The 112,797-nt window shown below is 67.7% G+C and carries 110 protein-coding genes and 4 pseudogenes (2 of these 114 running past the window's edge); 53 read left to right on the forward strand and 61 right to left on the reverse strand.

Annotation, left to right across the window (positions count from 1 at the left end; all coding sequences use genetic code 11):
- Window positions 1-804: the 5' portion of an acyl-CoA dehydrogenase family protein gene (locus ACH34W_RS13825; RefSeq protein ID WP_395961242.1), read on the reverse strand. 378 nt of this gene lie to the left of the window's left edge; 804 of the gene's 1,182 nt are visible here — the first part of the coding sequence; it begins with the start codon at window positions 802-804; its stop codon lies off the left edge, out of view.
- Window positions 805-905: 101 nt separating this feature from the next.
- On the opposite strand from ACH34W_RS13825, the gene ACH34W_RS13830 reads away from it, so the two are divergent.
- The 4 genes from ACH34W_RS13830 to ACH34W_RS13845 are packed head-to-tail and all read left to right on the forward strand — an operon-like array spanning window position 906 to window position 5,070.
- On the forward strand, window positions 906-1,796 hold the full coding sequence (locus tag ACH34W_RS13830; protein ID WP_395961243.1) for an enoyl-CoA hydratase: 891 nt from the start codon (window positions 906-908) through the stop codon (window positions 1,794-1,796).
- On the forward strand, window positions 1,793-2,935 hold the full coding sequence (locus tag ACH34W_RS13835) for an acyl-CoA dehydrogenase family protein (RefSeq protein ID WP_395961244.1): 1,143 nt from the start codon (window positions 1,793-1,795) through the stop codon (window positions 2,933-2,935). Before ACH34W_RS13830 ends, ACH34W_RS13835 begins: the two co-directional genes overlap by 4 nt.
- The gene (locus tag ACH34W_RS13840) at window positions 2,935-3,948 is read left to right on the forward strand and encodes an acyl-CoA dehydrogenase family protein (RefSeq protein ID WP_395961245.1); all 1,014 of its coding nucleotides are present in this window, start codon (window positions 2,935-2,937) and stop codon (window positions 3,946-3,948) included. Before ACH34W_RS13835 ends, ACH34W_RS13840 begins: the two co-directional genes overlap by 1 nt.
- Window positions 3,949-5,070: an acyl-CoA dehydrogenase family protein gene (locus ACH34W_RS13845; protein WP_395961246.1), complete on the forward strand. Its 1,122-nt coding sequence runs from the start codon at window positions 3,949-3,951 to the stop codon at window positions 5,068-5,070.
- Window positions 5,071-5,138: 68 nt separating this feature from the next.
- On the opposite strand, the gene ACH34W_RS13850 is transcribed toward ACH34W_RS13845, so the two are convergent.
- Entirely contained in the window at window positions 5,139-5,375 is a 237-nt protein-coding gene (locus tag ACH34W_RS13850; RefSeq protein ID WP_395961247.1) for a hypothetical protein, read from the reverse strand.
- Window positions 5,376-5,513: 138 nt separating this feature from the next.
- Here ACH34W_RS13850 and ACH34W_RS13855 point away from each other — a divergent pair, with 138 nt between their 5' ends.
- The 5 genes and pseudogenes from ACH34W_RS13855 to ACH34W_RS13875 all read left to right on the forward strand — a co-directional run bounded on the left by ACH34W_RS13855 (window position 5,514) and on the right by ACH34W_RS13875 (window position 11,677).
- The gene (locus tag ACH34W_RS13855) at window positions 5,514-6,371 is read left to right on the forward strand and encodes a TIGR03619 family F420-dependent LLM class oxidoreductase (RefSeq protein ID WP_395961248.1); all 858 of its coding nucleotides are present in this window, start codon (window positions 5,514-5,516) and stop codon (window positions 6,369-6,371) included.
- 11 nt (window positions 6,372-6,382) lie between these two features.
- Window positions 6,383-6,860: pseudogene (locus tag ACH34W_RS13860) on the forward strand (nuclear transport factor 2 family protein).
- A 209-nt stretch (window positions 6,861-7,069) separates the two neighbouring features.
- Complete coding sequence (locus ACH34W_RS13865) at window positions 7,070-9,913, forward strand: glycosyl hydrolase (protein ID WP_395961249.1); 2,844 nt, start codon at window positions 7,070-7,072, stop codon at window positions 9,911-9,913.
- 169 nt (window positions 9,914-10,082) lie between these two features.
- Window positions 10,083-10,919 (forward strand): CoA transferase subunit A, encoded by an 837-nt coding sequence (locus ACH34W_RS13870; RefSeq protein ID WP_395961717.1) that lies wholly within the window; start codon window positions 10,083-10,085, stop codon window positions 10,917-10,919.
- Between the two features lie 2 nt (window positions 10,920-10,921).
- Complete coding sequence (locus ACH34W_RS13875; protein ID WP_395961250.1) at window positions 10,922-11,677, forward strand: CoA-transferase subunit beta; 756 nt, start codon at window positions 10,922-10,924, stop codon at window positions 11,675-11,677.
- Here the strand turns inward: ACH34W_RS13875 and ACH34W_RS13880 are convergent.
- Window positions 11,674-12,363: a TetR/AcrR family transcriptional regulator gene (locus ACH34W_RS13880; protein ID WP_395961251.1), complete on the reverse strand. Its 690-nt coding sequence runs from the start codon at window positions 12,361-12,363 to the stop codon at window positions 11,674-11,676. The genes ACH34W_RS13875 and ACH34W_RS13880 overlap by 4 nt on opposite strands.
- A 45-nt stretch (window positions 12,364-12,408) precedes the next feature.
- Here ACH34W_RS13880 and ACH34W_RS13885 point away from each other — a divergent pair, with 45 nt between their 5' ends.
- The 3 genes from ACH34W_RS13885 to ACH34W_RS13895 all read left to right on the forward strand — a co-directional run bounded on the left by ACH34W_RS13885 (window position 12,409) and on the right by ACH34W_RS13895 (window position 16,473).
- Entirely contained in the window at window positions 12,409-14,100 is a 1,692-nt protein-coding gene (locus tag ACH34W_RS13885; protein ID WP_395961252.1) for an AMP-binding protein, read from the forward strand.
- Window positions 14,101-14,434: 334 nt separating this feature from the next.
- Entirely contained in the window at window positions 14,435-15,655 is a 1,221-nt protein-coding gene (locus ACH34W_RS13890; RefSeq protein ID WP_395961253.1) for an acetyl-CoA C-acetyltransferase, read from the forward strand.
- Window positions 15,652-16,473, forward strand: coding sequence for a MaoC/PaaZ C-terminal domain-containing protein (locus ACH34W_RS13895; protein ID WP_395961254.1), 822 nt, complete (start codon window positions 15,652-15,654; stop codon window positions 16,471-16,473). Before ACH34W_RS13890 ends, ACH34W_RS13895 begins: the two co-directional genes overlap by 4 nt.
- Window positions 16,474-16,480: 7 nt before the next feature.
- Here ACH34W_RS13895 and ACH34W_RS13900 read toward each other — a convergent pair whose 3' ends face one another.
- On the reverse strand, window positions 16,481-17,647 hold the full coding sequence (locus ACH34W_RS13900; RefSeq protein WP_395961255.1) for an acyl-CoA dehydrogenase family protein: 1,167 nt from the start codon (window positions 17,645-17,647) through the stop codon (window positions 16,481-16,483).
- A 119-nt stretch (window positions 17,648-17,766) separates the two neighbouring features.
- On the opposite strand from ACH34W_RS13900, the gene ACH34W_RS13905 reads away from it, so the two are divergent.
- Window positions 17,767-18,588, forward strand: a complete 822-nt coding sequence (locus tag ACH34W_RS13905) for an IclR family transcriptional regulator (protein WP_395961256.1) — start codon at window positions 17,767-17,769, stop codon at window positions 18,586-18,588.
- Here ACH34W_RS13905 and dmpG read toward each other — a convergent pair.
- The 5 genes from dmpG to ACH34W_RS13930 all read right to left on the reverse strand — a co-directional run bounded on the left by dmpG (window position 18,585) and on the right by ACH34W_RS13930 (window position 23,054).
- On the reverse strand, window positions 18,585-19,619 hold the full coding sequence (dmpG, locus tag ACH34W_RS13910) for a 4-hydroxy-2-oxovalerate aldolase (protein WP_395961257.1): 1,035 nt from the start codon (window positions 19,617-19,619) through the stop codon (window positions 18,585-18,587). The genes ACH34W_RS13905 and dmpG overlap by 4 nt on opposite strands.
- Window positions 19,616-20,533, reverse strand: a complete 918-nt coding sequence (locus tag ACH34W_RS13915; RefSeq protein WP_395961258.1) for an acetaldehyde dehydrogenase (acetylating) — start codon at window positions 20,531-20,533, stop codon at window positions 19,616-19,618. Before ACH34W_RS13915 ends, dmpG begins: the two co-directional genes overlap by 4 nt.
- An 81-nt stretch (window positions 20,534-20,614) precedes the next feature.
- Window positions 20,615-21,655, reverse strand: coding sequence for a 2Fe-2S iron-sulfur cluster-binding protein (locus ACH34W_RS13920; RefSeq protein ID WP_395961259.1), 1,041 nt, complete (start codon window positions 21,653-21,655; stop codon window positions 20,615-20,617).
- Window positions 21,652-21,909, reverse strand: coding sequence for a hypothetical protein (locus ACH34W_RS13925; RefSeq protein WP_395961260.1), 258 nt, complete (start codon window positions 21,907-21,909; stop codon window positions 21,652-21,654). Before ACH34W_RS13925 ends, ACH34W_RS13920 begins: the two co-directional genes overlap by 4 nt.
- Window positions 21,906-23,054, reverse strand: coding sequence for a Rieske 2Fe-2S domain-containing protein (locus ACH34W_RS13930; RefSeq protein ID WP_395961261.1), 1,149 nt, complete (start codon window positions 23,052-23,054; stop codon window positions 21,906-21,908). Before ACH34W_RS13930 ends, ACH34W_RS13925 begins: the two co-directional genes overlap by 4 nt.
- A gap of 323 nt (window positions 23,055-23,377) precedes the next feature.
- Between ACH34W_RS13930 and ACH34W_RS13935 the strand changes: the two genes are divergently transcribed.
- Complete coding sequence (locus tag ACH34W_RS13935; RefSeq protein ID WP_395961262.1) at window positions 23,378-23,620, forward strand: hypothetical protein; 243 nt, start codon at window positions 23,378-23,380, stop codon at window positions 23,618-23,620.
- Here the strand turns inward: ACH34W_RS13935 and ACH34W_RS13940 are convergent.
- From ACH34W_RS13940 to ACH34W_RS13950, 3 genes are read right to left on the reverse strand one after another with little or no spacing between them, the layout of a single operon-like run.
- The gene (locus tag ACH34W_RS13940) at window positions 23,583-24,791 is read right to left on the reverse strand and encodes a cytochrome P450 (RefSeq protein ID WP_395961263.1); all 1,209 of its coding nucleotides are present in this window, start codon (window positions 24,789-24,791) and stop codon (window positions 23,583-23,585) included. The two genes, ACH34W_RS13935 and ACH34W_RS13940, sit on opposite strands and share 38 nt — an antisense overlap.
- A gap of 16 nt (window positions 24,792-24,807) precedes the next feature.
- Window positions 24,808-25,689 (reverse strand): SDR family NAD(P)-dependent oxidoreductase, encoded by an 882-nt coding sequence (locus ACH34W_RS13945; protein ID WP_395961264.1) that lies wholly within the window; start codon window positions 25,687-25,689, stop codon window positions 24,808-24,810.
- A 24-nt stretch (window positions 25,690-25,713) separates the two neighbouring features.
- Window positions 25,714-26,610: an SMP-30/gluconolactonase/LRE family protein gene (locus tag ACH34W_RS13950; RefSeq protein ID WP_395961265.1), complete on the reverse strand. Its 897-nt coding sequence runs from the start codon at window positions 26,608-26,610 to the stop codon at window positions 25,714-25,716.
- Between the two features lie 313 nt (window positions 26,611-26,923).
- Here ACH34W_RS13950 and ACH34W_RS13955 point away from each other — a divergent pair, with 313 nt between their 5' ends.
- Window positions 26,924-27,364, forward strand: a complete 441-nt coding sequence (locus tag ACH34W_RS13955; protein WP_395961266.1) for a nitroreductase family deazaflavin-dependent oxidoreductase — start codon at window positions 26,924-26,926, stop codon at window positions 27,362-27,364.
- Between the two features lie 10 nt (window positions 27,365-27,374).
- On the opposite strand, the gene ACH34W_RS13960 is transcribed toward ACH34W_RS13955, so the two are convergent.
- Complete coding sequence (locus ACH34W_RS13960) at window positions 27,375-28,556, reverse strand: acyl-CoA dehydrogenase family protein (protein ID WP_395961267.1); 1,182 nt, start codon at window positions 28,554-28,556, stop codon at window positions 27,375-27,377.
- A 53-nt stretch (window positions 28,557-28,609) separates the two neighbouring features.
- On the reverse strand, window positions 28,610-29,260 hold the full coding sequence (locus tag ACH34W_RS13965; protein WP_395961268.1) for a TetR/AcrR family transcriptional regulator: 651 nt from the start codon (window positions 29,258-29,260) through the stop codon (window positions 28,610-28,612).
- Between the two features lie 146 nt (window positions 29,261-29,406).
- Between ACH34W_RS13965 and ACH34W_RS13970 the strand changes: the two genes are divergently transcribed.
- Window positions 29,407-29,973 (forward strand): flavin reductase family protein, encoded by a 567-nt coding sequence (locus ACH34W_RS13970; RefSeq protein WP_395961269.1) that lies wholly within the window; start codon window positions 29,407-29,409, stop codon window positions 29,971-29,973.
- A 67-nt stretch (window positions 29,974-30,040) separates the two neighbouring features.
- Here the strand turns inward: ACH34W_RS13970 and ACH34W_RS13975 are convergent, their stop codons facing one another.
- On the reverse strand, window positions 30,041-30,823 hold the full coding sequence (locus ACH34W_RS13975; protein ID WP_395961270.1) for an IclR family transcriptional regulator: 783 nt from the start codon (window positions 30,821-30,823) through the stop codon (window positions 30,041-30,043).
- A 297-nt stretch (window positions 30,824-31,120) separates the two neighbouring features.
- Between ACH34W_RS13975 and ACH34W_RS13980 the strand changes: the two genes are divergently transcribed.
- The gene (locus tag ACH34W_RS13980; protein WP_395961271.1) at window positions 31,121-32,134 is read left to right on the forward strand and encodes a MarR family winged helix-turn-helix transcriptional regulator; all 1,014 of its coding nucleotides are present in this window, start codon (window positions 31,121-31,123) and stop codon (window positions 32,132-32,134) included.
- On the opposite strand, the gene ACH34W_RS13985 is transcribed toward ACH34W_RS13980, so the two are convergent.
- Genes ACH34W_RS13985 through ACH34W_RS14015 form a run of 7 tightly spaced genes read right to left on the reverse strand, consistent with a single transcriptional unit; the run spans window position 32,121 to window position 40,908 of the window.
- On the reverse strand, window positions 32,121-33,623 hold the full coding sequence (locus ACH34W_RS13985; RefSeq protein WP_395961272.1) for a class I adenylate-forming enzyme family protein: 1,503 nt from the start codon (window positions 33,621-33,623) through the stop codon (window positions 32,121-32,123). The genes ACH34W_RS13980 and ACH34W_RS13985 overlap by 14 nt on opposite strands.
- 13 nt (window positions 33,624-33,636) lie before the next feature.
- A complete protein-coding gene (locus ACH34W_RS13990; RefSeq protein WP_395961273.1) occupies window positions 33,637-33,933 on the reverse strand; it encodes a hypothetical protein in 297 nt (98 codons plus the stop codon).
- 43 nt (window positions 33,934-33,976) lie between these two features.
- Window positions 33,977-35,104 (reverse strand): MaoC family dehydratase N-terminal domain-containing protein, encoded by a 1,128-nt coding sequence (locus tag ACH34W_RS13995; RefSeq protein WP_395961274.1) that lies wholly within the window; start codon window positions 35,102-35,104, stop codon window positions 33,977-33,979.
- A gap of 28 nt (window positions 35,105-35,132) precedes the next feature.
- Entirely contained in the window at window positions 35,133-36,257 is a 1,125-nt protein-coding gene (locus ACH34W_RS14000) for a CaiB/BaiF CoA transferase family protein (RefSeq protein ID WP_395961275.1), read from the reverse strand.
- Window positions 36,258-36,285: 28 nt separating this feature from the next.
- On the reverse strand, window positions 36,286-38,580 hold the full coding sequence (locus ACH34W_RS14005; protein WP_395961276.1) for a CoA transferase: 2,295 nt from the start codon (window positions 38,578-38,580) through the stop codon (window positions 36,286-36,288).
- A gap of 1 nt (window position 38,581) precedes the next feature.
- Window positions 38,582-39,694: an acyl-CoA dehydrogenase family protein gene (locus tag ACH34W_RS14010; protein WP_395961277.1), complete on the reverse strand. Its 1,113-nt coding sequence runs from the start codon at window positions 39,692-39,694 to the stop codon at window positions 38,582-38,584.
- A gap of 29 nt (window positions 39,695-39,723) precedes the next feature.
- The gene (locus ACH34W_RS14015) at window positions 39,724-40,908 is read right to left on the reverse strand and encodes an acyl-CoA dehydrogenase family protein (RefSeq protein WP_395961278.1); all 1,185 of its coding nucleotides are present in this window, start codon (window positions 40,906-40,908) and stop codon (window positions 39,724-39,726) included.
- Window positions 40,909-41,234: 326 nt separating this feature from the next.
- Between ACH34W_RS14015 and ACH34W_RS14020 the strand changes: the two genes are divergently transcribed.
- Genes ACH34W_RS14020 through ACH34W_RS14060 form a run of 9 tightly spaced genes read left to right on the forward strand, consistent with a single transcriptional unit; the run spans window position 41,235 to window position 49,001 of the window.
- On the forward strand, window positions 41,235-41,783 hold the full coding sequence (locus tag ACH34W_RS14020; protein WP_395961279.1) for a MaoC family dehydratase N-terminal domain-containing protein: 549 nt from the start codon (window positions 41,235-41,237) through the stop codon (window positions 41,781-41,783).
- Entirely contained in the window at window positions 41,783-42,241 is a 459-nt protein-coding gene (locus ACH34W_RS14025) for a Zn-ribbon domain-containing OB-fold protein (RefSeq protein WP_395961280.1), read from the forward strand. The genes ACH34W_RS14020 and ACH34W_RS14025 overlap by 1 nt, the downstream gene beginning before the upstream one ends.
- Window positions 42,238-42,639, forward strand: coding sequence for a hypothetical protein (locus ACH34W_RS14030; RefSeq protein ID WP_395961281.1), 402 nt, complete (start codon window positions 42,238-42,240; stop codon window positions 42,637-42,639). Before ACH34W_RS14025 ends, ACH34W_RS14030 begins: the two co-directional genes overlap by 4 nt.
- Window positions 42,636-43,814, forward strand: a complete 1,179-nt coding sequence (locus ACH34W_RS14035) for a lipid-transfer protein (protein ID WP_395961282.1) — start codon at window positions 42,636-42,638, stop codon at window positions 43,812-43,814. The genes ACH34W_RS14030 and ACH34W_RS14035 overlap by 4 nt, the downstream gene beginning before the upstream one ends.
- 49 nt (window positions 43,815-43,863) lie before the next feature.
- Window positions 43,864-45,069, forward strand: a complete 1,206-nt coding sequence (locus tag ACH34W_RS14040; RefSeq protein WP_395961283.1) for an acyl-CoA dehydrogenase family protein — start codon at window positions 43,864-43,866, stop codon at window positions 45,067-45,069.
- Window positions 45,069-46,181 (forward strand): acyl-CoA dehydrogenase family protein, encoded by a 1,113-nt coding sequence (locus ACH34W_RS14045; protein WP_395961284.1) that lies wholly within the window; start codon window positions 45,069-45,071, stop codon window positions 46,179-46,181. Before ACH34W_RS14040 ends, ACH34W_RS14045 begins: the two co-directional genes overlap by 1 nt.
- Window positions 46,178-47,089, forward strand: a complete 912-nt coding sequence (locus ACH34W_RS14050) for an SDR family NAD(P)-dependent oxidoreductase (protein WP_395961285.1) — start codon at window positions 46,178-46,180, stop codon at window positions 47,087-47,089. The genes ACH34W_RS14045 and ACH34W_RS14050 overlap by 4 nt, the downstream gene beginning before the upstream one ends.
- Window positions 47,089-47,958 carry an SDR family NAD(P)-dependent oxidoreductase gene (locus ACH34W_RS14055; RefSeq protein ID WP_395961286.1) on the forward strand — a complete coding sequence of 290 codons (870 nt, stop codon included), beginning with the start codon at window positions 47,089-47,091 and terminating at the stop codon, window positions 47,956-47,958. Before ACH34W_RS14050 ends, ACH34W_RS14055 begins: the two co-directional genes overlap by 1 nt.
- 32 nt (window positions 47,959-47,990) lie before the next feature.
- Entirely contained in the window at window positions 47,991-49,001 is a 1,011-nt protein-coding gene (locus ACH34W_RS14060) for an amidohydrolase family protein (protein ID WP_395961287.1), read from the forward strand.
- 61 nt (window positions 49,002-49,062) lie between these two features.
- Here ACH34W_RS14060 and ACH34W_RS14065 read toward each other — a convergent pair whose 3' ends face one another.
- The 14 genes from ACH34W_RS14065 to ACH34W_RS14130 form a co-directional block, all read right to left on the reverse strand.
- On the reverse strand, window positions 49,063-49,506 hold the full coding sequence (locus ACH34W_RS14065) for a VOC family protein (protein WP_395961288.1): 444 nt from the start codon (window positions 49,504-49,506) through the stop codon (window positions 49,063-49,065).
- Window positions 49,507-49,519: 13 nt separating this feature from the next.
- The gene (locus ACH34W_RS14070) at window positions 49,520-51,229 is read right to left on the reverse strand and encodes an AMP-binding protein (protein WP_395961289.1); all 1,710 of its coding nucleotides are present in this window, start codon (window positions 51,227-51,229) and stop codon (window positions 49,520-49,522) included.
- A gap of 73 nt (window positions 51,230-51,302) precedes the next feature.
- The gene (locus tag ACH34W_RS14075) at window positions 51,303-51,662 is read right to left on the reverse strand and encodes a hypothetical protein (protein WP_395961290.1); all 360 of its coding nucleotides are present in this window, start codon (window positions 51,660-51,662) and stop codon (window positions 51,303-51,305) included.
- Between the two features lies 1 nt (window position 51,663).
- Window positions 51,664-52,398 carry an ABC transporter ATP-binding protein gene (locus tag ACH34W_RS14080; RefSeq protein ID WP_395961291.1) on the reverse strand — a complete coding sequence of 245 codons (735 nt, stop codon included), beginning with the start codon at window positions 52,396-52,398 and terminating at the stop codon, window positions 51,664-51,666.
- Window positions 52,395-53,126, reverse strand: a complete 732-nt coding sequence (locus ACH34W_RS14085; RefSeq protein ID WP_395961292.1) for an ABC transporter ATP-binding protein — start codon at window positions 53,124-53,126, stop codon at window positions 52,395-52,397. Before ACH34W_RS14085 ends, ACH34W_RS14080 begins: the two co-directional genes overlap by 4 nt.
- Entirely contained in the window at window positions 53,113-55,344 is a 2,232-nt protein-coding gene (locus ACH34W_RS14090) for an ABC transporter permease (protein ID WP_395961293.1), read from the reverse strand. The genes ACH34W_RS14085 and ACH34W_RS14090 overlap by 14 nt, the downstream gene beginning before the upstream one ends.
- Window positions 55,345-55,418: 74 nt before the next feature.
- Complete coding sequence (locus tag ACH34W_RS14095) at window positions 55,419-56,801, reverse strand: ABC transporter substrate-binding protein (RefSeq protein ID WP_395961294.1); 1,383 nt, start codon at window positions 56,799-56,801, stop codon at window positions 55,419-55,421.
- Window positions 56,802-56,991: 190 nt separating this feature from the next.
- Window positions 56,992-58,374: an amidohydrolase family protein gene (locus ACH34W_RS14100; protein ID WP_395961295.1), complete on the reverse strand. Its 1,383-nt coding sequence runs from the start codon at window positions 58,372-58,374 to the stop codon at window positions 56,992-56,994.
- Window positions 58,365-59,234: a CoA transferase gene (locus tag ACH34W_RS14105; RefSeq protein ID WP_395961718.1), complete on the reverse strand. Its 870-nt coding sequence runs from the start codon at window positions 59,232-59,234 to the stop codon at window positions 58,365-58,367. The genes ACH34W_RS14100 and ACH34W_RS14105 overlap by 10 nt, the downstream gene beginning before the upstream one ends.
- A 308-nt stretch (window positions 59,235-59,542) precedes the next feature.
- Window positions 59,543-60,571, reverse strand: a complete 1,029-nt coding sequence (locus ACH34W_RS14110) for an enoyl-CoA hydratase/isomerase family protein (protein WP_395961296.1) — start codon at window positions 60,569-60,571, stop codon at window positions 59,543-59,545.
- A gap of 859 nt (window positions 60,572-61,430) precedes the next feature.
- Complete coding sequence (locus ACH34W_RS14115; RefSeq protein ID WP_395961297.1) at window positions 61,431-62,870, reverse strand: aldehyde dehydrogenase family protein; 1,440 nt, start codon at window positions 62,868-62,870, stop codon at window positions 61,431-61,433.
- Between the two features lie 55 nt (window positions 62,871-62,925).
- Window positions 62,926-64,170, reverse strand: a complete 1,245-nt coding sequence (locus tag ACH34W_RS14120; RefSeq protein WP_395961298.1) for an NAD(P)/FAD-dependent oxidoreductase — start codon at window positions 64,168-64,170, stop codon at window positions 62,926-62,928.
- 20 nt (window positions 64,171-64,190) lie between these two features.
- The gene (locus ACH34W_RS14125; RefSeq protein ID WP_395961299.1) at window positions 64,191-65,600 is read right to left on the reverse strand and encodes an aspartate aminotransferase family protein; all 1,410 of its coding nucleotides are present in this window, start codon (window positions 65,598-65,600) and stop codon (window positions 64,191-64,193) included.
- Window positions 65,601-66,055: 455 nt separating this feature from the next.
- The gene (locus ACH34W_RS14130; protein WP_395961300.1) at window positions 66,056-66,769 is read right to left on the reverse strand and encodes a GntR family transcriptional regulator; all 714 of its coding nucleotides are present in this window, start codon (window positions 66,767-66,769) and stop codon (window positions 66,056-66,058) included.
- A gap of 262 nt (window positions 66,770-67,031) precedes the next feature.
- On the opposite strand from ACH34W_RS14130, the gene ACH34W_RS14135 reads away from it, so the two are divergent.
- The 9 genes from ACH34W_RS14135 to ACH34W_RS14175 all read left to right on the forward strand — a co-directional run bounded on the left by ACH34W_RS14135 (window position 67,032) and on the right by ACH34W_RS14175 (window position 77,297).
- Complete coding sequence (locus ACH34W_RS14135; RefSeq protein ID WP_395961301.1) at window positions 67,032-68,705, forward strand: ABC transporter substrate-binding protein; 1,674 nt, start codon at window positions 67,032-67,034, stop codon at window positions 68,703-68,705.
- 3 nt (window positions 68,706-68,708) lie between these two features.
- Window positions 68,709-69,989, forward strand: coding sequence for a 3-oxo-tetronate kinase (gene otnK, locus ACH34W_RS14140; protein ID WP_395961302.1), 1,281 nt, complete (start codon window positions 68,709-68,711; stop codon window positions 69,987-69,989).
- Window positions 69,986-70,678: a class II aldolase/adducin family protein gene (locus tag ACH34W_RS14145; protein WP_395961303.1), complete on the forward strand. Its 693-nt coding sequence runs from the start codon at window positions 69,986-69,988 to the stop codon at window positions 70,676-70,678. The genes otnK and ACH34W_RS14145 overlap by 4 nt, the downstream gene beginning before the upstream one ends.
- Window positions 70,675-71,733 (forward strand): ABC transporter permease, encoded by a 1,059-nt coding sequence (locus tag ACH34W_RS14150; protein WP_395961304.1) that lies wholly within the window; start codon window positions 70,675-70,677, stop codon window positions 71,731-71,733. Before ACH34W_RS14145 ends, ACH34W_RS14150 begins: the two co-directional genes overlap by 4 nt.
- A complete protein-coding gene (locus ACH34W_RS14155) occupies window positions 71,730-72,638 on the forward strand; it encodes an ABC transporter permease (protein ID WP_395961305.1) in 909 nt (302 codons plus the stop codon). Before ACH34W_RS14150 ends, ACH34W_RS14155 begins: the two co-directional genes overlap by 4 nt.
- Complete coding sequence (locus ACH34W_RS14160; protein WP_395961306.1) at window positions 72,638-74,458, forward strand: ABC transporter ATP-binding protein; 1,821 nt, start codon at window positions 72,638-72,640, stop codon at window positions 74,456-74,458. Before ACH34W_RS14155 ends, ACH34W_RS14160 begins: the two co-directional genes overlap by 1 nt.
- A gap of 133 nt (window positions 74,459-74,591) precedes the next feature.
- A complete protein-coding gene (locus ACH34W_RS14165) occupies window positions 74,592-75,659 on the forward strand; it encodes an LLM class flavin-dependent oxidoreductase (protein ID WP_395961307.1) in 1,068 nt (355 codons plus the stop codon).
- Window positions 75,656-76,696: an alcohol dehydrogenase catalytic domain-containing protein gene (locus ACH34W_RS14170; RefSeq protein ID WP_395961308.1), complete on the forward strand. Its 1,041-nt coding sequence runs from the start codon at window positions 75,656-75,658 to the stop codon at window positions 76,694-76,696. The genes ACH34W_RS14165 and ACH34W_RS14170 overlap by 4 nt, the downstream gene beginning before the upstream one ends.
- An 82-nt stretch (window positions 76,697-76,778) precedes the next feature.
- The gene (locus ACH34W_RS14175; RefSeq protein ID WP_395961309.1) at window positions 76,779-77,297 is read left to right on the forward strand and encodes a flavin reductase family protein; all 519 of its coding nucleotides are present in this window, start codon (window positions 76,779-76,781) and stop codon (window positions 77,295-77,297) included.
- A gap of 24 nt (window positions 77,298-77,321) precedes the next feature.
- Here the strand turns inward: ACH34W_RS14175 and ACH34W_RS14180 are convergent, their stop codons facing one another.
- Complete coding sequence (locus ACH34W_RS14180; RefSeq protein ID WP_395961310.1) at window positions 77,322-77,849, reverse strand: hypothetical protein; 528 nt, start codon at window positions 77,847-77,849, stop codon at window positions 77,322-77,324.
- A 269-nt stretch (window positions 77,850-78,118) separates the two neighbouring features.
- On the reverse strand, window positions 78,119-78,757 hold the full coding sequence (locus ACH34W_RS14185) for a TetR/AcrR family transcriptional regulator (RefSeq protein WP_395961311.1): 639 nt from the start codon (window positions 78,755-78,757) through the stop codon (window positions 78,119-78,121).
- A gap of 66 nt (window positions 78,758-78,823) precedes the next feature.
- Here ACH34W_RS14185 and ACH34W_RS14190 point away from each other — a divergent pair, with 66 nt between their 5' ends.
- Window positions 78,824-79,159 carry a hypothetical protein gene (locus tag ACH34W_RS14190; RefSeq protein WP_395961312.1) on the forward strand — a complete coding sequence of 112 codons (336 nt, stop codon included), beginning with the start codon at window positions 78,824-78,826 and terminating at the stop codon, window positions 79,157-79,159.
- An 85-nt stretch (window positions 79,160-79,244) separates the two neighbouring features.
- Here the strand turns inward: ACH34W_RS14190 and ACH34W_RS14195 are convergent, their stop codons facing one another.
- Window positions 79,245-79,895, reverse strand: coding sequence for a TetR/AcrR family transcriptional regulator (locus tag ACH34W_RS14195; RefSeq protein ID WP_395961313.1), 651 nt, complete (start codon window positions 79,893-79,895; stop codon window positions 79,245-79,247).
- Window positions 79,896-80,486: 591 nt separating this feature from the next.
- Here ACH34W_RS14195 and ACH34W_RS14200 point away from each other — a divergent pair.
- Window positions 80,487-82,184, forward strand: coding sequence for an MFS transporter (locus ACH34W_RS14200; protein WP_395961314.1), 1,698 nt, complete (start codon window positions 80,487-80,489; stop codon window positions 82,182-82,184).
- Between the two features lie 496 nt (window positions 82,185-82,680).
- Here the strand turns inward: ACH34W_RS14200 and ACH34W_RS14205 are convergent, their stop codons facing one another.
- Together ACH34W_RS14205 and ACH34W_RS14210 are read right to left on the reverse strand one after the other, a co-directional pair.
- Window positions 82,681-83,730, reverse strand: coding sequence for an AMP-binding protein (locus ACH34W_RS14205; protein ID WP_395961315.1), 1,050 nt, complete (start codon window positions 83,728-83,730; stop codon window positions 82,681-82,683).
- 125 nt (window positions 83,731-83,855) lie between these two features.
- Window positions 83,856-84,179, reverse strand: a pseudogene (locus ACH34W_RS14210) (acetoacetate--CoA ligase); the annotation flags it as partial.
- Between ACH34W_RS14210 and ACH34W_RS14215 the strand changes: the two are divergent.
- The gene (locus ACH34W_RS14215; RefSeq protein WP_395961316.1) at window positions 84,148-85,491 is read left to right on the forward strand and encodes a PQQ-binding-like beta-propeller repeat protein; all 1,344 of its coding nucleotides are present in this window, start codon (window positions 84,148-84,150) and stop codon (window positions 85,489-85,491) included. The pseudogene ACH34W_RS14210 and the gene ACH34W_RS14215 sit on opposite strands and share 32 nt — an antisense overlap.
- A 354-nt stretch (window positions 85,492-85,845) precedes the next feature.
- On the opposite strand, the gene ACH34W_RS14220 is transcribed toward ACH34W_RS14215, so the two are convergent.
- Entirely contained in the window at window positions 85,846-86,013 is a 168-nt protein-coding gene (locus ACH34W_RS14220) for a hypothetical protein (RefSeq protein WP_395961317.1), read from the reverse strand.
- Window positions 86,014-86,257: 244 nt separating this feature from the next.
- The gene (locus ACH34W_RS14225) at window positions 86,258-86,983 is read right to left on the reverse strand and encodes a hypothetical protein (protein ID WP_395961318.1); all 726 of its coding nucleotides are present in this window, start codon (window positions 86,981-86,983) and stop codon (window positions 86,258-86,260) included.
- A 539-nt stretch (window positions 86,984-87,522) separates the two neighbouring features.
- Here ACH34W_RS14225 and ACH34W_RS14230 point away from each other — a divergent pair.
- From ACH34W_RS14230 to ACH34W_RS14250, 5 genes are all read left to right on the forward strand, one after another.
- The gene (locus ACH34W_RS14230; RefSeq protein WP_395961319.1) at window positions 87,523-88,116 is read left to right on the forward strand and encodes a DUF6461 domain-containing protein; all 594 of its coding nucleotides are present in this window, start codon (window positions 87,523-87,525) and stop codon (window positions 88,114-88,116) included.
- A gap of 510 nt (window positions 88,117-88,626) precedes the next feature.
- Complete coding sequence (locus tag ACH34W_RS14235; protein WP_395961320.1) at window positions 88,627-89,625, forward strand: HEAT repeat domain-containing protein; 999 nt, start codon at window positions 88,627-88,629, stop codon at window positions 89,623-89,625.
- 276 nt (window positions 89,626-89,901) lie between these two features.
- A complete protein-coding gene (locus ACH34W_RS14240; protein ID WP_395961321.1) occupies window positions 89,902-90,564 on the forward strand; it encodes a hypothetical protein in 663 nt (220 codons plus the stop codon).
- A gap of 83 nt (window positions 90,565-90,647) precedes the next feature.
- Window positions 90,648-91,040 (forward strand): recombinase family protein, encoded by a 393-nt coding sequence (locus tag ACH34W_RS14245; RefSeq protein WP_395961719.1) that lies wholly within the window; start codon window positions 90,648-90,650, stop codon window positions 91,038-91,040.
- Entirely contained in the window at window positions 91,037-91,189 is a 153-nt protein-coding gene (locus tag ACH34W_RS14250) for a hypothetical protein (RefSeq protein WP_395961322.1), read from the forward strand. The genes ACH34W_RS14245 and ACH34W_RS14250 overlap by 4 nt, the downstream gene beginning before the upstream one ends.
- 146 nt (window positions 91,190-91,335) lie before the next feature.
- On the opposite strand, the gene ACH34W_RS14255 is transcribed toward ACH34W_RS14250, so the two are convergent.
- Together ACH34W_RS14255 and ACH34W_RS14260 are read right to left on the reverse strand one after the other, a co-directional pair.
- Entirely contained in the window at window positions 91,336-91,677 is a 342-nt protein-coding gene (locus ACH34W_RS14255) for a hypothetical protein (protein WP_395961323.1), read from the reverse strand.
- A gap of 758 nt (window positions 91,678-92,435) precedes the next feature.
- Complete coding sequence (locus ACH34W_RS14260) at window positions 92,436-93,455, reverse strand: aldo/keto reductase (protein ID WP_395961324.1); 1,020 nt, start codon at window positions 93,453-93,455, stop codon at window positions 92,436-92,438.
- A gap of 166 nt (window positions 93,456-93,621) precedes the next feature.
- Between ACH34W_RS14260 and ACH34W_RS14265 the strand changes: the two genes are divergently transcribed.
- Entirely contained in the window at window positions 93,622-94,479 is an 858-nt protein-coding gene (locus tag ACH34W_RS14265) for a helix-turn-helix domain-containing protein (protein ID WP_395961325.1), read from the forward strand.
- 401 nt (window positions 94,480-94,880) lie between these two features.
- On the opposite strand, the gene ACH34W_RS14270 is transcribed toward ACH34W_RS14265, so the two are convergent.
- On the reverse strand, window positions 94,881-95,471 hold the full coding sequence (locus tag ACH34W_RS14270; protein WP_395961326.1) for a hypothetical protein: 591 nt from the start codon (window positions 95,469-95,471) through the stop codon (window positions 94,881-94,883).
- A gap of 260 nt (window positions 95,472-95,731) precedes the next feature.
- On the opposite strand from ACH34W_RS14270, the gene ACH34W_RS14275 reads away from it, so the two are divergent.
- On the forward strand, window positions 95,732-96,463 hold the full coding sequence (locus ACH34W_RS14275) for a lysostaphin resistance A-like protein (protein ID WP_395961327.1): 732 nt from the start codon (window positions 95,732-95,734) through the stop codon (window positions 96,461-96,463).
- Window positions 96,464-96,845: 382 nt separating this feature from the next.
- On the opposite strand, the gene ACH34W_RS14280 is transcribed toward ACH34W_RS14275, so the two are convergent.
- From ACH34W_RS14280 to ACH34W_RS14300, 5 genes and pseudogenes are all read right to left on the reverse strand, one after another.
- Window positions 96,846-97,190, reverse strand: coding sequence for a hypothetical protein (locus ACH34W_RS14280; RefSeq protein WP_395961328.1), 345 nt, complete (start codon window positions 97,188-97,190; stop codon window positions 96,846-96,848).
- Window positions 97,191-97,532: 342 nt separating this feature from the next.
- A pseudogene (locus ACH34W_RS14285) lies at window positions 97,533-97,802 on the reverse strand (IS3 family transposase); the annotation flags it as partial.
- A 17-nt stretch (window positions 97,803-97,819) separates the two neighbouring features.
- Complete coding sequence (locus tag ACH34W_RS14290; protein WP_395961329.1) at window positions 97,820-98,866, reverse strand: IS110 family transposase; 1,047 nt, start codon at window positions 98,864-98,866, stop codon at window positions 97,820-97,822.
- Between the two features lie 212 nt (window positions 98,867-99,078).
- A pseudogene (locus ACH34W_RS14295) lies at window positions 99,079-99,375 on the reverse strand (transposase); the annotation flags it as partial.
- Window positions 99,376-100,039: 664 nt separating this feature from the next.
- The gene (locus ACH34W_RS14300; protein WP_094222930.1) at window positions 100,040-100,942 is read right to left on the reverse strand and encodes a LysR family transcriptional regulator; all 903 of its coding nucleotides are present in this window, start codon (window positions 100,940-100,942) and stop codon (window positions 100,040-100,042) included.
- Between the two features lie 188 nt (window positions 100,943-101,130).
- Here ACH34W_RS14300 and ACH34W_RS14305 point away from each other — a divergent pair, with 188 nt between their 5' ends.
- Window positions 101,131-101,436, forward strand: a complete 306-nt coding sequence (locus ACH34W_RS14305) for a DUF1330 domain-containing protein (protein WP_395961330.1) — start codon at window positions 101,131-101,133, stop codon at window positions 101,434-101,436.
- Here ACH34W_RS14305 and ACH34W_RS14310 read toward each other — a convergent pair.
- Entirely contained in the window at window positions 101,417-101,986 is a 570-nt protein-coding gene (locus ACH34W_RS14310) for an ATP-binding protein (protein ID WP_395961331.1), read from the reverse strand. The genes ACH34W_RS14305 and ACH34W_RS14310 overlap by 20 nt on opposite strands.
- 170 nt (window positions 101,987-102,156) lie before the next feature.
- Here ACH34W_RS14310 and ACH34W_RS14315 point away from each other — a divergent pair, with 170 nt between their 5' ends.
- Window positions 102,157-102,384 carry a hypothetical protein gene (locus tag ACH34W_RS14315; protein ID WP_395961332.1) on the forward strand — a complete coding sequence of 76 codons (228 nt, stop codon included), beginning with the start codon at window positions 102,157-102,159 and terminating at the stop codon, window positions 102,382-102,384.
- On the opposite strand, the gene ACH34W_RS14320 is transcribed toward ACH34W_RS14315, so the two are convergent.
- A complete protein-coding gene (locus ACH34W_RS14320) occupies window positions 102,335-102,757 on the reverse strand; it encodes a hypothetical protein (RefSeq protein WP_395961333.1) in 423 nt (140 codons plus the stop codon). The two genes, ACH34W_RS14315 and ACH34W_RS14320, sit on opposite strands and share 50 nt — an antisense overlap.
- 240 nt (window positions 102,758-102,997) lie before the next feature.
- Window positions 102,998-103,369: a hypothetical protein gene (locus tag ACH34W_RS14325; RefSeq protein ID WP_395961334.1), complete on the reverse strand. Its 372-nt coding sequence runs from the start codon at window positions 103,367-103,369 to the stop codon at window positions 102,998-103,000.
- Window positions 103,370-103,480: 111 nt separating this feature from the next.
- Between ACH34W_RS14325 and ACH34W_RS14330 the strand changes: the two genes are divergently transcribed.
- Complete coding sequence (locus ACH34W_RS14330; RefSeq protein WP_395961335.1) at window positions 103,481-103,852, forward strand: hypothetical protein; 372 nt, start codon at window positions 103,481-103,483, stop codon at window positions 103,850-103,852.
- Here the strand turns inward: ACH34W_RS14330 and ACH34W_RS14335 are convergent.
- Window positions 103,845-104,249 (reverse strand): hypothetical protein, encoded by a 405-nt coding sequence (locus ACH34W_RS14335; protein ID WP_395961336.1) that lies wholly within the window; start codon window positions 104,247-104,249, stop codon window positions 103,845-103,847. The genes ACH34W_RS14330 and ACH34W_RS14335 overlap by 8 nt on opposite strands.
- A gap of 134 nt (window positions 104,250-104,383) precedes the next feature.
- Here ACH34W_RS14335 and ACH34W_RS14340 point away from each other — a divergent pair, with 134 nt between their 5' ends.
- Together ACH34W_RS14340 and ACH34W_RS14345 are read left to right on the forward strand one after the other, a co-directional pair.
- A complete protein-coding gene (locus tag ACH34W_RS14340) occupies window positions 104,384-105,358 on the forward strand; it encodes a helix-turn-helix domain-containing protein (protein ID WP_395961337.1) in 975 nt (324 codons plus the stop codon).
- A gap of 216 nt (window positions 105,359-105,574) precedes the next feature.
- Window positions 105,575-105,874, forward strand: coding sequence for a DUF6355 family natural product biosynthesis protein (locus ACH34W_RS14345; protein ID WP_395961338.1), 300 nt, complete (start codon window positions 105,575-105,577; stop codon window positions 105,872-105,874).
- Between the two features lie 272 nt (window positions 105,875-106,146).
- Here ACH34W_RS14345 and ACH34W_RS14350 read toward each other — a convergent pair whose 3' ends face one another.
- The gene (locus tag ACH34W_RS14350; protein WP_395961339.1) at window positions 106,147-106,674 is read right to left on the reverse strand and encodes a hypothetical protein; all 528 of its coding nucleotides are present in this window, start codon (window positions 106,672-106,674) and stop codon (window positions 106,147-106,149) included.
- Between the two features lie 156 nt (window positions 106,675-106,830).
- Between ACH34W_RS14350 and ACH34W_RS14355 the strand changes: the two genes are divergently transcribed.
- Together ACH34W_RS14355 and ACH34W_RS14360 are read left to right on the forward strand one after the other, a co-directional pair.
- Window positions 106,831-107,211, forward strand: a complete 381-nt coding sequence (locus ACH34W_RS14355; RefSeq protein WP_395961340.1) for a hypothetical protein — start codon at window positions 106,831-106,833, stop codon at window positions 107,209-107,211.
- Between the two features lie 15 nt (window positions 107,212-107,226).
- Window positions 107,227-107,580, forward strand: a complete 354-nt coding sequence (locus ACH34W_RS14360) for a transposase (RefSeq protein WP_395961341.1) — start codon at window positions 107,227-107,229, stop codon at window positions 107,578-107,580.
- 159 nt (window positions 107,581-107,739) lie between these two features.
- On the opposite strand, the gene ACH34W_RS14365 is transcribed toward ACH34W_RS14360, so the two are convergent.
- From ACH34W_RS14365 to ACH34W_RS14385, 5 genes are all read right to left on the reverse strand, one after another.
- Window positions 107,740-109,356: a tetratricopeptide repeat protein gene (locus tag ACH34W_RS14365; protein WP_395961342.1), complete on the reverse strand. Its 1,617-nt coding sequence runs from the start codon at window positions 109,354-109,356 to the stop codon at window positions 107,740-107,742.
- A gap of 287 nt (window positions 109,357-109,643) precedes the next feature.
- Window positions 109,644-110,009: an Mth938-like domain-containing protein gene (locus ACH34W_RS14370; protein ID WP_395961343.1), complete on the reverse strand. Its 366-nt coding sequence runs from the start codon at window positions 110,007-110,009 to the stop codon at window positions 109,644-109,646.
- Between the two features lie 456 nt (window positions 110,010-110,465).
- Entirely contained in the window at window positions 110,466-111,092 is a 627-nt protein-coding gene (locus ACH34W_RS14375; protein ID WP_395961344.1) for a hypothetical protein, read from the reverse strand.
- A gap of 63 nt (window positions 111,093-111,155) precedes the next feature.
- The gene (locus ACH34W_RS14380; RefSeq protein ID WP_395961345.1) at window positions 111,156-111,548 is read right to left on the reverse strand and encodes a hypothetical protein; all 393 of its coding nucleotides are present in this window, start codon (window positions 111,546-111,548) and stop codon (window positions 111,156-111,158) included.
- A 309-nt stretch (window positions 111,549-111,857) separates the two neighbouring features.
- Entirely contained in the window at window positions 111,858-112,001 is a 144-nt protein-coding gene (locus ACH34W_RS14385; protein ID WP_395961346.1) for a hypothetical protein, read from the reverse strand.
- 164 nt (window positions 112,002-112,165) lie between these two features.
- On the opposite strand from ACH34W_RS14385, the gene ACH34W_RS14390 reads away from it, so the two are divergent.
- Window positions 112,166-112,797: the 5' end (the start) of an alpha/beta hydrolase domain-containing protein gene (locus tag ACH34W_RS14390; protein WP_395961347.1), read on the forward strand. It continues 835 nt past the right edge of the window; only the first 632 of its 1,467 coding nucleotides appear in the window; the start codon lies at window positions 112,166-112,168; its stop codon lies off the right edge, out of view.

Consider the following 112,797-nt stretch of genomic DNA (forward strand, 5'->3'; position numbering starts at 1 on the left):
GACCGCCGCGAGTTCGCGGGCGAAAGCGACCTGCTGGCCAATGGTGGAGATGCCGCGCTCGAAGCCGAGGGTGGCCATGGCGACCTTCCAGCCGTCGCCCGGCTCGCCGACGACGAGTGACGGCTCGGTGCGGGCGCCGTCGAAGAAAACCTCATTGAACTCCGACGTGCCCGTGAGCTGGGTGATCGGCCTTACCGTGACGCCATCTTGGCGCATCGGCACGAGCAGGTAGGACAGCCCGTCGTGGCGGCGGGAGCCGGGGGTCGTCCGGGCGACGACGAAGCACCAGTCGGCCTGGTGAGCCAGGGACGTCCAGATTTTCTGACCATCGATGACCCAGCCGTCGCCGTCGTTGACCGCCCGCGTGGCGACGGCGGCCAGATCCGAACCGGCGTTTGGTTCTGAATAACCCTGGCACCATAGCTCCTCCACCGCTGTGATCTTCGGCAGGAAGCGCTCACGCTGGGCATCGGTACCGAAGGCGATGAGGGTGGGCCCGAGCAGTTCCTCGCCCAGATGGTTGACCCTGGCCGGGGCGTCGGCGCGAGCGTACTCCTCGTGGAAAACGATCTGCCGGAGCAGGCTCAGGCCACGTCCACCGTGCTCAGGTGGCCAGCCGAGCGCGGTCCAGCCGTGCTCGCCCAGATGCCGGTCCCAGGCCAGCCGTTCCTCGAACGCCTCGTGCTCGCGTCCGGGACCACCCAGTCCACGCAACCCGGCGAAGTCATCGGACAGATGGGTCTCCAGCCAGTCGCGCACGTCACGGCGGAAGCTCTCGTCCTCCGCGGAGTACGTCAAATCCATGCGCTACGCTCCTACCTGGATGCCCTACCAAACAAATGTTTGGTATATGCGGCTCACGGGCGGCGCCGCAACCCCCATGTCCGCTCAGAGGGAGAAACACCATGAGCACCGAGTCAGCCGCGGCTGAAACCCTCACTCCCGCGCAGTCGGCCGAAGAGGTCGTCCTCTACGAGAAGCGCGGGCCCGTCGCCGTGGTGACGCTGAACCGGCCGCAGTACCGCAACGCGCAGAACTCCAAAGTCACCTACGCCCTTGACGCCGCCTTTGTGCGCGCCGTCGACGACAACGATGTGAAGGTCATCGTGCTCGCCGGCGCCGGCAAGCACTTCTGCGCGGGCCACGACATCGGAACGCCCGGACGCGACATCGACGAGTCGTTCGAGCGCAAGGCCGTCATCTGGTGGGACCACACCGACCGTCAGGGCGTGGACCGGCGACTTGCCCGCGAGGCCGAGGTCTACCTCGGCATGTGCCGGCGCTGGCGGGAGATCCCCAAGCCGATGATCGCCATGGTGCAGGGCGCGTGCATCGCGGGCGGGCTCATGCTCGCCTGGTCGTGCGACTTCATCGTCGCCTCCGAGGACGCGTTCTTCTGCGATCCCGTGGTCCGGATGGGCATCCCCGGAGTCGAGTTCTTCGCCCACCCCTGGGTGATGAACCCGCGCGCCGCCAAGGAGTTCCTGTACACCGGCGACCGGTTCGACGCGGAGCGCGCGCACGCCCTGGGCATGGTCAACCACGTCGTCCCACGCGCCGATCTGGAGTCGGCCACCCTGACGATGGCCGCGCGGATCGCCGACATACCCCCGTTCGGGCTGGCGCTGACCAAGAAGGCGATCAACCAGGCCGAGGACCTCCAGGGCATGCGTGCCGGGATGGATTCGGTGTTCGGGCTGCACCACGCCGCCCATGCCCACAACGCGGAGGTGAGCGCCGACTCTCTGGCCGGGATGGACGCCCGGCGCATGCGCGATGCCGGGGCGACACAGTGAATCTCGACCTCGACGAACGCGTCCGCGGCTTCCGTGACGAGGCGCGCGCCTGGCTGCGCGCGAACGTGCCGACCGAGCCACTGCCGCACATGGACACCCCCGAGGGGTTCGAGGCGCACCGGGAGTGGGAGATGACGCTCGCCGCCGACCGCTGGTCCGTGGTGTCCTGGCCGACCGCCTACCTCGGCCGGGACGCCTCGCTCCTCGAATGGGTGCTGTTCGAGGAGGAGTACTACCGCGCCGGCGCCCCGTCCCGCGTGGCGCAGAACGGCATCTCGCTCCTGGCCCCAATCCTGTTCGAGTACGGAACGCCCGAACAGCAGGAGCGCTACCTGCGGCCCATGGCCGATGGCAGCGAGATCTGGGCACAGGCCTGGTCCGAGCCGGAGGCCGGAAGCGACCTGGCATCATTGCGCGCCACCGCCGTCCGTGACGACGCCCGTGGCGGCTGGGTCCTCAACGGCCAGAAGACCTGGAGCTCGCGCGCCGCGTTCGCCCATCGCGGATTCGGGCTCTTCCGGTCCGATCCCGAGGCCGAGCGCCACCGCGGCCTCACCTACTTCCTGTTCCCCCTCCACACCCCCGGCATCACGATCAGGCCGATCACCAAACTCGACGGCCACCCCGGCTTCGCCGAGATCTTCTTCGAGGACGTCTTCGTTCCCGACGCCGATGTCCTCGGCACCCCCGGCGACGGCTGGCGGGTCGCAATGAGCACCGCGGGCAACGAGCGCGGGCTGTCGTTGCGCTCCCCCGGCCGCTTCTGCGCCGCCGCCGACCGTCTCGTCGACCTGTGGAGCGCCGTCCCGGACGCACCCGCCGCCCTCGGCGACCGCGTCGCCGATGCCTGGATCGCTGCCCAGGCCTACCGCCTGTACACCTTCGGCGCCGTCACCCGGATCGCCGAGGGCGGTGCGATCGGCGCCGACGGCAGCGCCAACAAGATCTTCTGGTCGGAGCTGGACGTCCGCCTGCACGAGACCGCACTCGACCTGCTCGGGCCGGAGGCCGAACTCCGCGAGAGCGCGTGGATGGACGGCTACCTGTTCGCGCTCTCCGGCCCCATCTACGCCGGGACGAACGAGATCCAGCGCAACATCGTGGCCGAGCGGCTGCTCGGCCTTCCCAGGGGGCGATGATGAGGTTCGCACCGACCGATGAGCAGCGGGACTTCGCCACAGCGCTCGACGATCTGCTGGCCGTGGCCGCCGTTCCGCGCATAGCGCGGCTCTGGGCCGATGGCCACCACGCGGCCGGGCTCGACCTGTGGCGCCGCCTCGCCGCCCTGGGCGTGACCGCGCTGGCCGTACCGGAGGAGCACGGCGGGCTGGGCGCCGCGCCCGCCGACCTCGTCGTCGCTTTCGAAGCTCTCGGGCGGCATCCGGTCCCCGGACCCGCGATCGAATCGGTCGCGCTGGCCCCCGTCCTGCTCGCGTCCGTCCCGGATGGACCGTCCCTTGCCGACCTCGCCGGCGGGAAAATCCTCGTGACGGTCGCCGCACCCCCGATGACGCCCCACGCGCTGGACGCCGACGTGACCGATGCGTTGCTGCTGGAGGGCACGACCCTGCGCGCCGCCACCCCCGGCGAACGGCTCCGCTCGGTAGACCGGTCGCGGCGCCTTTTCGAGCCGGTGCCCGGGCCGGTCCTCGCGCGGCTCGACCTCGACACAGTCGCCAAGGCCCTCGACACCGCCGCGCTCGCCTGCGCGGCGCAACTCCTCGGTGCCGGGGAACACGCTCTGGCAGTGACGGTGGATTACGTGAAGTCGCGACGTCAGTTCGGCCGGGTGATCGGCGAATATCAGGCGATCAAGCATCTGCTGGCCGATGTCCGGGTGGCCCTCGAATTCGCCCGGCCCCTCGTCCACGGCGCCGCCATATCACTGGGGGCAGGCAGCACGGACGCGAGGCGTGACGTCTCGGCGGCGAAGGTCGCCGCATCCGAGGCGGCCTACCGTGCTTCCCGTGCCGCCCTCCAGGCGCACGGTGCGATCGGCTACACCGAGGAGTACGACCTCAGCCTGTGGATCACCAAGATCCGCGCCCTGGTCTCCGCCTGGGGCACGCCGGCCCATCACCGCGCCGAGGTCCTGGCCGCGCTCACCACCAAGGGTCCCTCCCGCACGCCCGATCCGCTAAGGAGCGCCTGAATGTTCTTCGCGTTGAGCGACGAGCAGTCCGAGCTCGCCGCCACTGTCCGCAGCCTGCTCGAACGTCGCGCGGACAGCGCGGCAGTCCGCCGGGCCGTCGCCTCCCCCGCTGGCTATGACCCTGCCCTGTGGCAGACCCTCTGCGAGCAGATCGGCGCGGCCGCCCTCGCGGTGCCCGAGCTGTACGGCGGGGCCGGATTCACTCTCATGGAGACGCATATCGTCCTGGAGTGTCTCGGCTACGCTCTCGCCCCGTCACCGATGCTCGGTTCGGCGGTCCTCGCCACTCAGGCCCTTCTGCGCTCGGGGAACGCCAAGGTCTGCGCCAGGCTCCTTCCGGAGCTCGCCGCAGGCTCCACGACGGCCGCGCTCGCTTGGGCGACCGGCGACGGCCGCTGGCCCACCGACCGGTCCGACGTCCGTGCCGACGAGGAGCCCGACGGTCGAGCCGCGCTGACTGGCACCGCCCATCTCGTTCTCGACGGCGCCACGGCCGACACTTTGATCGTCGTGGCCGAGCGAGCTGACGGGATCGCTCTGTACAAAGTCGACCCTTCAGCTGAGGGCGTCCTGCGCGCACGGACACCGGGATTGGACCCGACCCTGCGGTTCGCCCGGCTCAACCTGCATTCGGCTCCCGCCAGACTGATCACGGCGGACGCCTCCATGCTGCTCGCCGGCCTCCACGACGTGGCCGCGGTGGCCGTGACCGCGCTCCAGCTCGGCACCGCCCGGCGCGCTCTGGACATGACGGTCCGCTACGCAGGGGAACGGGTGCAGTTCGGCCGGCCGATCGGCTCCTTCCAGGCGCTCAAGCACCGCATGGCCGACATGCACGTCGCCGTGGAGACCTCACGCACTCTGTCCTGGGCAGCGGCCTGGTCCGCCGCCACCGAGTCGCCGGACCTCTCCTCTCGCGCGTCCACCGCGAAGGCCTGGTGCTCCGACGCGCTCTCAGACGTCGCCTCCGAGACCGTCCAGCTCCACGGCGGCATAGCCATCACCTGGGAGCACGACGCCCACTTGGTCTTCAAACGAGCGCACGCCACCGCGCAGCTGTTCGGCCAGCCACACGAGCACCGCCGCCGGTACTTCACCGAGCTCGCCGGGACACCGGCCTGACCGAGCAACCCTCAGCTGAGTCAGAGACACCAGGTGGAGCCCCTGGCCGGCCGTGTTCGGGTCCGCGGTCACTCCAGGAAGTCGTAGAACCCGGGCGTCCGGTCCTCCCGCAGCCGGGAGAGGTTGCGGTAGCTGATCAGCCAATGATCCCCCATCCTGCGGTACTCCTCGTGATAGTGGCCGTACCCGTGGAGATGTTCCTCGCGATCGCCGGACGCCTTCGGATACGCCCGCCACGACGGCCCAGGGACCGTAGACCTAGCTGTCGAGCATGCCTGCTCCTCCTCGTTCGCCAGAGTGATCATCAGGTGATCTGCCGCTTGAGTCTCTGTGCCGAGGCAAGCGCGTCCAAGGCGCGGTCCCGTTGAGCGGGAGGTACGAGGCCGCTCCTCCGATCTGACGAGTACCTTCGCGGCGTCGTCGAGAGCTTCGAAGGATGCCGGATGCGTGTAGGGATCATCAGCCCGGTGGTAACTCGTGTGCCGGGCGAGCACTCCGAATGGGAGGCCTCGGCAGGTATCGAGCAGTTGGGGCGGATCGCTCGCGTAGCCGACGATCTCGGATTCGACCACCTCACATGCAGCGAGCACGTCGCCGTTCCGGTCGGGGTCGCTGCCGCGCGGGGAGGGATTTATTGGGACCCGCTCGCGACCTTCGGGTTCCTCGCCGCTTGTACCAGCCGTATCAGGCTCGCCACCCATGTTCTCGTGCTGGGCTACCATCACCCGCTCGAGATCGCCAAACGTTACGGCACGCTCGATCGGGTCTGCGGGGGCCGGCTCGTCCTCGGGCTCGGTGTCGGCAGCCTGCGTGAGGAATTCGCCCTGCTGGGCGTTGATTTCGAGACCCGTGGGCAGCGGGCCGACGACGCTCTCGCGGCGCTGCGAGCCGCGATGTCGCAGCGTGAACCCGCCTACCACGGCGAGTTCTACGACTTCTCCGAGATCGTCGTTGATCCGCCCGCGATTCAGCCGCGGGTACCGCTGTGGATCGGCGGGCGAACTCCGCGCTCGCTTCGCAGGGCCGTGCGACTCGGCGACGGCTGGGTGCCTTTCGGTCTCTCCTGCGACGAGTTGGCCGTAGTGCTGGCCGAAGCGGACATTCCCGACGGGTTCGAAGTCGTTCTGGCCGTCGGGGGGCCACTCGATCCGATCGGAGCTCCCGAGGCCGCCGAGAGAAGGCTGCGTCGCCTTGGCGCCGCAGGCGCGACCGTGGCCGACGTCCGCATCTCCGCGTCGTCGGCCACGCACTACTGCGAGCAGCTCGAAGCACTGGACGCCCTGGCCCAGAAGATCCGCTGACAGGAGATCCCATGACCGACATCGAGCAGCGGCTGGCCAGGCTGGAGACCCGTCTCAACCGACTCGAGGACGAGAAGGCCGTTGAACGGCTGATCTCTTCCTACGGACCGCTGGTGGACAGCGGCAGCGCCGATGCGGTCGCCGAGCTGTGGGAACCCGGAGGTGTCTACGACGTCGAGGAACTGCTCATGGAAAGCCGTGACGCGGGCCATGGTCCGCTCGCAGGCACACCAGGGGTGGATCTCGGGCGGGTGCGCCCATGTCACCGCTCCGCCACACGTGACGGTTGCCGGCGATGAGGCCGTTGCCGTCGGCTGCTCGCTCATGCTCCTGCGGACGCAGAGCGGCTTCGAGGTCTGCCGCGCCACCGCCAACCGCTGGCGGTGCCGCAAGGGTCCCGACGGATGGCGGATCGTCAGACGAACCGCCCGGATCCTGGACGGCCGCCCCCAAGCACCAGCCCTGTTCGCCGACGGCGTCACCACCTGAGGCAGGAAGAGTGCCTGTGCGAAGTCAGCGGCCGTCAGACCGAATCGCCACCGGCTTCACCGGCCGCGTGATCGGCATGTACGCCCTCGAAGGCACCGCCGCCTTTGACTGGTTCACCTACGAGGAGCTCACCTGACGCTTGGTTCTGTCCCACCCCCCTGAGGAGACCCATGTCCCTTCACCTCGGCAAAAGGCGTTCTGCTTTGGCCGTGTTCACTCTGGCCAGTGCCCTGGTCTCGCTCCCCACTACAGTGTCGGCCTCGCCGTCCCCGCTCGGCCTGGGGTTCGAACGTGGCTTCGCCGCTCCTCCCCTCAATGCCAGGCCCAAGACCCGCTACTGGTGGCCGTGCGCCGAAATCGACCCGAACTCGATCGACGCGGAGATCAAGGAAATCGCCGATCGCGGTTTCGGCTCGGTGGAGATCCAGTGCATATTGGCCTTCGACCCCGTGAAGAACGGTTGGGGCAGTGCGGCCTTGACCGACCGGATGGAGCGTGCCGCTCAGGCCGGCCGCAAGTACGGCATCGAGGTCGACTTCACCGTCGGCCCCTCATGGCCGCTGGTGGTCCCCGGCCTCACCCCGGACAGTCCCCAGGCAGCGCAGGAACTCGCCTACGGCAGGATCGTCGTCGCGGGCGGTACCGCCTACTCGGGGCCGGTCCCCGCCGCACCCGCAGCCACCGCCGGAGTGACCAAGCAGAAGCTGGTGGCCGTCCTTGCGGTCAAGTGCGCCGGATCCTGCACCATGGCCAAGCCGGTCAAGCTGAAGCGCGATTCGCTGGTCGATCTCACCGGCACCGTCCGCAACGCCTCCCTGTCCTGGACGGCCCCGAACGGCGGTGAGTGGCTGCTGCTCGGCTACTGGCAGCGCGGCACCGGCCAGGAGTCGGTCTCCCGGCAGTCGGTGTCCGGCCGACCCGCCTACGTGGTCGATCACTTCAGCGCGCGCGGAGCCACAGCCGCGACGCGCTACTGGGACGACCACGTCCTGTCACCGCGGTTGCGCGACCTGGTCAAGCGAACGGGCGGCGACCTTTTCGAGGACTCCCTCGAACTCGACGCGAACCTGCACTGGACCAGCGGCCTGCTCGATCGTTTCCAGGATCTGCGCGGGTACTCTCTGCGAAAGAACCTGCCGGTCCTGTCCATCGACCGCATGCACCGCCAGTACACCTCCGCGACCCCCGCCGACGCCCCCGACTTCGAGTTCGACGACGGCAGCGGCGCCCGCATCCGCGATGACTACTACCGCACGCTCACCGACCTCTACATACGCGAGCACGTCGAGCCCCTGAAGAAGTGGGCCAACGCGCTGGGCCTTCGGTACAGGGCACAGCCCTACGGCACGACCATCGACACCGCGCGGATCGGCCTGTCGACCGACGTGCCGGAAACCGAGTCGCTCGGTGCCCAGGACGACTACAGCGAGGAACCGTTCTTCTGGACGGCCGACGGCGCCGTGCACCTGTCCGGCAAGAAGCTGTACTCACTGGAGTGCTGCGCGGTCTATAACAGCGCCTACGCCCAGACATGGCCGCAGATGCTGCGGCATTTCAACACCGCTTTCGGTCACGGTGTCAACCAGATCGTCCTGCACGGTGTTGCCGCGGGGCATGTTCCAGGCATGCCCTGGCCGGGGTTCTCGCCTTTCACCATGCAAGGCGGCAACGGCTTCTCCGAAGCCTGGGGTCCACGCCAACCCACCTGGGACGACACCGGCAAGATCACCGGCTGGGTCTCGCGGATGCAGTACCTGCTCCGGGAGGGCCGCCCGTCGGTGGACCTGGCGGTCTACCGGCAGAGCTACGGCAGGGACGTCCGTACTCAGAATGGCGCCAAGGGCTTCACCCTCGACTATGTCGGTCCGACCGAGCTGGCCCAGGTCAGCGTGCGCGACGGGCGTCTTGCCCCGGACGGTCCCGCCTATCGGGCACTGATCCTCGACCACCAGCCCACGATGCAGGTCAAGACGGCCCGCAAGCTCCTGGAGTTCGCTCAGCGAGGTCTGCCGATCGTCATCGTCGGCGAGCCGCCGGCACACACGCCCGGTGCGACCCGGGCCACCGCACAGGACGCCGAACTCGGCCGGATCATGCGCCTGCTGCTCGCCCTCCCCTCGGTCCGCAGGGTCGCCGACCAGAACGAGCTCGCCCCTGCCCTGGCCGGGCTCCCGGTGCGTGCAGCGGCCGAGTCCAGCGTTCCAGGCCTGGTCACCGTCCGCCGCGCCCGTACCGGTGGAGACCTCTATTACGTCTACAACCCGACCGCCTCCCCGGTCTCCACTTCTCTCTCGCTGGAGGGAACGGGCAGTCCCTACAAGCTCGACGCTTGGACCGGGAAGATCAGCCCGGTGGGGCGATACCGAGCCGACCGATCCCGCACGGTCGTGCCGGTTGACCTCGCTCCCGGCCAATCCACCGTTCTAGCGCTCGGTCGCAGCAGCTCCCGGCACGCCACAGCGACCACCGGCGGTGAGATCGTGTCCGACGGCAAGGGAATCCGGCTCCGCTCCTCCACAACCGGTTCTTACATCGTCACCCTGGACGACGATCGCCAGGTGAAGGTGAACGTTCCTCCTGTGGGTGCGGCTCAGGAACTCGCCGAGTGGGAACTCAGCGTCGATGACTGGCGGCAGGGCTCGGACGGCGGCCGGGAGACGGTTCGGCACGAACTCGACGTTCACGGTCTCAAGCCCTGGAAGGATCTCCCCGGGCTCGCCGATGTCTCAGGAATCGGCGTTTACACCACGACCGCCACGCTCAGCGACCTCGACGGCGCCTACCTCGACCTCGGCAACGTCACCGACACCTTCCAGGTCACCGTCAACGGCCGTGTCCTGCCCGCTCCCGACCAAGTGGTCCGGCGAGTCGACCTCACGGGCTATGTGAGGCCGGGCTCGAACACGATCACGATCCGGGTGGCGACCCCCCTCAGGAACCGGCTCCGGGTGACACCGGGGTTCCCGCTCCAGGCCCCACAGCCCCGCCAGTCCTACGGGCTCCTCGGCCCCGTCAAGATCACCCCTTACCGGGAGGTGCCGATCCAGGAGTAGACCACCGGCGAGGTGTCAGCGGCCGGACTTCCGGCCGCTGACGTTCAGCCGGGCCACGTTCAGACCGGGCACTGGCGCGGGAGCAAAACCACGGCCGTCGAAGTAGCGGCCGGCGGCGATGACGACGGTTCACCGATCTAAGGAGTGAAGTTCTGTGAGCGACAAGTCGATGGCCCTGGAGGACTTCGCGGTCACGATCGAATCGGGGATGACCGTCGGGATCGGCGGGTGGGGGTCGCGGCGCAAGCCCATGGCGCTCGTCCGGGCGCTGCTGCGCACTGACGTCAAGGACCTCACGATCATCAGCTTGGGCGGGCCCGACGTCGGTCTGCTCTGCGAGGCGGGCAAGGTGCGCAGGGTGGCGTACGGATTCGTCTCCCTGGACAGCATCCCGCTCGACCCTCACTTCCGGGCCGCCCGTGAAAGCGGATCGATCGAGATCTCCGAGTACGACGAGGGGATGTTCGTCGCAGGCCTACGGGCGGCCGCACAGCGGATTTCGTTCCTGCCCACGCGGGCTGGCCTGGCTTCCGACGTCCTCACCATGAACCCGGATCTGCGCACCGTCGCCTCGCCCTACGACGACGAGGTCTACGTCGCCATGCCCGCATTGCGCATGGACGTCGCGCTGATCCACCTCAACCGCGCGGACGCGGCGGGCAATGGCCAGTACCTAGGGCCTGATCCTTACTTCGACGACCTCTATGCGATGGCCGCCGACCGTTGCTACCTCAGCTGCGAGGAGATCGTGCCCACCGAACGGCTGCTGGCCGACGCGCCGTTCCAGTCTCTTTTGGTCAAGCGAATGTATGTGACCGGGGTCATCGAGACGCCGCGAGGGGCGCACTTCACCTCGTGCGCTCCCGACTACGACCGGGACGAGCAGTTCCAGCGCGAATATGTGGCCGCCGCCAAGGAGTCGGCGGCTTGGGACTCCTTCGCCGAGACCTACCTGCGCGGCGACGAGGCCCGCTACCAGTCCGCCGTTGATCAGAGGAGCAACTGACCATGGAATTCACGCGTGCGGAGGTCTGTGTGGTCGCCGCCTCCGACTCCTGGCGCGACGCCGGCGAAGTGCTGGCCCACGCCGTGGGGGCCGTCCCTGCGATCAGCGCCCGGCTGGCCCGGCTGACCCACTCTCCCGATCTGGTGCTCTCGGACGGCGAGGCTTTCTTCATGAGCGATCCTCCCCCGCTGGGGAAGACGGCGGCCGACGGGGGGACCGTAGAGGCGTGGACGCCGTACCGCGAGGTCTTCGACATCCTCCAGACCGGCCGCCGGCGCAGCATGATGGGCGCCAGCCAGCTCGACCGGTACGGCAACCAGAACATTTCCTGCATCGGCGATTGGCAACGGCCCACACGCCAACTCATCGGGGTTCGCGGCGCACCGGGCAACACCGTCAATCACCGGACGAACTACTGGGTGCCCAAGCACTCGCCGAGAGTATTCGTGGAACGGGTCGACGTCGTCTCCGGCGTGGGTAACGACCGAGCCAGGGCCGCGGGTGGCGCGGCGGAGCGATTCCACGATCTCGGAGTCGTCGTCACCGATCTGGCGGTCTTCGACTACGGCCCCGACTGCGCCTTGAGGATCAGATCGGTGCATCCAGGCGTGACCGTCGAGGAGGTCCGGCACGGTACCGGATTCGCGGTGGACGCATCGACCGCCACGGAGACACGGGTGCCGACCGCAGAGGAACTGCGGCTCATCCGCGAGGTGATTGATCCGTCGGCGCTGCGGTCGCGGGAGGTCCCGGGCTAACCGAGGCCACCGTAGAGCAGTTTGAGGTATTGGTCCGCCACGTTGTCGGGCTGGAGCGGCCCCTTCGCGCGGTACCAGCGCACGGACGACCAGACGGCGTCGCGTATGAACAGGTAAGCGAGCTTGACATCGAGATCCGGCCGCACCAAGCCCGAGGTCTGGCCAGCGGTCATCACCCGCAGCCAGATCTGCTCAATCCGCAGGCTGTAGTCGGCGACGTAGGCGAAGCCCTTCTCGCCGGCGAGGTTGTCGCTCTCGTTCTGGTAGACCGCCACGGCGTGCGGGGTGTCGTGGATACAGGAGAAGGAAATCTTGATCAGGTTGCTCAGCGCCTCGCGGGGATCGCCGCCCTGCCGCTCCACCCCGGCGAACCGGTCGTACAGCCGGGTGAGGAAGGTGCGGAGGATCTCGTCGAGCAGTGCCTCCTTGGAGGGAAAGTGGTGGTAGATGCTCCCCGCCAGGATCCCGGCGGCCTCGGCGATGTCCCGCGTGGTCGTCCCCGCGTAACCCTGGGTGGCGAACAGCTCGGCCGCGACCGCCAGGAGCTGCTCGCGGCGATCAGCACGGCTCGGCGTCCGGCCCCCTTCGCGCTTGCCGCCCTGCTCGCGCGACTTGGCCACCACCATCTGCTCCTCCTCATCACGGGACGCCCTGCCCCCGTCATCACCGCCGCCGATCCAGCGCACCTTTCATGGTACTGAACAAACATTTGGTCATACCGAGGAGCTCCAGTGAGCACGTTCGAACGCGCGACGACCGTCCCCGGTCTGCTACGCGGGGCCGCGCGGCGCTTCGGATCGCATCCGGCCGTCGTCGACGGAGAGACCGAGCTAAACTACCGCGAGCTCGCCGCGCTCGCAGAGCAGGCGGCCCGCGCCTTCCGTGCATGCGGCACGCGACCTGGCGAGCGGGTCGCCCTCTGGATGCCCAACAGGGCGGAGTACATCGTGGCCGCGCTGGGCGCACTCTCGGCGGGTGCTGCGCTCGTTCCGCTGAACACCCGCTACCGGGGCCAGGAGGCCGCGGCCATCCTGGCACGCTCGCGCGCCACGACACTCGTCACCTCAAACAGCTTCCTCGGCACCGACTACCTCGGGCTGCTGCGCGAGGCCGCCGCGCCTGGTGCGGCGGTGAGCGGGCCCCTGCCCGGCCTGCCGTTCCTCCGGACCCTTGTCGACGTGCCCAGCGGCGGGGAGCCGCACTCACCAGGAACGCTGAGCTGGTCGCGCTTCCTCGAACGTTCCGGGGAGGTCCATGTCGAGGAGGCCAGGGCTGTGGCCGCGGCCGTCCAAGGTGATGATCTGTGCGACGTCCTGTTCACCTCGGGCACGACCGGACGGCCGAAGGGCGTCATGAGCGCGCACCGGCAGACCGTCGACGTGGCACGCATTTGGGCGGCGGGGGCGCGGCTGACCCGCCAGGACCGGTATGCGATCGTCAACCCGTTCTTCCATGGCTTCGGCTACAAAGCCGGGATCATCGCCGCACTCGGGGCCGGCGCGACCGTTTACCCCGTTGCGACACTCGACGCCGAGGCACTCCTGGCGCTCGTGGAACAAGAGCGGATCTCAGTCATGCCCGGGACCCCGGCGCTGTTCCTCACCTTGCTTGAGCATCCGCGCAGGACCGACTACGACCTGTCATCGTTGCGGTTCGCCACCGCCGGCGCCGCGACAGTGCCGGAGTCCTTGTTCAGCCGGATGCGCGACGAACTCGGATTCACCGAGGTCGCACAGGCTTATGGCCTCACCGAGTGCATCATGGTGAGCCGGTCGCGCGCCGGCGAGGATCCCCGCCACATTGCCGAGACCACCGGTCCGCCCGTCCCGGGGATCGAATTGCGCCTCGTCGACGCCACGAGCGGCGCGGAGGTGCCGGTCGGCGCGGACGGCGAGATCCTTGTGCGAGGCAGGAACGTCATGCTCGGCTACTTCGAGGACGAGATCGCCACCCGCGAGGCCTTGGACACCGACGGCTGGCTGCACACCGGCGACATCGGCCGCCTGGACGACCACGGGTGCCTGAAGATCACCGACCGGCTGAAGGACATGTTCACCGTCGGCGGGTTCAATGTCTACCCCGCTGAGGTCGAGAACGTCCTCGCCGCCCATCCGGACGTCTCCGAGGCCGCCGTCGTGGCCCGGCCGGATCCACGGCTCGGCTCGGCCGGTCACGCGTTCGTCGTACCCGTCCTGGGCGCCGCGCCAGACCCGGCGGAGCTGATCGCTCATTGCCGGACGCGACTGGCGAACTTCAAGGTCCCCCGCGATCTGACGCTGGTGGCCTCGCTGCCCCGTAACGCCAGCGGCAAGATCGTCAAACGGGAGCTGAGGGCGGCCGAACCGGGTCCCGATCTCCCAGCTTCTCCCGGCCCGGCGCGTACTGAAGGAACGCCGGCCACTCGCCGCCCCCGTCGACATTGAGCACCGCCCCGATGATGTGCGTGGCCAGCGGCGAGGCGAGCAGCACGCAGGAGCCCGGCTTCCGCCAGTCCGTGCCAGCCCCGACCGGCAGGGCGTAGACCGGAGGGAAATCCATGGTGACGACGCGAACGCCATCCTGCGTGACCGAGGCGATTCCCAGTGGTTGCTCCCAGGGCAGGATTGTCTACCAAATGTTTGTTAGGTAGCGTGGCGGCTGCGTAACGATCAGAGGAGAAGGCGTGAACGAACTCTGCGCGGGCCAGATCGCCATCGTCACCGGCGCGGTCCGCGGCGCAAGCTGACCGCGCCCGCCCCCATCCTTGGAGGTCACCCCATGCCCGAAGCAGTCATCGTCGCGATGGCGCGCTCGCCGATCGGTCGAGCGTACAAAGGCTCACTGAAGGACATGCGTGCCGACGATCTGCTCCGCCAGATCGTCACGGCCGCGCTGGAACAGATTCCCGACCTCAATCCGAGATCCATCGACGACCTCATGGTGGGCTGCGCCCAGCCCGCCGGAGAACAGGGCTACGGGCTCGCCCGCCAGGTCGCCATCGGCCTGGGGCTCGACGGAGTGCCGGGGACCGTGTCGCAGCGGTACTGCGCTTCGAGCGTCCAGACCACCCGGATGGCCTTCCACGCGATCCGATCAGGCGAGGGCGATGTCTTCGTCTCCTCGGGAGTGGAATGCGTTTCCCGGTACGGCCTTGGCAAGTCCGACGGCCTCGATGGCACCCGCAACCCGCGCTACGCCGCCGCAGAGGAGCGGACCAGTGCCAGGTCCGCCGCAGGCGTAGAGCCCTGGACCGACCCTCGGACCACCGGTGAGCTGCCCGATCCCTACATCGCCATGGGCCAGACTGCTGAGAACGTCGCGCAATTGCGCAGCGTCAGCCGCCTGCGGCAGGACGAGTTCGGCGTCCGCAGCCAGAACCTCGCGGAGAAAGCCCTCGCCGACGGCTTCTTCGACCTCGACATCACTCCCGTCACCCTTCCGGACGGAACGGTCGTCGCCCGTGACGACTGCCCGCGCCCGGGCGTGACCCTCGAGTCGGTCGCCCGGCTCTCCCCCGTCTTCCGACCGGACGGCACCGTCACGGCAGCCAACTGCTGCCCCCTTAATGACGGCGCCGCCGCTCTGGTGATCATGTCGGACGGCAGGGCACACGACTTGGGCATCGAACCCCTGGCCAGGATCGTCTCCACCGGCGTGTCGGCGCTCTCCCCCGAGATCATGGGGCTGGGACCGTCCGACGCCATGGCCCAGGCACTCTCCCGGGCGCGGCTGACCGTTGCCGATCTCGATCTGGTCGAGATCAACGAGGCGTTCGCGGCCCAGGTCCTCCCCGTCTGCGACGATCTCGGGCTTGGCCTGGATCGGGTGAACGTGCACGGCGGAGCGATCGCGCTCGGCCATCCCTTTGGGCAGACCGGAGCGCGGCTCACCACCACCCTGATCAATGGCCTCCGCCGTCGCGACGGCCGTTTCGGCGCCGTGACCATGTGCGCCGCGGGCGGCCAGGGCATGGCCCTCATCATCGAACGCCTGTCATGACCGGCACGACGCACGCCGAACGTCCGGCCAGCGAGTGGATCGGCCATCCTCTCGGTCGGCGTACGGTCGCCTGGACCGAGCGCGACGCGATCCTCTACGCGCTCGCCGTCGGAGCGAGAGCGGACGAGCTCGATTTGGTCTTCGAGGAACGGCTCCGACCGCTCCCGACCTTCGCACTCACCCTCGCCCAGTGGGCGCCCGACGCGCTGGGAACACTGCGAGCGTTCGAGCCCGGCGTGGCGCTGCACGGTGCGCAGCGGCTGGAGGTGCTCGAGCCGCTGCCCGCGCGCGGCGAGGTCACCATGACCGCCGAGGTGGAGGCGGTGTGGGACAAGGGCTCCGCCGCCGTCTTCGACGTGCGCGTCGAGAGCCGTTGCTTCATCGCCCGCTGGTCGATCTTCGCACCAGGGCTCGGTGGCTTTGGCGGCGACCGGGGACCCGCCGGCTCGCCAGCCGCCAGCGAGGGCGAGGAGCTGACCGTAGGTTTGGCGACCTTTGCTGAGCAGGCGGCGCTCTACCGGCTCTGCGGCGATCGCCACGCGATCCACATCGACCCGGCCGCCGCGCGGGCGATCGGACAGCCCCGCCCCATCCTGCATGGTCTGTGCACCCTGGCGACGTCCGCCTTGGGCCTTGCCCGCGCACTCGGCGCCCACCCTGCCGACCTGCGGGAACTGGAGGGTCGATTCACCGCGCCCGTCCTGCCCGGCGACACACTCGAGCTGCGGGCCAGGGTCTCCGGCACCGCCGCCGGCTTCACCGTCGCGAGGGAAGGTCACACGGTCATCGCTGCGGGCCATGCGCTGTACGGCAGCTGAGGGCGGCTCACACCATGGGTGGGTGGGCACCGACGTTCAACTCGCCCGCCCCGTACATCGCCAAGGTCCGGTCGAGGTCGTTCATCCCGAAAGCCTGGACGGTGTGAATGTTGCGCCACGCCTGCTCGATCGGATGGCCCATGCGCACCATTTCACCTCCGGAGTGCTCGAACAGCCGGTCCACAGCATCGGCCGCGCGGCGGGTGGCTACCACCTGATCACGGCGAACCCTGCGGCGCAGTGCCCACGGAATTGGTTCGTCGTTCTCAGCGTGGCGCGTCAACTCCTGCAGATCGCGGACGATCTGAAGCCAGGACGCGTCCAGGTCGGCTGCGGCTCCGCCGATGTAGGCGTTGCTGAAGTCGTCGCTACCGGTCGTCAACCCGCTCCAGGCCATGCCAAGGCGGGTTCGCAACCAGCCGACCAGGGCGGCGTACGCACCCTCCGCCATGCCGATCACCGGTGCCGCCGTCGCGGCGGCGAACACCGACGGCAGCGGCACCCGGTACAGGACTCCGGAATTGGCCTCCAGACCCGGTGCGGTGCCGTCCAAGCACGGCGCGAAGCTGAGAGAACGGTGCGCGGGCACGTAGAGATCGTCGGCGACGAGATCATGGCTTCCGATACCGCGCAGCCCGACCGTGTCCCAGTTGGCCTCCACGCGCAAATCCGTCATGGGGACCAGAAAGGTAAGGAGATCGGCAGGCGCCCCGTCCTGAGTGGAGAGCATTCCGCCGAGCAGCGCCCAACCAGCGTGCTGGCAGCCGGTCGCCCAACTCCATCGCCCCTGGATGCGGTAGCCACCGCGCACTTCGACGACGTGTCCGGTGGCGGCGTAGGCGGCCGTCACCAGCGCGTCCGGACCCGCCTCCCAGACCTCGTCCTGGGCTTTGACCGGGAACAGGCCCAGATGCCAGGAGTGCACACCGAACCAGCTCACCAGCCATCCGGTGGAGCCGCAGGCACCGGAGATCTCGCGGACGGTCTCGACGAAGGCGAGCAGATCCGATTCCGAGCCGCCGCACCGTTGCGGCACCAGCATCCGGAACGCCCCAACCTCGGCGAGCTGCTCGACCGACGCCCGGGAGATCTCCCTGTCACGATCGGCTTGCGCGGCCCTGTCCCGCAGAGTGGGAAGGATCCCACCGACCCTTTCACGAGTCCGATCGCCCATCCTGCGTCTCCTTACCTCAGCGACGTGTGAGTGTAGGCTAGATCACATCCCTTCGGCCGGGAACCTCCCGATGAGTAGGACAGATCGCTATGCACGATGGTGACGCCACTCCTGTTTCCATGATCGACAGAGTCGTGCTGGTGCTGGACACCTTCGACGGTTCCACCCGGCTGTCCCTCGCCCAGATCGTCCGCCGCAGCGGGCTTCCTCGCTCGTCGGTGCACCGGATCCTGGAGCGCCTAGTCGCGGTCCGGTGGCTCACCCGTGAGGGAAACGACTATCGGCTCGGCCTTCGGATACTGGAGCTCGGCTCGCTCGTACTCCAGCAGGACACCCTGCGTGAGGCCGCCCTGCCACTGATGCAACGCCTGGGGACGACCAGCAAGCACACCGTGCACCTTGCCGTCCTGGACGGCGTCGAGATCGTCTACCTGGAGAAGCTGGGCGGCCCGTCGGCGGCCGAGCTGCCCTCCCGGATCGGCGGGCGTGCCCCCGCCTACTGCACCGGGGTGGGCAAGGCGATGCTCGCCTACGCCGACGACGAGACGGTGCAGAAAGTCATCGAGAACGGCCTGGCCGCGCGCACGCGGTTCACGATCACGGACCCGGTCCAGTTCGTCCGGGAGTTGCAGAGGGTGCGCGAGCATGGCGTCGCATTCGACCGAGAAGAGGCTGTGCGCGGCGTCGGCTGCGTCGCCGCGGCAGTGCGCGGGCCCGGTCCTGCGGTGGCCGCGCTGTCGATATGCGGGCCGGTGCGGCAGCTCAATTTCACCCAGCTGACGTCCGTGGTCCAGCAGACGGCGCAACGAATCTGGCGTGCCGCGAACGCTGGGACGCCCGTCCCGTCGTTTCGCGGGGCCCGGGACGGGGCGGGCGGCGCCTGGCCTCCCGGGGTTCTCGACGCCTGGGCGACCTGGCCACGCATGACTGATTGGCTCTAAGGACCGTCGCGCTCGGCCACCAGGCTGAGCGCCACGTCGATGATCATGTCTTCCTGGCCGCCGACGAACCCGAGCTCGCCGCAACGGCGCAGGATCTCGTGTGCCGGAACCTTGTAGCGATCGGCCGCCCGTTCGGCGTGGAGCAGGAAAGAGGAGTACACCCCGGCCCAACCCTGCACGATGGCGTTGCGGTCCAGCTTGGGCCACCGCGGCAGGTATGGGCGGACGACTTCCTCGGCTGCATCGAGCAGCGCGGAGACGTCCAGGCCCGTGGTGACGTCCAGGCGATCGAACACCGCGGCCAGTACCTCGGTGGGCGAATTCCCCGCCCCCGCGCCCAACGCGCAGAGCGATCCGTCGATCGACCTGACGCCCGCTTCGTGTGCGAGCACTGAGTTGGCGACGCCGAGGCTCAGATTCTGATGCCCGTGGTAGCCGACCCACGCCTCATCCCCGACCTCGGCGACGAGAGCCTCGAACCGGGCCTTGGCCTCATGCATGAGGAGCGCACCCGCCGAATCGGTGACATACGGGCACTGGCACCCCGCATCGACCATGATCCGGGCCTGCTTCGCCAGGTCCTCGGGCGAGGTGCGGTGGGCCATCATGAGGAACCCGACCGTCTCCATGCCAAGATCGCGGGCCGCCGCGAAGTGCTGCGGTGAGACGTCGGCCTCGGTGCAATGGGTCGCAACCCTGACCATGTCGGCGCCGGAGTCGCGGGCACGGCGCAGATCCTCGACGGTGCCGATACCGGGCACGAGCAGGACAGCGATGCGTGCTCGCTTTGCCTCCTCCCGGGCGGCAGCAATGAGGGCCAACTCGTCGGTGGCGGAAAAGCCGTAGTTGAACGACGAACCGCCGATGCCGTCGCCGTGGGCAACCTCGATGATCTCGATGCCGGCCCGGTCGAGCGCACGGACGGTCTCCCGCACTTGGTGCTCGGTAAACCGGTGCGCCATGGCATGGCTGCCGTCGCGCAGCGTGGTGTCGATGATCCGCACGTCGTGACGGAGTTCCGGCCTGCTCACGCCTGCACTCCCGCCCTCTGCGCCAACTTGGCCGCGGCGATCAGTTCGCCGACCCGCGCGGCGGCGGCCGTCATGATGTCGAGATTGCCCGCCCAAGGTGGCAGGTAGTCGCCGTTGCCCCGGACCTCCAGGAACACAGCGACGCGGCCGAGCCCGTTCCATTCCGGGCGAGCCTCGTCGAACTGCGGCTCGGCACGCAGCGTGTAGCCGGGAACGTACTCCTGCACCTCAGCGACCATCGCCTGGATCGAGGCGCTGACCGCCTCGTGGTCAGCATCCGCGCCGATCGAGCAGTACACCGTGTCCCGCATGATCATCGGCGGTTCGACAGGGTTGAGAATGATGATCGCCTTGCCCTTCCGGGCCCCGCCGACCGCCTCCACGGCGCGCGCGGTGGTCTCGGTGAACTCGTCGATGTTCGCCCTCGTGCCGGGACCCGCGCCGCGTGAGGCGACCGAAGCGACGATCTCGGCGTACTCGACCCGCGTCACCCGCGACACGGCGTGCACGATCGGGATCGTCGCCTGTCCGCCACAGGTGATCATGGAGAGGTTCGGCGAGCCCAGATGATCGGCGCCGTTGACCGGCGGTGACACCATAGGCCCGAGATGGGCGGGCGTCAGGTCGACGGCCTGGATCCCGGCTTCGGCATAGCGGGGCGCGTTCGCCGAATGTGCTTTGGCCGATGTCGCCTCGAACACGATCTCGGGAGGGGGTTCCTGGCGCAGCAGCCAGTCGATGCCCTCCGCCGAGGCGCTGACGCCGCGAGACCTGGCGCGGGCCAGACCGTCTGATTCCACCACGCCGGCCACGTATCCGACATCGATCACAGAGCTCCGCCGCAATTTCTCCAAGAGGTCCGTTCCGATGTTCCCGGGGCCGACGATCGCGGCCACCACCTTTTCAGCTCCCATGGCGTGAACTGTTGCAGCCGGCTCCTGGACGCAGAAGCGGACGACCCGCTCAGCGGGACTGTGCGGCTCTTCTCGGTGACGCTAGTCGAAGGTCACTTCGACCTCGGCGGAGATGGGGAGCGCCTGGCAGCTCAGGATCAATCCCTCCTCCAGGTCCTCTTCCTCAAGGACGTCGTTGCAGAGCATCTTCGCTTCCCCGGTGAGCACACGGCAGGCACAGGCGCCGCAGAAACCCTCCTCGCAGGAGAAGGGCGGCTGCAGGCCGCGGGTCCGGAGCAGCGCGAGCAGGCTGATGTGTGTCGGCCACTCCAGCAGGTGCTCGTCGCCGTTCAGAGCGACCTTGAGCCGCGCGCTCTCTGCGGCCACGAATTCCTCCGCTGGGATCTCCTCCACCGTGGCGAACGGGTCACCGGACAGCGAGTGGAAGCGTTCCGTGATGATCTTCTCCCTGCCTATGCCCAGAGAGCCCAGAGCCTCGCTGACAGCGTCCATGAACGGTGCCGGGCCGCAGATGAAGGCGGCATCCCTGGCTGCGTGGGGTGCGGCGAGGGAGGTCAGCGACGTGACGGTCGGCAGGCCCTGGAGGCTCTCCAGTAGATGCACGACCTGCAAGCGATCGGGGGCGGAGGCCACCAGTTCCCGTAGTTCCCCGGCGAAGATCACCGATGCCTCGTCGCGGTTGGCGTAGAACAGCACGGCGCTGCCGCCGCTCTCGGCCAGGAGCGCCTTGACGATGGAGATCACCGGGGTGATGCCGCTGCCCGCCGCGAACAGGAGCAGGTCGGCCGCGAGTGAGTCCGGGGTGAAACGGCCGGAGGGCGGCAGCACCTCAAGGGTGTGCCCCGGGCGCACGTAGTCGCAGAGCCAGTTCGATCCATGCCCGCCCTCGACCCTCTTGACGGTGATCTTGAGTGTCGGATCGGTCCCGGGTGCACTCGACAGTGAGTAGCAGCGCGCCACACCGGCTCCTTCCCCACCGGGAATACGAACCGTGAGGAACTGTCCGGGCCGGTAGGTGAACCGGCCGCAGAGTTCCTCAGGCACACCCAGGACGATCGAGCAGGCGTCGGCGGTCTCGGCGATCACATCGAGAACCGGCAGCCCGCAAGCGGAGGTGCTCACCGGGCGGGCTCCACCTCGGACGGCACGGGCAGTCGGCCCTCACGAACCGCGCCCTCGACGCTGTCACGCAACTCGGCACAGGTCGGGATCACACTCGTCAGGATGCGCGGCACCGGGTTCCGGCCCAGCTCCGGGCAGCCGGAGGTGTCGGCGGTCCATTGGATCTCCGTGTGCGCGAGGCTGTTCTTCCGTACCAGGACGCACGCCCCGCACCGCCGGCACGCGATGGGATACTCGGGCCGTTCGTCGATCATGAGACGTGCACGACGCGGCCTTCGGCGAGGTTCTCCTGGACCTCGCGCTGCCAGAAACCGTTGGCCCGTTCGGTGTCGATCTCGAACTCGAACCGGCGGGTCATCTCGGGGGTGACGTCCTCAACGTCCACATAGAACTGCTCGTACCAGCGGCGGAGCTGGTAGACGGGCCCGTCCTCCTCGCACAGCAGCGGGTTATCGATCTTCGCCTTGTTCCGCCAAATCGCCACGTCCTGCAGGAAACCCTTCTCCACGACCTTGGCGACAGCCTGCGAGTACTGGTCGGCGTGCTCCTCAGGCATGCCTTCGGCCTTCTTGACGGTCACGCCCCACTGGAGGACGAAGCTGGTGGGGGACACCGGATAGTGGCAGTTGATCAGGATGCTCTCCAGCGTGCGGTCGCCGGAGACGCTCTTCAACGGGTTGATCATGTACGAGGGTCCGTAGTAGGCGGCCTCCGAAATGGTGATCTTCTCGCCTGAGCGGCCGGTTCCGAGGTCGACGTCAGGACGGGACTTGCTGTTCATGTACTGCGCGGCGATGTGCCCCTCGAAGACGTTCTTGAAGTACGTCGGGAACGAGTAGTGGATGTAGAAGAAGTGGGCCATGTCCACGACGTTGTCGACGATCTCCCGGCAGTGAGAGCCCTCCACGAGCAGCCGGTTCCAGGTGAAGGAGGTCCACTCCTCCGAACCGGCCTGTGTGATCTCTGGGATCGTCACTTCGGGGGGTGGCGGGTTGCCCTGAGGGTCATGCCAGACGAACAGCTGCTGGTTCCGCTCCAAAGTGGTCCAGGAGCGGGTGCGTGCCCGCAGCGGTACCCGTCTGGCGTAGGGGATGCTCGCGCAGCGGCCGTTGCCGGACCAGCGCCAGTCGTGGAACGGGCACGCGATCTCATCGCCCTTGACTTCGCCCTGGCTCAGGTCGCCCCCCATGTGGGGGCAGTAGGAGTTGAGGACGTTCAGCTTGCCGCTGCTGTCGGCGAACACCACGAGTTTCGTGCCGAAGGCTTCGACGGCGTGCGGCTTGCCGTCGGTGAAGTGCTCCAGGAGGCCAACGCAGTGCCAACCCCGTGCGTACCGGGTAGGCGGGGCCGCCGCCTCGATCAGGCGGGTCTCCTCACCGCCGGTCTGTTGTGTGGTCACGAGAGCTCCAGGGTCGAGGCTGCCGCTGTGCCTCACGGCAACCGCCAGATCGGGGTGGGGAGGGGCGCACCCCACCGTCGGCGCGTGAGGTGTGAGGTGCGCCTCTCCCCCGGAGAGGCTAGGCCGGGGCGGAAGGCCGTTCCACGGGCGTTCCCGCTGGCCGGGACTGCACCGCCCACATGTCCACGCCCGCGCAAAGGAGGCCGGATCCCACCGGTATTTCCGGCCCGGCCTCCGCTCCCGGCCTGGTGAGCGGGACGGCCTCTGCAGGGACGCGGTCCACCGGCCCACGGTGGCCACATCCCGATCATGAGGAGGAGCGAGTGCCGCACCCTGACATCACCACCGCCGACGTCCCAGAGCTGCTGTCGCACTGGTGGTTCGCCTACGCCCAGGGCGGGGACGAGGTGACGAACTGGCAGCGCGCACACCGGCTGACCAGCCCGTACCCGATGCCCACTCGCTCCCCCGCTTCGCGGGGCGGTGAGCCGTCCATCGGAGCGGTCCTTTCCTTGGGCTCCCTGCTGGTTACCAGGCGACTGGCAGGTCGGTCATGCCACCGGTGAGGATGCCCTCCAGGAAGACCGGCTCGCCGCCGAGCTTCAACCCTGGGAGCCGCTTGAACAGGGTGCCGATGCCCACCTCCAGCTCCATGTGGGCGAGCGGCGCGCCCAGGCAACGGTGCAGGCCGTGGCTGAAGGTGAGGAACTGGTTGTGCTTGCGCAGCAGGTCGTAGCTGTCGGCGTCCTCGAAGACGTTGTCGTCGTGGTTCGCGGAGGTCACGTCCACCATGACGGCCTCCCCTGCCTTGATCGGGCAACCGGCGATCGTCGTGTCCTCGGCCGCGGCGAAGGGAACTAGGCCAGGGCCAGAGGAGTGAGTACGGCCCAGCGTCATGTTGCCGTGGCGGAGAATCTCGTCAACCGCGCTGCTGATCCTCCCGTCGACGTCCTCGGCGAGGACGGCTCGCTGGTCGGGATTGAGCAGGAGCGACAGGACGCCCTGCGCAGTGAAGTTGGCGGTGTTGTCGAACCCGCCGACGACCAGCAGCATCGCGATCTCGACGATCTCTCCGTCGGTGAGCTCGTCGTCGGCCTCCTTGGCCGCCGCCAGCGCGCTGAGCAGATCGTCCTCCGGTTCGGCACGGCGCTGCGCGATGAGCTCGTTCAGGTAGACGAACAGCGAGGTCGCGTGCTCCATCACCTGGCTCTCTTCCATGCCGGAGGTCGACAGCAGGGCGTGGCTCCACTGCACGAAGTTCGTCCGGCCCTCCTCGGGCACGCCGAGCAGGTCGCCGATGACCCGGATGGGAAGCGGCAGCGCGAAGGCGTCAATGAGATTGGCAGAGGTCGCACCGTCGGCGGTCATTCGATCGACGAGCTCGTCCGCGAAAGCCTGGGTCGAATCGCGGAGCCTGTCCACACGCCGCTGGGTGAAGGCCTTGATGACCAGCTTGCGCATCCGCGTGTGGTTCGGAGGGTCCATGAACTGGAGGGTCTGCGTGAGGAACGCGGGGAACTCGATCGCATACGGGACCGTGCGGCCCTCGCGGAACGGTTTGCGGACGAACGCGCGGTTCTCCAGCATCTCCCGGCAGGCGTCATGGCGGTGGATCAACCAGGCGTCGCCACCGAACTCGAAGGCGACCTTGGTCATCGGCCTGTCCTCACGAAGCGCCCGCATGATCTGCAGGGCTTCCTCCGCGCCGACCGGTCCGTAAGGGAACTGGGCTTTCAATGTGTCTCCTTGCGTTTCAGGCCGGGAAGGCGAGTTCGGCGATCTGAGCGTTCGCAGGGTCGGTGATCTCGCCGATCCGCGCGGCGACGCTCTCGGGGGTCGCCTCGGGGTCCTGGACCCCAGGTGTGTTGACCATGACCATGCGGGAGATGTAGCCGCCCGCCGAGTTGATGACCTCGCCGGTGATCGCGCAGTCGGGATGGACCAGGTAGGCCACAACCGGCGAGACCTTCTCCGGTGGCATCTCGGCCTGCATCCACTCGACCGTGCCGGGTGGGAGGGATGGGCGCGCGAGCTCCAGCATCCGGGTCGCGGCTCCAGGGGCAACGGCGTTCGCCTTGATGCCGTGCGCAGCGCCGGCGACCGCGAGGTTGCGGGTCAGGCCGTAGACGGCACCCTTGGCGGCGCCGTAATGGGCCATGTCCGGCTGGCCGGTCATGGCACCCGAAACGGTGTTGACGATCCGGCCGCTGCCGGAGGCCGCCAGGTGTGGCCAGGCGGCCTTGCAGAGCAGCAGAGTGCCGAAGTAGTGAACATCGATGAAGTCCTGGAAGACCTGGGGCTCCAGGTCCTCGAAACCACCGAGCCGGTAGATCCCGGCGTTGTTGACGATCCCGTCGAGCCGGCCGAATCCCTCAAGAGTCTGCTCGACGAGCGACGCGACGCCCTTGGGGTCGGCAATCGAGTCGGAATTGGCCAGGGCGGTGCCGCCGGCGGCCTCGACCTCGGCGGCGACCCGCTGCGCCGGGCCGTCGGACGGACCGATCCCGTCAGTGTCGCCACCCAGGTCGTTGATGACGACCGATGCGCCGCGCGCGCCGAGCAGAAGGGCATGGGCGCGGCCGATTCCGCGCCCGGCGCCGGTCACGATGACGACGCTTCCGGTGAAGTCCAGCATGGGGTTCTCCTCTGGTCGAGCGGGTCAGGGGCGGGTGCCGCCGCCGGAAACGTCGACGCGGGCAGTCCAAATCGACCCCTGTCCGTCCTCGCGGGACTTGGCAAAGTCGAAGACCTCGAAGCCGCAAGCGATGTAGAGAGTCCTCCGGTCGTCACCGCCAAGACCGCACGCCGTGCTGGAACCGGCCTCCGCCTGGGGGACGGTCGCCTGGGCAAGGATCTCGCCGCCGTCGGCGACACGCAGAACCCGGCCGCTGATCGGGAGCGCCACCCAGGCGGCGCCCTCGTCGTCCAGGCACATACCGTCCGGCAGCTCGCCGATGTCAGCGAAGAGGCGGTAGTCCGACAGTTCACCGTCGGCGCCGACGGTGAATGCGACGATCTTCTCGGCGAATGCCTCCGCGGTGACCAGGGTGCCGCCGTCGGCGTTGAGGGCGATGCCGTTGGCACCCAGCAAATGCTCGGTGCCGGCAGCGATCCGGGCCGCCCCTCCGGGGTCGACGATGATGATTGGCGCCGGCGCGGGCTGCTCCCCCGCCCACAGGTCGAAGCCGAGCTGGGTGATGTACGCCCGACCGTCGGCGGCGACAACCATGTCGTTGATGGGCCCGGCGGCCAGTCCGCGCAGGTCGGCGTAGACTTCGGCCTTCCCGTCGGAGACGGCGAGCACCACCCGCTCGAACATCGAGTTCACCAGCAGCCGCCCGTCTGGCAGGTATCCGGTGCCCACCAGCACGACCTCGGCCCCGTCGAGGGCGTCCCGACCGCCGAGATCGACGAGAACCTCGACCTCCCCCGTCGAGGAGAGCGCGACAATCCGGTGGTTGTACATGTCCGAGAAGTAAAAGCGTCCGTCATACCAGCGCGGGCACTCGGTCCAGCTGAACCCCTGTGTCAGGCGCTCGGCGGCATAGGTCTCCATGGAGGCTCCTCGATCACATGCCCTGTCCTGTATCAGGCCCGGCTGTCCCCTCGACCAGGCGAGCCTGTGAAGCGACTGCGACCGTATGTGCGCCGTTCCAGGCCCGACATCGGCGCTTCCCACTCAGCGGGACTACTGGTGATCCCTCCCACACTCAATTGGATCTTGGCGTTGGGGATCAGATCGCGGCAGCGACTCCAAGCCGGTCGGGCCGAGCGCGCGCGTCATGTCCGGTCCTGCGGCGTCAACGCCCATGTCCCGATCTCCGGGAGACGCACGCCCGTCGCCCGAGACCCGAAGCTAGTTTGCGGGCATGCCACTCACCGGAGATTACGAGCCCAGCAGCTATGAGCCGATCAGCGACCAGGTCGAGCTGTATCTGGGTTCGGCGGGCGCCGAAGGGAACACCCTGCAGGGTAGGCCGGTCGTCATCCTGACGACCGTTGGCGGGAAGTCGGGGAAGCTCCGCCGGGTTCCTCTCATGCGGGTGGAGCACGACGGGTGTTACGCGATTGTCGCCTCTCTCGGCGGCGCTCCGACTCACCCCGCCTGGTACTACAACGTGCTAGCGCACCCGCACGTCGAGCTGCAGGATGGTCCGACCCCGCAGGACATGATCGCGCGCAAGGTCGAAGGTCTCGAGAAGGCGATGTGGTGGGAGCGCGCCGTCGCGGCCTGGCCGGACTATGACGGGTACCAGAAGAACACCGACCGCATCATTCCGGTCTTCGTACTGGAGCCTGTCGCGACCTGATGGCGGCGGGTCAGATCATTGCTCGGAGCGGGCCTTGCGGGTCGAGTCCCATCTGGGTCAGTGCGGCGGCCTGGTAGGCGTTTGCCGGTACGTGGATCGCATGTTGCAGTCCGACGTGGGCGTCACGCCAAAAGCGCTGGAGCACGTTGTCCCGGCGCACGACGTTGCCGCCGGACCGCGCGAAGATCTCGTCGACGGCCGCCACCGCGCGCCACGCGGCCCGGACCTGGTTACGCCGCACGATGGCCCGGTGCTCGAAGGTGATGGGACTGCCCGAATCGGCCTGGTCGTAGAGTCGGCTGATGCCCTCTATCAACTGCGCGCGGGACGCGGCGATCTCGGCGGCGGCCTCGGAGATCGCATAGAGCGCCGTGGCGTCCTCACGAACCCTCGCTCCGGCCGAGGTCACCCGGTCGCGCTGATAGTCGAGATGAGCGTTCAGCGCACCTTCCGCGATGCCTATGACGGCCGAGGTGATCCCCAGTGGGAACATGGCCCAGAACGGCAGTTTGTAGACGGTCTCCGACCGACCCGCGCGCCCCGCCGAGAGTTCGCCCTCCGTCACGTCCGCGACCTTGATCGTCCGATACTCGGGAACGAAGGCCCCCTCGACGAGGATGTCCTTGCTGCCGGTGCCGCTGAGGCCGATGACGTCCCACGAGTCGTCGACGATCGTGTAGTCGCAGCGCGGAAGCACCACGTGCAACCCGCGCACGGGCTGGACGGGTCTGCCCGTGCCGTCTCCGACAAGAGCGCCCAGGAAGATCCAGTCGCAGTGGTCGGTGCCCGAGGAGAACTGCCAGTGTCCCTTCAGGACGTAGCCACCATCGGTAGGGGTCGCCACACCGCTCGGCATGTACGGAGAAGCGATCCAGGTATCCGGGTCCTCGCCCCAGACCTCGCCCTGGACTTTGGAGTCCAGGAGCGCGAGCTCCCAGGGATGAACGCCGCCGACACCGCACACCCAGCCAGTGGAACCACAGCCTTTCGCCACTTCCATGACGGCCAGGGCGAAGTCCGCCGGGTGAGCGGCATAGCCGCCGTACTCCGCCGGCTGAAGCAGCCGCATGACGCCCGCTTCACGCACCAGCTTCACGCTCTCCTCGGTGAGCCTGCCGAGCTTCTCGGTTTGTTCCGCGTGGGCGGCGAGATGAGGAGCGATCAACTGCGCTCGGCGGACGACGTCGTGCATCAATGGCCTCCGGACCGTGGTGGAGACAGCCGCCTCCGTGACGGTCTTTCACGCTATTCGGGGCGGCGTCCCGACACCGGGCAGGCTCCCGCTGATCGGGACCAGGCCGGTCCGCCCGCCTCCACGAAGATCAACCCGGCCGCCAGCCGAAGGTGGTCCTCAGCCTGCTCCTGGGTCAGATGGTCACTCAACCGGGCGACCACGATGCCCCACCACGAGAAGATGAGGAGCCGCACCTTGCTCATGTCCTCGTCGCCAGGCTCGTCGATACCAAGGCGGCCCAGGATGAGCGGCGCCACCTGAACATCCGTCTCGAGCGCCTCCACGATCGTCGTAGGGGTCGCGAGGATCGACTGAAGCATGGCCATGGCCAGCTGAGGACGCCTGGTGAAGCGATGCGTCCATCGCACCAGCAGCTCGGCCAGGTCGTCTACGGAACCGGCCCCCTCGCTTCGCTGGCCCGGCCGTTCGAAGAGGACCTCCTTCGCCATGACCGCCACGAAGAGATGGGTCTTCGACGGAAAGTAGCGGTAGACCGTCCCGATCGCGACACCGGCGTCCTTGGCGACATCCTGCATCTGAACGCCGTCGAAGCCGTGGAGGGCACCCAGCTCCGTGGCGGAGCGGAGAATCCGTGCCCGGCGGAGCACCTGACTGTGCGCCGCCGGCGCCGCCGGCGGCCGATGCGCGGCCACCCTCGTCACCGCTCCCTCCTCCGCTACGGCGCGTGCACACACGCGGGCACGCCATGAACGCGAACGTTAGAACGCCCTCCACTCGACCGCCCTACGACTCCCGCACACCGGGAGCGCGGTCTCCGCGACCTTTCGTCCGCTCTTAGAGTCCGACCATGCCGACCAGCCGTACACAGGAAACAACAACCGGCTCCGTCACTGCGGTGGACCAGCTGGAATTCCGGCGCACCATGGGCGAGTTCGCGAGCGGAGTCACCGTGGTGACCGCCGTGGACGGTGACGAACCCGTCGGATTCGCCTGCCAGTCCTTCACCTCGGTCTCCCTGGACCCCCCGCTGGTCCTGTTCTGCGCAGATCATCGCAGCCGCACCTGGCCCCGGATCCGGCACGCCGGACGCTTCAGCGTGAACATCCTTGGTGAGCAGCAGGACGACCTGTGCGACCGATTCGGGTCCAGCCGAGGACGAAAGTTCGCGGAGCTGGCCTGGACCACATCGTCCTGGGGAACACCGGTCCTTGCCGGCGTGCTCGCCACAGTCCACGCCGAAGTGCACGCTGTGCACACAGCCGGGGACCACGACGTCGTGGTGGGGCATGTGCTGGGGCTCCAACGCCACCGCGAGGACCGTCCGATGGTGTTCTTCCGCAGCCGGTTCGGACTCGAGGCCACTGCAGACCACGCGGTGGTCGATCCCTGGAGCTGGATCGACGGCTGGGGTTGAGCGGTCTTGTCACTCGATCAGGAGTAGCGGCGGGAAAGGAAGGTCAGGCTGTCTCAGCGCTGTAAGCTCACCCGCGCAGCGCTGCGCCGAGCAGTTCGCGGCCGATGCGGTTCACGACGTCACGCACCAGCGGAGCGACCACTTCCAGGGGAGCTCCTTGAGGCCCGGCGAGCGAAACGGCGGCGACAGGTCTCTCTGGGCCCCGGATCGCCGCACCGACGCACGCGACGCCTCCGACGCACTCGCCTCGCTCGAACGCGAGCCCACCACGCCCGCGGATCCGCCGGAGCTCCTGATGCAGCACGAGGAGCTCGGTGATACTGCCCTGCGTCGCCGCAGGCAGGCCGTCGGCGTAGAGCGCGTCGACCTTCTCGGCTGGCAGCCACGCGAGCATCGCCTTGCCCAGGGCGGTGCAGTGAGCGGGTGCGCGCCCGCCCACCCTCGATGCGACAGCTGATGCTCTGCGTCCGCCGATCTTGTCGAGGTACTCCACAGAAGTCTCGTCAAGCACGGCGAGATGCACGACCAGATCCGTCTTCATCACGAGCTCGTGGAGCCAGGGGGCCGCGGCGGCGCGGAGGTCGGAGTGCCCACTCTCGCGCGCTCCCCAGCGCGCGACCCGTCGACCAAGACCGTAACCGGCCCTCGTGTGCTCGACCCACTGGAGACGCACCAGCTGTTCGAGGATGCGGTGGGCCGTCGACCTCGGCAGCCCGGTGCGCCGCGCGATCTCCTCAAGCAGGAGCCTCGCGTTCGATCCCTCGAAGCAATCCATGATGAGCGTCATGCGCTCGACCATCGAGGGGGGTCTTGGCGCCGCTTCGCCGATCGGGGCCAGTGCCATCGCCATGTCAGCACCCTCCGAAATTGGAACTGACATCAATTCTAGTGTCGAACCGGCTAGTGAGGAAGTAGATACATGAAATTCATCAAGCAAATTTCCGCGTTGCTGGTCAGCAGCTAGCTGCGCCCTGGAGGCGATACCTGCGTTCCCACCTCTTTGGATTCTGGATATACATGCCCTTGATCAAGTAAGCTTCACCGGACGGCATCACCGCGATGCTGGCTGTGAGATATTTGCCAGAGGTCCTGTATCTCGTAGATCGACCGGCCGGGTACGGGCCGCCCTGAGGAAGGAGTCGCCGCCGTGGCCGCGGACGATGGGGACCTCGCGTTGGAGAAGGCGACGCTGCGGCTGATCAATGTGGTCGCGTTCACCTCCGGCACCCGCGCCCACAGCCGCCGCATGCGCGCCGCGACGGGCATCGAACTCCCGCCATCGGATCTGCGCTTCATCGAGCTGCTCAGCGGCCGCGAACCCGTGTCGACGAGCACCGTCGCCAAGGAGCTCGGCATCGACCTCGCGCAGGCCAGCCGCCAGGCCGGCCAGCTGGCGGACGCCGGGCACATCGTGCGCGAGACCGACCCCGCTGATCGCCGTCGCGTTCTGGTCGGGCTGTCGGAGACGACCGCACAGGTGCTCGACGAATGGCTGGTCCACTGGAGCCGCGACTACCTGGCGGCCATCGAACGCTGGAGCCCGGAGGACATCGCGGCCACCGCCGACTGGTTCGCGCTGGTTCACAACCGTCTGGTCGAAGCGCTGCCCGACCGTCCCCGCTCCGCCGCGGCGGACCGCTGGGTCGAGCTCGCCGGGAACGACCACGATGCCGAGACCAGGTTCTTTGCGCGCACAATGATCGGCATGGTCACTTGGGTGGGGCAGTCGAGGGGCTACAACGATCTCCTGGAGATCATCGAATCGCCGATCCGGCAGCAAGGCTTCTTCACCTTGCAGGTCGTCCAGCAGAGCGGTCCGCTGTCGATCGCCGACATCGCGGAACGGCTGGCCATCGACCCCTCGCAGGCGAGCAAGCGGCTGCGCCAGCTCACCGACCTCCGCCTGGTGGACCGTGCCGTCGACGGTTTCGACCGGCGCAGCAGCTTGATCCGGATCTCCCGCAAGGGCGCCGCCGTTCTGGCGAAGGTCGCCGACTTGCAGATGACCGCCTTCGAGGGCCTGACCGAAGGCATCAGTACCGAGGACCGTCAGCGCTGGACGCCGCTTGTCCAGGCCTACATCAGCGAGCTGTTCAGCCGTCGGATCGGGGCCGACGGCGTGATCCGCCCGAGGGATCCGGAGCTCTTCAGCCCGCACTGACCGCATCGCCGCCATCCCGAAGGACACGCCGCAGGACCTTGCCCAGGTCGTTGCGAGGAAGCTTCTCGAGCACGCGCACCTCGGCCGGCACCCGGGTTGATCGCAAACGACTTCCGACCCAGGCCTGGACGTCGGCCTCCTCGACGGAGCAGCCGCCCCGAGGGACCACCGCGGCCACAACGAGCTCACCCCACTCCACGTCCGGCACGCCGAAGACCGCCGCGTCCACGATGTCGGGATGCTCGATGAGGACGTTCTCGATCTCGCCGGGCGAGAGGTTCTCCCCGCCACGGACGATGACGTCGTCGAGTCGGCCCTCGACATAGACGTAGCCGTCGGCATCGATCCGCCCCGCGTCCTGTGTCCGGAACCATCCCTGTCCGTCGAGCCGGGAGGCGGCGGCGTACTCACCGGAGACCTGCGGCCCTCGCACCCAGAGCTCACCGCCCACACCGGCCTGGACGCCCCGCCCGCTCGGGTCGCGCACGACGATCTCGACACTCGGCAAGGGTTTGCCGACGGATTCCAGCCGTCGGCGGATCCCGGGGTCGGACGTGGCCCTCGCCAACCTGTGGTCCTCGGGGCCAAGAATCGCAATCGACGAGGTCGTCTCGGTCAGCCCGTATGCATTGACGAAATCGACGTGCGGGAGCAGATCCAGAGCGCGCTCGATCACCGGTCGCGGCATTCGGCCGCCGCCGTAGGAGAGGTGACGCAGGTCCGGCAGCTCCGTGCAGGTCTCGTCGAGCACGTCCACGACCCGGGCGAGCATCGTCGGCACGACCATCGCATGTGTGATCCGCTGCCGCACCGCAGCCTCGACCCAGGCCTCCGCCTCGAAGTTGGGAAGCTGCACGATCCGGCGGCCTCCGTACAGCGCGGTCAGCAGACCCGCGACACCGGCGATGTGGTACGGCGGCACGCTGACCAATGTCGCCTCGTCGCAACCGGCTCCCAGCATCTCTGTGCCGTTCAGAACGTACGACGTCAGGTGCCGATGGCGCAGCATCGCGACCTTCGGACTGCCGGTTGTGCCACTCGTATGCAGCAGGACAGCCGTCTGTTCGGGATCCTGGTCCGGCTCGATCTCGGCGGCTCGCGCGGTGCGTACCTCCGACAAGAACGTGTCGGGATCGGTCACGCACAGCCCGTCCAGGGAACCAAGGTCCTGCGTCGACCGATCGTCGGCCACCAGCGTGGTCGGCAACTGGTCCCGCACCAGTGCGGCGAAGGGTCCTGGCGCCAGCCGATAGCTGATGGGAGCGAAGGGCCTCCCCGTGACCGCGGCACCGAAGAGCGCGACGGGAAAGGCCGCCGTGGCCGTGCCCGCGAACAGCAGGGGCCGACCGGGCTGATCCCCCACCAGGGTCGCTGCCTTCGAAGCCTGCTCGCGAAGCTCGCCCAGGGTCATGCCGGACGTCGCGTCTCCGATCGCGATTCGGTCGGGCTCGACGCTCGAGACGATATCGAGCAAGGTGACGATGTTCACCTGACCTCCGGGCTCAGTCTGAGGACGGCAAGGCCTTGGCGGCCTTGGCGGCCAGCATCCGGCCGTTGAGCAGCAGGGGTCCCGGTCCTCCACGGACGCACAGCAGTTCCACGGTCCCCTCGTCGTCGCTGTACCGCTTTCCGATCAGCAGTTCCCCGGTGGCGTCACCCCCCGATGCCGCACCGGCGCCATCGGGGTGGAGCGGCGCCCCGGCACAGGTCAGGTCGACGTCGCCGGCTGAGGCGCGGATGACGATGAACTCGGCGGTCGTTCCCGCCGACTTCAGTTTGAGGCCGGGTCTGAGTTCCATCGAGTGGTCGCTCCTTGTCGAGGCTCTTGCTGTCTTCGGCCGCTCAGCCGTAGATCGTCGGCTCGGCAACCACGGTGGGTGCCCAGAGCATGGCGGGGTAGCCCGGCTCGTCCACATCGCGTCGCGGCAGTCGTACGGCCGCCTTGCCGATCGCCGTCTCGACATCGTCCTGATTGACCACCGCGACCCGGACGTCGACGCGGCCCTCACCGGCCTCCTCATAGACGCGCTGAACCGAGCCGACGACGGTGTTGGTGTCTCCGATGAGATTCGGGCGCCGAAGCTGGGCGCTCAACGTGATGAGGTCGCCCCAGTCACCGATCCAGTCGGTGATGATCTGGCTGAGCCAGGCGATCCGCTGCGGTCCGTAGTCGAAAGACGTGGCCTGCGCCCGGGCCTTCCTGGCGTACTCCGGGTCGGCCCGGCCGCCGGCCCCCATGTCGATGGTGCCCTCGTCCACCTTCCGCGAGCGGCTCATGGTCAGGGACCCGAGGCTGAACAGGTACAGCTCGGTGGTCGTGTAGGTCCCCTTGGGCAACGCCGGAAGGTCGCTTCCCTCGCGGACGTCTTCCCAATAGAGCGGGCTGCCGCCCCGTCGGGTCCGCTCCCAGACGAGGGGGTCGGGCGCGATACGCCGATGCGAGCCCGACGATGAGGCGGAGACCCCGCTCCCCGGGTTGGCGAACCGGAGCATGTGATTGGTCATCCGGGCCACGAGCTCGGCGCGGTGGTTGTAGTACTCGGTCGTGCCGGAGCACACGAGCGCCGCGCCGAGCTGCCGCATGTCGCGGTGCTTGAGGTCGACCGGCGTCTCGATCGACCGGACGCGGTCGCCTACCCATACGGGGCGAACCCATTCGATGTCGGCACCGAGATAGAGGATGCTCAGGTCCTTCATCTCGACGTCGTCCTGGGGGATGTGCCCCCAGATTGACGCGTTGGCTCCGAAGTCGATCGAGAAGAGGAATGACGGCGAACCTATGAGGCTGTGGAAGCGCGCCTCCTCGGCGTACGCGCCGTCGCGGAAGAGCGGGTTGTAGTCGCCGGAGCCTTCGCTGTGCCGCCGCAGCCATTCGGCCGTCACCTCGCGCCACGGCCTTGGATTCAGCGGCTGGCCGAGTCCCTTGCGGTACTCCTTTTCGAAGCTGTCGAGTGTCGTGATCCGGCTCATCGCCTGCGCTCCTTCACTGACGGGACCTTCATGCCACGACACCCGCCGCACGAAGATCCACGATCTCCTTCTCGGAAAGTCCCAGGCCGGTGAGGACCTCGCAGGTGCTCGTCCCGGGCTCCTCAGCCGAGTGCGGCATCTCCAACGTCGTGCGGCTGAAGCGCGGTGCCGGCCGAGGGTGCGGCGCACCGTCGATCTCGACGAACATGCCGCGTGCAGCGGCGTGCGGGTGCGCGGTCGCCTCGGTCAGCTCGAGCACCGGCTGCACACAGGCCTCCACACCCTCGAACGATCGGGTCCACTCCTCACGAGTGCGCGTCGCGAAAACGGCGGCCACGCGCTCCGTCGCGGAGGGCCAGGAGTTCCGGTCCATCTGCGGTCCGAGGTCGGCTTCGGCGAGGCCGAGGACCCGGAGGAACTCGCGGTAGAACCGCGGCTCGATCGCCCCGACAGAGACCCATTTGCCGTCCGAGGTCTCGTAGGTGCGATAGAAGTGCGCTCCGCCATCGAGCAGGTTGGTGCCCCGCGCGGACCACGATCCCCGGGCCGCCATCGCGAGGAAGGGAGCGAGCAGGAGCGCCACGCCGTCGACCATCGCGGCGTCGATCACCTGGCCCCGTCCGGATGCGGCGCGCTCCAGCAGTGCCGCTGTGATCCCTAGGGCGAGCAGCATTCCGCCGCCCCCGTAGTCGGCGACAAGGTTGAGCGGTGGAACGGGCCCGTGCCCCGACTCGCCGATGGCGTGCAGCGCCCCGGAAAGCGCCAGATAGTTGAGGTCGTGGCCGGCGGAGGTGGCCAGGGGCCCGTCCTGCCCCCAACCGGTCATCCGTCCGTAGACCAGCCGCGGATTGCGCACGAGGCACTCCTCCGGACCGAGTCCCAAACGCTCGGCCACCCCCGGCCGGTAGCCCTCCACCATGACATCGGACCGTTCGATCAGATCGAGGACCACGTCGCGGCCCCGAGTGTCCTTGATATTGACCGCGACAGATCGACGGCCGCGCGAGTGGGCGTCGGCGGGGTAGCGGCGCGCACCGACGCGCTCGATGCTCACGACCTCCGCCCCGAGGTCGGCGAGCAGCATGCACGCGAACGGCCCGGGCCCCTGCGCCGCGAGCTCGACCACCCGCGTCCCTGTCAGCGGACCCGTCATGGCCAGCTCCTTCCGGTATCGAGGTACATCAGAAACCCGCCGGAGCGTCGCCGATGACCTGGCGCTCTACCAGGCTGGCGTACACCTCCTCGCTGAGCCCGAGCTCGCCGACGAGGACCTCGTGGTTGTGCTCGCCGAGTGTCGGCGGACGGTGGGTCAGCCAGGCCGACCGTCCCACTCGGCGGAACGGCAGGGTGGGAAGCGGGATCGTCCCGGCCCAGGGCAGCTCCGCGAGCTCGTACGAGCCCCGGCCCGCAAGGTGGGGGTGCTCATGGACCCAGCGTGGGTCGGTGCACAGCCCCGCGGGAACACCGGCCGCGATCAGGCGGTCCACGACGTCCTCGGGCTCCCTGGCGGCGACCCAGTCCGCGATGCGCGCCTCGACCCGATCGGCGGCGGCCTGCCGGCCGGAGTGGTCACGCAGATCGGGATCCTCGTACCAGTCCACGAACCCGAAGACGTCGACCAGTGCCTTCCACTGCCCATCGTCGAGCACGGAGATGCCGATCCAGCGCTCATCGCCGCTGGCTCTGAAGGCCCCCTGCACGTGTGCCTCCACGGCCCGGTTGCCCGTCCGGTCGAGCAGCTCGCCGTCGGCGGTCCAGCGGATCACCTGCTCCGACGCCATGACCAACGCGCCCTCGGCGAGCGCGGCCTCGACCAGCATGCCCTGGCCCGTGACTCGGCGTCGCAAGAGCGCCGCCGCAAGTGCGAAGAACGAGTTCGCCCCACCCATCGGGTCCGCGGGACCCTGCGGGTTGGTCGGGTCTCCGCCGGCATAACCGGTACGCCAGCACAGGCCGGAGAACTGCTCCACCGTCTGGGCGTAGCCGACCATCTCACGCCGCGGGCCGGTCAGGCCGAAGGCGGGCATGCGGAGCATGACAAGGCGCGGGTTGATGCGGTGGACCTCGTCCCAGTCGAGTCCGACCGATTCCAGGACGCGCGGAGCGAAGTTCTCGAGGAGGACGTCGGCGTTTTCGATCAGCCGGACGAGCAGCTCCCGTCCCTCCGCTTGCGTGATGTCGAGCGTCACGTTGCGCTTGTTGAAGTTCGCCCCGAGATAGAAGCTGCCGCACTCCCACCAGTGGTCGCGGGAGACCGGTACACCTCCCATCGTCCGTGATCCGTCGATCCTGCGGGTGCTCTCGACCTTGACGACATCGGCTCCGAATGCGCCCAGCGCCGAGCCGACATATGCGCCGACCCACCAGGTACCAAGGTCGATCACCCGAAGGCCGTCGAACGGCTGGCCGCTCGGACCGACCGGGCGGCTGCCGGGCGGCGCCGGGGCGGCCTGAGTCCGCTGGGGCCGGACACCGTCGAAGAGGAACGGCGGCTTGGGAACCCTGAAGTGACCGTCGGGGTGCTGCTCGTAGAACTCCCGCGCCAGGACCTGCGGGTCCTCCAGGATCGTCGCCCCGTTGTGCACCGGTGCGGCCGGGATCCGAAACGCCGCCAACGCATCGATGCACTCTTGTACGGTGTGCCGCGTCGTCCAGGAGCGGACCGCCTCGGTCCACTCGGCCCTCCGCGCGTATCGGCCCTCGAAGGTCCGCATCTGCTCGTCATCGAGCCAGTCGGGGCGTCCGATCAAGACCACGAAGTCCTCGTGATTCTGCGCCGAAGCAAGATTGAGCCCGATCCAGCCGTCGGCGGCCGGTTCCACACTCGGGGTCAGCCGTCTCCTCGGCCGGGGGCTTCGCGATGGCGGCGACACCGAAGCGGTGACGCTGTGGAAGAGGTTGGTGGTGTACACCGTGGCATCGAGCAGGGGAACATCGAGAATCCGCCGCTCACTGCCGCCTTGCAAGGCGGCTGTCGCCGCCCCCGCCGCCATCGTCCCCGCGACCCAGAGGCTCTCCGAGCTTCCTGTCATGATCGGGTATTTCGACATCGAGCCGCGCCAGTTGAGCGATCCCGCCTCGGCCTGCAGAGTGAACTCACTCCACGGGCGGCCCGTCCCCGCCCACGGCCCGTCCAGGCCCCAGGGGCTGATGACCGTCACGATGGTATCGCCGAAGCCGTTGAGGAGATCGTGGTCCGGGGCGTCCGGCAGTTCGAGGATGACGATGTCGGCCGGGACGGACGACGCCAATCGGTGCAGGTCCATCAGGTCGCCGGACACGCGCATCTTGCCGTAGTGCACATAGGAGTCGAAGTGCGTGCCGCGCCCGAGGGTCTCGGCACCACCGATGCGGGTCACCGAAGCCCCCGCGTCGCACAGCAGCCGGCCCGCGTACGCGCCCGTGATCGAGGAGGACCACTCCATGACCCGGACTCCGCCCAGCGGAGCACTGTCGGTGTGGTTCTTCGCGGTCATGTCAGGCCGCCGCCATCGCGTCGCCGAGGGCGGCGAGGGCACGTGATGGACCGCCCAGGGACAAAGAGCCCTGCCGCGCCGCCAGGAAGTACCGGTGCAGCGGGAAGTCGAGGTCGACACTGATACCGCCGTGCACCTGCATCGCGGTCTCGAGCACACGCGTCGGGGCGTCCGCCGCCCACCATGCGGCGATCGCAACCACGTCTCCCTCAGGCGTCCCCTGGGCGAGGAGCCATGCGGCACGCCAGGCGGTGAGCCGGATCGCCTGAACGTCGATGTAGGCGTCGGCCACCTTGTGCGATACCGCCTGGAAGGTACCGATCGGCCGGCCGAACTGCCTTCGCTCCGAGACATAGGACGCAGTCATCCGCAGCGCGGTCTCGACCGTTCCGAGTTGTTCCAGGCACCGCGCGACGGTCTCCGCCGCCTCGATCCAGCTTCCCGCCTCCTCCGTGATCCCGCCAGGGGCGATCACAACGTCGGCGCCGGGTACCTGGCAGCCGTCGAGCGTCAGCCGCCACCGCTGCCGGCGATCTACGGACGTGTGGGGCGTCAGTGTCACACCCTGTCCTGCCGGGTCGACGAGAAGCAGCCCGGGTCGGCCCCGGTCGACGGTGACGTGGGTGAGAACGCGGTCGGCGACCGTCGCGAGCGGCACGTGTGACATCGCGCCGTCGACCCGCCAGGCGTCGCCGTCGGGCCTGGCCTGGAATCCCGGGGATGACGCGGACGCCTGCCGTGGTGCCGCGCTCAGGAGCAGGTCTCCGGCGGCGAACGGGGCGACCAGGCGTTGGCGTTGCTCGTCGGTGCCGTAGCGGCTGATGGGGAGGGCGGCCATGACGACCGCCTCGCTGAGGAAGAGCGGCACCGCAGCCTTGGCCGCCTCCTCGATCACGATGCACTGCTCCACGAAGCCCGCGCCGCTCCCGCCGTGCTCCTCGGGAATGGCGATCCCGATCAGTCCAGCCTTGGCGAGCTTCGCCCAGAGCGCACGGTCGAATGGCTCACCAAAGGCCTGCCAGGCCTCCAGACGCTCCGGTGCGGCGGCGTCCGTGATGATCGTCGCGGTGAGGTCGGCAACGTCCTGTTCCTGCTCGTTGTAGCTGTAGTCCACGTTCGACTCCTGGTGCTGGTCGGTGCCGGTCAGCGCGGTGCGCGCGGAAGCCCGAGGCCCAACTGTGCGATCAGGTCACGCTGGATCTCGTTCGCGCCACCGATGAAGGTCATGACGTTCGAGGAGCTCGCTCCCTTGGCGAGCGCGCCGCCGGCGATGGCGCCCGGGGAGTTCCCGTCGAGCCCCGCGTCGAGTCCGATGACCTCGTACAGCAACCGCCGACCGCGGCCGAACAGCTCCGAGCCGTACACCTTCGCGGCGGACGCCTCGGCGGGCTCGAGCCGGTCGGCGTCAACGGCGGTCGCGAGCTTGGCGTTCAGCAACCGCTGGAATTCCACTTCTGCCCGGACCCGGGCCAGCGTCTGCCGCACAGACGGGTCGTCCAGCATCGGCGAACCGTCGCCGGCCTTCGTCTCCGTTGCCCACTGCCGTACCTCGGCCAGCGCATGTTCCACAGGGGCGGTCGACACGAGCGCGACCCGCTCGGTGTTGAGCTGACCGGTGATCATCGCCCAGCCGTTGTTCTCACCGCCGATGCAGTTCTCCACCGGTACTCGGACGCCGTCGAAGCCGACGGCGGCGACCGAATGATCACCCAGCGTACGGAGCCGGGTCGAGGAGACGCCCGGGGCGTTCCGCGGCACGATGAGCACCGAGATACCGCGATGCCTGGGGGCGTCCGGATCGGTTCGCACCGCGAGCCAGATGTAGTCGCCTGCCTCCATCATCCCGGTCCAAAGCTTCTGCCCGTTGATCACGTACTCGTCGCCGTCGCGTATCGCGCGCGTCGTGAGCGAGGCCAGATCGGTGCCGGACTCGGGCTCGGAATACCCGATCGCGAAGTGGATCTCGCCTCGGAGGATCCCGGGGACGAGGGTCTCGCGCTGTTCCTTCGTCCCATGGGCGGCGATGGCGGGGCCGACGCTGTTGATCGTCAGCAACGGCAACGGCACATCCGCCTGGGCGGCCTCGTCACTGAAGATCGCCTGCTCGACCATGGAGAGCCCCTGGCCACCGATCTCCTTCGGCCACCCGATGCCCAGCCACCCGTCCTCGCCGAGGCGTCGCACGACGCGCCGGTAGGCATCGGTCGCGTCTTCGGCGTAGTAACCGTTGCGGAGCTCGTGGCGGAGTTCCGGAGTCATGACCTCGGCGAAGTACGCACGCAGACGCGCGCGCATCTCCACATGCGCTTCGGTCTCCGCCAAGTGCATAGAGGTCTCCTTCAAGCAGGCCGAGGTAGAGCCGGACATCACGGCTTCTCATTCACTCAATCAAAATTACATGCTAATTATCAAGCTTTTCTTAGCAGTCTGACGCGGCAATCAGCGCTGTTACCGTCGAACTACCTGCCAGAGAACAAGCTTTTTATGATCGGGGTCGCGGGCCTTGTCGGTTCAGTGTCCTGGCCGATGCCCTCCCGCAGCAGTGCCCCTTCCGCTCAGTGGGATCACGCGATGACCGGTCGGTGGAGCAGCGACAGACTCCGAGTCCCAGGGGGCCTCAGTGAGGCCTGCAACGGCGAAGGAGGCCGACAACGGTGCATGCGCAGCTACTCGATCTCGACGCCTTCAGCGGTGTCGAGGCCGAGCCTCCGCGAGTGGCCCGCTACGCGGTCAACGAGGCGATGATCCGCAACTGGGTCGAGGCGCTCGACGACCGCAATCCGGTCTACGTCGACGCCGATGCCGCCCGGGCCACCGGACGCGAGGGCATCATCTGCCCACCGGCCATGATCTCGACCTGGGTGATGAACGGTTATCGTCGGTGGCGCGAAGTCCAGGCCCGGCGCGAAGCCGGAGAGACGGAGGACTTCGCGTACTCCCGCCTGATGAGCTTGCTCGACGAGGCTGGATTCACCTCGGTGGTGGCGACCGATGTCAGCCAGCGCTACCTGCGTGAACTCCGGCCCGGCGACCGTGTCACCTGCTTCTTCACGATCGACTCGGTCTCGCCGCTGAAGCAGACGGCGCTCGGGCCCGGTCACTTCGTCACGCTGAACAAGCGGTACGTCGACGGTGATGGCGTTCTGGTCGCCGAGGAGGACTTCCGCCTGCTGCGATTCCGACCCGCGAACAAGGACGGCTGATGAACGACCCGACGACCGGTGCCCAGGTCCGCCGGAGCAGCGTCCCTCCACTCATCGTCACGCAGGACAACGCGTTCTGGTTCGAGGGCGTCCGCCAGGGCAAGCTGCTCATCCAACGCTGCGGGGACTGCCGTGCGCTGCGCCAGCCGCCCGGCCCTGTCTGCCCGGACTGCCGGTCCTTCCACTGGGACACGATCGAATCCTCACGACGGGGCACGTTGCACAGCTACACCGTCATCCATCGACCGCAGGACTCCGCCTTCACCTATCCGCTGGCCGTCGGCCTCCTCGACCTCGACGAGGGCACCCGGCTCGTAGCGGACATCGGCGACACCGATCCAGCTGAGCTGGCGGTCGGCCTTGCGATGGAAGTCATCTTCACCGAGCACGCGCACGGCGAGGTGCTCCCCCGGCTGCGGCCGGTGAGCCCCACCCTCCAAGAAGGTAGGACCTCATGAGCCTTCCCGACGTCGCCGTCGGAACCGTCCTTCCCGACCTGGATGTCGTCCTGGACCGGACCACCATCGTGGCCGGAGCCATCGCCTCGCAGGACTTCGAGGACGTACATCACGACCCCGGCAAAGCCCAGTCGCGCGGCGCTCCCGACATCTTCATGAGCATCAACACGACGAACGGATTCGTCGACCGGTACGTCACCGACTGGACGGGGCCGGAGGGCCGGATCACCGCAGTATCGCTGCGCCTTGGCCTGCCGAACTTTCCCGGAGACACGATGACGCTCCGCGGCGAGATCATCGAGCGGACACAACGCGAGGCGACCCTGAAGGTCACCGGCACCAACTCCCGCGGCGTGCACGTCACCGCCCGGGTGACCCTCGAGTCGGTGAGCGCGTGAACGGCTTTGCCGGGAAGGCGGCGATCGCAGGCATCGGAGCGACGGAGTTCTCCAAGGAGTCGGGCCGCAGCGAGTGGCGGCTGGCGTGCGAGTGCGTGCTCGCCGCGCTCGACGACGCCCAGATCGGTGTCGACGAGGTCGACGGTTTCGCCCTGTTCACCATGGAGACCAACCCGGAGATCGCGGTCGCCCGGGCGCTCGGCATCCCGGAGCTCACGTTCTTCAGCCGCATCCCGCACGGCGGGGGCGGCGCATGCGCACCCGTCCAGCAGGCAGCGCTCGCCGTCGCCAGCGGTGTCGCCGAAGTCGTCGTGGTCTACCGCGCGTTCAACGAGCGCTCCGGCCACCGCTTCGGATCAGGCCCGCCGCCGTTCGCCTACGCGCACACCACCGACCAGGAGTACCGCAACTGGATCAATCCCTACGGACTGTTGACCCCGGCCGCACAGGAGGCGCTCCTCGCCCGCCGCTACATGCACAAATACGGGGCGACCAGCGCCGACTTCGGCGCGGTGTCCGTGCTCTCCCGCAAGTACGCCGCGACCAACCCGAAGGCCTGGTACTACCAGCGCCCCATCACGCTCAGCGACCACCAGGCATCACCATTGATCGCCGACCCGCTGCGGTTGCTCGACTGCTGCCAGGAATCTGACGGCGGCCAGGCGCTGGTGATCGTCAGCACCGAGCGCGCTCGCGATCTACCCCACCCCCCGGCCGTCATCACCGGGGCCTCCCAGGGCGTGGGTCCGCAGCAGATCTCGATGAGCAGCTACTACCGCGACGACATCGACGTGATGCCGGAGGTTGAGCTGGTCGCCCAGCAGTTGTGGGCTCAGTCCGGCATCGGCCCGGACGACATCGACGCCGCGATCCTCTACGACGCCTTCACCCCCATGCTGCTGCTGCAACTGGAGGAGTACGGCTTCTGCAAGCGGGGCGAGGCGAGGAACTTCATCGCCGACGGCAACCTCGAGCTCGACGGTCTCCTACCGGTGAACACGCATGGCGGCCAGCTCGGCGAGGCCTATGTCCATGGCGTGAACGGCATCGCCGAGGGCGTCCGGCTGATCCGCGGCGCCTCCGTGAACCAGCCGGAGAAGCGGATCGACAACGTCCTCGTCACCGGAGGGTCACCCGTTCCGCACAGCGCGCTCGTCCTCAGCGTGGACCGGTGAGCCGAGTGGAGATCGACATGTGCGTGCGCGCGTCCCGAAGGGAGTGAAGATGTATCCGGACCTGTCCCCCACTTCAAAGGCGCTGCGCAAGGAGTTGCGCGAGTACTTCGCCGCCACCATCAGCCCCCAGGACCGGGAGGAGCTGCGGAAGCAGAACGAGGGCGGCCCGACGTTCGATCGCATCCTGCGACAGATGGGAAAGGACGGCTGGCTCGGGCTCGGCTGGCCGAAGGAGTACGGCGGCCGGGGCGAAGACCCCGAGGCGCTCTTCGTCTTCTACGACGAGGCCGTCCGTGCCGACGCGCCGCTGTCGCTGGTCACCCTCAACACCGTCGCGCCGACGCTGATGAAGCACGGGACCGACGAGCAGAAGGCGTACTTCCTCCCGCGCATCCTCGCCGGCGAGCTCACGTTCGCGATCGGTTACACCGAGCCGAGCGCCGGCACCGACCTGGCGTCGCTCACGACGAGGGCACGGGTCGACGGAGCCGAGTTTGTGATCAATGGCAACAAGATCTTCACCAGCGGCGGCGACTTCGCAGACTGGATCTGGCTCGCGGCTCGCACCGATCCCGAGGCGGCGCGCCACCAGGGCATTTCGATCATCACCGTCCCGACCACCGCACCAGGGTTCTCGGCGACCCCGATCGAGACCGTCGGCGGGCACAGCACGGCGGCGACGTACTACGAGGACGTCCGTGTCCCGGTCGGCAATCTCGTCGGCGAGCTGCACGGCGGATGGAAGCTCATCACCGATCAGCTCAACCACGAGCGGGTGGCGCTGGCCGCCCGGGGCGGTATCGCGAACGGGCTTTTCGACGAGACCCTCACCTGGGCCAGGACGACACCACTAGGAGAGGGCGTCGTTTACGACCTGCCCTGGGTCAGGGCCAAGCTCGCGCAGGTCTTTGCGCTGCTCAGTGCCTCGGACCTGGTGAATCTGCGCCTGGTCGCGGACATCGCGAACAACACCCTCACCGGCGGGGACTCCGGCGCCGCGAAGGTCATCGGCACCGAGTCGGTGATGGCCGCGTACGGGATGCTCCAGGAAGTGCTCGGCGCCGACGGATTGCTGCGGCCCGGCTCCCGTGGCGCCGCCATCGAGGGCCGTGTCGAGGCGATGGCCCGCCGGTCGCAGAACAACTCCTTCGGCGGTGGCACCAACGAGGTCATGCGCGAACTGGTCGCGGCGAAGAGCCTCGGCATGGCTCTCGCCGCCCGCCGCAAGCCCGAGTCTGAGAAAGGCGGGAACTGATGGAATTCACCCTCAGCGCCGACCTGAAGACGGTCAGCGATCTCGCCGAGCAGATCTTCACCGACAAGGCCGACATCAAGCGGGTGCGCGAGGTCGAGGCCTGCGGCGGCTTCGACGCCGATCTGTGGCGCATGCTCGCCAAGTCCGGCCTGCTCGGGCTCGCGTTGCCGGAGGACGTCGGCGGCGCGGGACTGGGCATGCTTGGCCTCGTCGCCGTCCTCGAGCAGCAGGGTCGGCGGGTCGCGCCCGTCCCCGTCTGGTCCGTGGTGGCGGGTGCTGCCATTCCGATCGCCGGGTACGGCTGCGCGGCCCAGCGGGTGCGGTGGCTGCCCGGCATTCTCGACGGCAGCACCGTGGTCACCGGAGCCTTCGAGCGGCTTGCTTTGCGGGGCGCGAAGAACGGCGATGACTGGGTCGTGTCCGGTGAACTCGCCGCCGTCGCCGCGGGCCCTGTCGCGACGGCGTTCGTCGTGCCGTTCACGACGAATGCAGCCGGAACCCACGTGGCGATCGTGCCGGCGGACCGTACCGGCCTCGGGATCACGCCGCTATCGGTCACCGACCACGGGAGCAGCGCCACCCTCGCCTTCGATCAGGTGCGCCTGACGTCAGACGACCTCATGGATGCCGACGGCGCGACGATCGTCGACCGCGTCCGCACACGGTCGCGCATCGCACTGGCCGCCCTGTCGACCGGGGTGTGCCAGGAGGCGGTAGCCATCACCTCCGCCTACACCTCCCAGCGCATGCAGTTCGGCCGTCCATTGTCCACTAACCAGGCGGTGGCGCTCCGAGCCGCCGACGCGCATCTCGACACCGAGCGGATCCGGCTGACGACGTACAAAGCCGCCTGGCATACCGACCGGGGCGAGGAGGACGAGGCCCGAGCCGCCTCACTCGTCGCGAAATGGTGGGCGTCGTCCGGAGGGCTTCGGGCGGTCCACGCAACCCAGCATCTGCACGGCGGCATCGGCGCCGATGTCGACTATCCGATCCACCGCTACTTCCTCTGGGGTCGTCAGATCGCGTTCACGCTCGGCTCCGCAGGCGCGATCGAGGCCGAACTCGGTGACCTCCTCGACCAGGTGACCCCGATTGGAGCGTCTGCGTGACCCATCTCGCCATCGTGACCGGCGCCAGCCGCGGGATCGGCCGCGGCATGGCCCGCCGTCTCGCTTCGGAAGGCATCGCCGTCGCCGCCGTCTCCCGCACCCTCCGTCCGGGCGAGGGCGCCTACGAGGGCTCGCTGGAAGAGACCGTCGCGCTGATCAACGCCGACGGCGGCGACGCTCGTGCGTTCGTCGCCGACCTCGGCCGCAAGGAGATCGACCGTCCCGCGCTCGTCGCCGAGATCGAGGACGCGTTCGGTGCCACCGCCGACATCCTGATCAACAATGCCGCCGCGGCCCGCCGTTACGAGACGCTCTTCGCCGACATGCGGCGTGAGTGGTTCGAGGACTCGGTCGAGACCAACGTGTGGAACACCTGGGACTTGATGAGGTCCGTCATTCCTGGGATGCGCAGGAAGGGCGCCGGCTGGATCGTCAACCTGTCCTCCCGCCAGGCGGGACCGCGGGTCGGCCCGCCGTTCGCGCCGCATCCACTCGCCGGCTCCGTCTTGTACGGCGGAACGAAGGCATTCATCGACCGGATGAGCACGGGTGCGGCGATGGAGCTCTATGACGATCACATCGCCGTCAACACCCTTGCCCCGAACCGGGGTGTGGCGACCGCCCATGCTGCGGCGGCGGTACCCGGCTGGCCGTCGGAGCCTGAGGAGACGATGGCCGAGGCCGCGCTCCTGCTCTGCACCGAGGACCCTGCCAAGGTCACCGGTCGGGTCGCCTACAGTCTCCCGTTGCTCAAGGAGTTCAACCGGCCGGTACGGACCCTAGACGGCAGACACCTGGTCGAAGGTTGGCAGCCCGACGACATCGACGAGGCCGGGTTCCTGCCGCACTACATCAGGTTCAACCCGCCGCCGCCCCTGCCCGAGGCCTTTCGGAAGGGAGCACCATAGTGAGCACCGCACTCGAAACGATGCTCGGCCTGACCGGTCGTGTCGCCCTGGTGACCGGCGGCGGCAACGGTATCGCCCGAGCCGCCGCGTTGCGGCTGGCGACCGCGGGCTGCGACGTCGCCGTGGTCGACCTCGACCCTGAAGCCGCCGAACGCACCGCCATCGAGATCCACGAGCTGGGCCGCAAGGCCGTCGCCATCGCGAAGGATCTGACCATCCCGACGGCGCACGCGGAGATGGTCGAGGAAACGGTCACGGCCCTCGGCGACCTGTCCGTCGCGGTCAACGTGTGCGGCGGAACGGGCGGCGTCACCAAGTCGTTCCTCGACATGTCGATCGGCGACTGGCACAAGCCGATGGCGCTCAACCTCGACACGACCTTCCTGTCCTGCCAGGCCGAGGCGATCTCCATGGTGCGCGGCGGCCGACCGTCCACGATCGTGAACGTCGCATCCTCCAGTGGCGTGGCGGCGGCCCCGAACCTCGCCGGCTACGGCGCGGCGAACGCCGGTGTCGTGCACTTCACCAAGACGGCCGCCATCGAACTCGCACCGTACGGCATCCGGGTGAACTGCATCATCCCGGGCACCCACTGGACCGCAGGCACCCGGCGGACCGCCACCAGCCCGGACTCGCCGCCGACGGTCCGGGAGTTCTTCACCACGGCGGAGAGCGTCACTCCCCTCGGGCATCTCGGCGAACCGGAGGAGACCGCTGGCGTCGCACTTTTCCTGGCCTCCGATCTGTCGAGCTACGTGACCGGTCACGCCGTCGTCTCCGACGGCGGAATCCTGCACACCACCGCGCGGCCAGCCTTCGGAGAATCAAAGATCCCCGACGCCATCAAGGATTACGTCGCCGCGCGCTGATGGCGGCACCACATACAGAAGGGCACGCCGACGTGAGCGAACTCGAGATCATCGACATGCACTGCCACCTGCAGCGCGACGCGGAACATGGCCAGGAGATACGCGACTACTTTCTCACCCCCCACCTGGTGAAGCCCGGCGCCCCGAACCTCGGCACGCTGGACGAGTTCCAGGAGCTGATGGCGGCGACCGGCATCAGCGCCATGAACGCGTTGATGTTCACCTGGAGCGGGAGGTATTTCCGGCACGGGCTCTACACGCTCCCCGACGACCCCGAGGAACGGGCGACGGGCGAGGCGGATCTGCGTCGGCGGATCCTGCGCCGCATCAGCGCCAACAACGACTGGGCCGCGTCCGTCGCGCGAGAGCATCCCGAAGTTGGCTACTTCGCTGGTGTGAACCCGGTGGTCATGGGCCCCGAGGCTGCTCTCGCCGAGATCGAGGCCCAGCGCGCGAAGGGCGCGCTCGGTGTGAAGATTGTTCCATCGGACATGGGCGTGACCGGCTCGGACCCCAGACTGTTCCCGATTTATGAGTACTGCATCGAACAGGACGTCCCCGTCCTGACAGAGACCGGCGGGCACAGCCCGAACTGCCGTCCCGGAGGCTTCGCCGACGCCCTGGCCAAGTTCCCGGCGCTCAAGCTCGTCTTCGCGCACTTCGGCCACGACAAGGAGTTCGGCGGACCGCTCGACCGGGAGGTCCTCGACCTCGCAGGGGCCTATGAGAACGTCCACACCGACACCTCGCTTCGGCTCCACGAGGTCGCGGACGGGAGCGTCGAGCCGGAGGACATGGTCAAGCACCTCCGCGCGCTCGGCACCGAACGGGTCATGTTCGGCACGAACTACGTCTTCTCCGACCTGCTTCCGGAGCGGCCCGCTCACAAGCCCGCGCCGGCGGACGTGGACCCCCGCTTCACGCAGGTGTGGAAGTCGGTTCAGGTCCTCAAGACACTCCCGCTCACCGACGACGAGCGTGCCGGCATCGCCGCCGGCAACTTCAAGCGGTTGACCGGCTTCAACCCGCCGATGGCGCGATGACCGACCTTCGGACGTGACCGGCGAGGTCCTCCTCGGAGTGCCTGGCGGTCACGCGTCCGGCTCAGGATCGGCCGGGTGGTTCGAGCAGCTCGACCCGGATCCGATCCGGGTCGAGGACGTACACGGCGCGAAAGCCCTCCATGGGCTCGGAGCACACGATCGGATCCGAGACTGCCTCGACGCCTTGTGTCCGCAGCCGGGCCAGGACAGCGTCGAGGTCGTGGACTGTGATGGCCACATGGGCAGCTCCGACATGGCCGTTGTCGGGGTCGAGGACGACCGGCGAACCGCCGACGTACTGGAGGAGCTCGACGACTGCGGTGCCGTCCGGTGGCCGCACGAAGGCCTGCCGGACGACCACACCCGGATAGCCCGTGACCTGGTCGATCCGCGGGCCACTCCGGTCCATGGGGCCGATCCGCTCACCGGCGAGCAGGCTGGCGTAGAACTCCAGGGAGGTGTCGATGTCACTGACCGTGATGCCGACGTGATGGACCTGGCTCATGTGCTGAGTCCTTTCAGTCCGGCGCTCCGGTTGGTAGGAGAGCCGTCCTGCCGTGTTCCGCGAACTGGCCCTCGAGTTCGGCTTTCGCCTGGTCATCCAAGACGACGTACGCCGGCGTTTTCCCGACCCGGACATAGACCGGGTCGGGCGTATGCCAGGCGAATCTCCGCAAGGGAGCCTTGTCGACCTTCCCGCTCCCGGTGAGCGGCAGGGCGGTCACCACCCGGATGAACGTCGGCCACCACTTCGATCCCATGTCGGCCTGCTGAGCGAGGAACGCACCGAACTCGTCCGGATCGAACGTCTGCCCCGGCTCCCCTTCGATCGCGCACATCACCCTGTCGCCCGTCACCGGGTCGGGGACGGCATAGACCGGCGCCGCGGCGACGCTCGGGTGGCGCAGGAGAACTCGCTCCACCTGGGCCGCGGCGAAGTTCTCCGAATCGACCCGCAGCCAGTCCGAAGACCGTCCAGCGAAGTAGAAGAACCCCTCAACATCGCGATAGGCGAGATCACCGGACCAGAAGTCCGCCCCGCGGACACGTTCGGCGTACGCCGCCTCGTCCTTGTAGTAACCCTCGAAGGTGTGGGCCAGCCCCATGGCCACCATCTGCCCCACCGCTTCGGCGTTCACGAGGCGTCCCGCGGCGTCGAACTCCGCTCGTGGACACTCCTGGCCTGTCGACTCGTCCAGGACGCGCACGTCGAGGTTGCCAGCGGGCAGTCCCAGCGACCCCGGAGGTGTGTCGGGCGTGCGGTTCAAGCGGAAGACTCCCTCACTCAGCCCGTAACCTTCGAGGACCTGGCAGCCGAAACGCTCCGAGAAGCGCGCCACATCGGCGTCGGAGGCTTCGGTTCCGAAGGCCAGCTGGAGGGTGCCGCCGCGGTCACGGGAATCCTCGGGGTGGGCGAGCACATAGGACAGCGCCCGGCCCACATAGTTGACGTACGTCGCGCCGAAACGGTGCACGTCGGCGCTGAACCGGCTGGCGGAGAATCTGCGGATCATCCCGATGGTGGCGCCGGTCGCCATCGCAGGGGCCAGGTTCATCATCAGCGCGTTGCCATGGAAAAGGGGCATGCATAGGTACGTCGTGGAGTCCGAGGTCAGCTCCACCCGCCGCGCCAGCACGGGCGTGAGCCGGGCGAGCCGCCCCTGGCTCAGGACGACCGCCTTCGGTGCCCCCGTGGACCCTGAGCTGTACATGAGAGCGAACAGATCCTCAGGCGCCGGGCGGGTGTCCGGCAGGGGTGCTCCGCGGAAAGGCGCGAGCAGGGCCTGGTAGTCCGGACGGTCGACATCGTGGATCCGGTCAGCGGGTACGTCGTGAGCCTGGCCGTCGACCAGATGCCGCAACCGCGACTCCGTGACGATCAGATCGATGTCCGCATGCCGGATGTCATCGGCGAGCTCAGCGGCACTGCGGCTGGAGTTGATCCCGACCAGCACCGCTCCGCTCAGTCCTGCGGCCCCTGTCCAGAACACGTAGTCGGGCACGTTCTCCAGGAGGAGGCCGACGTGCGGTCGCCTGCCGCCGGACGCTTCGACGGTTGTGAGGAGGGCTGCCCTGTCGGAGCTCTCCTGGACCACCTCGGCCCACGACCACTCCTGCTCCTCGAAGACCAGACCACGTGCGCGATCGCCCACCCGGGAAAGCACGATCTCGGCGAAGGTGCCATAAGCGATCGTGGTCGGCGCCGTAGTCGTTCTTTCAGTGCGCATCGTGCGGTGGCCCCATCCATTTCGTGATCGATGCCACTGGGAACGCTAGGCGCATGACGCCGCACGGGCAGTGTCACTCCTGCTGAGCGGAAAGCAGCGCGGCTGCCAGCTGGTCGGTGTGCGCCTGACTCTCGACGAGCTGACGCAGCAGCCACAGGCGGAGGATCTGAGCCATCGCCGCGGCCATGTAGAAGCCCGCTCCCGCGATCGCGACGGCGACGAAGGCGATCGCGAGGATCTGGCTCGATCCGATGTCGCGCATGTCGCTCTGTGAGAGTGAGGCGCTGTAGGCGACGAAGGCGCCGACGACACCGGCGATCATCAGCAGGGCCCCGATGGCGCGGATCGGCCTGTCGGACTTCGCCGAGCCGGTCTTGAGCCGGTGTGCCGCCACGGCCTCGTGGAACTCGGCGCGGCGCGCTTCGGTGAGCATGTCAGCCTCCCAGGTAGGCGGTGGAGAGTTCTTCTTCGATCTCGGTCGGCGAACCGGCGCGGACGGCGCGTCCGCCCACCATCAGGACGGCCAGGTCCGCCAACGGCAGGACGATGCGGGCGAACTGTTCGGCGAGGAGGATGGAGACGCCTTCGGCGGCGAGCCCCTTGACGACCTCGTACATCTCGGTGACCACCATGGGGGCGAGCCCCATCGACAGCTCGTCCAGCAGGAGTACCGCGGGGTCGGTCCCCAGGGCCCGGGAGAGGGCCAGCATCTGCTGCTCGCCGCCCGACAGCGAGCCGGCGAGCTGGTCGCGGCGCTCCCCCAGGCGCGGGAACCGCGCGTACGCCACCTGCTCCATTGAGGCGAGAGAGGTGCGCTCTCCGGCTGCGACCCAGAGGTTCTCCCGAACCGTCAGGTTGGCGAAGATTCCCCTGCCCTCCGGAATCGAGCAGACTCCGAGGCGCGCGGTCTCAGTGGCCGTGATCCCAGTGACGTCTCGTCCGGAGAGGCGAAGGGTCCCCGCGGTGACGGGCATCAGCCCGCTGACGACCTTCATCGTGGTCGTCTTACCGGCGCCGTTCGGTCCCAGAAGTGCGACCACCGCTCCGGCAGGCACGACGAGATCGACCCCGTGGAGCACCTCGATGTCGCCGTACGCCGCGTGCACACCGCGCAGTTCGATGATCGGATCGTCGGGCTGCGGCACCGACGATTCTTCAATGAGCGTCATGCGACCTCCGCCGTTCCGATGTAGGCCGCGATGACCGCCGGTGATCGCCGTATCTCCGCAGCCGTTCCGGATGCGATGAGGGTTCCGTGGTCGAGTACGTGGATCGTGGAGCAGAGGGACATCACGAGCGGGAGGTCGTGCTCGACCAGGCATACGGCGAGGCCGCCGGCGGCGAGCCCGCGCAGGAGCTCGGCGAACTTCTCGCTCTCCTGCTCGGTCTGTCCCGACGCGGGCTCGTCGAGCAGCAGGAGCTTCGGCCGTGTCATCAGCGCGCGGGCCACCTCGACGACCCGGGCACGGCCCGTGGGGATGCTGGCGACGTTCTCGTCCGCGATGTCCGCCAGCCCAGTGAGCCCGAGGATCCGATCGGTCTCCGCGTTGACGTCGATCCGATTTCGGGTGTTCGCACGGACGATGTCCCCGGCGACCCGGACGTTGTCGCGGACGCTGAGGGACAGGAACAACTCTAGGCGTTGGAACGTGCGCGCCATGCCCAGCCGGGCGCGCCGACTGGGCCCGTGACCGGTGATGTCCTTGCCGTTGAAGACGACGCGTCCGGACGCGACCGGCTGCATGCCCGTGACGCAGTTGAACATGGTCGTCTTGCCGGCGCCATTGGGGCCGATGAGTCCCGTCACCTCACCAGGCGCGATGGTGAGGCTGACGTCGTCGAGTACGACGTTCCCGCCGAACCGGACGCTCACGCCGTGGGTTTCAAGCACCGACACGGGCCACCCCTTCCTCGATGCGGAGTCGCTTGTCGAGTCGGCTCGCAAGGTCGGACGGGTAGTCCGAGTCGATGCCGACCAGTTCGGGAGGCGTGGCGCGCGGGGGGCCGTCTCCGAGGATCTTCGCCGGGCGCAGTGCCGCCCCGATCTGCGGCAGGCACAGCCACAGGACCACGCTGAGGACGACGAACGACGTTGCCCCCAGGACATCGCTCCATGCGAACGCGTAAAGGACACACTGGGCCACGATGGCGCCGTAACGGATCTCGGGCGCCTTTGCGAGCGTCCGATGACGCGCGAAAACGTCGTGGAGGATGCCGCTGGGGTTCTGCGCCACGCCCACTCCTGTGAGCGCGGCACTCACCAGGACCAGGTGCGAGGCGACCCCGAGCACTCCGCCGAACTCCGGGCGCTCGGTCGCGGTGTCGTTCAGGAGCGCCACGACCGCGGTCAGACCGGCACCCGCGACCAGCCCGCTGAACAGCGCACCGCTGACGTATCCGATGCCGCCGACGACGGCGAGCATCACCAGCGACAGGCTGACGGTGAAGACGAAGTGGTCCTTGGTGACCGATGTAAGGGACATCGACATCAGGATGCCGCCGAGGCCGGCGATCGCCGTCGAGACTGCGAAGACCGAAAGCTTGAGCCAGAGCAGCCGCTGGCCGAGCATCGCGGAGGCAGCAGGGCTGTCCTTCATCGCGGCGAGGCGACGACCGTAGCCTCTGTTGCGCAGCGCCACCAGTCCGACGCCCAGCCCCGCGAACAGCATCGCCGAGACGAAGAGGAAGACATCGTCGTCCGCGAGGTCGACCGGACCGAGGGCGAGCCGCGGGAACAGGAGGTTACCGTTGGGAAAGATCGCGAACGTCTTCCCGAACAGGGTGTGCTCCTGGATGTCCCGCAGGATCATCGAGGAGACGAACACTCCGAAAGCCAGGGTCGCCAGCGCCAGGTAAAGGCCGCGGAGCCGAAGGGCGGGAACTGCGACGACCGCCCCGGTCACGGCGGCCGCGACGACGCCGACGACCACGCCGCCGATGCTCAGTCTGGCGTCGAGTCCCTCGCCCTGGATGCCCGTGTGGAAGGCCACGATGGTCGCGATGGCAGAGAAGGCCAGTGGGGCGAGGTTCAGCTCGCCCGCGTATCCAGTGAGCAGGGTCTGGGAAAGCGCGATGATGGCGAAGGCGATACCGAGCTGGAGCACGCCCACCGAGGACGCGTCAATGATCTGGCGGAAGGCCATGACAGCGAGCACGAACACGGCGCCCCATATGACCGCGCGGCGGACCGGTGGCACTTCGTAGCGCTCGCGTGACCGGGTCGCGGCACCCCGCAATCGGTCATTCCTGAAAAGGAGCAGGATCACGAACAGGACGATCATGGCGAGCGATTGGCGCAGGTTGCCGACCCAGGACCAGTCGGTCGGCGCGTAGCCGACGAGGTAACTGTTCATGAGTCCGAGCACGACCGCGCCGAGGAAGGTGAGCGGGATGCTCTTGAGCCTTCCGAAGAGCGCCGCGGCGAACGCGTCGATGACCAGGAGCGTGAGCGCGTTCGCCTCAAGAGGACCGCCGATGACCGGCGTGATCAGGACTCCCGCCAGCACCGCGAGGGTCGAGCCGAGCATCCACGCCTGGGCCGACACGCGATCCGGATCGTGGCCGGTCAGGCTCAGAAGATCCGGGTCGTCGACGGTCGCCCTCATGAGGACCCCGAGCCGTGATTTGACGAACAGCGCGCGCAGCCCCACAGCCAGAGCCAAGGCGATGACGAGGCAGATCACCTCGTGATAGCGGAGCACGACGCCGAAGACCGTAACTGTCCGGTCGACGCCGAAGAGCGTCTGGGGGACCCGGGCCTCCTGCGGATCCCACAGCCACTGCGCCAGCGCGACGAGCCCGAGCATGATCGCGACCGTCACCACGATCCTGGTGACCTGCTCGGTGTTCCGCAGCCCGCGCATGATGAAGGCGTGCTGGAGCCGGCCCATGGCAGGACCGAGAAGACACACAACAACGATCAAAGCCGCCCAGACGGGAAGCTCCCACGCCACCGTGAGCTGGTAGTAGGTGAACGCGCCGACCATCGCCTGCGCACCGTGGGCGAAGTTGAAGATCCCGGACGTGGTGTAGGTCAGGACCAGGCCGGACGCGGCGATGGCGTAGACCGCTCCAAGCACCAGGCCCAGCGCCGTGTAGGTGAGGAAGGTGGTCAAAGGATCATCCCGATCGTTGCGCGGGCTCCGGCCCAGGCGTTCGCCGTGGGCCGGAGCCGATCACCGACAGTGGGTCACTTCTTGAGGAACGCCGTCGACAGGCGGTCATCGTTCAGCGTCACGCCCGACAGCTTGGGATCGAGCTCGAACACCTTGCTCTTGTCGCAGGAGAACTCGCTTGCCTCCTCTGGGTAGGCCTGCTTCCACGTACCGCCGTCGAGCCGGACGACCAGCGAGCAGTTGCTGGGCAGATTGGCGCCAGGGTCGCTCGGAGCGTGGAGGCCTCCACCGGTCCACTGGTGAACGGCGGAGAGCCCGCTGACCATGCATTTGCGGGTGAGGTCGTCTCCGCACTTCTTCGCGGCCGTCGCCCAGAGCAGGAACGCCGAGGTCGCGGACATGCCGAGCAATGCCGGCTTGCCACTGTCAGCGCGGATGAGGTCGAGGTACTGCTTGACCGCCGCGACCTTGTCGGCGTTCTCGAAGGGCTGGAAAGAGAGGGATACGGCCAGTCCGTCCACCGCGTGCGACTTGTCGTTCCACTGCGCCGCGCTCTGGCTGTACCACTGGGCCTCGGCGACCTTCGGCGGCTTGGCGCCGATCCGGCCGAGCGCCTCGAACATCCCCATCTGGCTCGGGATGGGACCGTTGCTGGTCCAGAGCGCCGAGGCGGCGCAGTCCTTGAACTTCTGAGCGAACGGCACATAGTTTGACTCGCCGTTCTGACTGATCGTGATGCCGCAGTCCTTGACCTTGACGCCCAGCTTCCCAAGCGCGACGGTGACCTTCGCGCTCGCCGCCTTGATGGGCGGTGAATCGGAGAGCACCATTGCCGGGTTCTTCCCGAACTCGGGAACGACCTTGCGCAGCGCGGCGAGGCCCGAGGCGTTGTAGCGGTCGACGGGGAACGGCATCGGCTCGTATTTGTCCGGCCCCATGTTGGCGTTCGGGCCGATGGTGAAGGCAGGCACGGCCGGCAGGTCGCAGCCGACCCGGACCGGCTCGGCGGCCTCGTCGTAGGCGAAGCCTTCCCCCACCAGCATGAAGTCGGAGGCACAGGCCTTCTTCATCACCGCGGCGGCGTTCGTCAGCGCGGCGTCATAACGCGTTCCGACGAGCTTGCGGCCAAGGATGCCGCCCTGCTGGTTGCACCACTTGATCATCGAGTCGATGGCGTCGCCGACCTCCTCGCTCAGACCGGGAGCCGCAGCGAAGCCGCGATCATCGCCGTATCCGATCTTGATGCTGCCGGCCGTGACGCCCTGGTCGGTGGCGCCCTTCGCCACACCGGGACCGCACGGCGACGGCAGGTCGCCGAACGTCGCGGCCGAAGCGGCCGGACTCTGGCCGCCACCGCCGGTATCAGTGGCCCCCGATCGGTTGGAGCCGCATCCGGATGCGACCAGGGCGAGGGCGAGAATGACTCCCCCCGCCTTCGCTGTCCCGCTTTGTCTCATGACGGCGTGCTCTCCTTCGATCCGCACTGCGTGCAAGAGACTGTGATGTGACCGACAACACATGCACAGGTCCGGTCCCATTCAGCGGGAACGCAGTCGGTAGATCGCGGCAAGCCTTCAGCCAGTCCAAGCTGCCATCAGGGCGATCTGATTGATCACTCTTTGGATCGCGCCCAGAACTTTGGTCGGCTCAAGCGGTCCCTGGTGCGCGATAGACGATCTCTCCGCCTGACAAGGTCATCCTGACGCGCTCAGCGTCCGGCTCCGCGAGGACACAATCCAGGGTGCCCTCAAGGAGGACCAGGTCCGCGAGCATGCGAACGTGAACGTCGCCTCGGTGATGCTTGGGCAAGCTCGCAGGAGTCAGGTAGCCGCGAAGCGCGATACCAGCGTCAACGGATTCAGAAGGCGATACGGCGCGGCCTGAGTCTGTGAGCCTGTCTCGGGAGGCGGCGATGATCCTCCACGGATCGGCAGGTCCGTAGGGCGCATCGCTGGAGGCGACGGTGACGACTCCCTCACGTAGAAGGGATCCGTACCGGTAAAGGTCCGCGTGTTCGTCTACACGGGTCCGGCGCAGGAAATCCTCACCTCGGGCGGCGAGAAATCCTGGTTGGGTGACCACACGAAGCCCGTGTGCCGAGATCCACTTCAGGCATTCCGCGGGAATGACGGCACCATGCTCAATGCGGTCGCCGTCGATTGATCCCGCGACGTCGAAGGCAGACAGCAGAAGAAGCAACGATTCGCGGGTGATGCAGTGGACGGCCACGGGGCGACCAGCGGCGTGGGTGTCGGTCAGAATCCCTACCAGCGCGGCCAACCCTGGTAGTGCGTGATCGCCCAATACGACCTTGCGCGCTCCAGATGTGAGCTGCCCGTCAAGCGGCCCGGGGTGACCCAGCAACTGGACACGTTGCGTCAGCTGCCCATTTTCGATCTGATCTCGAAGCGAGGCGACGGCCGCGTCTCCCAGGTCCGGTGTGGCGTCGGTGACCGAGGTGATCCCCCACGCACTGAGTTGCCTGCTGACGGGTTCCAGATCTGGAAAGTCGGGGCCGACGCGGAGCAGATGGTCTGCCCGCCACAGGCGCCCGGTCGGCGCTCCGTCCTCGCGCCGCTCGACGCCAGGATCGCGGATGTCGGCCAGCCCGAGGCGGGCGATCGCCATGGAGTTGAGCATCCACAAGGCGCCGCTGCGGTGCTGTATTCGCACCGGCCGCTCGCTGTGAATCGCATCCAGCGCGAGAGCGTCAAGGTCGCCCGCTACCGACTCGGCATAGCCGACGCCTCTGACCCATCCCGCCCCGTCCGCTGGGGCGGACACCAAGGCGCTCCTCAGCTCACCCGAAGATCGCACCGTTGGAGGTCCGCAGAATACCGATGACTCAGCCGCTGCCCACGCGAGGAGATGAAGGTGATGGTCGGTGAGCCCGGGCAGTAGCGCGCCTCCCCTACCAGAAACCGCTTCCTCCCCCGTGGCGCGAGGAAGGGTGCCGATCGCAGTCACAGTCGTTCCGGTAACGCGCACATCCACACGCTCGCCAGCGAGCGCCACGTCCTTTAAGAGCATCGTCGAATGCCCAACTCCGAAAGGACCGCCGTGGTGTCCGCCCCGGATTCCGATGCGGCACCAGGGACCATCCTCGGTGCGGGAAGTCTCGGAGGGCTCTCAGCAATGTCGGCCGGCGAGCGCCATGACGGGGAAACAGCCCGGCTGGCGACATCGACCATCGCGACGTCCAGCAACGCCCCTCGGCGTTGGGCGAGCGCGCCCATGGCTTGCTGTGCCGCGTGGAGTCCCGTCAGCGGATCAGCGATGGCATCGCCGCAGAACACCGGCTCCGATGTCTCCGGGTCCCAGGCGACCAGCCCGGCAGCGGCCGCGACGTCGTCCCCGAATCCGACTCGATCGCATGCGCGCCCGTAGGCGGTGATGGACACCCAGACGGTCCCCCAACTTCCAGCGCTCTCCGCGTCCAAGCCCCATCGGGCCAGTGCCCTCGGCCGGGAAGCTTCGATCACCACGTCGGCCCGGCTGACCAAGGCCTGCAACTCACGCAGCTCCGATGGCCTCTCGGGGTCGAGGACGACCGAGCGGTGTCCCGCGTGCAGCAGATCATAGAACCCACGATGGCCCCGTCTCGCGCCGTCCGGACGATCCGGGGTTTCGATCTTGACGACCGTCGCTCCGGCCAGGTGGAGAAGGTGCGCGCACAGCGGCCCTGCCCAAAGAGCGCTGAAATCGACGACCAATGCCCCCGTCAGGTCAACTCCACCAGCCGGTTGGTACGACAGCGGCTTGGTCGGCGACCGCTCACCGAGCATGGAAGCCGCAAGACCCAGTAGGCCGGCCCGTGCGACGATCTCCTCGGCCTTTCTGGTACTGCACCAGGTCTCGAGCGTTTCCCACGGGGAAGCCCCGGCCGGCATCTCGGTCACCGCGGCCACCAGATCCGCGTCCGATGGACGGGCGCAGGACACAGCGACCCATCCGTCCGCTGCCACCATCAACCGGCATGTTCCGCCCACGGAGATCCGCCCGTTCCTGGCGCGCCCCCGGAACGCCGCGCGCTCCGTCAACAGGACGGCCGGATCCACGATGAGTTCGCCGCTCCCAACAGCACGCAGCTGGGACGCCCATCGGCGAGCCACTGACACCGTCGGATGCGGCGGTTTCAACGCGGGTCCGTCGGCTCGCCCGGTCAATACCGCAAGTCCGCTTTCCGCCCAATGACCCGTCATTCCTCGACCTCGTCGACCAAGCCCCAGTCGAGGGCCAGGCCAGCGGACACCGCCTGGCCAGTGAGCGCGAGCCAGGCCGTACGCCATCTGCCGATGCGCCGGACGATACTGACCGTTCCTCCCGCTCCAGGAACCAGACCCATCGCCAATTCCGGCAGCCGAACAGTGGTACCGGATTCGGCGATAACACGTCCGGCGAAGGCGGGCAGCTCGATTCCCGCACCGATGCAATGGCCGTGCAGCCGGACGGTCGTTTGATCCCGTAGACGGTGCAGCAGCCATCCAGCTGAACGGCCGGTTCGGAGGAGATGCGCCATCGACACATCGGTCGCCGAACCGAACTCATCGAGGTCGCCACCTGCGCAGAAGTCCGGTCCGGCGCCCGTCAGCATGACTTCGAGAGAGGAGTCCACTGCGACGGTCAGCGCGTCGATGAGCCCGTCACGCATCGCCCGGTTGTAGGCGTTCCTCCTGGCAGGCCGTTGCAGAACAATCTGTAGCCGGTTGCCCTCACGGTGGACGCGTACGGCATCGGAGGTCTCCTGCGCTCTGCGAACGGGGCGAGCCGCCCTCCACCGCGCGAACTCCGCGCCTGCCAGCAACGCCGAGTACATGGCGGACTCTGCCGTCAGGGCCTGCGCGACCGGCAGTTGCCCTTGTACGCAAAGCAGTTGATGGAGGCTGGCCGCCGCGATGGGTGCGGCTGCCACTTGTACCAGGAGGGTCGCCACAGCTTCGTCGAGGTCAGCCACCGTGACGACCTGTGTCGCGTCCAAGGACGATCTGGTCAGCGCGACTGTGCAGGCTCTCGCCAAACGAAGAGCGGCCGGCGACGGATCGTCGGGCAGGACACCAACGACCACCTGCGGGCGCAGTCCCAGATGCGCTGCGAGTTCGGCCTCGTCTATGTCGCTCCTGGCATCTCCCAGATCGACCACCTTGAGCGGATCCGCAGGCAGCCCGTCACTGGTGAGAGCCAGAGGGAGCCCGATTTCATCGAGCAGGCTCACCAACTGGGCGATCATCGCACCCGACTACGAGAAGGGCCGCATATGCGGATCTCCCCGCTCAACGCAGAGTTGGCGCCCGGTGATCCATCCGGGCCGCTGCAGGGCAAACCTCGTTCACCAACCTTCACAACGCCACATCTAACGTAAATAGCGTCCAAACGACAACGCCCCTCTGCCCCGAACAGCGCAGAAGTACTGGCGGCAACATGCGTGAGGTCGCGGTGATCAAGGGAGTCAGGAGTGAAGATCAGCTGAGGCTCGGCGTCTCGAGCACAACATCCGCGAACGCATGTGGGCGGAGCTCCTGACAACCGAAGAGCGTGCTGCCATAACCTCAGCTCTGGCAAAATGCTCGATTCGGCTCCGCACCTTGAAGTACGGCGCCGGGGCTGAGCCGTAACCAGGTCGACCAGATCCGGGCGAGTTCAGGTGCGACCCTCTTCGAGGGACTGTAAAAGTTGACGGTCCTGACGGTGGTCTTCAACGAGGTTTTCGCAAGCCCGAGTGCTCCGCGCGTCTCCTGCGAATCTGGCAGAAGGGACTCTCTCCTAGTCCTCCTCCTGGTGCTGCCAAGGGCGCACACGAACCGCGCCATGGCCGGGTGAAAGACGTCCGGTGACCGGCGGAGTGAGCACACGATCTCGGCGACCGGACCGTCCTCCCCGTCACCGTGCCGATCGACTGCGGCCACCGAAGAGTCGGAATCTTGAGTGAAGCGATTGTGGTAGGTGCTCGCGCTGAGCCCGAGATAAGCCTTGAATCCGCGGGCGAAGTAGTTCGGGGCAGGCCAGCCCACGGACTGGCCGACCTGCGAGATCGGCTGGTCACCGTGCAGGAGCCGGGTGGCTCGCCAGGTGGGCGCTGCGTGCCGGGGTTACCGCTGGATGGCTTTGGTTTCCAAGAACTCTTCCAGCCCGTAGCGACCCAACTCGCGGCCGTTGCCGGACTGCTTGTAACCGCCGAACGGCGCCTGCACGTTGAACGGCCCCTCGTTCACATGTACCTGCCCGGTCCGCAGCCTGCGAGCGACGGCCATGGCGTGGTCCTGCTCTCCGAAGACCGCACCGGACAGACCGTAGACCGTATCGTTGGCGATCTCCACGGCCTGCTCCTCCGTGCTGTAGGGGATCACCGAGAGCACCGGCCCGAAGATCTCCTCCTGCGCGACGACGCTGTCCGGAACGACGTCGGCGAAGATCGTCGGCCGCACGTAAGCGCCGTCTCTGAGGCCGTCGACGCGGCCAGGGCCGCCGAGCGCGAGCCGAGCGCCGCCGGACACACCCGCTTCGATGTAGCCGGTCACCCGGCGACGCTGGGTCTCCGACGACATCGGTCCGATCCGGATGGCCTCGTCGGTGGGGTCGCCCACGGTGTACTCCGCGGCGGCCGCGACCAGCATCTCAACGATCTCGTCCTGCTTTGCGGCGGGGACGAGCATGCGGGTCCAGGCCGAGCAGGTCTGGCCGCCGTTCTGCCAGGCCGCGTCGAGCCCCGTCGCCACTGCCTTCTGCAGATCGGCGGAGTCCAGCACGACGTTCGCGGACTTACCGCCAAGCTCCAGGGCGACTCGCTTCACCGTGTCCGCCGCGACGGCCGACACGCGCTTGCCCGCCAGCGTCGAGCCGGTGAAGGACACCATGTCCACGCCGGGATGAGCGGCGATCGCCTCGCCGACGACGGGCCCGGTGCCGTGCACGATGTTGAACGCCCCGGCCGGAAGCCCTGCCTCGGCGGCGACCTGGGCGAGGATCGAGGCCGTCAGTGGTGCGATCTCTGTGGGTTTGACCACGACCGTGTTGCCCGCGAGCAGTGCCGGCGCCACCTTCGCGACGATCTGGTGCAGCGGGTAGTTCCACGGCGTGATGGCACCGACGACGCCGATCGGCTCCTTCACCACGAGAGAGTTCCCGATCTCCTCCTCCCACGGGAAACCGGCGGCCAGTCCGGCGAACGAGGCCGACGAAGCGATCGGCAGACCGGCCTGCACCGCCTTCGAGAAACCGATCGGCGCACCCATCTCGGCGGTAATCAACTCCGCGATGTCCGTGGCGCGGGCTTTCAGCCCGTCCGAGATGGCCTGCACGACGGCAATGCGGTCGGCGAGCGGGGTGGCCGACCATGTGGGGAAGGCGGCCTGCGCCGCGCGGACCGCCTGATCGACATCTTCGGCCGTGCCCGCGGGGACCGCTCCGACGACGTGGCCGGTGGCGGGGTTAACGACGTCGATGGTCTCGCCTTGGCCTCCGACCTCCAGTCCGTCGATCCAGTGGACGGTCGGGCCAGGCAGCGAGGCCGACATCTGCTTGCGAGTCATGTTCTCTCGTCTCTCCGCACTCAATGGGGCGGTGCGATTCCTGTTCGGAACGCGTCTAGATGTGTTTCACCGGTCGCCGCGACGGCACAAGGTCGTCGTGTACCTCGCGAGCGGACTTGTATTGATCACCGAATCGGTTGGGCTCCCATACGGAAGCGTCGGCCAGTGTGGATCTGCCGCGCATGATGAGCTCCGCAGCGACCTTTCCCCAGCCGGGGCCGTGCTGGACCCCGACACCATTGCATCCGCCTACAACGTATGCACCCTGAAGATCGGAGAGTTTCCCGATCAGGGCTCGGCTGTCAGCAGTGAGACAAGGAGCCCCGTGGGTCACGGAATAGCTCTCGGTAAGGAGCCGAGGAACTGCCTCGACAAGTCGTCTTGCCGCACGCCGGACCTCGAAAACCCCATCGAGAGGCAGGTGGTCGAACCTGTCCGTCACTGGTTCGTCGACGAAGACGTCACTCGGGTGCGAAGTGTACGACATTCCCCAATTCAGTCTCCCGCTGTCTTCTCGGATCCATAGAATGCCGCGTCCGTCGTCGGAGTAACCAGCGAAGTTCATCGCGGGGATGGTCGGCGGGACGCCGAGCGGCTCGGTGATCATCCGCGACAACACCAGTGGGGTCTGCGGGATGAAGGTGTGCGGCTGGACCAACTGATTCGTCCACGCCCCCGCAGCAAAGGCAACCTGGGTGGCACGAATTGGTCCGCGTGCGGTCTCGACTCCAATGAGCTGATTGCCGTCGAGGAGGAGCCCGGTCACCGGGCGACGGGCTTCGAGGCGGCCGCCACGCCGCACGAACTCCGCCGCCAATGCGCGAGCGCCCTTGCCTGCAGACAATTGCACGGCGCTCGGCTGAAGCAATCCTCGAAAGAGGTGCCGACCATCAACGAGGCCTTCGGTAAGCCGCGTGATCTCGTTGGGTTCGACAACACGGCGGTCAGGCACGCCGTCCGACTCGACGAAGCCTCTCAGCTGGTCCCAGGCGTTGTGGTCACGCGCCACATAGAGGTGCCCGCTGCGCCGAAAATCGATGTCGTGGCTCTCGGCGAGCTTTTCGTAGAAGTCCATGCCGTAGTACTCGACCGCGAGCTCGGGCTCTCCCCATCCCTCCGCCCAGCCGACCGCGAGCGGGCCGACGAAGCCCGCGCCCGCGTTCGAGGTGCCGAGCCCGGGCGGATCCTTGTCGATCAGGACGACATCTTTGGCGCCCTCTTCCAGGAGGTGCAGAGCAGTCGAGGCGCCTATCGTTCCGGCACCTACGACGATGATGTCAGCGTGTTCCTCGTGGTACATGATCGCCCCTCCGTTCGAGGTCAGCCGACTTGGTCCAGCACTGCGCTGATCGCTTCGCCCAGGACACGCACGACTTCATCGATTTCGTCAGGCCTGATGATGAACGGCGGACTGATCTGGATCTGATCGCCGTCCTTCCCCGCGTTGGCACCCGGGGTTCCCTCGCGGAGCAGCACTCCTCGCCGCTCGGCCTCCCGAACTATGCGCCTGCTCACATCGAGGGCAGGATCGAACGGTTTCCGCGAATGCGGGTCTGCCACGATCTCGACACCTTGAAGGAGCCCCAGGCCTCGCACATCCCCGATCTCAGGGATGCGTTCGGCCAGCTCGTCCAGTCTCGACCGCAAATACTTCCCACGTTCTGCGGCGAGGCCGAAGAGATTGTGTTCGGTCACGTAGTCGAACACCTTCACGCCGACCGCGCAGGCCATCGGCATGCCGCCATAGGTGAAGCCATGAACGAACTGCCCTGAAACGGATCGGATCGTGTCCACAATCCGTCCGTCAGCGACACATGCGGCGATCGGAATATAACCGGAGCCCAGACCTTTGCCTACAGTAAGAATGTCCGGCCTGACGTTCCAGTGATCGATAGCGAAGGCCTTGCCTGTCCGACCATAGCCGGTAAGGACCTCATCTACGATGAACAGGACATCATATTTACGGCAGATTTTCTGAATACCCTCGTAGTAGCCGGGGACCGGAACCGCCCCTGCCAGCGAAGTTCCCGAGACCGGCTCGCACAGAAACGCCGCGACGGTCTCTGGACCCTCCTGCAGAATCACTCTCTCCAGGTCCTCGGCGCACCGGATCCCGCACTCTGGATGAGCCATGGAGAAAGGGCACCGATAGCAGTAGGCAGCCGCGATCCTCGGATTGTTGTCGATGTAAGGCGAGTACCGGGAAGCCCAGGACGGCCGACCGGAGAGCCCCAGCATCGCCAAGGTGTTCCCGTGGTAGCTGGCGGCGCGGCTGATGACCTTCCACTTGGTGGCGACTCCGCGGTCCAAGTGATACTGGCGTGCCAGCTTTATCGCGGTCTCGTTGGCTTCAGAACCACCAGAGGTGAAGAAGACCTTTCCCTTTTCGACAGGTGTGATGGATGCCAGCTTGGCTGCCAACTCCTCCTGCCAGGGATTCGTCAGGACGGCGGAATAGACGAAGCTCGTGCTGTGCGGGCTCTTCGCCACGGCGTCGGAAATCTCCGAAACCCCATGACCGATGATGTTGACCGCCGCGCCGCCCACGGCGTCGAGGTACCGGCGCCCCTCGGAGTCGATCAGGTAGACGCCTGTGGACTCGATGATGTTCTTGTAGTGGTGCCTCAGGTCGCGGTGAAGGACCGAGTCACTCATCGCAGGGCCGGTCGACATGCCGTTGTCACCGTTCACGGGTCTGGTCCCCACCGGCAGCTCCTGCGAGCGCACCACTCCCGCACCTTCTGGTGCGCCTGCCGTCGAGAACACCCACAGAAGACTTTCGATGGAATGGCCACATGTTGGACAATCCAACCAGCCAATTGGTGACACTGTCAACCATGTTGGGATCCCGCAGAGGCCCCGCACACGGAACGTGATCCATCGATCCGATCGCCGAACAAGCAGCCGAGCACCCTTGGCTGAGCTGGCGGCGTGGATGCGGAGACGCCGAAGCCGCCGAGCGGCGGTGGCAGGTGAACGCTGCGGTGGCAGTGATGAACGCCAGGGAGGGTCGAGCCCGAGCCCAGAAGTCAGCGCCGCGGCGGGCGATGCGCCGTGCGCTGCCCGCCGTGCGCTGCCCGCCGGAATAACTCCGACGGTTCGTCAGGCAGCAGACGCTCTATGAGTGATGCGGCTGAACAGTACGGACTCCCACCAGGGAGGCGTAGTTCTACGCCTGAGGGGCTCTACTCCTGAGGGCTGAGGTGGCCGGAATACTGCTCAAGCGCCCGGAGTGCGTCGTCCTCCGAAGACGTCAGGTGATCGGAGAGCAGGCGTGTCGCGTGCGCGAGATTGCCGCTTTCCAAGGCCTCGAGCATGCCGAGGTGTTCCTGCGCCAGGCGCTGCCGATCCTTGTCCTTGAAGTCCTCGATGAGGAAGCACAGGCGGAGCTCGACCAGCAAGGCCTGATAGGCCCGCGACATGTGACTGCTGCCGAGTGCGTCGACAAGGGCCGCGTGGAACGCAAGGTCGGAGTCCCGCGTCTCCGTCCACTCCCTGTCACGGGAGGTGTCGAGCATCTCCTCGACGGCGCTTCGCGCTGGTGCCAGGGCCTCCTTGTCCCCGCAGATCGTCTTGACTGCCTCCAGTTCCAGGAGGCTGCGCATCCTGTAGCAGTCGCGGATCTCCTCCGGCGACAGGGTTCTCACGAACACGCCCCGGTTGGGCTCATGGCGCACGAGCCCTTCATGGCTGAGCGTGGACAGCGCGACGCGCATCGAGTGCCGGCTAACGCCGAACTGCGTGCACAGCACCGCTTCTCGAAGGACCTGGCCGGTGGGAACGTGGCCGTCGAAGATCTGTTCCCGCAGGGCGAGAACAACGGCCTCGACAGTCGACACCCGCCCCAGGGACATCTGCCCGCCCGAGCTGGGGCGCTGCCTGGCTGCATCCGAGAACATGGATCAACGATAGCCCATTGTCCGACGATCCAACTATTGACTGCGTCAATTCGATCTCCTCAGGGCCTGGAGTCGAAGCCCGCGATGGTAGCCCAGCCGGACTCAAGCTGACAAGCAGGCGTCGTGGCCCAGGTCCACCGCCCGGCATGTCGGCAGTGTTGCGGACCCTTGACCTCCGGAAACACCTCTTGACTCCCATAATGTCCAACGATAACTTCGTCCACACGTTGAATCGTCCAACAAGAAGGGCCCGGGTGGGGTCATGATCGCTCGGACAGAGCTCAGGCACGCAGCCACAGATTCACTCACCGGCCCGCAGATCTCCCGGCGAGGCTTTCTGGCAGGAGCGTCCGCGCTGGGAGGCGGCGCCGTACTGGCGGCCTGCTCACCGGGCGAGGGGCAACGAGGAGCGGCGGGAGCGACATCCGCGTTCCCGTCGGCCCTTCCCGGAGGCACTCCCAAACGGGGCGGCACGCTGACCATCGGCGTCACCGGTGGCGGTAACGCCGAGACCTTGTTCCCTGGTGGGGCGCAGGTGTACTCGGACTACTTCCGCTGCTACAGCCTCTACAACCTGCTGTTCTACCCGGGCAAGAACGTCACGCCGATTCAGCCGGGCCTCGCCGTGTCGGCGGAGTCCAACGCCGACGCGACGGTCTGGACGATCAAGCTGCGAGACGGCGTCGTCTGGCACGACGGCAAGGCCTTCACGGCCGCCGATGTCGTCTACAACCTCCAGCGCCTATGGCCTGATGAGCGCATCAACCTCGGGGCTGCCTACCTCAAGGGGATCATCGATCTCCCGAAGGTCAAGGCGGTCGACCGGCTCACGGTCCGGGTGCCGCTGACCCGGCCGGTCGCGGAGTTCCCGACGCTGCTCGTCTACGTCAACTTCCCGGTGCTGCCGGAGGGAGCCACGTCCAAGTCCGTGGCGGCCAAGCCCGTCGGCACGGGCGCCTTCCGGTACGTCTCGTTCACGCCCGGACGGGAGAGCGTGTTCGAGGCGAACCGCGACTACTGGGAAGAGGGCAAGCCGTACGTCGACCGGCTAGTGATCAACAGCTCCTTCACCGACAAGAACGCGCTGGTCAACGCACTGATCGGTGGACAGGTGAACGTGGTGCCGGGGATCGATCCGGTCGTGGCGCGCCAGCAGGCGAACGGCAAGCGGTTCCAGGTCATCCAGTCGGAGCTGGCCGCCAACGTCCCGCTCATCACGATGCGCGTCGACAAGGGACCGTTCGTCGACAACCGTGTCCGTCAGGCCTTCCGGCTGCTCTGCGACCGGAAGGGGCTTGTCAACGGTGCCCTGGCCGGTTTCGGAGTCCCGGGCAACGACCTGATCTCCGTTGGCAGCCAGCACTACGCCAAAGACATGGCCCGCCGGTTCGATCCCGACCGGGCCCGGTCGCTGTTCAAAGAGGCCGGCGTCGCCGGTAAGAGGTTCAGCCTGCAGACCTGGGCGGGGGGCGGAATCTGGGACTCCGCCGCAACGTTGTTCGCCCAGCAGGCGTCGGCCGCGGGAGTCGCCGTCGATGTCAACGTGACCAGCGGCGAGACCTACTTCACCCCGGCCGGCGGTGTGTACACCGGCTACTTCCGGCAGAACGTCACCGGCCCAATCGGTGTGTCCCTCACCGCGAGCTACCGGCTCTTCCTGTCGAAGTCCTCGCCGTTCCCGGACTCACACTGGGCTCAGCAGCCCGGCGGTGACCAGTACGAGGCGCTGCTGAACCAGGCGATCTCCGCAAAGGACCCGGCGAAGGCGGGCGCACTCTGGCGACAGGTGCAGCAGCTCCAGTTCGACCAGGGCGGGCTCATCGCCTGGGGGAACGTGCCCTACCTCGACGCTGCGGCGAACAACGTCCGTGGCCTGTCGACCGGGGCTGCGATGAGCTTCGACAGCTTCCGCATGTGCGACGGATGGATCGAGTAGACCGTGACACTCGGGATCATCGCCGATGACCTCACGGGCGCCACGGACGCGGCCAGTGCAGTCCGGCGCACCGGTCTGCGCGTCGCGCTGACCTTCGGGCCTCCGTCACCTGAGAACGCGCTCGACGTCGGTGCCGACGTGGTCGTGGCTGCACTGAAAATCAGGAGCCTGCCGGTCGCCGAGGCGGTCCAGGCCGTGCGGACCACGCTTACGGCGTTCGACGAGGCCGACGTGGAATGCGTCTACTACAAGTACTGCAGCACATTCGACTCGACGCCGACAGGGAACATCGGCCCGGTCGCCGACGAACTCCTGACCGCCCTGGGAAAGCGCGTGCTCCTGCACGTGCCCGGGTACCCCGTCAACGGTCGCACGGTCTACAACGGGCACCTGTTCGTCGACGGTGTCCTGCTGAACGAGTCACCGATGCGACACCACCCGCTCAACCCCATGAGCGACGCGCTTCTGAGTCGGGTTCTGGCACCGCAGACGCCGCATCAGATCGAGAATCTCGTCTTCGCCTTCCTCCACGTGGGCAGCGCCGCCAGCGAGACCGAGCTGCGTCGCCTCACTGCCGGCGACGTCCCCGTCCATGTCCTCTGCGACACCCTCACCAACGACCACGTCTCCATCCTCGCCGACCTGGCGACGCCCGAGAGGATGGCCGGTGGCGGCGCGCCGATGGCCGCCGCCGTCTGCGCTCATCGGATCGGCCGCCACGGTACGGACAGTCCCTCCGATGACGCCGCCGCGGGGATGCCACCCAGCGGACACGAGATCGTGATCGCCGGCAGCGCCTCCGCGGCGACCGCCCGCCAGATCGCTGCCTTTCCCGGCCCGGTGAAGCGGCTCTCGGCGGCGGCGCTCGCCGACGCGCGCACACCGGGGCACGTGCTCGCCTGGGCCAAGCAGCAACAGCACGACCAGCCCGCCCTCCCTGTCCTCGTCTCCTCTGACGCTGACCAGGGCGGCGTGACGCGCGGACCGGCGGAGCTCAACGGTCGTTCCGCCGCCGAGGTGGTGGAACGTGGCCTCGGTGAGATCGCCGCACGCCTCGTCGAGGCGGGGGCCCGACGCGTCGTCGTGGCCGGCGGCGAGACCTCTGGAGCGGTGGCCGGCGCGCTGGGGTTGTCGAGCGTCCGTGTCGGCGCGGAGATCTGCACCGGAGTGCCGTGGACCTTCACGCCCACCGACGATCTCGCCATCGCCTTCAAGTCCGGCAACTTCGGCCCGGACGACCTGTTCTCCAGGGCATTCGCCACGTTGAGGAGCATGCGCCCATGACCACCGTGCTGCCCCACGATGACATCACCGCTGTCGGAGCCGGCCTCAGCGCACGGGGCCTCACGCCCGGCAGCACCGGCAACATCAGTGTCCGCGCCGACGACGGAGGGGTGCGGATCACCCCCACCGGCGCCGTGCTGGGGGCGCTCGACCCCGCTGATGTGGCCGTCGTCGATGAACACGGACACCACACGGCGGGGCGGCCGCCCTCTAAGGAGTTGGGGTTGCACGACGTTCTCTACCGTGAACATCCCAGCTGCGCGGCGATCGTGCACGTGCACTCCTTGCATGCGGTCGCCGTGTCCTGCCTGGCGCGGCTTCAAGACGACGATCCCCTGCCGCGGCTCACGCCCTACTACGTCGCGAAGGTTCCCCAGCTGCGCCTGGTGCCTTACCACCGGCCCGGCAGCCTCGAGCTGGTCGCCGCGGTCGCCGCAGCGGCGCGACGATCCCGTTTCCTGTTGCTGCGCAACCACGGAACGATCGTCGCCGCCCCGAGCCTGCGGGAAGCCGCGGATGCCGTGGAGGAGATCGAGCAGACCGCGGCGCTCGCCCTGCTGCTCGACGGCCGGTGTGTGCAAACCGTCGGGTCGGACCGCGTCTCCGGCCAAAGGAGTCTCCAACTGGGCAGTCCTGACCTCTCCCCCGGCCACACTCCACTCGATGCCGAGGGGAGGGGATCCTGTTGACCGATCAGCTCACCGTCGGAAGCACGCAGCAGGCCGCGCCGGCCGAGCCCCGTACCGCAGCCGGGAAGCGGGCGAAGCACCCGGTCCTTTCCACCTTGGTACGACGAATCGTCTACGCCCTGGCGACCCTGTTCGTTGCCAGCATCCTGATCTTTCTGGCGACCAACGCGCTGCCGGGTGACGTCGCGCAAGTCGTCCTCGGCCGGGGTGCCAGCCCCGAGCGTCTCAGCACGCTCCGGCACGAACTTGGCCTCGACCAGCCGTTGGTCGTGCGCTACTTCGGCTGGCTCGGCGGCATCCTCCACGGAGACCTTGGCGACTCGGCAGTCGGGTTGGCCCAGTCCGCGCCCGATCCGCGCATCTCGTCGATGATCGGTGGTCCGCTGCTCAACAGCCTCGTTCTGGCGGCGATCGCCACCCTCCTGCTGATCCCGCTGTCGCTCGTCCTCGGGGTCTTCTCCGCGACGCGGGAGGGCCGCCCGGCGGATCAGATCGCCTCGTACGTCTCGCTGATCTTCGGCTGCCTACCCGAGTTCGTGCTCGGCACACTGCTCATCCTGATCTTCTCCAGGCAGCTCGGCCTTCTTCCCCCGGTCAACCTGCTGGCTCCCGGCCAGAACCCCTTGTCGAACCCGGCGGGTCTGGTGCTTCCCGTGCTGACGCTGCTCGGTGCGGCCCTGGCGTTCGCCGCGCGCCAAGTCCGGGCGGCGATGGCGATGACACTGCGGCAGGACTACGTTCTCATGGCCCGGCTGAACGGCCTCCACGAGCGCAAGGTCCGCCGACGCTATGCCCTGCGCAACGCCCTCGCCTCCACCGTGCAGAGTTATGCCCAGGCCATCCAGTACCTGTTCGGCGGAGTCATCGTCGTCGAAGCGCTGTTCTCCTACCCCGGGATCGGAACCCTCCTGGTGCAGGCGGTCACCCGGCGCGACACCCCGACCGTCGCCGGAATCGCGCTGATCCTGGCCGCGGCCTACATCGCGATCAACATCATCGCCGACATGCTCGTCGTCTCCCTCATCCCCAAGCTCCGGACGGGTGGCCACCGATGAGCGTTCCTCAATCCGACGAGCTGCGGCGGACACCTGCCATGGCGGCCCGACGCGGCCCGCAGACGGGCAAGCGGACGCGGATTCCCCGCTTCGCTCGGACCGTCCAGGGAGCCGGGGGCCTGATCCTGTTCGCCTTCGTGGTGCTGGTCGCCCTGATCGGCCCCTTGTTCGCCCCCTACCCGCTCGACCGCCCTGTCGGCATTCCGGGAAGCCCCGCGGCGCCGGGCGCACCGTTCGGACTCGACGAGCTCGGCCGGGACGTCCTCAGCCGGTTCCTCCACGGTGGCCTGCCGGTGCTGTCCCTGGCGATCGTCAGCATCGCGGCGGCCTATCTGCTGGGTGTGCAGCTCGGAATGATCGCGGGACTGAACCACGAAAGCCGGACCGACACGTTGATCATGCGGGTGGTCGATGTCCACATGGCGTTCCCGCCGCTACTCCTCCTGCTCGTGTTGATCTCCGGAAGCGGCACGTCACCGGTGGTCGTGGCGATCGGCATCGTCCTGGTCCTCTTCCCCGGAGTGGTGCGCATCGTCCGGTCGGCCACGCAGGAGGTCGCCACGACGGGCTTCGTCGACGCCGCGGTGGTGCGCGGTGAGCGGCCGCTGTCGATCATGTTCCGCGAGGTGCTGCCCAACATCGTCCAGACGGTTCTGGCCGACCTCGGCATCCGGTTCTCCAGCGCGATCGTGCTCGCCGCGAGCCTGAACTTCCTCGGCCTCGGCTCCCGCCCGCCCGCGGCGAACTGGGGGCTGATGGTGGCCGAGAACCGCACGGTGCTGGCCAGCAACATCTGGGCCGCCCTGCTGCCGGCGGCGATGCTCGCGGTCCTCATCATCGCGGTGAACCTCATCGCCGACGCCTACACCAAGACACTCGGCCGCTCGAAAGGAGCCGACTCCTGATGACCACACCGGCACTACGCGCCGAGAGCGTCAAAGTCCGGCTCACCTCCGGGGCAGAGATCGTGCGCGGCGTCGATCTGGAACTGCGACGAGGCGAGATCCTCGGGCTGGTCGGCGAATCCGGTTCCGGCAAGACCACTCTCGCCCGCGCCCTCATGGGGTATTCGTCCCCCGGCACGGTCATCTCCTCCGGGCGGCTGTGGATCGACGGCGAACCCGCCGCAATGGACGAGTCGCTGCGCAGACTGCGCGGATCGGCGATCTCCTACGTACCGCAGGACCCCGGGCGGGCACTCAACCCGGCTCTGCGCCTCGAGGACACCCTGCAGGACGTGATCCGCACCCATCGCGGCGCATGCGCGGACGACGCCGAGCTCGAACGCCACTTCGACGGCGTCGGCCTGCCCGGTTACGCCGGCTTCCGCCGGCGGCTCCCCCATCAGCTGTCCGGCGGCCAGCAGCAACGAGTCTGCCTCGCTACGGCTCTGACCTGCGACCCGCCCGTGGTCATCCTCGACGAACCCACCACCGGGCTCGACGTTGTCACCCAATCCAAGATCATCACCGAGCTCGCCCGGCTGCGCGACGAGCACCACGTCTCGATGATCTACGTGACACACGACCTCGCCGTCGTCGCGCAGATCGCCGACCGGGTGGCGGTGATGTACAACGGCCGTCTCGTGGAGCAGGGTCCCGCCCGCGAGATGCTGTCCCGGCCACGCCATCCCTACACCCGCGGGCTGCTGGCATCGACCCCCGATCATGTGACGCCGAGACATCTGAAGCCCATGGGCGGCGTCGCACCCGGGGTGGGAGACAAGACCAACGGATGTGCCTTCGCTCCTCGTTGTCCGCTGGTTGAGCCTGCCTGCGAGCATGACGTTCCCGACCTCACCTCGATCGACGCCGGGCACATCGTGCGATGCCGAAGGTGGACGCACACCGACGCGGCCGATCTCACGTTCCTCCGGCGGACTTCGAGCCCGGCCGAAGCCCGCCCGCTCGTGCTCGAAGTCCACGATCTGACGATCGAGTACCGCAACAAGGCCCAGGTGACCAGGGTCGCCACCGGCGTCTCCTTCGGGCTGCGCCGCGGATCCTGCGTCGCCCTCGTCGGCGAGTCCGGCAGCGGCAAGACATCGATTGCCCGAACCGTTAGCGGCCTCCTCGCACCCGCGTCCGGGGAGATCCGGCTCGATGGACGACCGCTGCCTCCACTGGCCCGCGCGCGCTCGGTGGAACAGCGCCGGCGAGTCCAGCTCGTGTTCCAGAACCCCGCCGATTCCCTCAATCCCCGGCGAACGGTCGCAGACCAGGTCAGCCGCCCGGCCGCGCTCCTGCGCGGCCTGAAGCGCTCAGAACTCGGCGCGGAGACCGACCGTCTCCTCGACGCCGTCCGCCTGCCCAGGCGGATCAAAGCTCGCTACCCCGGCGAGCTTTCCGGCGGCGAGCGGCAGCGCGTCGCCATCGCCCGAGCACTCGCCGCAGGACCGGAGGTCCTCGTCTGCGACGAGGTCACCTCCGCCTTGGACGTGTCAGTCCAGGCCGCGGTTCTCGACCTTCTCACCGCACTGCGTACCGAAAACGGCCTGAGTCTGCTGTTCATCACCCACGACCTCGGGGTGGTGTCCACCGTCGCTGACCAGGTGCTTGTCCTCGATCGCGGTACCGTGTGCGAAGAGGGCGCCGTCGAATCCATCCTGCGCTCCCCCACAGCGGCATACACGCGAGATCTGCTCGCCGCTGCCCCAAGCGTGTCCGCTCTCTTCGACAGCGGAACCGGCCCAGCCGCCACGGCCAAACCCGCAGGAGCGTCCTGACCCTCCTCGCGAGCACCGACTCCGGCGGCCATCGTCCACCCGCGACCTCCAGGCCCAAAACCAACCGACACGCCGCTGCCAGGCGGTGACGACCTCCGGCGGTCTCACCGGGGCCTGACAACAAGGAGAAAGCATGAAGTTCGGCATCTTCAGTCCGCCGTACGCGGACCCCACGTCCCCTCTCTGCGATGTGCAGGAGTGGAGCCTGCAGGTCGCTCGCTGGGGCGATGAGCTGGGCTTCGATGAGGTCTGGTTCGCCGAGCACTACACCACCGGCTGGCAGAACTCACCCGCACCCGAACTGCTCATCGCCGCCGCCGCCCGCGAGACCACGCAGATCACCCTCGCCGCCGGCGCCCACCTGGTCCCCTACAGCCACCCCGCCGCGCTCGCCTACCGGATCATGGCGCTGGACCACCTGACCAGGGGCCGCTACATCGCCGGAGTGGGAGCCGGGGCGTATCCGGCCGACCAGCGCCTGTTCCAGACCAGTAACAGGAACTCGGAGATGCTCACCGAGGGCCTGGAGATCATGAACAAGATCTGGCAGGGCGAGCCGTTCACGTTCGAGGGACAGTTCTGGACGGTGGACTTCCCCGAGTTCGACGACTTCCTGGCCGGGCCGGTACTGCGCCCCTTCCAGAGCCCGCACCCGCCGATCGCCATCGCCGGCAGCAGCGCCAAGTCCAAGAGCTTCCAGCTGGCCGGACGCAACGGCTACATCCCGCTGAGTTTCGCCAAGAGCGCCAGCCACCTCCACGAGCAGTGGGCCGGCTACGCGCAGGCGTGCATCGAGGGCGGCCACACCCCGGACCGCGCGAATTGGCGAGTGTGCCGCGAAGTGTTCGTCGCCGACACCGACGAGGAGGCCCGAAGGCTGGTCACCTCCGGATTCATGGGCCACTTCTACGACAAGGTCATGATCGACGTCTACCAGCGGGGCGGGGGTTCCCTCGCCCCTGGCGTCGCACCCGAGGACGTCACCGCAGAAATCCTCGCCCGCGACGTCTGGCTCGTCGGCTCGCCCGAGACGGTCGCCGAACGCCTGATCAACGAGTTCGAGCAGGCCCGTGGTTTCGGCACCCTGATCGCCTTTGACTTCGACTACCGATCCAACCCCGACGCCTACCGGCGTTCCCTCGAACTGCTCATCACCGAGGTCGGCCCCCGCGTCGCCCACCTGACCCTGGAGGGCCAGTGATCGCTTACCAGCTCCATGGAGAAAAGGACCTTCGACTGCAAGAGGTCCCGGTCCCCGAGGTCGGCCCCGAAGAGGTCAAGGTCCGAGTCGCCCACAACGGCATCTGCGGTAGCGACCTGCACTTCTACTACGCCAGTTCACGTAGTGGCTGGACCCGCCCGCGTGCCATCGGACACGAGTTTTCCGGAGTCGTCACCGAGGTCGGCTCCCAGGTGACCGACGTCTCGGTGGGCGACCGTGTGTGCGTCTACCCCATCGACAGCTGCGGACAGTGCAGCCAGTGCGAGTCCGACTACCCCGTGCTCTGCGAAGTCTTCGACAGGGCGGTGTCGACCATCGGGTGCGGCTCCCCCATCGGGGCACTCGCCGAGTTCGCCGTCGTACCGAGCCGGCTGATCATCCCGCTGCCCGACGAGCTCAGCCTCACCCAAGGCGCCCTGATCGAGCCGATCGCGGTGGCCACCACTGCGGTACAACGTGCGCAGCTGGACAAGGACAGCCACGTGGTCATCCTTGGTGGCGGACCGATCGGCATTGGCGTCGTGCTCGCGCTCGAAGCCCTCGGACTGCGCCAGTTTGTGGTTGTGGAGCCGTCCCCTTCCCGCCGTGTGGCCCTCCAGACGCTCACACAGGCCCGCATCATCGACCCCACCACCGAGGACGTCGCCGGGGCGGTACGTGCCTGGACCGACGGCCGGGGTGCCGATGTGGTCTTCGAATGCGCAGGCGTGCAGGCCAGCCTCGACTCCGGGTTCGCCGTGCTGCGCAAGCGCGGCAAGCTCGTGCTCATCGGACTGTTCGAGAAGGCCTACGAACTCCTCCCCAACCCCGTCGCGCTCAACGAGGTCACCATCGTCGGCCACAACGGGTCCACCGTGCACGCGTTTCACACCGTCATCCAGTGGATGGCCGAGGGCCGTGTCCCCACCGACTCCTGGGTGAAGCACATTCCGCTCGCCGACTCCATCGAAGCCGGGTTCGAGCCGCTACGGCGGGGTGAGGAGATCAAGATCCTCGTGGACATGCCCCAGGACTGACCCCACCCTGGCCGTCAAACCCGCAGGCGGCACGAGGGCGGCCGAGAGGCCGTCATGATCTAACAGGCAAGGAGTTTGCTCCATGACGCCGTCCTTGAGAACCGCCACGTCCGCCGATGGCGGACCAGACGTCGCCGCGCTGCGCGAAACCTACGGCAGTTTCCCCACAGGCGTGATCGCCTTGGCCGCTCTCCGGGACGGCGCACCCGTCGGCATCGCGGCCAGCTCGTTCACCTCCGTCTCGATGTCCCCGCCGCTGGTCTCGGTGTGCATTCAGCTCACCTCGACCACCTGGCCGCTTCTCGTCGACCGACCACGGCTGGGACTCTCGGTGCTGAGCTCTACTCAGGACCGCGCCTGCCGACAGCTCTCCGCCAAAACCGGAGACCGGTTCGCCGGTCTCAGCTGGGCCGCCGACGAAGACGGCGCCGTCCTTCTCGACGGCGCCGTGGCCTGGCTGAACTGCACGATCGATCAGACGGTCCGAGCAGGAGACCACGACGTGGTCCTGCTCCGAGTCCAGCGACATCTCACCCAGCCCGGTCCCCCACTGGTGTTTCACGCAAGCTCGTTCCACCAGCTACAGCCATGCGAACCCTGACCCGAACAGATCCGGCCTAACACTCTATGAAGGGACGAATATCGCGCCCCGAAAGATGACTGAGGACGAGCGGAGACAGTTACTTGGGAGGGTGTTATCCCTGAGCTGACGCCAGAGCAGTGGCTCAACGTCCAACACCCATAACAACAGCAAGCTGCAGTCGATCACTTGTTCAGCGTCTTGCACCGAGGGACAGCGCGATCGCGCTGGGTGACAGGCTCGGGGGCCGAGGATCGCCAGTGTGCAGTCGATCGCGGTCTCGGTGATGTCGTAGATGTCGCTGCCGTCCTCGAGGGTGACGGCGACGAGTTCGTTGAGGCCGCCCAGTAGCAAGATCGCTGTGTGCCGGGATGCCGGCTTGACGCCCGCCGCGCGGAGATCGGCCGTGTCGGTCAAAGCCCGGATCAAGACGACGAACCGCTCAAGCAACTCGCGCTGCACCCGGATCCCGTCGGTCCCCAACCTGGGTACCGCGCGTATCCAGCTCAACTCGATCGCAGGATCGGCCTCGATCCCCCTAAGCCAGGTCACCATCGCCTGCCGTATCTGCACGGACAGGTCTGCATGGCGAAGTGCACCTGCTGCAGTGGGGTGCACATAGCAGCCGCCCTTGCATTGGGCCTGGTCGGCAGTTCAGGACAGCGCAGGTAACATCCAGGTCATCCAGCCTGATCGCGGTCGGAGAACCAAACCACAACGCTGACATCTTTCCCGCGCTGATCTCAAGGCCCGCTCCACATGATCGTCGTGGACGTGGGTCACTACCGCCGTCGCGGCAGGAGAAGCAGCTCGCGCCCCTCAGTCTCACGAGTTCAGGATTGTCAGCCGGAAGCAGACGGCTGGCGCCCGCGTTCAGCCTCGACTCGGATTCCGGAGATGAGCAGTCCGAGCCCGTATCGAAATTGGTCTTCGGATCCCGTCACCGGAAGCGCGTCACCCGGCGGCGCGCCTGGCAGCGTGGAGATCACGGCCCGTAGCTCGTGCCAGCGTGCGTCGGGTTCCCCGGCCCGTACGCTCATTGCGAGTGCGGCCGCCAGGTAGGCGATGAGTGCCTGCGCCGCCCGTACCACGTCCTCCGGTGGCAGGCCCGCTTCTGCGAGGGCTCCGATGATGGCCACGGCGAGTCTGCGCCCGTGGCTCTGCAGTGGCGGGCGTCCTGCGACGTGTGCGGCGATGCCCGGATGGCGCAGCGCCGCCGACCGGATCGACACCAGGACGGTGACGAGCCGCGTCTCCCACGCCTCGCCCCGGTCGGGGTCGGGCACGTCGGCCAGAGCCAGGTCGGCGACGGCGTCGAGCAGCGTCTGGCGGTTGGGGAAGTGCCGGTAGAGGGCCATCGGATCGCAGCCGAGTTCGGCGGCGATGCGGCGCATCGTCATCGCCTCGGCGCCCTCGCGGTCGCCGAGTTCGAGGGCGGCGGCGGCGATGGCGTCGGTGGTCAGCGGAGCGCGTGGTGGCATGCGTCCATCCTGCCAGGGTTGTCTACGCCGTAGACAACCCGGTGGCCGCCTGTCTACGCTGTAGACATGACGACGCTCAAGATCGGACGTGGCGCAGCCGTCCCGCTCAGTCTCGGCACCTTCACTTTCCTCTTCCTGAACGACTCCTGGCGTGCCGACAACCTCTTCCTGGTCCCCGACCTGATCCTGTGCACGGCGCTGCTCGTCGCCGCTGCGCTGCCAGACCGCATGGCCGCTCCGGCGCTCCTTGCCGCCTACTGTTTCGCCACGGGCGTGCTCGTGACCTCCGTGGCGTCCTACGCCGTCGACGGCCGGATCGGCATCGGCAGCCTCATCGGCGCGTCCGGGGCGCTGATCATGACCGCGGCGTTCCTACGCGCCGGGCAAGCGAAACAGGCGTGACCATCCACCGGCGGGGTGGTCGTTACACCTACCAACTGGTCGAACCGCCCACCGCCGGCCACGATCGCCGGCCCTTGAATTCCGATCAAGTGCTCGACAGGTTTCCCGCAGCCAGGTCACGCGGTACGGCCACCATCTCCACACGCCCACGGGCCAGCGCCACCGTGGAGGAGATCAAAGCCTGCAGACACGAAAGTTCTGCCTCGTCATCGGGAAGCGTCAGGCGCTGCTGCATCAACCCATCGAACCCGGCGAGGAAAAACCGGGCTATCAACTGTGCAGGCTGGGCGAGCTGCTGCCCAGTGCGCTCGGCCGCGTCGGCCACAAGACTCGCTGTCACACTCATCACGCCGAGATTGTGCACTTCAAGGGCCTCGCGGAGGTGGGGCGAGCGGAGCGCGAACATGGTCAGTTCAGTCAGCAGTTGATAGCTTCTCGGCTCGTCACGCACCGTGCGCCACAGCGCAGAAGCCAGTACCCCGACTGTCTCCTCGAAGCCCGCGTCGGCTGGCGCGCTCTGCCGCACCTGATCCACCAGCCCCTGAGTCAGGTGCTCGATGACGGCACGGTACAAGTCCTCCTTCGTACCAAAGGTGTAGTGCACCGTGGCCTGCGCGACGCCGAGTTCGGCGGCGATCGCACGTGTGCTTCCGGCAGCGACCCCTTCTCTGGCCATGAGGTCGATCGCCGCTTTGATCAGCTGGGGACGGCGCTCGGCCGCTGAGACATGAGCCATGCACTTAACATACCGACTTGATCCCCCGAAGAAGTCACTCGAACAAGTCGCATCTTCGCAGGTCGGCGCAGCCCTCGCCCCCCAGCAGCCGCCCATGGGCGCGCTCCACAGTCGTTCACACACGACTCGCTTCTGCAACTCGGTTGAAATTCAAGAGAACCTTTTCAAGAACTGACACCAAGTGATCAGTGCGGCCAACACCCGCGAGCCAGATACTCAGCACCCAATTCGCGATGCGCACGCACGAGACAGATCACCCCGAGCGACACAGGCCACGTCCAGAACCGGGCTGCGCCACGCCCGACCGGACCGCTCGGCCCAAGGGAAAGCGTGCGCGGCTGAGGTCGCCGCATGCACAAGCGCTTGCAGCACAAAGTGCGGGCCGCCGAATTTCAGCGCAGGCAGGCCTCACTCCGAGCGACCCATCTCACAGTCGCACCCCAGGCAGTCTCGTTCGAACGACTTTGTCGAGTGATAAAGTCGGTCGAACGGAATCGCCTTGCACCCCCGCAATCGGCGGCTCCTCCTGTCGCTCCGTGCCTGTCCGCAGGGCTACACCGTCCGAGGAAGGACCCTCCCCATGCGTCTGTTGTGAACGAACCGGTCGAGAGGCTGGACCGGCCCTATGCCCAGCGCTGGTGGGCGCTGGGCGTGCTCTGCCTGAGCCTGCTGATGATCCTGATGGCCAACACCGCGCTCACGGTCGCGGCCCCCTCCATGACCCAGGACCTCGGCTTGTCCAGCACAGGCCTGCAGTGGGTGATCGACGGTTACACGGTCCCGTACGCCGCGCTGATGCTGCTGTTCGCCGCGATCGGCGACAAGTACAGTCGGCGCGGGGCGCTCGTCCTCGGGCTCGTCATCTTCGGCGCCGGAGCGATATCGGGCTCACTCGTCGACAGCGCAGCAGGTGTCATCACCGCCCGCGCCGCCATGGGCGTCGGCGCGGCGCTCATCATGCCCGCCACGCTCTCGCTCCTCGTCGCCACCTTCCCGCGCGCCGAACGGGCCAAGGCGATCACCCTCTGGTCGGCCACCGCTGGTTTCGCGATCGCAGCCGGACCGCTGGTCGCAGGCACGCTCCTGAAAAGTGACAGCTGGCAGTCGACATTTCTGATCAACATTCCCGTGATCGCCCTCGCCATCGTGGGCGCCTTCGCCGTCGTTCCGCCGTCCAAGGCCACGCACATCGACCGGATCGACTATGTCGGCGGGCTCCTGTCGGTGGTGTGGATCGCCGCACTGGTCTTCACCTTGATCGAGGTGCCGCACGGCTGGAACGCGCAGTCGATCACAGGTGCGGGCGTCGCGGGAGCGGGGCTTTCGGCGTTCGTTCTCTGGGAGCTGCGCCACCCGTACCCCCTGCTCAACCTGCGCCGCTTCGCCGATCGCGCATTCACCGGCTCCAACGTCGCCGTCGTGCTGTTCTACCTCGTGGTCTTCGGCGCCTTCTTCTACCTCACACAGCACCTGCAGTTCGTCCTGCGATTCGACGCGTTCGAGACCGGGGTCCGCATGCTGCCACTCGCCGGTGCGGTCTTCGTCGGCTCAGCGCTGACCGGCTACCTCACCCCGCGCGTCGGCATGAAGGCCACGATCTTGGCGGGCATGGCAGGCGGAACGGCGGCGCTCGCACTGCTCACCCAGGTCGACACCTCGTCGTCGTACGGCGATTTCGTCGCGCCCCTCATCATCCTCGGGCTCTCGATCGGCCTGGCGCTCTCGCCGTGCACGGACGCCATCGTCGGCGCGTTCCCGGAGAAGGAGCTGGGCGTGGGCAGCGCGGTCAACGACACCTCGACGGAACTGGGAGGGGCGATCGGCATCGCCATCCTCGGCTCGCTGCTGTCGACTTCGTACTCATCGAACCTGTCGGACGCCACCGCAGGCAGCAAGCTCCCGGCCGAGGGGTTGAGCCAGGCACAGGAATCGGTCGGCGCTGGCTACGGGGTCGCCGAAGGCATCGGCGACCACGCACGCAAGCTCGCCGAAGAGGCAGCGAACGCGGGCAGCACCGAGCACGCCGCACAGCTGAAGGCACAGGCCAGCGAACTCGCCCACGGAGCCCACCAGATGGCGCACGCGGCTAGCTCGTCCTTCGCCGACGCCGTGGCCCACACCAGTCTCGTGGGTGCGGTGATCCTCGGCGTGGGCACGGTGGCGGTTGCCCTCTTGCTACCGGGCAAGAGCCGTACGGCAAAGACAGGACCGGACACCGCAGCTGAGCCCGAAACTGGCGCCTCAACCACCCTGGAAAAGGAGCCCGAGCTTCTAGGCCCCAAGCGGTAGCGGGGGCCGACGGCCACGCAATGCCCCGTTGGCGGTGGCACGCAGGCAATCGCCAAGTGTGGCGAGTCTCAAAGGACTCTGTCCGTGCGCCACCCCTGGTGGCCGGCGTGGCCCCCCTCAGCCGGGCGCGGTCGGTTGGGATGCGGTGGCGACCGCAGAGCGGTGCGCGAGGTGCTGGCCTCACGCACATGGGACGACCTGTGGAGGAGGGCGGCGGTCCGGCACCGGGCCGGACACCCTTCTCAGGGGTGATGTGCTGGAACGAGCATGCGGCCGTTGGCCTGTCACCCGACCTGATGGAGGCTCTGCCAATGGATGACGACGCTGTGATGAAGGAGGCCGAGGCAATCGGGGGCTGCGGCATGGGAGCTCAACTGCGCGCCGATGGTGCCGGGACGGCCCTGGGCTCGGGCCGCCCCGCCAGGTCATCCGGAAGATCATCAGCGGTACGAGTAGCAACAAAGCAGGGCCGGGCGGGCGTAGCCGGCGACGGTAGTTAGGTTGTGGACTGCAAGGTCACTTCGGGTTTTCTGCGGATGGTGTGGCCGTAATGGGCGTACCAGCTCAGCGCGTCCTGGTGTGTGACGGCGCCGGCGGAGGCGACCTGTGCCGGCGGTCTGCCCTGCAGGATGCGTTTGATCGGTACTTCCACTTTCTTGCCGGTGAGGGTACGGGGGACGGCAGGCGCGGCGACGATGTCGTCGGCCACATGGCGGGGTGAGAGCTCGGTGCGGATCGCGGCGAGGATCCGGCCGCGCAGGGTGTCGTCGAGTCGGTTGTTTTCGGCAAGTACGACGAATAGTGGCATCGCATATCGGCCGTCGGGGAGTTCGGCGCCGATGACGAGGCTGTCGGTGATCTCGGGGAGGCGTTCCACCACGGCGTAGATGTCGGCGGAGCCCATGCGCACGCCCATGCGGTTGAGGGTGGAGTCGGAACGGCCGGCCACGACGATGCTGAGGTCGTCGTGCACGGTGATCCAGTCGCCGTGCCGCCATACGCCGGGGTAGGTGTCGAAGTAGCTGGCGTGATACCGCTGCCCCTGCGGATCGGCCACGAGCCGCAGGGGCATCGAGGGCATAGGCTCGGTGACGACCAGTTCGCCTTGCTGCCCGGTGAGCGGCTGCCCTGCTGGGTCCCAGGAGGCCAGTGCAACACCGAGTGCTGGAGCGGGGATACGTCCGGTGTGAACCGGCAAACCGGCGGCCGCGCCGGCCAGGGCGGAGCAGATGTCGGTGCCGCCGCACACCGCCTGCAGCCACACCTCCGGGGACACGTGTGAATAGACCCATCGCCACGCCGAGGGTGGAAGGGTGGAGCCGGTTTGCAGGATCGAGCGCAGCCGGCTCAGCCCAACTTCGGCTTGGGACTCGGCGTTGGCTTGCGCACCCGCCATCAGATAGCCGGCGCCCACTCCGACCACGGTTGCCCGGGTTCGTTCGGCGATGCGCCAAGCACCGCTGACGTCGGGAAAGGTGGGGCTGCCGTCGTAGAGCACGATGGTCGCGCCGTGCAAGAGGCCACCGATGAGGTAGTTCCACACCATCCAGCTTGTCGAGGTGAGGAACAGGAACCGGTCGGATGGGCGCAGGTCAGCCCCAGGCCGAGGGATTTCAGCAGTTCCACGACGATGCCGCCGTGCCCGTGGACGATGCCCTTGGGCACCCCGGTCGTGCCGAAGGACCACAGCACCCACAGCGGGTGGTCGAATGCGACGTCGGCGAATTCGATCTGCGCGTCGGCCGCGATCGCTGGCCAGTCGTGCGCCGTCACACCGGCGTGCACCGGCCACGGGCCGGTGGTGCGGCGCCGGACCGTGAGCAAGTGCCGCACGGTGGGCAGGCCGTCCACCAGCTCGGCCGCCTGTGCGCGGCGGTCGAACGCCTTGCCGCCATAGGTGTAGCCGTCCGCGGCGATCAAGACGACCGGGGCGACCTGGCGGAACCGGGCCAGCACGCTGGCAATGCCGAAGTCGGGTGAGCACGCGGTCCACACCGCGCCGACCGTCGCGGTGGGCTACTCATTTACAGGGGAGCTGCTCCTGCTCGATCTGGCGGCAGGCACGGTCACCTCGCTCCTGCCGCATCCGCGGCAGGTCCGGTCCCTGGCGTGGCGGGACGCCCGGACGCTGGACTTCGTCCTCGCGCCTCCCGACGACTGGGAGAACCCGCAGGCCCACACCCAGGGGCACCCGTGCACCGCCGTCCGCGACGACTGGATGGCACCGGCCGCGTTGCGCCCGCAGGAGACCGCGGCGCCGGCTGCGCCGTTCTCACCGGCGCCGGACCGCCGCCCGCCCGAGGAAATTCTTGACGACCTGTCGGGCGGCCGCCGGGAGCCGCGGCGCCAGGTCTGGGCCGTGGAACCGCTGCCCGACGGCCAGATCCTGGCGGCGTCCGAGCGGATCGCCTTGGAATGCTGGGAGCCATCGGGGCGGCGCGCGTTCACCGTGCCGGACGCGGCAGGCGGCCGGCAGATCCAGGTGATGCCCGACGGCGGATCGGCGTGGGTCGTGCTGAACTCCCAGACCCGGCGCACCCAGGACGGTTGGGAGCGCAGCTCCGGGTCGGCCGCCCGCTTCTCCCTTGCCGACGGTGCCCGCACGACCGTCCTCACGCCGGGCTTCTCCCTCGCGCTGGCCGCCCGGGCGGACGGCTGGCTGGCACTGCGCGACGTCGACTTCACCTCGACCGTCCACGAAACGCTGCTGGTCTCCCCGAGCGGAGAGGAGTCCGGGCGGGTACGGCTGGGCAAGTTCGACCTGTTCAACCACCCGTTCACGGTCCGGCACAGCCCCGAGCTGTTCTTCCTGCGAGGCGAAGGGCGCGGGGACGTCGAGGGGAAGCGGGTCGCCCGGCTCGATCCGCTGACGCACGCTGTCACAGATCTGTTCCCACTGGAATGGGACAGCGCCCGCGACGGCCACCTGTTCGGCGGCCCAGTCGCCTACATTTGCGACGCGGCGGGCGAGGCGCTCGTCCACGGCGGGGCTGTCCACAACGGACGGGGCCTCCTGCCGGGCAACGCCTTCGTCGTCCGCCGAGCCCTCCCCGGCGGCAGCCCCACGTGGGTCTTCACCACCGACCACAATGTGACCTCCCTGGACGTCGCGGACGGCACCGTCTACGCCGCCTTCACCTCCGGGACGGTCGTGGCGCTCGACGCCATCACCGGCGCGACGCGCTGGAGCCACCCACTCCGTGTCGGCGCCAACCCGGCGATCGCGCTGTCGCTCACCGCGCCGTCCCCCGGCCGTGTCGTCCTAGGGACGACAGACGGCCGGATCCTTGATTGCGCGGTGCCCTGACCCGCTCAGGTGGGTCGCGCCGTACGGCATGCGGCGCCCCGACGCCAACCGCGACCAACTCCGCCGGTTCATCACGCCAAGCCACCTGGCCGGGGCCGAGATCCCGCCGACCCGCAGTGGGTGCGCAACCTGGAGTCGAACTTCCGCACTGGCATGGGAGACCGCTCCCTGCTGACCTACGGGGACCGGCCGCTGTCGGGTGTCGACCTGGCCACGAGCAACCTTGTTCAAGATCATCCGTGATGCGCTCGGAATGTCGCTCGCGTGCACGCTTCAGGACGACGCTGCCACGCCGAGATAACGCCGTTTGTCTCGGCACCGATCTGCTTGGGCCCGGGGGGTGGGGGCCGGGACTCAGCGATCCTCCGCAAGCGCCTCCTGCGAGGCTGCCAGCCGATTGACCGCCGAGGCGAGCGAAAGGATCGCGAGTACCTGCGCGTCTTCGGCGCGCCCGTCCGCCAGGGCGTTCAAGGCGGAGTTCTCATGGGAGCCGGGGCCGACCATCAGGTCGTCGTCGCTCATTTTGGGTGAACCTCTCTGTCCGGGGGGATCTCCAGCTCTCAGGAGAGCATGCGATCACGACAGGATGGCTCCAAGAGATCGCCCGACGTGTCCGGGGGGTCCTTCGCGGCTTTCGTCACGCTCGGCTGTGGGAGCGGGTGCGCCGCGCGCACGTCGGTTGGTCAGGTCCGCGCGGCTCCTGACGGCGCTGGGCGGCGGGTGTTCCCTCCTCAGCCGGGCGCCCTCGGTCGACTACCCAGGCAACTCATGTCTTCTTGTGGATGTGGCCACTGGTGAACCACTGCACCACAGTGGCCGCCGTGTGCACGGCCATTCGAGCAGCTTCGAGTGAGGCTGCCTTCATCTCAGGGCCAGCATGCCGGTCTCGCTGCCCCCACCACAGCAGATCAATCATGGCGATCACGGCGGCGGAGGAGGCCGCCTGGCCGTCCCGGTCATCAATGGAGACGGTCCATTTGTCTGCAGTGGCCTTCAACTGTCCAAGGACCCTCCCAAGGGTCGCGTCCCTGTCTTTGGGCAGGACCTCCGGGATGGTGATCGCTTCGACGGCCTTCACCGCCTCGCTGTAGGCCCGTGTCGGATCGGGCTGCACCCCATAGGCCGCGTTCCATGCCCAACGCAGATGCTCACTTGCATCGCTCCTGGCGTCACCGATGGTCGTGTTCACAGCCTCGACCACTGTCTGGTCCACGCGCTCCGTCAGCCTGTCTGGCCTGCCGATGCTGACCTGCCACGCGGATCCGCCGGCCTCAAGAATGTCTATGAGTTTGGCGATCTGTCCTATCCACCATGTCCGCGCCCCTTGATCTTCGTAGCTTTCAATCGAGAGGGTCCACGCATGGAGATGCAGGGTGGCGTCGATGGCCTCCAGGAGGTCGTCTCCCTCCAGCAGGACCTCCAACTTCCCTTGGCCGCGACGGACGATCTCCGTCTTTCGGAGCTTCAACTGCAGATTGGTGATGGTCTCCACGTACCGAGTGCCAGCATCACCTCATACAGCCACGTACGCAGTGGCCCAAGGAGGTAGGGAGGCGTGCCCTCCGCCAAAGCACGTTCGCCGGTCTCACCGGCCAGCCGCTCATGCAGTGGACGCCAGGGGCGAGTTTCTTCGATCACTCGACAAGGTTAGGGAGCTTCTCACCCGACTTCTCCTCATTTGCACGACTGACCAGTGAGTCTCGTCCGCGATCAGGCAGAAAGGACAGAAAGCCTGACGGACGCGGGAAGGCCAGTCCTGCCACGAGTCCAGGCTGGGCCCGGGTTCGCCTCCGCGCCTGGATCGAGCGTCGAAAAACGATCGATTTGTCACAGCCTCGGCAGGGCTCTCTCCTCCCCGGTCGATCCGCCCGTTCTAGGTGTTGAGAAACGTGTTGCGGAGTCGAAGGTACGACGAACCCGACGGGACGCCTTTCTCTTCGCTGAGCAGGTCCGGCGGCGGTCGGGTGAAGGTGTCGGTAGGTCTCTTTACTGTGTGCGAGGACGAATCGTTGAGGTTGTGGAGGCATGCAGATGGCGGGGCTTGCGTGGATGTACGGGCGGGATCTGCCGCTGCTGAGTCTCACCTTCGCGCGCGATCTCACCGCGTGGCAGCTGCTGAACCGGATGGGTGTCGACTCCGCCACGCTGGCCATGCGCGATCAGGACATCTTCCTCGATGAGTTCGGCGACATGCTCTACGACGACGGCGCCTACGTGGTGTCTGCCGGCCGGTACGGGTCGTGGGCTTGGGCGTGGGAGCACGGGAGCTGGCTGTGCATCGAAGACGACGACCTGGTGCGCAGAGTCTCGGCCAGAACGACCGCCGTGGTGTTGCACGCCAACGAGAAGGCCATGGCGGAGTTCCTTTATGCCGAGGACGGACAACTGAGCGTCGGCATCAACACCTTGCTCAGCCTCCGTCCCGAAGATCGCCTCGGGAGTGATCCCCACCGGCTTGACACCGAACTCCGCGCGCTGGGGGCCGACCCAGACCGCGGTGAGTACGGACCTCTGGGCTTGCGGGGCCTCTTCTACCGGCTTGTCGAAAATTTCGGCGTCGGACTCCCGCGCGAGGACTTGAACAAGAATCCGGTTCTCAGCGGCCGATTGAAGCCCAGGTCTTGATCGCGGCTCAACCAGCCCCGCCACGAGTCCATTCACGACGGGAACCGGTCAGCCAGGGCATAGATCCCCCAGACCCCAGTTCTATATGGCTCATGCTGAGCTCTAATGATTTTCGGCTTTCAGAGCCGGCCCAGAACTGAGCGGAGGAGGTGCGCGACTTGTGCCCGCAGTGAGCGTGTCCGGCCTCCCCGTAGCGAATGCCGAAAATCCAACGAACCCGTTTCCGAGCTGCGGTGATGCACTAGTTGATGGTGTCGACCGGGGCGGGGTCGTGGTTGGCGGCGACGGCTTCTGCACTGACGTTGGTGTAGATGGCCAGGCTGCGGGTGTTTCGTGTCCGGACAGCTCCATCAGCATGGGTGCTGACCAGTCGTCCTCGGCCAGGTGGTGAGCCGGGAGTAGCGGAGCTTGGTGGAGGGTTGAAGCGGCGCCGACGGGGATCGCGTAGCGCGTGCTTCACCCTTCCGCGCAGCGTCCGTCAGGTGATCGTCTGCTGAAAGGATCGGGCAGATGGGAGATGCGTCAGACCTTGTTTATGGGCTCGAACTCATCACGGAAGATGGCCTGGAGCAGTACGCGGGATCGGATCTTGACGTGCGTGCGGTGGTCGGGTGGATCCCGCAAGAGGTCAAGGACGAACTGAGGTACGGCCAGATCCCCTGGGGCCGGTTCCGGCACGCCTACGGCCCTGCCGTGGATGTGCCCGAGTATCTGAAGCTCCTCGGATCTACCGACGACCAGGCCGCCGGACGAGCCGTCAGCTCGTTGGGGAACTGCATCTGCCACCAAGGCGGGACCTTCGCGCCGGCCGCGCTGGCTGTGCCGTTCCTGCTGCGCCTGGCCAGCTCGCCTGCAACCCACCACCGTGGGGCGATCCTTCGCCTGGTCGGCGAGGTGGCACGGCGAGAGCACTACCGTGACGGATCACGCGCGGGCCTGCTCCAGGTCGCGCATCCAGACGACCAGCCGCGCTACGACGTGAGCGGGTACCTGGAGAACTGGTCGGTCCATGCCGCCCGCGTCGCCATCACCTGCGATACGCCCCTGTTGCTTGCACTCCTTGACGACATCGACGCCGACGTCCGCTCTTCGGCCTGCTATGCGCTGGCCACAGCCCTGCACGAGATCGAGCCGATCGATGCCGCATTGCGGCGTCGGCTGGGCATTGAGGAAGTGCCGGCCGTGCGCATGAGCCTCATCCTCGCCATCGCCCAGCTGGCGCGCGAGCACCGGGACGAGTCCACCGTCACCCGCCTACGCACCTGGTGGGGCGACCCGGACCAGCCCGCAGACATCCGTGTCAGCGCCGCACTCTCCTGGCTCTGCCTCGTCGACGTTCCAGTCCCCGACGACCTGCGGCCCCCTTCTCAGTACCACGGTCGACGACCAACTGGCCGAGCTGCTAGCGGCCGTTCCATGGATGAAAGAGGTCGACTGGGACGGAGCAGGCCTACGACGCTGCATCGATCTGATGCTCAACCCCGAGGTGGACTGGCGATCGGCCAATGAGGACCCCTGGGCCGAAACTTAACCCCGCCCCGCCGATGAGGTCCAGAAGATGTGTCCGTTATGGAAACGCCCACCGGGCATCACCGATCGCCTGGCGGGCGACATCGCGACCTGCGGCAACGTCGTCTCAAATAGGTACTAGGACGCGCCACCGTCTACCGGGTCCTGGACTGCTCAGCCGGCGAATCACCCAGCCCCACCTCGAAAGACCGTTGACATGCCGGAGCTGAACGCCTGCGACACGGCCTCCCCGCAAACATTGCGGTGGGGCTTGCGGTGAACTTCGCCGCCGCCCGAGACGCGATCAGCCGGATTCTCGCCAGCCCGCTCGCTGACCTCACAGAATCCGGACATCTGTCGAGCTTCCCCGAAGTGCGGCCGCGAGAATGGCATCTGCCCAACGACAGCGAGCTGCTATGGACCCACGGCCTTCCTCCGGCGCGAGATGATGGCCTACTCGGGGTCGCAGCAGAGTTCCAGACGACCATCGACCCCGAAGAAGCGATCGACACCACCCGCCTCTTTCGGCTCGCTACCTTCGGCACCGGCCGCCTGGCAGCTGCCGTTGACGGAAGCGGCGTCTTCTGTCTCCCGAAGTACACCGAGGTGCACCCACAGCTTCGCCATCTGCACCCTGAAGGCATCAAGCCGTCTTTGGCGAACTTCACTATCGCGGCCTTTGTTGACTGTGCCTGGAGATGGCACTGGCTCCTACCGGTCCTGGCGCGCGTTGAGACGCAGCTCGGCGAAGAGGAAATCGCCTGGTTCACGACCAACCGCGAGGCCTTCGCCCGCGGCGAGGCCCAGCCCACCCAGGTCGAACGAGAGCGCGACACCTACCTCGACCTCTGCCGCAGTCTGGTCGCTGCCTTCCAAGAACGCGACAGCGCGATCACTCCAGGCAGTCTCTGGGCCGAGACAATCCTCGACAACCGGTAACACCCATCGGGGTCTTCCTCAACCGGCCCCTGGTCGTCGCTTCCCTGGACCAGCTCGGCCGCTCGCTGCAGGACCTCATCACCATCGTCGCCGCACATCGCAAACGCGGCATCGGGTTCCGCTCCCTGCACGAAGCCCTCGACACCACCACCGCCGGCGGACGGCTGGTGTTCCACGTCTTCGCCGCACTCGCCGAATTCATCCGCGAGCTCATCATCGAAGGCACCCGCGAGGGCCTGGACACCGCCCGCGCCCGCGGCACCCCGCCTGGGACGCCCCCGGCGATGACCAGCGAGCAGATCCTGCACGCCCGCGCGATGCTCGCCCGCCCCGACGCCACCATCGCCCGCCTGCTCGGCGTCTCCCGCGCCACCCTCTACAAGTACATCCCCGAACTCTCCGGCGGCCGCCGACCCCGACTGGACCCGGCCGTCCCCGCGCCCCGGCCCGAACTCACCGCCGGAGAACCCACGTGACCGCCCCGCTCACAGACGACCACCCCGAACCCGACGACCAGCCACCACCCGACACCGCGATCCAAGACGACCAACCGGACGAGCAACCGGACGTGCGACTGCCGATCGACCCATCCGAGCCCATGGCCTCCTGGCTAGCGATCATCTAGACATCCACGCTGACCTGCACGTTTCCCCCTATCCTGGCTGGGGATCCCCGTAGTACTTGGGAAAGATCGGGCGGATACGGCTGAGTAGGCTCCCGAACCGGGATCTTTTAAACTCCGGCGGGAGGTTCTGGTGGTCGCTGCGGTGTTCACCGACGAGGAGTTGAAGGGGCCGCAGCGGTTTTGCGAGATTCGAAATCCTTCTCCTTCACAAGCAAGAGGGACCCCCCGCCCCTAGCCGCGCACAGGTAATCGAGCCACCAGCCTGCCTCGACTCCGGCCTTGCCGTGCCTGCGGCAGGTCGTGTCGTCTTTGAAGCGGCCCTTAAATTCCCAGTCGTCGCGGGCCTCGGCTGCGGCGTTGGTGTTGGCGCGGGGCGCGGGCGGGCCTGCGGCGTAACTCGGAGGACTGGTGTGCAGGACCGCCACTGCGGCGGCGGCCGCGCCACTGGCGGCCAGCAGCCGGCGGGTGGCGGTGGGTGAGACGTTCATGTCCACTCCCTGGATCGACGGTGCCCGGCGGGTTGCCGAACATTCCCAATACAACACTAAGTAGTGGATCTATCACTTTCTGTGCAGACCCGCAAGACTCTTACTACCTGGCACACGCAAAGGAGCCGTAGCCGACAAAACCGCGACCCTGTCCGGTGATCGGCGCCAAACCGGTCCGCCTATCGACCCTCGGGGATTCCTGACGATCTACTCACGTAGCGCAATAGATGGCGCCACGGTCGGCGACCCCGGCTGCCCCCTGCCGGGCTGACGTCACGGGAGACCGAGGTGACCGACCCGGTCGGCCATCTCGGGGTAGAGGCGGTCGCGCAGGCGCAGGCGCAGCGCCTCGGCGCGGCATGCGGCGTCAACTACCCCCTCCCAACGCCTAGGCCGCCCCGCCGGGTGGTGGAGGGCACCGTTGATTCCTTCCCCCTTTGGGTCTGTGCAGGGAACCGCTTTGCCTTTCACCGGGCAAGGGCCTGGCATTGGTTCTGCGCATGAGCCACGGCCTGCGTGCATACAGAGGTTGGGGGGGTCGGACGTGCTGAGGGAGGTGCTGGGGATCGTCGGCCTTGGCGGAATGCAGATCGCATGTCCGCCTGGCGGGCGTTGACCAACCGCACGCCGAGGGGCGACCTGCCATCGGGGAAGGCGATTGCCCAGGAGTTCGGGCGCCGCGCGTTGGGGCCGCCTGGTCAAGCAGGCTGGCCTCGCCGGGCGCCTTGACCCGGCTGCCATCATGCCGGGTCCTCGGCTCAGGCCGCCGAACGGAGCCCGGCGGGACGGCGCCGGAGAGCGGTCTCGAGCAATGCCGGGGGCTGGTATTCCTGGTCGAGCGCGCTGACGTCGGTGCCCGGCGGGACGATCTCGTCGATACGGTCGATGACGTCGTCGGACAGCTCGACGTCGGCCCCGGCCAGAAGGTCGTCGAGGTGTTCCATGGTGCGCGGGCCGAGGAGCGCGGCGGTGACGCCCGGGTGGGCGACGGCGAACGCCATGGCCAGGTGGGTCATGGGCAGGCCGGCCTCCCTCGCGAGCGGGATGAGCTGTTCGACGACGTCGATGCGGCGCTCGTCGGTGAGGTGGCGGGAGAACTGGGCGCGCTTGAGGTCGTTGTCACCGCCCTTGCGCACCCGACCGGTCAGCAGGCCCTGGCCGAACGGACCCCACACCATGACGCCCATGCCGTACTCCTGCGCGATCGGCAGGACCTCCCGTTCGATGCCGCGGTTCAGGATCGAGTACGGCGGCTGCTCGGTGCGGAACCGCTGCAGTCCGGCACGTTCGGCGACCCACTGGGCCCGGACGATCGTCGAGGCGGGCGTCGTCGAGGAACCGATCACGCGCACCTTGCCGGCCCTGACGAGATCGGTCAGGACGGAAAGGGTCTCCTCCAGGTCGGTGTTCGGGTCGGGCCGGTGGAGCTGGTAGACGTCGATGTAGTCGGTGCCGAGCCGGCGCAGGGAGTTCTCGACGGCGGTGGTGATCCAGCGGCGGGAGGCGCCCTGCTGGTTGGGGCCCTCGCCCATGGGCATGCCGACCTTGGTGGTCAGGACCACCTCGTCGCGGCGGCCCTTCAGGGCCTTTCCGACGACGTCCTCGGAGTCGCCGTAGCGGTCGGCGGTGTCGATGAGGTTGATCCCGGCGTCGATCGCCTTGTGGATGATCCGGGCCGACTCGTCCGGGTCGTTGCCCATCTGGCCGGCGAACATCAACGTGCCGAGTGCGTAGGGGCTGACCTTGATCCCGGTCCGCCCGAGGTTGCGGTACTTCATGAACGTGCTCCTTCGGTGCCGACCGGTGGGTGGATCCCCGCCGGCCACCGGCCGTCGGCCGGTACATCCACCTTCCGCGGACCCGCGGGCCATCAACCAGTACCCGCCGCAGCCAGTGGACCCGGAGTACCACGACGGAACGCGGCCGACTGCCGATACTGGGGAGATGACCGGGACCACCGATCTTGGCAGGGCCCTGCACGCCTGGCGGGATCGCACGAAACCGGCCGAGGTCGGCCTGCCGGACGACGGACGCCGGCGCGCGCCAGGCCTACGGCGTGAGGAGCTCGCCTTGCTCGCCGGCCTGTCCGTCGACTACATCGTGCGGCTCGAACAGGGCAGGTCGAGGAATCCGTCCCCCCAAGTACTGTCCGCGTTGGCTCGGGCGTTGCGGCTGGCGACGGCGGAGCGTGAGCACCTCTTCGTACTCGCCGGTCAGGCGGTGCCGGGCCCCGGGCAGGTTTCCGACCACGTGCCGGCAGGCGTCCAGCGCCTGCTGGATCGGCTGACCGGCACACCGCTGAGCGTCTACGACGCCGCATGGAACCTCATCACGTGGAACCCGTTGTGGGCCGCGCTGTTCGGCGACCCGCCCGCGGCACGCGGCTTCGGGAGGAATGCGGTGTGGTGGGCCTTCGTGGAACCGCCCGCCGGATACCCCCAGGCCGTGAGCCGGGAGACGGGTCACCGGGCGGCTTTCGTGTCCGACCTGCGAGCGGCGTCGGCTCGCTATCCGAAGGACGCCGGACTGGCCGCACTGATCGATGAGCTCCGTACCCGCAGCGGTGACTTCGCGGCGCTGTGGGACTCCGGCGTGGTGGGCGTGCACGAGCCCCTGACCAAGACCGTCCGGCACGCGAGCGTCGGCGAGCTCACCCTCGACTGCGACATCCTCGCGGCGCTCGGCACTGATCTGCGGATCATGGCCTTCAGCGTGGCGGAGGGCAGCGAGACCGCCGAGCGGCTGCGGCTGCTGGAGGTCGTCGGCGTCCAGACGCTGACGGGCGCCGAAACGGACACATGATCGGAGGGTGCCGTCCAGGAACGGCGCGGATCACTCCGGAAACAGGCGCGCGACGAGGGAGCGTGCCCATTCGGGTGGACGAGCCCGCGCCCGCGAGTGTCCTGATGTCCGGCGCCTTCCTGAGACCACTGGGGCGGACTCTGCCCGACCAGCCCCGCCTTCGCCGACTACGACCTGATCGTCGTCTGCTCGTCGGCGGGCAAGGACTCCCAGGCGATGCTGGACCTGGTGGCCGAGCTCGCCACGGCCGCCGGTGTGCTGGACCGGGTCGTGATCGTTCATAACGACCTCAGCGTCGCCGACTCCGCCTGCCCGTCGAGTGGCCCGGGACCGGCACGCTCGCCCGGCTGCTTCACTGCACCAACCTGGGCACCCGGCGTAGGTCCTGTGCCCTGTGGGCGCTATCCCGTGGTGGACCGTGGGAGCTGGACTTGTGCAATAGTCGCCGTTCCAGCCACGGGTCGCTGCTCGTACATGGTGATGACGTCGCCCGGTTTGAGGCGCCGCCAGTGAAGCGGAGTGAGCGGGAGCAGTCTGATCGGGCCATATCCGCCTGGCGGGATTTCGGGTGCGGACTCGACCCAGATGAAGGCGATGTGCAGGTCAGCGCTTCCCTCGGCGGTCGGGCGGCCGAGGGACCACAAAGGCCGCAGCTGCCCGTTGCTGGGGACTGGGAGCCGACGGCCTCCCGCGTCCGGGGCGACCAGTTGCAGGTCCGCTCTGATCAGACCGTGCAGGGTCTCGGATCGTCGCCATTGGAACCAGGCGACATCGCGATCAAGCCACATCTGCTGAGCCGCAGCGATAAGCAGGTCCCAGTACTGGATCGTCTGCCACTGGACGCCGTCGAAGTCCTCCAGGATGCTCAGGGCGACTTCCCACTCCTCGTAACTGAGGTATTCCTGCACGTCATCGGCGCTGAGGCCAGCATCGCTCCTGGCATCGGCCGGAATGAGGGCAGCCGCGCGGCGCAGTAGGTCAGGCACGTCCATGAGGACTGATTCTGGGGCCTCGCCAACAGAGTGCTGCTGCGCGTGGTGCAGGCAGCCGAGGCTGGGGCGGGTTGCGGATCTTCGGGCAGCTCCAGCCCCGGGGTCTGCTTGGACAACCGGAAGGGTGTGCTCGCCAGTGACGGTGGGCAGGAATCGTGCCATGAGGATCTTGGAGCCCGTCATGGATCTGAAGGCTCCCGGCTCGGTCGAGTGCGTCGTCATGCTGTGCCCGGCCGGCTCCTGACGGTGGCGATCACGTCGTGGTTCCGTCCGGCACGGCGCAGAACAGGGACCGGCGTCCCACCGGCACGGGCGTGGCCGTGGGCTTCACTGTCGTCGTGCTCGTGGTCACCAGCCTTCTCAACCACCGTTGGGCATCCTCGTTCGGGCTGCTGACCGCGGTCGTGGTCAGCGTGCTGCTGCTGGGTGTGCTCTTCTGGGCCGGGGGCACCTGGGCGGAGGCGGGCCTGGATCTCGTCGCACTCGGGCGCGGAACGCGCTGGGCGCCTGCGCTGATCGGGCTGGTCGGCGTGGCGTACGTGGCCGGGGCGCTGCTGCCGGCTACCCGTCACCTGTTCGTGGACCAGCGCTACAGCGGGCTGACCGGTGGGCAGGTGGCGTTGCGGATGCTGGTCACGGTTCCGTTCGGCACGGTCCTGCTGGAGGAGGTCGCCTTTCGGGGCGTGCTGTACGGCTTGGTGCGCCGGGCCCGCGGGGCGGTGTGGGCGACGGCGGTGTCCAGCGTCCTGTTCGGGCTGTGGCACATCCTGCCGTCGCTGCACCTGGCGTCCGCCAAGCCCGTGCTGACACCGGTGTTCGGCCACTCCACGCTCGGTGCCGCCCTGGTCAACGCGGGCGCGGTGTTGTTCACTGCGGCCGCGGGCGTGCTCTTGTGCGAGTTGCGCCGCCGCAGCGGCAGCCTGCTGGCGCCGATGGGCCTGCACTGGGCCGTCAACGCGTTCGGTTATCTGACCGGCTTCCTGCTGCGGTGACCGGCTCTCCGTCCGCTGCCGGTACGGTTACCGATCTCTCGACTCGAAGTTGCGACGGGGCCTCCTACGGCGACCCATCCCGCTGCACCGCGCAGCGCGCCTGAGTCCTTGCCACCCCGTTCATTCGGCGGCGTCCATGCGCTCGTGGAGTTCGATGATCCGTTCACAGGCTTCGGTGACGTCGCTGAGGGCAATACGGACGGTCTGGCGTTGAGGTGTGCGCCAGCTGCAGAAGCGGTTGTCGGCCCAGACCGTGAGCTGTTCTCGCCCCGACAGCAGTGAGTGGGGCGCGTTGGTGGCCGGGGATGATCCGCGTTAGTCCGCGCTGCCGGAGCAGGAGGGCGTACGGCGGTGCCGTACGCCCCCCGGACCATCAGTGGTGCTACTTCGAGACCGCGCGTAGGTGGGGCTGCGCCCTCTGTTCGCGGCGGACACGGCGGTGTGCGGTGGCCCAGCGCCGTTGCTCGGCCTCATCACCGCCGCAGCCACGGATCAGCCCGGTCACGTACTCCAGCAGGAGCGCCTGCCGCGGGTCCGCCTTGATCAGCTTGGCCGCGACTGTATGGGAGAACGCGCCCCCCGAGGCGCTGGCGACCCGCCGCGACCCGAACTCACCGGCCCACTCCCAGAACTCCCGCAGCAGCACTCGCAACTCCGCGGCACTGTTCGCGGTCGACGGGTCGGGCTTGAGGTCATGTCCGGGCAGGTCCTCAAGCAGCACCGGCACGGACCGGGGCGCCTGAGCCCGCTCGGCCTTGAGCCGCCGCTCCGCATCCCGCTGTTCCTCGCGCCTCGCAGCGCCCCGGTTCCAATAGAGGCTCTAGGTTGTGGCTGTGGCCTGCAGTTGTGTGTGGTTCTGGAAGTAGTTGGCCTCGTGTTCGTCGGGTCCGATCGACGCGGCGATCCCGGCCTGCACCAGGTGCGTGGTGAAGCGGAAACTTGTGTATTGCTTGGGCTCAACCGGTGGTTGCAACACCGCTTGAAATTGACTGGGACAGGAGCTCATTGAGGGCTTCGGCGGGTGTCTTCCAACCGAGTGTCTTTCGGGGTCTCCCGTTGAGGGCGGAGGCGCCACGACATGGCCCTCACGCTGGAGTCGCCGCCAGATCTTGCGGGCGCCGTAGACCTGGTAGTTGGCCTCGAAGATGCGGGTGATCTCGGTCTTCAGCCGTTCGTCGCGGATCGCCCGGGCCGAGGCCGGACGTGACTTGGCGGCGTAATAGGTGGACGGTGCGATCTTGGTGCCGTGCTCAGACAGCACACGGCAGATCGGCTCGACCCCGAACACCTTGCGGAACGCGTCGATGAACGCGATCAAGACCTGTGTGGCCGGTCGAGCTCGGCGATGCCCCTATGTCAAGCTGCTGCCGCAAGGCCGCCGTCGACAGGGTGTGTGGTGGTGGATTGGGTGGTTTTGAGGGTGCGGTAGACGACGTCGGAGATGCGGCGGCGCAGCAGCCGGATCGCCTCGGTGCGGGTCTTGCCCTGGGCCAGGAGCTTGTCGATGTAGTGCTTGCCGGGACCGACGCCGCGGGTCTGGGTCACGGCGATCATGTGGAAGGCGCAGTTCAGGCGCCGGTTCCCGCCGCGGTTGAGTCGGACTCGGTCGCTGTTGCCCGACCAGACCGGGATCGGGGCGGTGCCGGTGAAGCGGGCGAAGGCGGCCTTGGACTTGAACCGCTGCACCCCGGCGGTCTCTGCGATGATCGTTGCCGCTCCGAGCACCCCGCAGCCTGGGACCGCTAGCAGCTCGGGCGCCATGGCTTCCACAAGCCTCTTGAGCTGACGCTCCAGTTGGTTGATGCGCACTGTCATCTCACGGCAGCGAGCCAGCAGCTCGCGGGCGAGCTCAGCGACCACGCCGGGCATCCCGGCCAGATGCGCCTCGAGCTGGTCCTGGACGCAGCGGCGGCGCAGGCCGCGGGAGGGGATCTCCAGCTCGGGGTCGAGTTCGTGCAGGTGCCAGCGGAGCTGGCTGCAGATCCGGGTTCTCTGGGTGACCAGGTCGTCGCGGTAGTCGGCCAGCAGCTTCACCTCACGGGACGGCCCATCCAGATGGGCGACGGGCAGGTCCGGCTCACGCAATGCGACGCGGGCGACGGCCAAGGCGTCGATCGGGTCGGACTTGCCGCGTTCGCGGCCGGCCCGACGCTGCCCGGCCATGAGCTGGGTGGTGACCCGCACAACCCGGTAGCCAGCTTTCAGCAGATCAGCCTCCAGGCGCCGGGTTACATGCCGGCAATCCTCGACCGCGAACGTCACCTCGCTCCACTGAGCCGCCCAGGTCGCAGCCTCGACGTTCCCATCGGGTGTTGCACGGACCGTCCGCTCGCCCAGCTTGCGGCCGACCTGATCCACTGCGACCAGCGTGTGGGTTCGCTTGTGAGCATCGACTCCGATCACGACCAACGCGCTCTCCTTCACCGTCCGACCAGGAGCTAGGGGCTGGCCGGTCCGGCGGGCACGCCTGAATCGAGCTACCCGCAAGCACCTATCAAGCCACGCCGGGCGGCCAGGCCCGGCGGATCGCACATCACGAAGAGCCACCAGCATCGGCCGGGGCAGCAAAGAAACGAGCGAACCCGCCGGGACACAGAAGATCCTGACATTCAGGCGAAGAAAGCCGTGGCCCGCTTGAGGACCTCCACGTCCTCCCGCAACCTGCGGTTCTCCCGCCGCAGCGCGGCCAGTTCCTCACGTTCACCACTGGTCAGGCCGTCACGCTCACCGTGGTCGACCTCGGCCTGCTTCACCCAGGCACGCACCGCGGTCTCGGTCAGATCGAAGTCCTTGGCGACCTGACCGACCGAGCGATCACCACGCCGACACAGCTCGACGATCTCGGCCTTGAACTCCGGTGTGAACGAACGGCGCGAGCGTGGCTTCTTGTCCATGCTCTCCATGATGGACATCCTGCCGGGGCCACGGCCCCTACTGATCTCGGATGTCCGTCAAAGCGGATCAAGCCCAGGGCAAACAGATCGAGTTGGACCATGTGAGCTCGAGTGAGCTTCTCTACGCCTAGCACCTGAAGGGCCTCATCGGCGGACACGGGACGCACAGTGTTGTAGTCCGGCTCCGCATCTGGTGGCTCTGTCACCGAGAACCAGCACCAGATGTCGTTGGGTTCGGGCACCAGTTGGTGATCAACAGGGCGAAAATGTCGATGAGATTCAGCACCACTTCGGCCCGGGCGAAGCCCGGGCCGAAGGTCGCGCGTGGTGGGGGTCAGTTCGTGTTCTGTTCCGGCCTCGGGGAGCGATGGAACAGTGGTTAAGCATTGACCGACGTCATGGACGCCGTTGACGGCGGGCGTTCCCGCCGGTTACCCGTGCTTGTCCGGTTCGGCGTCGGCGAAGGCGCGGTATCCGCCGAGATCTCGGGCTGGGCGAGGACGTCGCCGCGGTGCACGACTCGGACCGGCCCCGGGGCCATCATCGGATGCTGATACGCCGGCGTAGCGAGGTCGTGTCGGACATTCAGCAAGACCGTCGTGGTCATCACCGCGAAGTCCGCCGGGCGCAAGGTCTTCGGCCTCGCCACCGCAGGCGTCCGTCTCGCTTGACCTCTTGCGCGTCAGTCCGGCAGCCAGTGCAGCTCGTGCGCCAGGGTTTTGGCGACGGCACGGATGCGGCGGTGTAGTGGCGACTGCTCGCGTGGGAGGACCAGGTGGAACGTCAGGCTGGGCGCGCCCCGCAGCGGTCGCCAGGTGAGACCGGCCGGTTGTGCCGTGGCCGCGGCTTCTCCGGCCGGGGCGAGGGTGACCCCGTCGCGCAGGTCGCGCTGAGACATGTCGAAAGAGACTGCGGGCGTGTGGAATCGGGGGTGTGGTCGGGTGTCTCGGAACAGTGCGGACAGCTGATCGTGGATCACGGGGTTGGCCGCACGGTCCGGGAGTCGCAGCGGATACGCGGCCGCGTCGGCGATCTCGATCTCCGGGTGTTCGGCCAGCGGATGGTGCTGCGCCAGTTGGACCCCGATGCGCGCACGCCGCAGCAGGAACCGGCGCACGCCACGGCCCGGCTGTTCACCGCGGGTGATTCCGGCATCGATGCGGCCGTCGGCGACCGCGGGGGAGATCTCCGGTGTCGCCATCGGGACCGCGCCGACCTCGAGTCCGCTGTTGCCGCGAATCAGCCTGTCCACCAGGGCCGGTGCCGTCTCGGCCCCGGCGCTGAGGCTGTATCCGATGCGCAGCGTGCCCAGTTCACCGGCCGCCGCGCTCCGGGCGGTGTCCCATGCCCGGTCCAGCGCCGCCAGCGCGGGCGGCGCGGATTCCGCCAAAGCCGCACCGGCCGTGGTCAATACGACGCTACGCGTGTTGCGGACCAGCAGGGCCGTACCGAGTTCCGCCTCCAATCGGCGCATCCGGGCGCTGAGTGCGGGCTGTGCGATACCGATCCGTGCGGCCGCGCGGGTGAAGTTCAACTCCTGCGCCAGCACCAGGAAGTACCGCAGGCTCACCGTATCCGGCGCCACGTGCCCTCCCTGCCGATTGATAACGATCCGTTCTGAGTCTATCCCGTACCGATCTTTCCCTCGACTGCACATCAAGCCCTAACCTGCGCATATGACGATTCCACCGGCCGCAGTACTCGTCGGCGGGATCGATCGATCTGAGTGTCAATTCGAAGTCGGACGTGTCCGGCCGAACACTGGAGGTTTCCATGGCTAAGGGCTACTGGGTCAGTGTCTACCCCGCCATTTCCGACCCTGAGGGGCTGGCTGCCTACGACAAGCTGGCCGGTCCGGCTGTCCAGGCTGGGGGCGGGCGCGTCCTGTCCCGGATCCCGTCCCGTGGCGGTCGAGTCGTCGCCCACGAGGCCGGAATCACGCAACGCGTCGTTCTGATCGAGTTCGACAGCTTTGAACAGGCCGTCGCGGCATACGAGAGCGAGGCATACCAGAAGGCGCTGGTGGCCCTCCCCGACGGCTTCGAGCGCGACTTCCGCATCATCGAAGGCATCGACTGACCGGCGGGCCCAGCCATCGCTGAGCATCCGTCACCTGATACGCACACGGTGCTGAACGACGACTCACGAGACGAGTTCGAAGCCATGCCCCGCGCCCCAGTTCGTCGTCGACGACCTGATCCCTGTCGGGCGGATCGAAGAAGCGGCCTCGGTGCCCAGCGCGATGAGCAGGTGCGACTTGCCGGTGCCCGAGTCGCCGATCAGGCAGAGCGGCTTGCCCTTTCTTCACCCACTCGCAGGTGGCCAGGGTGTGGACGGTAGCCGGGTCGATGTTGGAATTGGCGTCGAAGTCGAAGGCGCGCAGCGACTTCTCTCGCGGGAACGCGGCGGCCTTGATGCGACGTTCGGAACGGCGGCGGGCGCGGTCGTCGCACTCGGCCATCAGCAGCTCGGCCAGAAAACCCAGGTAGGACATCTGATCGCGGGCGGCATCGGCGGCCAGGTCACCGAACTGGCCGCGGATCGTCGGCAGCCGCAGCATCTTGCAGGATTGGTCGATCGCGGTCTGGGCGGCTTGCTCGGTCAGGCCACGGTGGCGCTTTTCGGTCATGGCTCTGCCCGCTGGTCGCCCCGCAGATCGTACGGCTGGCCGAATCGCTTCCCGCAATCTGGCGCAGCGGCAAGCGACTGCTACGCGATCGCCTAGCGCGCCTGGGATTCGACACTGAAATCACTCATCCGCCGCTGCCGGAAAACTTCCAGCACATCCTGGATCTGGCGATGCGCCGCCACGGCGCCGTCCTGCTGGAGGCCCTGCTGGACAACGGAGCACGGCTGGTGACCGACGGATTCCTCGACGAAGTCGAGCTGCGCCGCGCGGCGCGCTGCTTCGCCGCCACTGGACAACGCATCTACGAGGTCTACCGGCCGCTGATGCTGGAAGCGGGCCTGAGGTCACTCATCCGCGCACCGGCAGATCGGGTTGCCGCTGCGCGGGCCGCGACATGATGTAGCCAGTACGGTCCCGCCGCTGCACCTCACGTAGCAACGTCCACCCCTGCACCTGGCAGTAGTACCGGGCCAACCGTTCATGGAAGGCACCACGCCGAACGTGCAACCGCCCGGTCCGGGCCGCGTGATCCAGCGCCCAGCGCGCAATCACGTGGCCCAGCCGCGCGCCTTCCGCCGGCAGGGTCCACGTCGACGCTAGAAACAACGACGGCTCTGCACACTCGGCCTCGGTGAACGCCCACGACAGGCACTCGGTGAGCACCGTCGTGCAGCCCGCCACCACACCATCGCGTTCCATCACCCACACCGGCCAGCCCGGCTCCCCCACCTGCCCGGCCAATGTCTCGGCAATCCCTTTCGGTGCGCTCAACCCTCGTGCACCCAGCCACTCGGCCCTGGCGGCGACCACCCCGCCGAAGGCGGCGTACCCAAGAAACGTCCCACCGCCGAAGTCGGCGGGCCCAGAGAAGGTTGCGCCTCTGAAGTTGGCGCTGGCCGGACTGCAGCGGGTGAGAGTGAAGTTGATCAGGGTGGTGCCCGTGAGGTCAAGCTGCAGGTTGGTCCAGGCGACGTCGGCGTCGGGTTGCAGACATCCGATCTGCTTAAGCCGTCAAGTCGTTGCCTCATTGTTGATTTCGATGAGGCGGAGTTCGGCGGGTTGGCCGTCTTGGCTGGCCTTGACGACTTGGTAGGTCGCGATCGGACCGCCTGGCCGCGGAGGTAGGTAGGTCTGGAATCGTTCTCCGACCTTGTTGGCGGCGAACCATGTCCGTTCGCCTGCGCGAGGTCCGTCGAGGAAGACCGCTGGAAAAACCTCGATCTTGGGAGCGTGGACGACGCTGTCCAGGTTGTGACGGGTGATCAGGTCCTCGTCGGTCGCGTCGGGGTGGACCAGTTCGGTGGTGCCGTTGGGCAGGATCAGTAGATGCTGCCCGTCGCGGCTGACTGGTCGTGCACTGAGTACCGCGAAGCGCTCGGGCATGTGCAGATTGTCTCATTGTGCGATCAAGCGGTGGCGGCAAGACGTGGTCCGAACGCTGCGGCCTCGTCGAAGTTCTGGCGGGTCTGCAGGCAGTGGAACAGGCAGCCGATCATGCGGTTTGAAGGTGTTGCGCAGCGCGCTGAAGTGTTTGTCGCCGGCGGCTCGCCGATGGCCCAGCACAACAAAGCCGGCTACGCCGACCTCGCCGCGGCAACCAGCCGGACGGCGGCGACCGTCGCCAGGTGCCTGCACGAGCTACGCGGTCGGGGCGCGGTCTTCTTCGACGTCGACCTAGACCCCGGCGTCGTCGCATCACCACCCCGGCCCTGCTGTGGATGGCAGCCCCCGGCACACCTGGAGCACGTCGCCACCGAACTGGCCACCCACCGCGAACTCGCCGTTGTGGCCGTCACCACCGGGCCCCACCAACCTGCTGGCGCAGGCCCTCAGCTCCCAGCGCCGAGGACCTGCACCACTACCTGACCAGGCGCCTGGCGATCGACGCCATCACCAGCATCGAGACCGCTCCCGTACTGCGCACCCTCAAGACCGCAGCCATCCTCAGCTCCTGAACGACCAGCCAGCGCAGAACCCGGCCACACCGCATGTTGGTGTGCAGACGACTCCGGACATCCGTGCAAGCGGCTTCGGAAATCGACACTGCTCGCGTTCGCCACTTGCGGCGGCCCGTCACGTTCTCCGGCGCATGGGGCACGTTCGGCGTATCGACGTTCTCTGGCGGCGAAGTCGGCTTCTCTTGCACGTCGTGCTGCAGGTGATGATCGGCCGGTATCCGGCTCGCCCCGATGTTGACCTGAGCCTGGGCGAATGGGTGGTCGCGGTGAACGGCGGCCACCTTCCCGGAGTGCGTGTTGGCCAAGCGAAGTCCGGCAGGTTGGTGCGCTGCAGTCGGGTTCCGGCCAACGCGCGCACGGCGACGGTGGTGGGTTGCGTTGGAGATCTTGTTGGGGTCATGCTGGCCCGACCCCGCAGCGACACGCTGTGGGGTGGGTCATGGATGTGATCAGCACTGCCGAGGCCCCGGCGGGAGAACGGTTCGCCTTCTGGCGCGAGGTGAGCGCGAAGCTGTGGGTGCCCTTCGACTTGCGTTGCGAATCTCAGGTGGAGAGCGGGTTTCAGGCTCGGGCCGATATCAGTGAGTTCGGCCCCATACAAGCGACGTTGACAACCACGACACCGCACATGGTGCAGCGCACGCCCAAACTCATTCGCCAGGCAGATCCCGAGGTGTTCAAACTGGCTTGTGTCCTGCGGGGTCACGGCATCGTTTCCAACGATGACCGGCGCGGGGAGCTGCGCGTGGGGGATCTGGCGCTGTTCGACTCCTCAAGCCCCTACCTTGTCCAGCACGCGCCTGACGTTGGGGCGTTGCAGTTCCTGATGTTGCGGTTTCCGCGTGCGTTACTGCCGTTGCCCGCCCGGGATCTGCGGCGGTTGAGCGCGGTGCGTATCCCGGGCGAGCGGGGTGTCGGCGCGCTGTGTTCACAGTTTCTGCTGCAGTTGGCCCGGCACATGCACGAACTCAGCCCGTCCGACACCGCCCGGCTGTCCACCCTGACCATCGACGTGCTGACCGCTGCGCTCGCTGATGCGCTGGAGGTCCAGGGCGCGGTGCCGTCTCACACCAGGCGGCGAGCGCTGGTGGCCCAGATCCACGCGTTCATCCAGGCAAACCTAGGCGATGCGTGCCTGACCTCGGAAGCGATCGCCGCGCCATATCTCCCGCAGCTATCTGGACAAGCTGTTCCAGGCCGAAGGGCACACCGTCGCCGGCTGGATCCGCGAGCGCCGCCTGGAGCAGTGCCGCCGCGACCTTGCCGACCCCTGCTGGCCGCCCGCCCGATCAACGCGATCGCGGCCCAGTGGGGGTTCCCCAACCCTGCCCATTTCAGCCAGGCGTTCCGCAGCGCTTACGGCCTTTCACCGCGCCAGTTCCGCCAGCAATGCGCGACAGTGCGGACACACTAAAACAGTGTGCACAGACTAAAGACCTGTGCGCTCTGCTGTAACGACAGGCCCGGCCGCGGCTTGCACCCTTTGTGAGGAAGGCCAACGGAAGCGAGAAGCAGAACTGAACCGTTGGGAAACTCACCGTCCCTACCGGTCGCGCTCGCTTGTGACCGATCCCTTCAGCCGAAGGAGAACCCATGAACAAAGCAATGCCACTCAAGCGGGTAGCCGCCGTTGCCGCGCTCGCCCACGGCAGCACTGCTCTCAGCCGGCGCCACCACCCCAGCCGCAGCCGCGGACGAGCAAAGAGCCGCCGCACAGTTCATCTGCGGCTTCCATGAGCTCAGTGGAACGGCCTACTACGGACACTGCGACGCCCCTCCTCGCACCGACATCGTCATCAAGGTCACATACGGCCCACTCGGTGGCACCGGTAGCTACAACTTGTGTGTGAAACCCGGCGTGACCACGCTCGGGCCCGCCCTCGTGATCTGGAACGCGGTGTACACCGGCAGCCGGTGCTCTGCCGGGTAGACACCCAACAGCACGGCGAGCGGGGGCCGTTACCGATCACGGCCAATCAGCAACGGCCCCCACCACCCGAAATCCCCTAGACATCCCTACCTTCTTGATCACACGTGGCTCGGGCCGTCGAAGGGTTTGGTGCCTGGGGGTGCCGGGTGTGGCTGGCAGACATCAGCCGTTCGGTGGCTTGATCGGATTGGCCGCCCGGCACCCGCGACGACTCGGCCGCTGATTAAGAATCGTTCGGCGGTCCGCTCTTCAGGCGTTGACTCCGGTGGACATCAGTCGTCGGCGAAGGCCAACACGGCCACGGTGGCGTCGGTGGCCTTGCCGACCAGAGCGACATCGAAGGTGAAAGTGGTCACGGCAGTCCAGGAGACTCCGTCGGTGAAGACGCCGTGGCTCAGGTCGGAGCCAGCAAGGTTGGCGTTGCTCCACCACCGTGCGTCATCGCCCAGCAGGTCCACGACCGCCCTCCAGATAGGTTTGGCGTCGCGGGCTGCCCAGTCGTCGAGTGGAGCGGCGTACGCCAGATCAGTGCAGCAGACCGCCGTGATCACCTCGGCGATGCGGTCGTTGCCGATCAGCAGCGGTTGCAGGGCCCGGCCGAGCCATTCGACCGTGGTCGGTGGCGGGTCTGGATCGAGATACTCACCGCGCGGCAGGTCTGGCGCGGTCACGACAGGGTGCAGGACCTCGGCCGCCGACTCGGTCGGGTCGTCTCCGACGCGCAGCCGCAGACGACGACGAAGAGTCAGATCGTCGTGGACCTGCGCGAGCAGGCGACTGATCTCCAACGCGATGGTCACGCCCAACTTTGTACAGCAATGGAGTCGCCGACCCGCGCTAACACCGATCGACCACGATTAGTCGATGAATTGCTGTACGCAATCACCACGATGCTAAAAGTAGTTGTCGGGTGCAGAAGGTGACGGCTTTCGTTGCTCGGCTCCCAGGAGACATCGATGCGCGCACCGTCCCTCATGCGACGTCAATCGCCATCGCCGCCGCTGCCTTCAGCGGCGGCCGTGCTGGCACCACCCGCTCTGGCCACGCCCGCCCACCTCGCCACACCGTCCGATGCCCGGTCCGAGCAGCGGCAGTTGCTGATCGGCGATCCAATCTCCACCGACGACGCCGATGCCGATGATCTGGGCCGGGCGGCCCGACCCCGGTGCGCGCTGCCGACGCGGTTCACGCGCTGTACCGTGCTGCCCTCGCGGTTTGTGGTGCGCGATCGCGGCAGGGTGGTGGGCCAGGCCCGTTTCTGGGTGATGCACAAGACCACTCTCACCTACAACCCTGGACATCGGCCGGCCACCCGATCACGACCTTGCGCACCCTGATGGACACGATCCTGTATGTGGACCGCACCGGTATCCCCTGGCGACTCTCTGCCCTGGACCACCGTCTACGCCTGCTTCGCCGCCTGGCAGAAAGACGGCATCTTCACCCAGCTCACCGGCCTGCTGCGCCGCCTGGTCCGCCAGCAGAACGGCCACGACGCCGAGCCCAGCGCCGCCATCATCGACTCCCAAAGTGTCAAAAGCGCCACCACTGTGCCAGCAAGCACCCGCGGATTCGATGCCGGCAAGAAGATCGTCGGCCGCAAACGCAACATCATCACCGACACCCTCGGGCTGCTGGTGATGGTGCTGGGCACCGCCGCCTCGTGCGCTACCACGAAGGCCTACCCGTCCGCTCCGAAGCCATGATCCACCTCGCCGCCATCGACCTCATGACCCGACGCCTCACCAACCAATCAACACCCACATGGCGCGGCACCTGACCCGAGACTCAAACCGACTCCGCAGGACCAAACGCCCTGTTAGCTTGTCCTACTTTTCGAGCTCAGGGCACGCCGGATGGGCGATTCAGTCGGCGTACGGGTTGCCGAAGAGATGGATGTGCATGCTGCGGCCGCCGCCGAAGTCGTTCACGGCTGTCATCAGGGCTCGCCAGCCGTCCGGCGTCGCGGGGTACCGGTCGTCGACGAACGAGAATTCGACTTCGCCCCTGCTGTTCACGGACGCGTCGAAGTACGCCCCCATGCCGTGCTCGTCGCGGACGTCCCAGTGGTACCCGGGGGTTTCCTGCACCTCGTACGACATATCGTCGTCGATCCGGTGGTGTAGCTCGGTGTAGAGGTGGTCCCGGAACGTGCTGATGAACGCGGGCATCGGCAGTTCACCGCCGGGGATCGGCGCTACGGCACCGGCGTCGCGGAGGGCCGCGGCCAGCCGGGCGTCGGCGTCTCCCCCGGGGTCGGGGACGCGGCCTCGTTCCCATTCCTGGATGGAGTACGGCACGGGACCGAGGTCACGGCCTACGCGCAGGTCGTACAGCGTGCTCATCAGCAGGTCGATCGAGCGCAGCTTCGGATCGTTCGCGCGGTCCCGCCGGAGTGCCGCCAGCCGTTCGGCCGCCTGGGGGTCTCCTCCGGCGGCGCGGACGCGGAGGAGGGCGAGCGCCCTGTCGATGGCGGCGGCGTTGATGGTCCGGTCGACCATGGCGGCGGCCTCGTCGGGGGACGCGCGGACGATCTCGATGCGGTCCGGCCGGGACTCGAGGTCGGCGAGGTGCTCCGCCGCCCACCGTTCGGGACGGCGGCGCAGGACCGACAGGGCGTCGTCCAGCGCGCCGCCCCGGACGATCATCAGCTCGACCAGGCAGGACGTGGTGAACCGGTCGGCCGCGTTGGGGTGGTCCCGCAGAACGCGCATGGCGTCGTCCATCCGGCCGTTCTCCAGAAACAGGCCGATCAGGGGGCGCGCGTCGTAGTCGTTCAGGGTCCCGGACTGCAGGCGGTACGCCTCGGCGGCCCCGGCGGCGTCACCCTGTTTGCGGCAGAGGTCCACAAGCCGGTGCGCCGCGCCGGGGCTCCGCTCGGCGAAAGCGCGAAGCAAAGGGATCGCCTCTCCGTAGCGGCGCTGACGTTCCATCTCCGCGACCAGGGGTTCGGCTGAGGCGTAGCCGACCTGTTCCGGATGCTTCCGGACGGCGAGGTCGGCCAGCTTCCGGTATCCCTTGTGGCGCAGGGCGAGGATGATCCGGTCCGACACGTAGACGTCGCTGGACGACACGTGGGCGTGCAGGTCGGTGCCGCGGTCGCGTTCGAGCAGCCACATGACCAGGCGCTCGGCCGCGTCCGGATCACCGACCCTGGCCCGTTCCCGCAACTCGTCGGTCCTGCCGTGCTCGGCCAGCAGGTACGCCAGCGAGCGGGCGGCCAGGGTCTGTTCCGCGGGCGACTCCGCTCTTTCGGCGCAGTCGCGGAGCACGGCGATCGCGTCGTCCACCCGGTCCCGGGCAAGGAGCAGGTCGGCCACCTGCGCGGCCGCGGCCGCCTCGGCGATCCCGTGGTCGCGCAGCAGAGCCAACGCGGCCGAGGAGTCATCACGTTCGACGTGCGCGGCGGCCAGGCCGTCGACACGGCGGCGGGCGTCGCCCGGCCTGAGTCTCGTACGGAGCCACTGCCACGAAACGGCCACAACCAGCGCCTCGCCTCACGTAGGTCCCGGCAAAACGCCATGGTACGGGCCGTACACGATCCGACACCGGGAGGGCAGGCGGGCGGGGGCCCACTGCCCGGGTCTCGTAGCAGCCGCGGTCGGCAGAGCCGCGTCATGGCCGCCAACGCGGAACCGTTCGCGGTGGCGTCACCGTGACGGACTCACGAACAGCTCGTACACCTCCGCCGTACGGCCTCGCAGGGACTGCGACCAGCAAGAGTCCAAGGTCAGGAACAGGCACTGACCTTGGCTGCCGTTCGGGCTGGTCAACATGTTGAGTGGAAGAGGCCGCCGACGGGCTTGGTCTGGGCCAGCTTGTTGTAGAGCACGACGGCTGCGGTCGTTTCCTCGACGTGTACTTCGATCCCGTTGTCGTCCAGGATCTTCAGGGTTTCGGGCATGGTCTGCAGTCGCAGTTTCATACCTCGGCTGAGCACGATCACCGTGCAGCCTTGGTCGAGGAGCTCTTGGACGTCGGCGGGTTGGATGCCGGGCTCGTGGCGGGTTCCGTGCTCGGACCAGTCCCAGGCTCGGCCGCCCCCTGGGTGAAGTATGAAGTCTTTGCCGGGTGGCAGGCCCTCGACCTCCATGCGACCCCATGAGACGTGTGTGATCTGGGGCGACCTGTTCATCGGAGGGCTCCTTCCGGCTCGGTCTCTCGGAGGCGTATGCCCGGCCGTGCGGCATGGCTGCTTCCCGGACGCCCAACCGGCCCTGGCGCGATCATGAGCGTTGCTGAGACACCCGTGATCGCTGCCAAGGCCGTGAGGAATGAGTCTGCTGGACGAGCTCGCGCATGTCCGCCGGGCGTGAACATCACTGCGGTGACCTGGCCGAACGTGCGGCCAGGGATCGCACAGTGCGCGGGTTCAGTCCGGTGTCTAGGTCGGCCGAGCGCCCGGGGTTGCCGGCTGATGGCAGCGCCCCACCCTCGACACGACCACCATCGGCGGCGGCGGTCGATCCGGCGCCCTGCACGCCGTGCGAGCACTGCCATCCGGCCCCTCCCCGGACTGATCAGCGGTGTTCCGACCGGATCAGCGAACACGGCAATATGTCCCAAAAAAGGCTGACCGGATTTCCCGGAGTCACCTCAGTGCTTCGTCTTGGAGGAGGCCGGTCCACAAGAGGAGCCGCGTCCAGCTGTCCTTGTGGCGCCCCTTCCTGTCGCGTTCATTGACGGCACGGTCGCCTAGCACCCCCCTGACGAGCTGGGGGTAACCCTCGCCGAGGACGTGGTGATTGAAGAACGTGACGATGTCGTCCCCGAAGTCCTCACCGTCGATCTGCTCGACCTCGACGTTCTTGTACATGAAGATGTAGTCGTCCGGGTCGACGTAGTAGATGCTCCCGTCGTTGACGTCCAGGCGGATGGGAGCACCGCCGTCGATGTCCCTGAGGATGTCGGGCGGGATGCCGTAGCACTCGTAGCCGATCTCAAGGGGATGGCCGAGCGGGCAGTTGCCGTCCTCTTCCCGCTCCTCCCACGCGCGGCGGCTCCGGATCTTGCCGGGCTGCCTGAAGCGGAAGTAGTCGCCGCCCAGACACGAGAACAGCCGGAACACCTCGACCACCCCTTCCGGCAGGTCCGGGATGTCCTCCAGCTCATCGGGCTCCTCAAGGACGATCCCGAAGCCGTGCTCGGCCTCCGCCCGCCGCACCAGGTCGAGCTTGGCCTCGATCTCGGCCAGTCCCGAGCGGAGCCTCTCGTCCATGCGTTTCCCTCCCGAGCCGTCGCCGCGCGACGCGGAGACAATGAACGGAACACAATCAGACGTTCACCCGGGCCGCTCAGCGCCCTGGGTGATGCGGACGCCCGCTTCGACGGCCTCCTCCCAGGTCGGGTACTCGCCGTCGAAGTCGGTCGGGCCGTCCAGGCTGCCGTCGACGTAGACGCCGCCGTGCCACTCGGTGTCTGCGATCTGATCCTCGAACTCCGCGGGGCGCTGTATCCATTCCAGCGGCCAGACCGGCATCATGACGCGCACCAGCCAGCGATCCCCGATCTTGAGACGGAAAGACCACTCCTCCGCGCCATCGGCGTCCGGCTCGTGTTCCACGTCGGAGACGACGACACCACGCCGCTCCAGCTCGGCCACATAGGCGAGCACGTTGGCCGCCACGTCGGTGTTCACCTCGGCCGACGCCATGAAGTCTTCAGCTCTCAGCATGATCGTTCGACTCTGCCCCGACGGCGCCGGTTCCGGATCGGGCAAGGAGTCTGCGCATGGGGGCCCGGGACAGCACCTGCCCGCAGTGTGGCGAACCCCTGCCGGAGCAGAACGCGCGCGGCGGGCGGCCTCGCGCTCATTGCAGCGATCGCTGCAAGTGGAAGTTCCGCCGCGGGCGCCACCTGGCAAGAGATCGCCGCCGTCCTGGACGTCAGCGCCGACACCGCCGCCCGCCGCTACCGATCCTGACGCCGTCACCGATCCCGCGACCAGCGCGGTGTCAGCCTTGACCGTTAACACCACCCAAGATCAACGGTTGTTCAACACCCACCTGGCAAAGGTCGCGGTATACAGGGCCGAGCCGTCCCAGGCATAGGCGACAGGGATCAGATGCGCACCATGGCCGTCGCTGCCGGTGGCCAGCCATATCTGGAAGCCGGCGGGGTCCGCCACTTGTTGCACCACGCACCTCTGTTGATCAGAAGCGCACGTCTTGTGCCCTGATGCAGACGGCACTCTTTGGCCCGAATCAGACTCCCGTGTGACGCGGAGCACTCGCCGTGGGGCGAGCCCAGCGCCGAGTTTGAGGCGTTCCCGCGAGCAGGAAGAGGATCGAGATGTCCAGACTGTTCATGAGGTGGCCGGGGCTGAGCGTCCGCAGGGCCAGCTTGTTGTTGTTGCTGCCGGCCGCTCTCACCGGGTCCATGCTCTCGGCGCCGCCGGTCACCGCCCAGGCACTAAGCGCCGTGCCGGTGCCCGCCGCAACCCTGACCCGGGTCAACGTTCCTGGGACGTCACCGATGTCGGCGACGGCGGTCGATTTGGCCGCAGCAGGGTACACCGCCCGTGAGTTCTACGCGGAAGGTCTGGCCAACCGTTACGCCGGGGCGGACGCCAACACGTTCACGACCGCGACGGTTCTCGATGGCGGAAATTCGTATCGCACGCGGGTGATGGTGCGATACCCGAAGCCGGACAAGTTCAACGGGACGCTGGCCGTGGAGTGGACCAACGTCACCATCGGGGTCGACTTCGAGTTCGCCACGGCCGAGGCCTCGGAGTACCTCCTGCGAGCTGGATATGCCGTCGCGATCGTCTCGGCACAGCGGGTCGGTGTCGAGCGGCTCAAGACCTGGAGCCCTCGGCGCTACGCCGGACTCTCGGTGGACGTGAACAAGTGCGGCGCGGGTGGCACGTCCCTGTGCCCGGGAGACCCCCTTTCCTACGACATCTATGCGCAGATCACCCA

Origin of the sequence: Actinomadura sp. 6N118 (assembly GCF_044326415.1) — a bacterium.
Lineage (GTDB): Bacteria > Actinomycetota > Actinomycetes > Streptosporangiales > Streptosporangiaceae > Spirillospora.

What these genes read in the sequence shown, in the direction of transcription:
- ACH34W_RS13830 (WP_395961243.1), top strand. Translation starts at nt 906, where the DNA reads ATGAGCACCGAGTCAGCCGCGGCTGAAACCCTCACTCCCGCGCAGTCG.
- ACH34W_RS13840 (WP_395961245.1), top strand. Translation starts at nt 2,935, where the DNA reads ATGAGGTTCGCACCGACCGATGAGCAGCGGGACTTCGCCACAGCGCTC.
- ACH34W_RS13845 (WP_395961246.1), top strand. Translation starts at nt 3,949, where the DNA reads ATGTTCTTCGCGTTGAGCGACGAGCAGTCCGAGCTCGCCGCCACTGTC.
- ACH34W_RS13850 (WP_395961247.1), bottom strand. Translation starts at nt 5,375, where the DNA reads ATGATCACTCTGGCGAACGAGGAGGAGCAGGCATGCTCGACAGCTAGG.
- ACH34W_RS13855 (WP_395961248.1), top strand. Translation starts at nt 5,514, where the DNA reads ATGCGTGTAGGGATCATCAGCCCGGTGGTAACTCGTGTGCCGGGCGAG.
- ACH34W_RS13870 (WP_395961717.1), top strand. Translation starts at nt 10,083, where the DNA reads ATGGCCCTGGAGGACTTCGCGGTCACGATCGAATCGGGGATGACCGTC.
- ACH34W_RS13875 (WP_395961250.1), top strand. Translation starts at nt 10,922, where the DNA reads ATGGAATTCACGCGTGCGGAGGTCTGTGTGGTCGCCGCCTCCGACTCC.
- ACH34W_RS13890 (WP_395961253.1), top strand. Translation starts at nt 14,435, where the DNA reads ATGCCCGAAGCAGTCATCGTCGCGATGGCGCGCTCGCCGATCGGTCGA.
- ACH34W_RS13895 (WP_395961254.1), top strand. Translation starts at nt 15,652, where the DNA reads ATGACCGGCACGACGCACGCCGAACGTCCGGCCAGCGAGTGGATCGGC.
- ACH34W_RS13900 (WP_395961255.1), bottom strand. Translation starts at nt 17,647, where the DNA reads ATGGGCGATCGGACTCGTGAAAGGGTCGGTGGGATCCTTCCCACTCTG.
- ACH34W_RS13905 (WP_395961256.1), top strand. Translation starts at nt 17,767, where the DNA reads ATGATCGACAGAGTCGTGCTGGTGCTGGACACCTTCGACGGTTCCACC.
- ACH34W_RS13915 (WP_395961258.1), bottom strand. Translation starts at nt 20,533, where the DNA reads ATGGGAGCTGAAAAGGTGGTGGCCGCGATCGTCGGCCCCGGGAACATC.
- ACH34W_RS13925 (WP_395961260.1), bottom strand. Translation starts at nt 21,909, where the DNA reads ATGATCGACGAACGGCCCGAGTATCCCATCGCGTGCCGGCGGTGCGGG.
- ACH34W_RS13945 (WP_395961264.1), bottom strand. Translation starts at nt 25,689, where the DNA reads ATGCTGGACTTCACCGGAAGCGTCGTCATCGTGACCGGCGCCGGGCGC.
- ACH34W_RS13950 (WP_395961265.1), bottom strand. Translation starts at nt 26,610, where the DNA reads ATGGAGACCTATGCCGCCGAGCGCCTGACACAGGGGTTCAGCTGGACC.
- ACH34W_RS13955 (WP_395961266.1), top strand. Translation starts at nt 26,924, where the DNA reads ATGCCACTCACCGGAGATTACGAGCCCAGCAGCTATGAGCCGATCAGC.
- ACH34W_RS13960 (WP_395961267.1), bottom strand. Translation starts at nt 28,556, where the DNA reads ATGCACGACGTCGTCCGCCGAGCGCAGTTGATCGCTCCTCATCTCGCC.
- ACH34W_RS13970 (WP_395961269.1), top strand. Translation starts at nt 29,407, where the DNA reads ATGCCGACCAGCCGTACACAGGAAACAACAACCGGCTCCGTCACTGCG.
- ACH34W_RS13975 (WP_395961270.1), bottom strand. Translation starts at nt 30,823, where the DNA reads ATGGCGATGGCACTGGCCCCGATCGGCGAAGCGGCGCCAAGACCCCCC.
- ACH34W_RS13990 (WP_395961273.1), bottom strand. Translation starts at nt 33,933, where the DNA reads ATGGAACTCAGACCCGGCCTCAAACTGAAGTCGGCGGGAACGACCGCC.
- ACH34W_RS13995 (WP_395961274.1), bottom strand. Translation starts at nt 35,104, where the DNA reads ATGAGCCGGATCACGACACTCGACAGCTTCGAAAAGGAGTACCGCAAG.
- ACH34W_RS14000 (WP_395961275.1), bottom strand. Translation starts at nt 36,257, where the DNA reads ATGACGGGTCCGCTGACAGGGACGCGGGTGGTCGAGCTCGCGGCGCAG.
- ACH34W_RS14005 (WP_395961276.1), bottom strand. Translation starts at nt 38,580, where the DNA reads ATGACCGCGAAGAACCACACCGACAGTGCTCCGCTGGGCGGAGTCCGG.
- ACH34W_RS14015 (WP_395961278.1), bottom strand. Translation starts at nt 40,908, where the DNA reads ATGCACTTGGCGGAGACCGAAGCGCATGTGGAGATGCGCGCGCGTCTG.
- ACH34W_RS14025 (WP_395961280.1), top strand. Translation starts at nt 41,783, where the DNA reads ATGAACGACCCGACGACCGGTGCCCAGGTCCGCCGGAGCAGCGTCCCT.
- ACH34W_RS14030 (WP_395961281.1), top strand. Translation starts at nt 42,238, where the DNA reads ATGAGCCTTCCCGACGTCGCCGTCGGAACCGTCCTTCCCGACCTGGAT.
- ACH34W_RS14040 (WP_395961283.1), top strand. Translation starts at nt 43,864, where the DNA reads ATGTATCCGGACCTGTCCCCCACTTCAAAGGCGCTGCGCAAGGAGTTG.
- ACH34W_RS14045 (WP_395961284.1), top strand. Translation starts at nt 45,069, where the DNA reads ATGGAATTCACCCTCAGCGCCGACCTGAAGACGGTCAGCGATCTCGCC.
- ACH34W_RS14065 (WP_395961288.1), bottom strand. Translation starts at nt 49,506, where the DNA reads ATGAGCCAGGTCCATCACGTCGGCATCACGGTCAGTGACATCGACACC.
- ACH34W_RS14070 (WP_395961289.1), bottom strand. Translation starts at nt 51,229, where the DNA reads ATGCGCACTGAAAGAACGACTACGGCGCCGACCACGATCGCTTATGGC.
- ACH34W_RS14075 (WP_395961290.1), bottom strand. Translation starts at nt 51,662, where the DNA reads ATGCTCACCGAAGCGCGCCGCGCCGAGTTCCACGAGGCCGTGGCGGCA.
- ACH34W_RS14080 (WP_395961291.1), bottom strand. Translation starts at nt 52,398, where the DNA reads ATGACGCTCATTGAAGAATCGTCGGTGCCGCAGCCCGACGATCCGATC.
- ACH34W_RS14095 (WP_395961294.1), bottom strand. Translation starts at nt 56,801, where the DNA reads ATGAGACAAAGCGGGACAGCGAAGGCGGGGGGAGTCATTCTCGCCCTC.
- ACH34W_RS14100 (WP_395961295.1), bottom strand. Translation starts at nt 58,374, where the DNA reads ATGCTCTTAAAGGACGTGGCGCTCGCTGGCGAGCGTGTGGATGTGCGC.
- ACH34W_RS14105 (WP_395961718.1), bottom strand. Translation starts at nt 59,234, where the DNA reads ATGCCGGCCGGGGCTTCCCCGTGGGAAACGCTCGAGACCTGGTGCAGT.
- ACH34W_RS14110 (WP_395961296.1), bottom strand. Translation starts at nt 60,571, where the DNA reads ATGATCGCCCAGTTGGTGAGCCTGCTCGATGAAATCGGGCTCCCTCTG.
- ACH34W_RS14115 (WP_395961297.1), bottom strand. Translation starts at nt 62,870, where the DNA reads ATGACTCGCAAGCAGATGTCGGCCTCGCTGCCTGGCCCGACCGTCCAC.
- ACH34W_RS14120 (WP_395961298.1), bottom strand. Translation starts at nt 64,170, where the DNA reads ATGTACCACGAGGAACACGCTGACATCATCGTCGTAGGTGCCGGAACG.
- ACH34W_RS14130 (WP_395961300.1), bottom strand. Translation starts at nt 66,769, where the DNA reads ATGTTCTCGGATGCAGCCAGGCAGCGCCCCAGCTCGGGCGGGCAGATG.
- ACH34W_RS14135 (WP_395961301.1), top strand. Translation starts at nt 67,032, where the DNA reads ATGATCGCTCGGACAGAGCTCAGGCACGCAGCCACAGATTCACTCACC.
- ACH34W_RS14145 (WP_395961303.1), top strand. Translation starts at nt 69,986, where the DNA reads ATGACCACCGTGCTGCCCCACGATGACATCACCGCTGTCGGAGCCGGC.
- ACH34W_RS14155 (WP_395961305.1), top strand. Translation starts at nt 71,730, where the DNA reads ATGAGCGTTCCTCAATCCGACGAGCTGCGGCGGACACCTGCCATGGCG.
- ACH34W_RS14160 (WP_395961306.1), top strand. Translation starts at nt 72,638, where the DNA reads ATGACCACACCGGCACTACGCGCCGAGAGCGTCAAAGTCCGGCTCACC.
- ACH34W_RS14165 (WP_395961307.1), top strand. Translation starts at nt 74,592, where the DNA reads ATGAAGTTCGGCATCTTCAGTCCGCCGTACGCGGACCCCACGTCCCCT.
- ACH34W_RS14175 (WP_395961309.1), top strand. Translation starts at nt 76,779, where the DNA reads ATGACGCCGTCCTTGAGAACCGCCACGTCCGCCGATGGCGGACCAGAC.
- ACH34W_RS14185 (WP_395961311.1), bottom strand. Translation starts at nt 78,757, where the DNA reads ATGCCACCACGCGCTCCGCTGACCACCGACGCCATCGCCGCCGCCGCC.
- ACH34W_RS14190 (WP_395961312.1), top strand. Translation starts at nt 78,824, where the DNA reads ATGACGACGCTCAAGATCGGACGTGGCGCAGCCGTCCCGCTCAGTCTC.
- ACH34W_RS14195 (WP_395961313.1), bottom strand. Translation starts at nt 79,895, where the DNA reads ATGGCTCATGTCTCAGCGGCCGAGCGCCGTCCCCAGCTGATCAAAGCG.
- ACH34W_RS14205 (WP_395961315.1), bottom strand. Translation starts at nt 83,730, where the DNA reads ATGGTGTGGAACTACCTCATCGGTGGCCTCTTGCACGGCGCGACCATC.
- ACH34W_RS14215 (WP_395961316.1), top strand. Translation starts at nt 84,148, where the DNA reads ATGCCGAAGTCGGGTGAGCACGCGGTCCACACCGCGCCGACCGTCGCG.
- ACH34W_RS14220 (WP_395961317.1), bottom strand. Translation starts at nt 86,013, where the DNA reads ATGAGCGACGACGACCTGATGGTCGGCCCCGGCTCCCATGAGAACTCC.
- ACH34W_RS14230 (WP_395961319.1), top strand. Translation starts at nt 87,523, where the DNA reads ATGGCGGGGCTTGCGTGGATGTACGGGCGGGATCTGCCGCTGCTGAGT.
- ACH34W_RS14235 (WP_395961320.1), top strand. Translation starts at nt 88,627, where the DNA reads ATGGGAGATGCGTCAGACCTTGTTTATGGGCTCGAACTCATCACGGAA.
- ACH34W_RS14255 (WP_395961323.1), bottom strand. Translation starts at nt 91,677, where the DNA reads ATGAACGTCTCACCCACCGCCACCCGCCGGCTGCTGGCCGCCAGTGGC.
- ACH34W_RS14260 (WP_395961324.1), bottom strand. Translation starts at nt 93,455, where the DNA reads ATGAAGTACCGCAACCTCGGGCGGACCGGGATCAAGGTCAGCCCCTAC.
- ACH34W_RS14265 (WP_395961325.1), top strand. Translation starts at nt 93,622, where the DNA reads ATGACCGGGACCACCGATCTTGGCAGGGCCCTGCACGCCTGGCGGGAT.
- ACH34W_RS14270 (WP_395961326.1), bottom strand. Translation starts at nt 95,471, where the DNA reads ATGGACGTGCCTGACCTACTGCGCCGCGCGGCTGCCCTCATTCCGGCC.
- ACH34W_RS14305 (WP_395961330.1), top strand. Translation starts at nt 101,131, where the DNA reads ATGGCTAAGGGCTACTGGGTCAGTGTCTACCCCGCCATTTCCGACCCT.
- ACH34W_RS14310 (WP_395961331.1), bottom strand. Translation starts at nt 101,986, where the DNA reads ATGACCGAAAAGCGCCACCGTGGCCTGACCGAGCAAGCCGCCCAGACC.
- ACH34W_RS14315 (WP_395961332.1), top strand. Translation starts at nt 102,157, where the DNA reads ATGCGCCGCCACGGCGCCGTCCTGCTGGAGGCCCTGCTGGACAACGGA.
- ACH34W_RS14325 (WP_395961334.1), bottom strand. Translation starts at nt 103,369, where the DNA reads ATGCCCGAGCGCTTCGCGGTACTCAGTGCACGACCAGTCAGCCGCGAC.
- ACH34W_RS14330 (WP_395961335.1), top strand. Translation starts at nt 103,481, where the DNA reads ATGCGGTTTGAAGGTGTTGCGCAGCGCGCTGAAGTGTTTGTCGCCGGC.
- ACH34W_RS14340 (WP_395961337.1), top strand. Translation starts at nt 104,384, where the DNA reads ATGGATGTGATCAGCACTGCCGAGGCCCCGGCGGGAGAACGGTTCGCC.
- ACH34W_RS14355 (WP_395961340.1), top strand. Translation starts at nt 106,831, where the DNA reads ATGCGCGCACCGTCCCTCATGCGACGTCAATCGCCATCGCCGCCGCTG.
- ACH34W_RS14360 (WP_395961341.1), top strand. Translation starts at nt 107,227, where the DNA reads ATGTGGACCGCACCGGTATCCCCTGGCGACTCTCTGCCCTGGACCACC.
- ACH34W_RS14370 (WP_395961343.1), bottom strand. Translation starts at nt 110,009, where the DNA reads ATGAACAGGTCGCCCCAGATCACACACGTCTCATGGGGTCGCATGGAG.
- ACH34W_RS14375 (WP_395961344.1), bottom strand. Translation starts at nt 111,092, where the DNA reads ATGGACGAGAGGCTCCGCTCGGGACTGGCCGAGATCGAGGCCAAGCTC.
- ACH34W_RS14380 (WP_395961345.1), bottom strand. Translation starts at nt 111,548, where the DNA reads ATGCTGAGAGCTGAAGACTTCATGGCGTCGGCCGAGGTGAACACCGAC.